The organism is Thiothrix sp. (genome assembly GCF_028714775.1).
In the GTDB taxonomy this organism is placed as follows: Bacteria; Pseudomonadota; Gammaproteobacteria; order Thiotrichales; family Thiotrichaceae; genus Thiothrix.
In genome coordinates this window covers 1-85,953 of record NZ_JAQTLS010000019.1, presented here as the reverse complement: position 1 = coordinate 85,953, position 85,953 = coordinate 1, and the positions used below count along the sequence as shown (strand labels likewise).

General features: G+C 52.5%; 83 protein-coding genes and 2 tRNA genes. 55 read left to right on the top strand and 30 right to left on the bottom strand.

The features are described 5' to 3' along the window. Positions 1-127: 127 nt before the first annotated feature. Genes PHE17_RS16325 through PHE17_RS16305 form a run of 5 tightly spaced genes read right to left on the bottom strand, consistent with a single transcriptional unit; the run spans position 128 to position 5,770 of the window. Positions 128-2,998, bottom strand: a complete 2,871-nt coding sequence (locus PHE17_RS16325; protein WP_301016967.1) for a valine--tRNA ligase — start codon at positions 2,996-2,998, stop codon at positions 128-130. Positions 2,999-3,051: 53 nt separating this feature from the next. Next, on the bottom strand, positions 3,052-3,384 hold the full coding sequence (locus PHE17_RS16320; protein WP_301016966.1) for a hypothetical protein: 333 nt from the start codon (positions 3,382-3,384) through the stop codon (positions 3,052-3,054). Between the two features lie 16 nt (positions 3,385-3,400). Beyond that, positions 3,401-3,829 (bottom strand): DNA polymerase III subunit chi, encoded by a 429-nt coding sequence (locus PHE17_RS16315; protein ID WP_301016965.1) that lies wholly within the window; start codon positions 3,827-3,829, stop codon positions 3,401-3,403. After that, positions 3,826-5,310: a leucyl aminopeptidase gene (locus PHE17_RS16310; RefSeq protein WP_301016964.1), complete on the bottom strand. Its 1,485-nt coding sequence runs from the start codon at positions 5,308-5,310 to the stop codon at positions 3,826-3,828. Before PHE17_RS16310 ends, PHE17_RS16315 begins: the two co-directional genes overlap by 4 nt. A 40-nt stretch (positions 5,311-5,350) precedes the next feature. Continuing rightward, positions 5,351-5,770 (bottom strand): RDD family protein, encoded by a 420-nt coding sequence (locus PHE17_RS16305; protein WP_301016963.1) that lies wholly within the window; start codon positions 5,768-5,770, stop codon positions 5,351-5,353. A gap of 164 nt (positions 5,771-5,934) precedes the next feature. On the opposite strand from PHE17_RS16305, the gene PHE17_RS16300 reads away from it, so the two are divergent. Then, positions 5,935-6,999, top strand: coding sequence for an OmpA family protein (locus PHE17_RS16300; RefSeq protein ID WP_301016962.1), 1,065 nt, complete (start codon positions 5,935-5,937; stop codon positions 6,997-6,999). Positions 7,000-7,020: 21 nt separating this feature from the next. Here the strand turns inward: PHE17_RS16300 and PHE17_RS16295 are convergent, their stop codons facing one another. The 8 genes from PHE17_RS16295 to PHE17_RS16260 form a co-directional block, all read right to left on the bottom strand. After that, a complete protein-coding gene (locus tag PHE17_RS16295) occupies positions 7,021-7,605 on the bottom strand; it encodes an aminodeoxychorismate/anthranilate synthase component II (RefSeq protein WP_301016961.1) in 585 nt (194 codons plus the stop codon). Positions 7,606-7,616: 11 nt separating this feature from the next. Then, entirely contained in the window at positions 7,617-9,098 is a 1,482-nt protein-coding gene (gene trpE / locus PHE17_RS16290) for an anthranilate synthase component I (protein WP_301016960.1), read from the bottom strand. 90 nt (positions 9,099-9,188) lie between these two features. Beyond that, on the bottom strand, positions 9,189-9,863 hold the full coding sequence (locus tag PHE17_RS16285) for a phosphoglycolate phosphatase (RefSeq protein WP_301016959.1): 675 nt from the start codon (positions 9,861-9,863) through the stop codon (positions 9,189-9,191). Positions 9,864-9,869: 6 nt separating this feature from the next. Continuing rightward, complete coding sequence (gene rpe, locus PHE17_RS16280) at positions 9,870-10,568, bottom strand: ribulose-phosphate 3-epimerase (RefSeq protein WP_301016958.1); 699 nt, start codon at positions 10,566-10,568, stop codon at positions 9,870-9,872. 88 nt (positions 10,569-10,656) lie between these two features. Further along, positions 10,657-11,274, bottom strand: coding sequence for an outer membrane beta-barrel protein (locus PHE17_RS16275; RefSeq protein WP_301016957.1), 618 nt, complete (start codon positions 11,272-11,274; stop codon positions 10,657-10,659). A gap of 21 nt (positions 11,275-11,295) precedes the next feature. Further along, complete coding sequence (locus tag PHE17_RS16270; protein WP_301016956.1) at positions 11,296-11,982, bottom strand: outer membrane beta-barrel protein; 687 nt, start codon at positions 11,980-11,982, stop codon at positions 11,296-11,298. A 47-nt stretch (positions 11,983-12,029) separates the two neighbouring features. After that, positions 12,030-12,647 carry an outer membrane beta-barrel protein gene (locus PHE17_RS16265; RefSeq protein ID WP_301016955.1) on the bottom strand — a complete coding sequence of 206 codons (618 nt, stop codon included), beginning with the start codon at positions 12,645-12,647 and terminating at the stop codon, positions 12,030-12,032. A 135-nt stretch (positions 12,648-12,782) separates the two neighbouring features. Then, a complete protein-coding gene (locus PHE17_RS16260) occupies positions 12,783-13,595 on the bottom strand; it encodes an outer membrane protein assembly factor BamD (RefSeq protein ID WP_301016954.1) in 813 nt (270 codons plus the stop codon). Between the two features lie 63 nt (positions 13,596-13,658). Between PHE17_RS16260 and rluD the strand changes: the two genes are divergently transcribed. The 13 genes from rluD to PHE17_RS16195 all read left to right on the top strand — a co-directional run bounded on the left by rluD (position 13,659) and on the right by PHE17_RS16195 (position 29,975). Next, positions 13,659-14,612, top strand: coding sequence for a 23S rRNA pseudouridine(1911/1915/1917) synthase RluD (gene rluD / locus PHE17_RS16255; protein ID WP_301016953.1), 954 nt, complete (start codon positions 13,659-13,661; stop codon positions 14,610-14,612). Between the two features lie 131 nt (positions 14,613-14,743). Next, on the top strand, positions 14,744-16,414 hold the full coding sequence (locus PHE17_RS16250; RefSeq protein WP_301016952.1) for a hypothetical protein: 1,671 nt from the start codon (positions 14,744-14,746) through the stop codon (positions 16,412-16,414). A 110-nt stretch (positions 16,415-16,524) separates the two neighbouring features. Continuing rightward, positions 16,525-18,075: an EAL domain-containing protein gene (locus tag PHE17_RS16245; protein WP_301016951.1), complete on the top strand. Its 1,551-nt coding sequence runs from the start codon at positions 16,525-16,527 to the stop codon at positions 18,073-18,075. Positions 18,076-18,099: 24 nt separating this feature from the next. After that, complete coding sequence (locus tag PHE17_RS16240) at positions 18,100-19,842, top strand: hypothetical protein (protein WP_301016950.1); 1,743 nt, start codon at positions 18,100-18,102, stop codon at positions 19,840-19,842. Positions 19,843-19,854: 12 nt separating this feature from the next. After that, positions 19,855-20,922, top strand: a complete 1,068-nt coding sequence (locus PHE17_RS16235) for a glycosyltransferase (protein WP_301016949.1) — start codon at positions 19,855-19,857, stop codon at positions 20,920-20,922. Between the two features lie 4 nt (positions 20,923-20,926). Beyond that, a complete protein-coding gene (locus PHE17_RS16230; protein ID WP_301016948.1) occupies positions 20,927-22,108 on the top strand; it encodes an O-antigen ligase family protein in 1,182 nt (393 codons plus the stop codon). Between the two features lie 20 nt (positions 22,109-22,128). Continuing rightward, positions 22,129-23,196: a glycosyltransferase family 4 protein gene (locus tag PHE17_RS16225; RefSeq protein ID WP_301016947.1), complete on the top strand. Its 1,068-nt coding sequence runs from the start codon at positions 22,129-22,131 to the stop codon at positions 23,194-23,196. Next, positions 23,193-24,485: a flippase gene (locus PHE17_RS16220; protein ID WP_301016946.1), complete on the top strand. Its 1,293-nt coding sequence runs from the start codon at positions 23,193-23,195 to the stop codon at positions 24,483-24,485. Before PHE17_RS16225 ends, PHE17_RS16220 begins: the two co-directional genes overlap by 4 nt. Then, positions 24,478-25,578, top strand: a complete 1,101-nt coding sequence (gene glf, locus PHE17_RS16215) for a UDP-galactopyranose mutase (protein WP_301016945.1) — start codon at positions 24,478-24,480, stop codon at positions 25,576-25,578. Before PHE17_RS16220 ends, glf begins: the two co-directional genes overlap by 8 nt. Then, positions 25,575-26,468, top strand: coding sequence for a glycosyltransferase (locus tag PHE17_RS16210; RefSeq protein ID WP_301016944.1), 894 nt, complete (start codon positions 25,575-25,577; stop codon positions 26,466-26,468). Before glf ends, PHE17_RS16210 begins: the two co-directional genes overlap by 4 nt. A 9-nt stretch (positions 26,469-26,477) precedes the next feature. Next, positions 26,478-27,224 (top strand): class I SAM-dependent methyltransferase, encoded by a 747-nt coding sequence (locus PHE17_RS16205; protein WP_301016943.1) that lies wholly within the window; start codon positions 26,478-26,480, stop codon positions 27,222-27,224. Between the two features lie 5 nt (positions 27,225-27,229). Beyond that, positions 27,230-28,822, top strand: a complete 1,593-nt coding sequence (locus PHE17_RS16200) for a hypothetical protein (RefSeq protein WP_301016942.1) — start codon at positions 27,230-27,232, stop codon at positions 28,820-28,822. Then, the gene (locus tag PHE17_RS16195; protein ID WP_301016941.1) at positions 28,806-29,975 is read left to right on the top strand and encodes a glycosyltransferase; all 1,170 of its coding nucleotides are present in this window, start codon (positions 28,806-28,808) and stop codon (positions 29,973-29,975) included. The genes PHE17_RS16200 and PHE17_RS16195 overlap by 17 nt, the downstream gene beginning before the upstream one ends. Here the strand turns inward: PHE17_RS16195 and PHE17_RS16190 are convergent. From PHE17_RS16190 to PHE17_RS16180, 3 genes are read right to left on the bottom strand one after another with little or no spacing between them, the layout of a single operon-like run. Continuing rightward, on the bottom strand, positions 29,941-30,747 hold the full coding sequence (locus PHE17_RS16190; protein WP_301016940.1) for a polysaccharide deacetylase family protein: 807 nt from the start codon (positions 30,745-30,747) through the stop codon (positions 29,941-29,943). The genes PHE17_RS16195 and PHE17_RS16190 overlap by 35 nt on opposite strands. Next, positions 30,725-31,873 carry a glycosyltransferase family 4 protein gene (locus PHE17_RS16185; RefSeq protein WP_301016939.1) on the bottom strand — a complete coding sequence of 383 codons (1,149 nt, stop codon included), beginning with the start codon at positions 31,871-31,873 and terminating at the stop codon, positions 30,725-30,727. Before PHE17_RS16185 ends, PHE17_RS16190 begins: the two co-directional genes overlap by 23 nt. A gap of 19 nt (positions 31,874-31,892) precedes the next feature. Continuing rightward, the gene (locus PHE17_RS16180) at positions 31,893-32,891 is read right to left on the bottom strand and encodes a GNAT family N-acetyltransferase (RefSeq protein WP_301016938.1); all 999 of its coding nucleotides are present in this window, start codon (positions 32,889-32,891) and stop codon (positions 31,893-31,895) included. 226 nt (positions 32,892-33,117) lie between these two features. Between PHE17_RS16180 and PHE17_RS16175 the strand changes: the two genes are divergently transcribed. Continuing rightward, positions 33,118-35,388, top strand: a complete 2,271-nt coding sequence (locus tag PHE17_RS16175; RefSeq protein WP_301016937.1) for a polysaccharide biosynthesis tyrosine autokinase — start codon at positions 33,118-33,120, stop codon at positions 35,386-35,388. Here the strand turns inward: PHE17_RS16175 and PHE17_RS16170 are convergent. Next, the gene (locus tag PHE17_RS16170; protein WP_301016936.1) at positions 35,378-36,151 is read right to left on the bottom strand and encodes an ABC transporter permease; all 774 of its coding nucleotides are present in this window, start codon (positions 36,149-36,151) and stop codon (positions 35,378-35,380) included. The two genes, PHE17_RS16175 and PHE17_RS16170, sit on opposite strands and share 11 nt — an antisense overlap. Then, positions 36,148-37,074, bottom strand: a complete 927-nt coding sequence (locus PHE17_RS16165) for an ABC transporter ATP-binding protein (RefSeq protein WP_301016935.1) — start codon at positions 37,072-37,074, stop codon at positions 36,148-36,150. The genes PHE17_RS16170 and PHE17_RS16165 overlap by 4 nt, the downstream gene beginning before the upstream one ends. A gap of 138 nt (positions 37,075-37,212) precedes the next feature. On the opposite strand from PHE17_RS16165, the gene mtgA reads away from it, so the two are divergent. Beyond that, entirely contained in the window at positions 37,213-37,884 is a 672-nt protein-coding gene (gene mtgA, locus PHE17_RS16160; RefSeq protein ID WP_301016934.1) for a monofunctional biosynthetic peptidoglycan transglycosylase, read from the top strand. On the opposite strand, the gene PHE17_RS16155 is transcribed toward mtgA, so the two are convergent. The 4 genes from PHE17_RS16155 to yhbY form a co-directional block, all read right to left on the bottom strand. Beyond that, positions 37,881-38,660, bottom strand: a complete 780-nt coding sequence (locus PHE17_RS16155) for an efflux RND transporter periplasmic adaptor subunit (protein ID WP_301016933.1) — start codon at positions 38,658-38,660, stop codon at positions 37,881-37,883. The genes mtgA and PHE17_RS16155 overlap by 4 nt on opposite strands. Continuing rightward, the gene (locus PHE17_RS16150; protein ID WP_301016932.1) at positions 38,657-39,670 is read right to left on the bottom strand and encodes a hypothetical protein; all 1,014 of its coding nucleotides are present in this window, start codon (positions 39,668-39,670) and stop codon (positions 38,657-38,659) included. Before PHE17_RS16150 ends, PHE17_RS16155 begins: the two co-directional genes overlap by 4 nt. After that, a complete protein-coding gene (locus tag PHE17_RS16145) occupies positions 39,657-40,241 on the bottom strand; it encodes a thioredoxin family protein (RefSeq protein WP_301016931.1) in 585 nt (194 codons plus the stop codon). Before PHE17_RS16145 ends, PHE17_RS16150 begins: the two co-directional genes overlap by 14 nt. A 126-nt stretch (positions 40,242-40,367) precedes the next feature. Continuing rightward, positions 40,368-40,679, bottom strand: a complete 312-nt coding sequence (yhbY, locus tag PHE17_RS16140; RefSeq protein WP_301016930.1) for a ribosome assembly RNA-binding protein YhbY — start codon at positions 40,677-40,679, stop codon at positions 40,368-40,370. Between the two features lie 48 nt (positions 40,680-40,727). Here yhbY and rlmE point away from each other — a divergent pair, with 48 nt between their 5' ends. From rlmE to PHE17_RS15985, 31 genes are all read left to right on the top strand, one after another. After that, on the top strand, positions 40,728-41,348 hold the full coding sequence (gene rlmE, locus PHE17_RS16135) for a 23S rRNA (uridine(2552)-2'-O)-methyltransferase RlmE (protein ID WP_301016929.1): 621 nt from the start codon (positions 40,728-40,730) through the stop codon (positions 41,346-41,348). 60 nt (positions 41,349-41,408) lie between these two features. Further along, complete coding sequence (gene ftsH, locus PHE17_RS16130) at positions 41,409-43,340, top strand: ATP-dependent zinc metalloprotease FtsH (protein WP_301016928.1); 1,932 nt, start codon at positions 41,409-41,411, stop codon at positions 43,338-43,340. A 71-nt stretch (positions 43,341-43,411) separates the two neighbouring features. Continuing rightward, on the top strand, positions 43,412-44,221 hold the full coding sequence (folP, locus tag PHE17_RS16125; RefSeq protein WP_301016927.1) for a dihydropteroate synthase: 810 nt from the start codon (positions 43,412-43,414) through the stop codon (positions 44,219-44,221). A 23-nt stretch (positions 44,222-44,244) separates the two neighbouring features. Further along, positions 44,245-45,579 carry a phosphoglucosamine mutase gene (gene glmM, locus PHE17_RS16120; protein WP_301016926.1) on the top strand — a complete coding sequence of 445 codons (1,335 nt, stop codon included), beginning with the start codon at positions 44,245-44,247 and terminating at the stop codon, positions 45,577-45,579. Between the two features lie 76 nt (positions 45,580-45,655). Further along, positions 45,656-46,408 carry a triose-phosphate isomerase gene (gene tpiA / locus PHE17_RS16115; protein ID WP_301016925.1) on the top strand — a complete coding sequence of 251 codons (753 nt, stop codon included), beginning with the start codon at positions 45,656-45,658 and terminating at the stop codon, positions 46,406-46,408. Positions 46,409-46,425: 17 nt separating this feature from the next. Further along, positions 46,426-46,899 (top strand): preprotein translocase subunit SecG, encoded by a 474-nt coding sequence (gene secG, locus PHE17_RS16110; RefSeq protein ID WP_301016924.1) that lies wholly within the window; start codon positions 46,426-46,428, stop codon positions 46,897-46,899. Between the two features lie 24 nt (positions 46,900-46,923). Further along, positions 46,924-47,008: transfer RNA gene (locus tag PHE17_RS16105), tRNA-Leu, on the top strand. Between the two features lie 373 nt (positions 47,009-47,381). Then, positions 47,382-47,738 carry an NADH-quinone oxidoreductase subunit A gene (locus PHE17_RS16100; protein ID WP_301016923.1) on the top strand — a complete coding sequence of 119 codons (357 nt, stop codon included), beginning with the start codon at positions 47,382-47,384 and terminating at the stop codon, positions 47,736-47,738. Further along, the gene (locus tag PHE17_RS16095; RefSeq protein WP_301016922.1) at positions 47,729-48,205 is read left to right on the top strand and encodes an NADH-quinone oxidoreductase subunit B; all 477 of its coding nucleotides are present in this window, start codon (positions 47,729-47,731) and stop codon (positions 48,203-48,205) included. Before PHE17_RS16100 ends, PHE17_RS16095 begins: the two co-directional genes overlap by 10 nt. 10 nt (positions 48,206-48,215) lie before the next feature. Then, positions 48,216-48,926, top strand: a complete 711-nt coding sequence (locus PHE17_RS16090) for an NADH-quinone oxidoreductase subunit C (RefSeq protein WP_301016969.1) — start codon at positions 48,216-48,218, stop codon at positions 48,924-48,926. After that, complete coding sequence (locus PHE17_RS16085; RefSeq protein WP_301016921.1) at positions 48,926-50,179, top strand: NADH-quinone oxidoreductase subunit D; 1,254 nt, start codon at positions 48,926-48,928, stop codon at positions 50,177-50,179. The genes PHE17_RS16090 and PHE17_RS16085 overlap by 1 nt, the downstream gene beginning before the upstream one ends. Beyond that, the gene (gene nuoE, locus PHE17_RS16080) at positions 50,179-50,685 is read left to right on the top strand and encodes an NADH-quinone oxidoreductase subunit NuoE (RefSeq protein WP_301016920.1); all 507 of its coding nucleotides are present in this window, start codon (positions 50,179-50,181) and stop codon (positions 50,683-50,685) included. Before PHE17_RS16085 ends, nuoE begins: the two co-directional genes overlap by 1 nt. A 4-nt stretch (positions 50,686-50,689) precedes the next feature. Then, a complete protein-coding gene (nuoF, locus tag PHE17_RS16075; protein WP_301016919.1) occupies positions 50,690-51,970 on the top strand; it encodes an NADH-quinone oxidoreductase subunit NuoF in 1,281 nt (426 codons plus the stop codon). A 3-nt stretch (positions 51,971-51,973) separates the two neighbouring features. Beyond that, the gene (nuoG, locus tag PHE17_RS16070; RefSeq protein ID WP_301016918.1) at positions 51,974-54,280 is read left to right on the top strand and encodes an NADH-quinone oxidoreductase subunit NuoG; all 2,307 of its coding nucleotides are present in this window, start codon (positions 51,974-51,976) and stop codon (positions 54,278-54,280) included. Between the two features lie 5 nt (positions 54,281-54,285). Then, the gene (gene nuoH / locus PHE17_RS16065; RefSeq protein ID WP_301016917.1) at positions 54,286-55,359 is read left to right on the top strand and encodes an NADH-quinone oxidoreductase subunit NuoH; all 1,074 of its coding nucleotides are present in this window, start codon (positions 54,286-54,288) and stop codon (positions 55,357-55,359) included. 10 nt (positions 55,360-55,369) lie between these two features. Next, positions 55,370-55,861, top strand: a complete 492-nt coding sequence (gene nuoI, locus PHE17_RS16060) for an NADH-quinone oxidoreductase subunit NuoI (protein ID WP_301016916.1) — start codon at positions 55,370-55,372, stop codon at positions 55,859-55,861. 9 nt (positions 55,862-55,870) lie between these two features. Further along, a complete protein-coding gene (locus PHE17_RS16055) occupies positions 55,871-56,464 on the top strand; it encodes an NADH-quinone oxidoreductase subunit J (RefSeq protein ID WP_301016915.1) in 594 nt (197 codons plus the stop codon). Then, positions 56,461-56,766: an NADH-quinone oxidoreductase subunit NuoK gene (gene nuoK, locus PHE17_RS16050; protein ID WP_301016914.1), complete on the top strand. Its 306-nt coding sequence runs from the start codon at positions 56,461-56,463 to the stop codon at positions 56,764-56,766. Before PHE17_RS16055 ends, nuoK begins: the two co-directional genes overlap by 4 nt. 3 nt (positions 56,767-56,769) lie before the next feature. Further along, complete coding sequence (gene nuoL, locus PHE17_RS16045) at positions 56,770-58,755, top strand: NADH-quinone oxidoreductase subunit L (protein ID WP_301016913.1); 1,986 nt, start codon at positions 56,770-56,772, stop codon at positions 58,753-58,755. A 27-nt stretch (positions 58,756-58,782) separates the two neighbouring features. Further along, positions 58,783-60,357, top strand: a complete 1,575-nt coding sequence (locus PHE17_RS16040) for an NADH-quinone oxidoreductase subunit M (protein WP_301016912.1) — start codon at positions 58,783-58,785, stop codon at positions 60,355-60,357. Next, positions 60,354-61,790, top strand: coding sequence for an NADH-quinone oxidoreductase subunit NuoN (gene nuoN / locus PHE17_RS16035; RefSeq protein ID WP_363320132.1), 1,437 nt, complete (start codon positions 60,354-60,356; stop codon positions 61,788-61,790). The genes PHE17_RS16040 and nuoN overlap by 4 nt, the downstream gene beginning before the upstream one ends. After that, positions 61,787-62,077 carry a DUF2818 family protein gene (locus PHE17_RS16030; protein ID WP_301016911.1) on the top strand — a complete coding sequence of 97 codons (291 nt, stop codon included), beginning with the start codon at positions 61,787-61,789 and terminating at the stop codon, positions 62,075-62,077. The genes nuoN and PHE17_RS16030 overlap by 4 nt, the downstream gene beginning before the upstream one ends. Positions 62,078-62,142: 65 nt before the next feature. Beyond that, a tRNA-Met gene (locus PHE17_RS16025) sits at positions 62,143-62,219 on the top strand. Positions 62,220-62,284: 65 nt separating this feature from the next. After that, positions 62,285-62,764 (top strand): ribosome maturation factor RimP, encoded by a 480-nt coding sequence (rimP, locus tag PHE17_RS16020; protein ID WP_301016910.1) that lies wholly within the window; start codon positions 62,285-62,287, stop codon positions 62,762-62,764. Beyond that, complete coding sequence (gene nusA / locus PHE17_RS16015) at positions 62,761-64,260, top strand: transcription termination factor NusA (protein WP_301016909.1); 1,500 nt, start codon at positions 62,761-62,763, stop codon at positions 64,258-64,260. Before rimP ends, nusA begins: the two co-directional genes overlap by 4 nt. A gap of 21 nt (positions 64,261-64,281) precedes the next feature. Further along, positions 64,282-67,227: a translation initiation factor IF-2 gene (infB, locus tag PHE17_RS16010; protein ID WP_301016908.1), complete on the top strand. Its 2,946-nt coding sequence runs from the start codon at positions 64,282-64,284 to the stop codon at positions 67,225-67,227. Positions 67,228-67,230: 3 nt separating this feature from the next. Further along, positions 67,231-67,665, top strand: a complete 435-nt coding sequence (gene rbfA, locus PHE17_RS16005; protein ID WP_301016907.1) for a 30S ribosome-binding factor RbfA — start codon at positions 67,231-67,233, stop codon at positions 67,663-67,665. Continuing rightward, positions 67,662-68,567 (top strand): tRNA pseudouridine(55) synthase TruB, encoded by a 906-nt coding sequence (gene truB, locus PHE17_RS16000; protein ID WP_301016906.1) that lies wholly within the window; start codon positions 67,662-67,664, stop codon positions 68,565-68,567. The genes rbfA and truB overlap by 4 nt, the downstream gene beginning before the upstream one ends. 288 nt (positions 68,568-68,855) lie before the next feature. Beyond that, on the top strand, positions 68,856-69,146 hold the full coding sequence (locus tag PHE17_RS15995) for a hypothetical protein (RefSeq protein WP_301016905.1): 291 nt from the start codon (positions 68,856-68,858) through the stop codon (positions 69,144-69,146). Positions 69,147-69,227: 81 nt separating this feature from the next. Continuing rightward, positions 69,228-70,181: a transcriptional regulator GcvA gene (gene gcvA / locus PHE17_RS15990; protein WP_301016904.1), complete on the top strand. Its 954-nt coding sequence runs from the start codon at positions 69,228-69,230 to the stop codon at positions 70,179-70,181. A 274-nt stretch (positions 70,182-70,455) separates the two neighbouring features. Next, positions 70,456-71,358, top strand: a complete 903-nt coding sequence (locus PHE17_RS15985; RefSeq protein ID WP_301016903.1) for a D-hexose-6-phosphate mutarotase — start codon at positions 70,456-70,458, stop codon at positions 71,356-71,358. A gap of 10 nt (positions 71,359-71,368) precedes the next feature. On the opposite strand, the gene PHE17_RS15980 is transcribed toward PHE17_RS15985, so the two are convergent. Next, on the bottom strand, positions 71,369-71,872 hold the full coding sequence (locus PHE17_RS15980) for a hypothetical protein (RefSeq protein ID WP_301016902.1): 504 nt from the start codon (positions 71,870-71,872) through the stop codon (positions 71,369-71,371). Between the two features lie 38 nt (positions 71,873-71,910). On the opposite strand from PHE17_RS15980, the gene PHE17_RS15975 reads away from it, so the two are divergent. The 4 genes from PHE17_RS15975 (at position 71,911) to PHE17_RS15960 (ending at position 73,944) form a co-directional block, all read left to right on the top strand. Beyond that, on the top strand, positions 71,911-72,183 hold the full coding sequence (locus PHE17_RS15975; protein ID WP_301016901.1) for a DUF2934 domain-containing protein: 273 nt from the start codon (positions 71,911-71,913) through the stop codon (positions 72,181-72,183). A 120-nt stretch (positions 72,184-72,303) separates the two neighbouring features. After that, positions 72,304-72,741, top strand: a complete 438-nt coding sequence (locus PHE17_RS15970; RefSeq protein WP_301016900.1) for a hypothetical protein — start codon at positions 72,304-72,306, stop codon at positions 72,739-72,741. 9 nt (positions 72,742-72,750) lie between these two features. Next, complete coding sequence (locus PHE17_RS15965) at positions 72,751-73,518, top strand: sulfite exporter TauE/SafE family protein (RefSeq protein WP_301016899.1); 768 nt, start codon at positions 72,751-72,753, stop codon at positions 73,516-73,518. A gap of 138 nt (positions 73,519-73,656) precedes the next feature. Beyond that, on the top strand, positions 73,657-73,944 hold the full coding sequence (locus PHE17_RS15960) for a transcriptional regulator (RefSeq protein ID WP_301016898.1): 288 nt from the start codon (positions 73,657-73,659) through the stop codon (positions 73,942-73,944). Between the two features lie 123 nt (positions 73,945-74,067). Here PHE17_RS15960 and PHE17_RS15955 read toward each other — a convergent pair whose 3' ends face one another. Beyond that, positions 74,068-74,820, bottom strand: coding sequence for a proteasome-type protease (locus PHE17_RS15955; RefSeq protein ID WP_301016897.1), 753 nt, complete (start codon positions 74,818-74,820; stop codon positions 74,068-74,070). A gap of 123 nt (positions 74,821-74,943) precedes the next feature. Here PHE17_RS15955 and PHE17_RS15950 point away from each other — a divergent pair, with 123 nt between their 5' ends. Continuing rightward, complete coding sequence (locus tag PHE17_RS15950) at positions 74,944-75,672, top strand: UDP-2,3-diacylglucosamine diphosphatase (RefSeq protein ID WP_301016896.1); 729 nt, start codon at positions 74,944-74,946, stop codon at positions 75,670-75,672. Here the strand turns inward: PHE17_RS15950 and phoU (PHE17_RS15945) are convergent. The 6 genes from phoU (PHE17_RS15945) to PHE17_RS15920 form a co-directional block, all read right to left on the bottom strand. Then, positions 75,661-76,392 (bottom strand): phosphate signaling complex protein PhoU, encoded by a 732-nt coding sequence (gene phoU / locus PHE17_RS15945; protein WP_301016895.1) that lies wholly within the window; start codon positions 76,390-76,392, stop codon positions 75,661-75,663. The genes PHE17_RS15950 and phoU (PHE17_RS15945) overlap by 12 nt on opposite strands. A 16-nt stretch (positions 76,393-76,408) precedes the next feature. Further along, positions 76,409-77,293, bottom strand: a complete 885-nt coding sequence (pstB, locus tag PHE17_RS15940; RefSeq protein ID WP_301016894.1) for a phosphate ABC transporter ATP-binding protein PstB — start codon at positions 77,291-77,293, stop codon at positions 76,409-76,411. A 4-nt stretch (positions 77,294-77,297) separates the two neighbouring features. After that, a complete protein-coding gene (gene pstA, locus PHE17_RS15935; protein ID WP_301016893.1) occupies positions 77,298-78,581 on the bottom strand; it encodes a phosphate ABC transporter permease PstA in 1,284 nt (427 codons plus the stop codon). Between the two features lie 12 nt (positions 78,582-78,593). Beyond that, a complete protein-coding gene (gene pstC / locus PHE17_RS15930) occupies positions 78,594-79,982 on the bottom strand; it encodes a phosphate ABC transporter permease subunit PstC (RefSeq protein WP_301016892.1) in 1,389 nt (462 codons plus the stop codon). 134 nt (positions 79,983-80,116) lie between these two features. Continuing rightward, the gene (locus tag PHE17_RS15925; protein ID WP_301016891.1) at positions 80,117-80,923 is read right to left on the bottom strand and encodes a GNAT family N-acyltransferase; all 807 of its coding nucleotides are present in this window, start codon (positions 80,921-80,923) and stop codon (positions 80,117-80,119) included. A 152-nt stretch (positions 80,924-81,075) separates the two neighbouring features. Further along, positions 81,076-82,119, bottom strand: a complete 1,044-nt coding sequence (locus PHE17_RS15920) for a substrate-binding domain-containing protein (protein ID WP_301016890.1) — start codon at positions 82,117-82,119, stop codon at positions 81,076-81,078. A 189-nt stretch (positions 82,120-82,308) separates the two neighbouring features. Between PHE17_RS15920 and PHE17_RS15915 the strand changes: the two genes are divergently transcribed. The 3 genes from PHE17_RS15915 to PHE17_RS15905 are packed head-to-tail and all read left to right on the top strand — an operon-like array spanning position 82,309 to position 85,639. Beyond that, positions 82,309-84,135 (top strand): pyruvate kinase, encoded by a 1,827-nt coding sequence (locus PHE17_RS15915; RefSeq protein WP_301016889.1) that lies wholly within the window; start codon positions 82,309-82,311, stop codon positions 84,133-84,135. 50 nt (positions 84,136-84,185) lie between these two features. After that, complete coding sequence (gene phoU / locus PHE17_RS15910; RefSeq protein ID WP_301016888.1) at positions 84,186-84,887, top strand: phosphate signaling complex protein PhoU; 702 nt, start codon at positions 84,186-84,188, stop codon at positions 84,885-84,887. Next, on the top strand, positions 84,884-85,639 hold the full coding sequence (locus PHE17_RS15905) for a hypothetical protein (RefSeq protein ID WP_301016887.1): 756 nt from the start codon (positions 84,884-84,886) through the stop codon (positions 85,637-85,639). Before phoU (PHE17_RS15910) ends, PHE17_RS15905 begins: the two co-directional genes overlap by 4 nt. Positions 85,640-85,953 lie beyond the last annotated feature (314 nt).

Here is an 85,953-nt window from a genome sequence, read left to right as displayed (position 1 = left end):
ATCAGCGGGCGTTTTGCAATCGGTTAAAAGCTCATCCATCAGGACGGGATCAAGGGTTTCCATGTGACTGCTCCTTGCGGGGGGTCCGCTGTTATATAGCAGTTACACAGTTCAGTTTACAGTCTCATCACAGGGCTTTAATTTTCTCCAACTGCCCCACCAACTGCCCCAACGCCGCCCGCTGCTCATCCGCCTGCTTGCGCGTCTGTTCAAGCACTGCTGCCGGAGCTTTGTCCGCAAACGCCGGATTATTCAGCCGACCTTCCAGCCCGCCGAGGTTCTTTTGCAGCTTCTCGATTTCTTTGCTCAGACGCGCAATTTCTGCGTCTTTGTCGATCAGCCCCGCCAGCGGGATGAGGATTTGCATCTCGCCGACCAGCGCAGTAGCCGATTCCGGCGCATCCGCTCCAGCTTCCAGCCAGGTCACGTTGCCGACTTTCGCCAGCGTCCGCGCAAACGCTTCGCTGGTGGTGAACAGTGCCTTGTCGGTGTCGCTCCAGTTTTGCAGCAGCACATCCAGCACTTGCCCCGGCTTGATGTCCATCTCGGAACGGATGCGGCGGATGCCCATGATGAAGGCTTTCACCCATTCGATTTCCGCCAGCGCTGCCTGATCAACCAGCGCAGTGTCGGCGACGGGGTAGGGTTGCAGCATGATGGAATCGCCGGATACGCCTGCCAAGCCCTTGATGTTCTGCCAGATTTCTTCGGTGATGAATGGCATGATCGGGTGCATTAGGCGCAACGCCGCTTCCAGCACTCGCACCAAAGTACGGCGCGTGCCACGTTTGGCAGCTTGGTTGTCGTTGGCTTTGCCCAAAATCGGCTTGGTCAGCTCCAGATACCAGTCGCAGTATTCGTGCCACGCAAATTCGTACATCGCTTTGGCGGCAAGATCGAAGCGGTAGTTGTCGATGTGGTCAGCAACTTCAGCCTCGGTCTGTTGCAGCAAGGAAATGATCCAGCGATCCGCCGCTGACAATTCCACGGGTAGGGGCGGTTCGCGAACCGCCCCTACGGATGCCCCGACGGATACGGAGGCATCGTCTAATCCCGTATCTTGATTTTCGCACTGCATCAGCACGTAACGCGCCGCGTTCCACAGCTTGTTGCAGAAATTGCGGTAGCCTTCCAGCCGTTGCATGTCGAAGCGGATGTCGCGCCCAGCGGTGGCGAACGAGGCAAACGTCATGCGCAGCGCATCCGTGCCGTGCGGGGTAATGCCGTCGGGGAATTGCTTGCGGGTGGCTTTGTCGATTTTCGCGGCGAGTTGCGGTTGCATCATGCCGCTGGTGCGTTTGGCCACCAGTGCTTCGAGGTCGATGCCGTCGATAATGTCGAGCGGGTCAAGTACGTTGCCCTTGGATTTGGACATTTTCTGCCCGTCTGCATCCTTCACCAGCCCGTGGATGTACACGTCGCGGAACGGCACGTCGCCCATGAATTTCTTGCCGAACATGATCATCCGCGCCACCCAGAAGAAGATGATGTCGAAACCGGTCATCAGCATTTGCGTGGGGTAGAAGGCTTTCAGGGCTTCGTCGTCAACATTCGGCCAGCCGAGCGTCGAAAACGGCCACAGCGCGGAGGAGAACCACGTATCTAGCACGTCCTCATCCTGACGCAACACGAGGTCGGCAGGCAGGTTGTATTTGCTGCGCACGTCATCTTCGGAACGCGCCACGTAGACATTGCCTGCCTCGTCATACCACGCAGGAATGCGATGCCCCCACCACAACTGGCGCGAAATACACCAGTCGTCGAGGTTGTTCATCCAATGGTTGTAGGTGTTCACCCAGTTGCCGGGAATGAAGCGCACTTCGCCGCTCGCCACCACGTCAATCGCCGGTTGCGCAATCGCGGTTTTGCCGCCGGGTCGTCCGTCATCCAGCGTCTCGCGGGTCAAATCCACGTACCACTGATCCGTCAGGTACGGTTCAATCACTGTGCCGGAACGGTCGCCACGCGGAACCATCAGTTTGTGGTCTTCGATTTTGTCCAGCAAGCCGAGCGCATCCATGTCCGCGACGATTTGCTTACGCGCCGCAAAGCGTTCCAGCCCTTGATACTTTTCGGGTGAAACCTCGTTTATGCAGGCATCAATGGTGAAAATATTGATCAGCGGCAGGTTGTGACGTTTGCCCACCTGATAGTCGTTGAAATCGTGCGCCGGAGTAATCTTCACGCAACCCGTGCCTTTTTCGGGGTCAGCGTAATCGTCACCCACCACCGGAATCAACCGTCCCACCAGCGGCAGCACTACATTTTTGCCGATCAAATGCTGGTAACGCTCGTCTTTCGGGTTCACGGCAACGGCGGAGTCACCCAGCATGGTTTCCGGGCGTGTCGTCGCAACGATGAGGAATTCGTCAGTGGCATTGCCCGCCGCATCCGCCAGCGGGTAGCGGAAGTGCCACATATTGCCGTTTTCTTCTTCAGACACGACTTCAAGGTCGGAAACGGCGGTGTGCAGCACGGTATCCCAGTTCACCAGCCGTTTGCCGCGATAGATCAAGCCTTCTTCATGCAGGCGCACGAACACTTCGCGCACTGCTTCCGACAAGCCTTCGTCCATCGTAAAGCGTTCGCGTGACCAGTCGGGGGTCGTCCCCAAACGGCGCAATTGGCGGTTGATGGTGTCGCCGGATTGGCCTTTCCACTCCCAGACTTTTTCGAGGAAAGCTTCACGGCCTAAATCGTGGCGGGTCACACCTTGCGCGAGCAATTGGCGTTCCACCACCATTTGCGTGGCGATACCTGCGTGGTCAGTGCCGGGTTGGTAGAGGGTTTTGTCGCCCTTCATGCGGTGGTAGCGGATCAGGGTGTCGATCACCATCTGGTTGAAACCGTGCCCCATGTGCAGCGTGCCGGTGACGTTCGGCGGCGGGATCATGATGCAATACGGCTTGCCTTCGCCTTTGGGGGCGAAATAGCCGCTTTGTTCCCAGTGCTGATACCAGCGTTGTTCGATGTCTTGAGGTTGGTAGGTCTTATCCATGTGCCGCTACTTTCATTAAATACGAAAAAGAGCGGCATTATAACGCGAAATGTTTACTTTAGCAGGGTAGAAAGCTCACGGATGAGTTCATCGCGGGCTTGGTCGATGTGTTTTTCAAACGCGGCATCGAGTTGGGAGGATGCACGGGGAGTCGAGGAGTTAGCTTCGGAGCGGATCGCGTGGGCACGTCCCAAACCAGCGTATTCATCTTGCCCAGTGGCGGCTTGCAGCTCGGCAATGCGGTCTTTCAGGCGTTGCTCGAAAGCGATACGGCGTTGTTGTTTGACGTGTTGGTTTTTGCTCTGTTCGATAACATCAGGATCGCCCGCACGCACTAGGTCGGTAATGACGGGTATACGGATGGTTTTATCGAAATCCTGTCTCATGCGGCGTTTATCGTGTTCAAATCTGAAGTTGATGGTATTCGAGATTATAACCACGATCCCGATAAAACTGATAGCGTTTGCGACCAGCGAGCAACACGGGTTCCTCCTGATCCAAAATTTCCGCCAAACGCTCAAAACGCGAGAAAAAGCTTGGGATTTCATTGGACAGGTTAATCAGGAAGCCGCAATTTTCCATCGGCTCATGATCATGCCCAATCAGTACCCGCGCGGCGGCATCTTTTGCGCCGACCAGCGCGTGCGGGATGAACGCAAGGTCATTGAATGTCCACAGCATATCATCCAGTTGGGCGCTGGTGGTGGGGGCATCGGTGTGGATGTAGGTGTACAGTTTACGCACGTGCGCTTTTTCCACCAGCTTGCAGGCCAAGTTTAGGCGTGCCTGCAAGCTACTGGTTTTTCCCACATAAAAATCAATCTTGGTCATACGTGCGCGTGGTTGAGCAGGATTTGGCAAAGCAAAGGAACAGGGCGTCCGGTAGCACCTTTCGCTGCACCGCTACGCCATGCCGTACCTGCGATGTCGAGGTGCGCCCACGGGTAGCTTTCGGTAAAGCGCGACAGGAAGCAAGCGGCAGTGATTGTGCCACCCGGAGCGCCGCCGATATTCGCCATGTCCGCGAAATTACTTTTCAGTTGCTCTTGGTATTTGTCATTCATCGGCAAGCGCCACACTTCATCACCGGCTTGTTTGCCTGCGTTGAAAATTTCATCTGCCAAGCCGTCATTGTTGCTCAGCAAGCCGGAGGTGTGATGCCCCAGCGCGGTGATGCACGCCCCGGTGAGGGTGGCGATGTCGATTACCGCATACGGGTTGAAACGTTCCACGTAAGTCAGCGCGTCGCACAATACCAAGCGGCCTTCGGCGTCGGTGTTGAGGATTTCGATGGTCTTGCCGGACATGCTGGTCACGATGTCGCCGGGTTTGCTGGCTTTACTGCCGGGCATGTTTTCCGCCGCTGCAATCACACCGATCACGTTAATGGGTAAATCCATAGCAGTGCAGGCGGTCATTGTGCCAATCACGCTGGCAGCGCCAGTCATGTCGAATTTCATTTCATCCATTGCCGCGCCCGGCTTGAGGGAAATGCCGCCAGTATCAAAGGTGATGCCTTTGCCGACCAACACCAATGGCGCTACCCCGGTTTCGCCGCCGTGATATTGCAAGATAATCATCTTGCCCGGTTCGATGCTGCCCTTGGAAACCGAGAGGAAAGAGCCCATGCCGATGGCTTCCATATCACTTTCTTCCAGCACGCTGATGTCGAGCTTGTCGGAAGAACCAGCCAATTCCTGCGTAACCCGCACCAGATACGTGGGTGTGCAGACGTTGCCGGGGCTGTTGGCGAGGTCGCGGCTGATTTGCATCCCTTCGGCAATGGCTGCGCCTTGTTTGGTGGCAGTGCTGAAATCGCCTGCGAGGGTGTGGGCAATTGTCCAGCTTGCCAGCGATGGCGCTTCGTCTTTTTTGCTTTTGTAGGTGTTGAAGGTGTAAAGCGCATCGGCAACGGCAGTGACGGATTGGCGCACTGCGGCTTCGATGGATGCAGTGTTGGCTTCGTCACTGAGGAAGCAAACGGTATTGCTGACCTTGGCGGTTTTCAGCGCATTGACTGCCGCTTGGGTCACTTGCGTCAGGGTTTCCAGTGTCAGTTTGTCTTTTTCGCCCATACCAACCAGCAACACGCGCTTGGCAGTAATGCCAGCCAGTTGGTAGAGCATACTGGTGGTGCGGCCTTTGTCGCCGTTAAAGTCGCCGAGCGCCAAATGGCTATGGATTGCACCATTGCTGGCGATGTCCAATTGCGCGGCAGCAGCAGACATCTTATTGCTTTTGTAAATGCCCACCACCACGCAGTCGGTGAGTAGGGTAGCAGCGTTGGCGGAAGGCTCGAAGTGGTAGATCATGCGGTATCCTTACAGTCGTTTTTGGTGTTTAAACAGCCGCTCAGTTTACACGAACCAGCCGTGTATGCGAAAAACGGTCATGCCAAGTAAGCCTTTCGGAGTCGATAAGGGAAACAAGGAAGCCTATCCCTAACGCGGCTGCGCTGAGTACTGCCCAACCAAAGCGGGTGCTTGCCTGTTGTTGGTTGATGGGTTGCCCATCTGGGGTGACGACGCGCAATTTCCACGCCCGCATTCCCAGCGTTTGTCCGCCGTGTGTCCAGAACCACGTAAAGAAACCGTAGGTCATGGCGGCGTATGCCAAAATCATCAATGCCGCAGGTGGTTTGATACCTGTCAGTGCGGTAAAACTGACCGACACGATGCCCGCGATGATGACGATGCTAAAGCCCGCGAGCACGGTGTCGTAAATCATTGCACCGAGGCGACGGAGGAGAGTGGCAGTTTGTTTGGGGTTCATCGACCATACCTTGCTGTATTGGACACAGGTTGCCGACTATAGCAGATAGCGGATTTAAACGCTTTTGTTGAGTTAAGTCCTTAAGGTAGCAAGGTTTCACGCCTATAATAAGCGTCGGTCAGACACATATGCATCCATAGAATACGGAAAAACGAGGGAATATTATGCGTAATTTGTTGTTAATCAGCTTGTTGCTGCCAGCCTTAGCCATGGCAAATGCCACCATTCCGACGGAAGACCTGAAGGGCACGGAGGATTTGCTTTACCTCAAGCGCTACGAGGGTTCTTTTATTGTTGATCGGGGGCAGCAAGCATTTGAGGAGTTTGTCCTGCCGACTTCCAAGCTGGAAAAGACCGATAAAATCGACAGCCACAACAACCACGTCTACCTGCCGCCGCAAAAAGTGGATGTGGAAGGCAAGTTGACCCGCTTGATTTATGTTGCCCCGGCAGATCGTACCCCGCTGGAAGTTATCCGAAACTATCAGGAAGAGCTGACAGGCAAGGGCGGCAGCGTGTTGTTTGAGTGCAAGGATGAGGAGTGCGGCGGTAATTTCACCTACGGCGCGGATTCCGGCGGCAATGATACTGGCATGGTGCAACTGGTTTACCCCGATGCGCAAATGATGCAGCCGGATTTCACCAACGGCAATTGCGCCCTCAACAGTTGGCACGCCAACCAACGCTATGCTTCTATGAAACTCACGACCGAAGATAAGACTGATGTGCATTTGGCACTGTTGGTTTACACCTTGAAAGACGACCTCTATTGCAAGGCATTAAATGGACGCACTATCGTGGTTTTGGCTGCTGCCGAAAGCAAGGCACGGGAACAACGTATGGTGACAGTCGTCCCTGCTGAAGACATGGGCAAAGGCATTGGCACGGATGGGCATATCGCGCTGTACGGCATTTATTTCGACTACGACAAAGCCGACCTCAAGCCTGATTCCAAACCGCAGTTAGAAGAAATCGCCAAAATGCTGCAAGCTGATACCGCCCTTAATGTGGTGGTGGCGGGGCACACCGATAACCAAGGCGAAATTGCTTACAACCTCGACCTGTCGAAACGGCGGGCAGAGTCTGTGGTACAGGCATTAGGCAAAGATTATGGCGTTGACGCCAAGCGCCTGACCGCACAAGGGGTCGGGATGGCGGCTCCGGTTGCCAGCAATGATGCCGAAGAAGGCCGCGCTAAAAACCGCCGGGTTGAAATCGTCAAGCGCTAATTGGCAAGGAATGGGAGGGGATTATTTCCCCTCCAAAAAATTCCGCAGCATGTCATGCCCGTGTTGGGTGAGGATGGATTCGGGGTGGAATTGCACGCCTTCCACAGGCAGCGTTTTGTGTTTCACACCCATAATCTCATCCAGCTTGCCATCCGCCGTTTCCGTCCACGCGGTAATTTCCAGACAGTCGGGAATGCTGGCCTGTTCGATCACTAGCGAATGGTAGCGGGTGGCTTCAAACGGGCTGGGTAAGCCAGTGAAAACGCCTGTGCCGTTGTGATGTACCAAGGAAATTTTGCCGTGCATGATTTCTTTGGCGCGGATGATTTTGCCACCGAAAGCTTGCCCGATGGACTGATGCCCAAGGCATACGCCCAGAATCGGGATTTTGCCCGCAAAACGCAGCAGGGTGGGGATGGAAATGCCTGCTTCCGTCGGGGTGCAAGGCCCTGGTGATAGCACGATTTTGTCCGGCGCAATATCGTCAATCGCTTCGACGGGGATTTCGTCGTTGCGCACGACTTGCACATCTGCACCCAGTTCGCCGAAGTATTGCACGAGGTTGTAGGTGAACGAATCGTAGTTGTCGACCATTAGCAATTTCATGTTCACCCTCCTTATTTATGTTTGCCGTTCAAGCCGGATAATGCCGCACTGGCAGCACGGAACACCGCACGCCCTTTGTTCATGGTTTCATCCCACTCCGATTGCGGCACGGAGTCGTAAACGATGCCTGCACCCGCTTGGATATGCAGCACATCATCCTTGATCACGGCGGTGCGGATGGCGATCGCGGTATCCATATTGCCATTCCAGGCCAAATAGCCGACTGCGCCCGAATACACGCCGCGCTTCACAGGTTCGAGTTCGTCGATGATTTCCATCGCACGGATTTTCGGCGCACCGCTGACTGTGCCTGCGGGGAAGGTGGCGCGTAACACGTCCATCGCATCCAGACCGGGTAGCAGTTTGCCGGTGACGTTGGAGACGATGTGCATGACGTGGGAATAGCGTTCCACGATCATTTTGTCGGTGAGTTTGACCGAGCCGATTTCGCTGACGCGCCCCGCATCGTTGCGCCCAAGGTCGATCAACATCAAGTGTTCAGCCAGTTCTTTCGGGTCGTTGAGGAGTTCGGTTTCGAGTTCCTTATCACGCTGTTCGGTGTCACCCCGACGGCGCGTTCCGGCAATCGGGCGCACAGTAATTACGTCGTCTTCAAGGCGCACCAGAATTTCCGGCGAGGAACCGACGATGTGAAAATCACCCAGATTCAGGAAATACATGTACGGCGACGGATTGAGGCGGCGCAAGGCACGGTACAAGTCCAGCGGTGGCGCGGCAAACGGGATGCTCATGCGCTGTGAGAGCACCACTTGCATAATGTCGCCTGCTTTGATGTATTCCTTGGCATCCAACACCGCTTGCTTGAAACCGTCTTCGGTGAAGCCGGAAATGAAATCGCTTTCTTCTACCTGTGTCGCTTTGGGCGCGGGTTGGTAGAGGCGGCGGGCTTCTTGCAACTGGCGTTCGAGTGCATCAAGGCGTTGCTGGGATTGCTTGAAACCGTTGGCTTCTGCCAAAACGATCAGGTGCAATTCACCGCGCAAATTGTCGAATACCACCACTTCATCCGACACCATTAGCACGATGTCGGGTGTGCCGATCGGGTCAGGCTTATCGCGCCCGTTGGCGAGCTTTTTCTCGATGTAGCGGATGGTTTCGTAGCCGAAATAGCCGACTAACCCACCGTTAAAGCGTGGCAAGTCTTCGATGTCGGGTACGTTGTATTGCTGCTGAAATTCAGTAATCCATGCCAGCGGATCAGCTACGTCAACGGTTTCCACAGGTTGGTGGGCGCGATGCACTTCCACATGCAAGCCAAATACCTTGATGATGGTTTGCGCAGGCAGGCCGAGCATGGAATAACGACCCCATTTTTCCCCGCCCTGTACGGACTCGAACAGGTAGGAGTAGGGCGCGTCAGCGAGTTTGAGGTAGGCACTTAACGGGGTATCAAGGTCTGCCAGTATGGTACGGCGGACAGGAACGCGGTTGTAGCCTTGGGCGATATAGGTATCAAAGATGTCCTGATTCATGAGAACTTCCAAATAAAACGGTCAACGAAACACTTCCAGCAGGGTATCAGCAGGAACGCCATCGCCACGTTTTAGTCGGAAAGTGTTTCATCATGCGCAGTTGATCAGGTTGTTTAATTCGGTCATGGAGTCTATCACAGCATCAGGATGATAGTTGCGAATATCTTCGCCGTGATTATAGCCGTAGGTCATGCAGATAATCTGGAAATCAGCAGCGCGGGCAGCTTTCACATCAGACTTGGAATCGCCAATCATTACCGCATCTTCGGGCTTTACACCCAGCTTTTCAGCAGCGTGGAGCAGGGGCAGTGGGTGAGGCTTCTTTTCCGGCAAGGTATCGCCACTGACGATGATCTCGAAACGGTCAAAAATGCCCAAATCTTTCAGTAATGGCAGGGTGAATTGTTCGGCCTTGTTGGTCACACAACCGAGTTTCAGCCCCTTACAACTTTGCAGGAAATCCAATCCTTCCACTACGCCATCGTACAAACGGCTGCGTTTGGAAGTATTTTCCGCATACAGTTCCATGAAAATCGGCATGGCGCGGGCAAACAACTCGGCGTCCGGGTAGCCATCCAGATCGTTGGTCAGGGCGCGTTCGGTCAGGCGTTGCACACCATTCCCAACCCACTGGCGCACCGCTGCTTCACCACGTACTGGCATATCCAGTTGCTTCATCATTTCATCGACGCAAAACGCAAGGTCGGGAACGCTGTCAACCAGCGTCCCGTCCACGTCGATCAATACCATTTTGGGATTGAACATGCGTGTTTAGACCTTTGCTGCCGCCAATTCTTTACGGAATTCAGCAATGATGCTGTTGTAATGGTTCGGGTCAGCTTTGTTGGCAACGTTGAAAATCGCAGAGCCAGCAACGAACGCATCTGCGCCTGCTTCCTTGATTTCGCGGATATTGCCCGGTTTTACGCCGCCGTCGATTTCCAAACGGATGTCAAAACCGGAATCGTCAATCATCTTGCGGGCTTGGCGCAGTTTGCCCAAGGTGGCAGGGATAAAGCTTTGACCGCCGAAGCCAGGGTTGACGGACATCAGCAGGATCATGTCCACTTTGTCCATCACGTATTCCAGCACTGACAACGGGGTGGCTGGGTTGAATACCAAGCCAGCTTTGCAGCCTTCGTTGCGGATCAGTTGCAGGGTACGGTCAACGTGTTCGGAAGATTCCGGGTGGAACGTGATGAAAGTCGCGCCCGCTTTGGCAAAGTCAGGAATGATGCGGTCGACTGGCTTGACCATCAGGTGCACATCAATTGGCGCGGTTACGCCGTGCTTGCGCAGGGCTTCGCAGACCAAGGGGCCAATGGTCAGGTTGGGGACGTAGTGGTTATCCATTACGTCGAAATGCACAATGTCTGCCCCGGAGGTCAGGACGTTAACCACTTCTTCACCCAAGCGGGCAAAGTCAGCGGACAAAATGGATGGTGCGATGAAATCAGCTTGACGTGCCATTAAACCTTCTCCTCATGCGTGGCAATCAAAAACGCCACAACTCTACCGCAAAGGGTGCACCAATACAGCCCTTCCGGGGGAGATAGGCTTACAGGGTGGAATACAGCAGCCCGACTGAGTATTGGTCAGCGTCAGTTTCATAGGCGGAATCAGAGCCGACGTTGAACATGTGTTCCCATTCCCCGCGTAAATGCAGGTTGTCGTTCAGTTGGTATTGCGCCCCAGCGCCCAGTAATGGGCTGGTTCCATCCGCTTTGCTGGAGGTGCTGGTTCCGCCCGCTGTTTGGCTGGTTTCACGGTTCCAGAACATCGCCCCGGCTTTACCGAAGGCTTCAATTTGTGGCGCAACGGGCAAATAGCCCACGCCGCTGGCGCTGATACCACTTAACGTATTGTTTATACTGGCAGGTGTGCTGCCAATCGTGCCATTTTTGCTGGTTTTGCCGAGCTTGTTGTAGGCAACTTCCGCGCCCCACATGGGATCAAACCGTGCCCCGCCGAATACTTTTACAGCAGTATCCTTGTTATCGCAGGAACCCTCAAAAAATGGGTCGTTGCAGGTGTCACCTTGCTGGCTTACCCCAACGCTACCCCCGACGTAGAGCTTTGTGCCGTTCATGAATCCAGAAGGTGCTGTGGTGTAATTGTCGGCGTAAGTGATGTTAGCTTGGGGCAGTAACAGCACTAAAAACCCTATTTTTTTCATGGTATGTTACCTTTCTTATTGTTATAAGGTTGAAAATACAGCGCCAACGCTCAATAGGCTGGGTTCGGTTTTGGATGCGCCTTTGCCTACACCAAAGCCGCGTTCGTACTCGCCCCGGACAGAAAAGTTGTCATTAATTTTATACTGAGCACCTGCGCCTAGCAGCCCACCGAAACCACTCTCGGATGAAGAGGTGGATTGGTTGCGCTCGTCTTCTGGATCGTCATCTATTACCGCTGTACTTTTATTCTCTTGGCTCCAATGCATAACACCCGCTTTGCCGAGTATTTCTACCCGTGGCGCTACCGGCATTGATACAGTGCCAGCGGCGTAAATGCCAGTTAAATCACTTTTTGCAGAACTTGAGCCAATAGGGATGCCTCTGACGGATAAAAGTTCGCCTGCGGAAGAGCTTTCACCAAACTTGATGTAACCCCCCTCAACCCCTAGTTTGGGCAACGTGCCGTCAGGGGCATTGGGTTTTAATTGTGCGCCTGCAAAGACTTTGTAACCCGTGCCGGAATCTGTGCAGCCCGTTGAACCTGACAGTGTATTGCAAGCGCCGTCTTGCGATGCGGTGCCGACGCTGCCGCCAGCATAGAAGTCCATGTTGGATGGTACGCCAAAGCCTTCCATCCCGCCCCCCGCGTGGGCAGCACTCGCCCACAGTGCAACGCCTGCGAATGTGCAGGAAAGATAAGTTTTCATAGCAAGCCCCTCGTCATGATTGCCCCCTTTACCCGTCGGGGGATTTTTTATAGTGAAGAAAAAGTAACCCCCACGCTCAGCAAGTCCACATCGCCCTTATGTGCGGCACTGCCTACGTCTTTGAAGCGTTCCCATTCTGCCCGGACACCCATATTGTCGCCCAGATCGTAATTTGCCCCCGCGCCGACCAAAACATCCGTGCCCTTACTGTCTGTTTTGCCGCTGCTGTCGGTGTATGTGTCGCTCCAACGCGCAACACCGGCCTTGCCGAACACTTCAATCTGTTCATTCATGGGGAAGGTTGCCAAACCTGCGGCAGTGATAGCTGTCGTCTTTTGTGAAACAGCGCCATTAGCGTCTTGGCCTTGCTGTTTGCCGAGGTCGACGTAGCCGCCTTCCAGCACAATGTTGTCATTCATGCGTACCCCGCCGAACAGCTTCCAGCTTTTTCCGTCTGCGTCACAGTTTTGCAGGGTATTGCAGAATCCATCCGCTGTGGTTTTGCCCACACTGCCGCCGAGATAGTTTTCGGCTTGTTGCGATGATTTCATGGGAGTTAGCGGGGAAAAGGGTTTGGATGACGTTCCTGCCGCGTGTGCTGCGCCAGTTAGCGACAAAGTGAGCAGCGCTGCTAAGTTGGCTGCTGTGGAAATAATGGTTTTCATAAAGCCCCTAATGATTATTGTAATGTGGGTCTCAGCTAGCTTTATGATATAGGGAATTTGTTAGGGATCGTAAGGACGATCCGACAGGCGGCAAAGGGCGCTATTTTTTTGCCCTTTCCGCCTGTTTTATCGGCATTATTTCAATTTCAGTGCGGCTGCCCGTTGCGGGAAATTCAATTCCAGTACCCGCAGGCTGTCGGCTGCCAAATCTGGCTTACCCAGCTTGTTAGCGGCACGGACTTTAATTTCCAGTGCATCAATGACTGCTGGGGAACCTTGATAGTGCTTGATGGCGTATTCCGCACGGTTAAATGCTGCCAGCCATGCGCCACGCATCATGTAATAGTTCGCCACGTTCACTTCGGATTGGGCAAGGCTATTACGAAGGTGTTGGACACGCTCGGTAGCATCCGGGGCGTATTTGCTGTCTGGGTAACGGGTCAGCAGGTGGGAAAAGTCTTGGAAAGACTCTTTCTGCCGCACGGTATCCAAGTCAGCAATACTGCGTGGGAAAACCTTATCGACGATGCTGCTGCCTCGGTTGAAGTTCACCAATCCACGCAGGTACAAGGCGTAATCCACGTCCTCGCTGCCGGGATTCATGCGCAGGAAGCGGTCAATCGCATCCAGTGCAGAATCAGCCTCGTCATACTTATAGTACGCATAGGCTTTTTCCAGTTGTGCCTGTTGGGCAAAGCGACCTAGCGGGTAGCGGGCTTCCAGCGACTCGTATAGGGTGACTGCACGTTCGTAGTCACCGCCATTCAGCGCTTCTTTCGCCGTCCCGTAAATCTTGTTGGCAGACCAGCCCTCGGTTGGGTCTTTTTCCGTTTGCGAGAAGATGGAAGTCGCTTGGGAGAAGACCGAGCACCCGCTGAAACTGACCGTCAGTGCCAGCATACCTGTTAGGTAGATGCCAGCTTTGAATCTTTTTGTGGTTATCGACATTTGCTTAACAACACATGATGATAGAATGAGTTTCGAAGTATAGCGTATTTAACCGGATTAAGAATGCTCCAAAACCAACAGTTCGTCAGTAAAGTACCACCAGCAATGGATGGTCAGCGTCTCGATCAGGTCGTCGCCAGCCTGTTCCCCCAGTATTCCCGTAGCCAACTCCAGAAATGGATCAAATCGGGGTATGTTCGGGTCGATGATAAAATCTTCAAACCCAAGGAGCGCTTAACCGGCGGTCAAGAGATCATAATCAATGCGGTACTCGAACCGCAAACAGAATTCGATGCGGAAGACATTCCCCTCGACATTGTGTACGAAGATGATGCCATCATGATCATCAACAAGCCTGCGGGTTTGGTTGTCCACCCGGCAGCAGGTAATTGGTCGGGAACCTTGGTCAACGCCTTGCTGCACCACAATCCGCAACTGGAAATGTTGCCGCGTGCGGGGATTGTTCACCGTCTCGACAAGGATACTACCGGGCTGATGGTGGTCGCAAAAACCTTGGAAGCGCACACCGTCTTGGTTGAAGCGCTGCAAGTGCGTGATGTCAGCCGTGAATATTTGGCCTTGGTGCATGGCAAAGTGATTGCGGGTTCCACCATTGAAGCCAATATCGGGCGGCATCCGCTCGACCGCAAGCGTCAGGCTGTCACTGAGGGCGGCAAGGAAGCGATTACCCATTACCGTGTGGAAGAACGTTTTTCCCACCACACCTTGTTGCGGGTCGCGTTGGAAACTGGTCGTACCCATCAAATCCGTGTGCACCTAAGTTGGAAGCACATGGCGATTGTCGGTGATCAGGTGTATGGCGGGCGTCCACGTGTGCCTGCCGGGTCAAGTGAGGAACTGCGGGCGGCGGTGCAAGCGTTCCCGCGTCAGGCATTGCACGCCACCCGCTTGGGCTTGACTCATCCGGCAACGGGCGAACACATGCAGTGGGAAGCGTCCGTTCCGGCAGATATGGCGGAGTTGCTCGTGGTGCTGCGTTCTGAGCAAGCTCCCTGATTGAAAACAGTGCGCTGTTCTTCAATACAGGAACAGCGCGGTTGTCGCCTGCCGGTCGTTTCAACGCCAAGATACTGCTACACTCTAGCCAACCCTAAGCATGTAAAAATAATAATGGACGTATCTGAGCTATGGCGACAGCAGAAGCATCGGTTTCCAACCAACGGTTTATTCCCTTTTCTGAAAGCAAGGCGCGTGAATGGGTGGCAGCATTGCCACAAGCTGACCCCGGCGAAACGACCCGGCGCATTTTTCATGGGCTGATTGATTTGAACCGCCGGGCGGTGCTCCCGCAGACCCGTTTGGCAATCAGCGAGATGTTGAGTCCAGTGATGGCAATGGCACTGGAAAACCTGCAACGCCATCTGGTTGCCCGCGCGTTCCCCCTATCGCAAAAAAGCCAAAAGATTTTTGAATTGACCCAATCGTTGATGCTGGAGTTTGCTGGCTCGTGGCAAGTGGCGGCGTTGGACATCCTCACCAAGAAAGAAGGCACGAAGAAGCAGTTGCAGCAGGCGATTTACCACGCGATTGATTACATGGGTAAAGTGCTGCTGCTGACCTATTCGGTGTATGCGCAAAGCCGCGAAACGCTCTGGCACGATATTCATCACTTGTATTTGTTGGCAGCGGAACACGGGATTGATAAGGCCAAGTTGCGCGATGCCAACCCCGGTGCGCCGACCATTGAGGCGCGTTACATCCAGATGAACCTGTTGGCATTAGCGAAACCGTACAGCTTGCGCCAAGGGGAAGTGGAGCGGGTGATGCATTATTTTATCCGCCATACGCCCTTGGTGACGATTTCGAGTGATGCGGAAGGTTTAGTGGGGGGCAATGTCCATGCCGCGATGCTCAACAGCGATGAACCAGCGGTTTTGATGCCATCCAGCGATTTGCCACATTCCCCGACCGTGCGGGTGCTGAACCTGAATGGATTGCTGGCAATGATGGATGCTGATATTCGCAAATTAGAAAATGGCAATGCCGCGACCTTGGTGTTGCAGAGTGGTTTGAGCCGCAATCTGGCGAAACGGGTTATTTTCCACCTGACGGCGGTGCGTAACCGCAGCTTTAACCGTTTCCCGAAAAAGGAAAAGATTGGCATGGTGACACGCATGATGGACGTGTTACCCGTTGTCCGTGATCTGCAAAAGCAGGATGCAGGCGTCAGCACCGAAGAAGAGGATATGTTGTTCAACGTGTTCGTGTCGGGGGATTACGGCTCGGAAGAGGAAGTGCGCAGGGCGGTGATTGCCCCGCAAGTCAAGGAGGCCGAAGGCGCTCGCATCCAGACGTGGAAAGTACTCAATAGCAGTGTGGGTGGTTACGGTTTGTGTTGGGAAGGCAAGGAAGAGTCCGGGGCGCGGGTCGGAGAAATCGTCGCATTACGTGACCTGACCAATGATACTTCGGTGTGGATGATTGGCGTCATTAAGTGGATGGAGTTTGTGCGCGAAACCGGCTTGTGCTGCGGGGTGGAATTGTTGTCGACCAAGGCGATGGTGCTGACCGTAAAGCAGGTGATTAACCGTACCTTGCGCCAGAAATTGCCCGTGGATGGCTTGATGTTGCCCAGTATTGTGGGGATACGCCCTGATCCGGCGTTGGTGTTGCCTGCTTATATTTTCCAGCCGGGGGATGAGATTTGTCTGGAGTTCGCTGAGCGTGAGGAACGGGTGAGGCTGATCCTGTTGGATGAGTGTTTGGGCGCGTTTGCGTATTTCCGCTTTACCACCTTGGCAGAAAAGGCACTGGACGAGGAAGAAGATGACTTTACCTCTTTATGGCAGTCGTTGTAGGCGGGTTAAGCAGTTTGTCCACCACTAGCGATCGGTCATCGGGCTTTCTGTAGGCTTGTCGCGGGTGGGTGCGTATCTTCTAAAGCATGAGAAAGCAGAAGATACATTGTGTGGTTGTTGATCGGGACGCGGAAATGGTTGCCACGTTGGAGGCGGCTTTGCGCAGTTCCGGGGCCTTATTGGAATTGGTGCGGGTTGCTTCCATGCAGCAATTGACGCCGGTTTTGGTTGAACACAAACCCCATTTGTTGTTTTGTCCGCACATTCGGACAGAGCGTTCTGCCGCCTTACTTGAATCGCTGCAACGTTATTCACCCGATACTTTGTTGGTATGGGTTTCCCCCGAAGCATGGCAAGGTTTAGCCACGGGTTCGGCGGGTGTGGAATCATGCATTTTACCGCTCAATGATGTGGAATATTTCGGGCAGTATGTCGACTTTCTATTGCATTACTCCCTGCTTAAACACGAGTTCCGCCAAAGTAAACACTTATTGGGGATTGCCGAATTACGCTGCCATTGGTTAGTGGATTATTCGTGGGAAGCGATAGCCTATGTTTCCCAAGGAGCGCACCTTTACGCCAATAATGCTTACCTCACGCTGTTTGGGTTTGGGTCGGTTGCCGAATTGCGGATAATACCCGTGGCGCAATTGGTAGATGCGGAAGAACGCAAAGTGTTTGAGGCATTGGGCAAGGCCACCGATGTGGGTAGCAAGCCTTCCAACCGCTTATTGACAACCTTGCTGTTGTGGGATGGCGGGAAGATGCGGGCGGAAATCCGTTTCATCCCGGCAGTGTTGAAGGGCAAGCGCTGCTACCAATTGCATGTGCATCCGCTGGAAAAACAGGCGCGTGCCACGCCCATTCCAAGGGTCAAAGAGAACCCGTGGGATAAAGCTAGCCAATCTTTTGAGAACATTCCTGCGCCAACCGCACAACCACAATCTTCCCCGACCCCGCCAACGCGGGAACCGCCGCTGGCTCAGATACAAGCGGTTTTCTTGCCGAGTATTAAACTCCGTGAAAAATTGCCGCTGATGTACTTCGCGGAGCCAGAATTCCATGCATCGGGCGGGGAACAGCTTGGCTATGACAGCTTGGTGTTGCAACTGCGTAATGAGGTGGCGCGTTTCCGTTTGGATTACTGGAATTTGGGGCAGACCCTTTTGCGTTTGTCGTCCCGTAAAGCTGATGCTCCCGGTCATCTGATTTTTGTGTCTGTTGGCAAGGGGATTTTTGATAATGGGGACTGGTGCAAACGTTTGCTTGGTTTACTGGTGGCTGCCCCGGAAGTCGCCCGACAAATTGTGATCGGTGTCCAGTATCAGGATTGCGTTGCAGACATCAGGCACTTTAGTCGGGTGGCGAAGTGGTTGCGTGCTGCTAAGGTGCATCTGGGAATTGACAATGTGGTGGAAGATGCCCGCTTGTTGGCGTTCATCCGCGTGGTGAAACCTGCTTTTGTGCGCTTAGTTCCGGCACTGGCTGCCAACGCAGGGGTTAATACCGAGGATGCACGGCGTTTACACAAGCTAGTCCACCAGTTGAGTGAAACCGGCAGCAAGGTGATTGTCAGTGGTGTCAATGAGGCCGCAGCCTTGAGCTTGGTTTGCGCTACGTCTGCCTCCTACATACAAGGCAGCATCGTCAGACATCAATAATTAATGATAATAAGTGGGTGTGGTATGTCAGTTAACGAGTTCAAGGTTGCCCTAGTCGTTGATGGCGAATACGTTTCGGCATGGCAGCATTTGATGCTTGAACGCCTGTTGGCAGTAACGGGTGTGTCGGTTACGGCGCTTATTTTTCGTCAACCTGAAATCCCCTCGTTTTTTCAGGGCTTAAGCCAGTACTTGTTAAATGGTTTGCGTTGGTTTGACGCGCGGGTATTTCAGTGCCCCGTTACCGCACTCAGGCAGCAAAGTGTGTTGGATATTTTGGGGGACATCACAGTTTGCGATGCAGGTAGCCCGCGTTACCAGCAATTATTAATGGATACATCGGTGGATGTGGCGCTTGACCTGACTGGGCAAGCCCCATTAGCTGAGATGCTGGCATGGGCAAAATACGGTGTCTGGCGGCACTTTTACGGCAATCCGGCAGTATTGCGGGACAGTCAGGTCGGGGTACGCGAGTATATCGGCAAGCAACCTGAAATTGTTTGTGGCTTGGAACGGGTAGTGAGTGGCAGTGGAATGCCAGAATGGCTGTTCTATGCCACTACCAGCACCGATCGGCTTTCCATTAGCCGTAGCATGGAACGTACTTTGTGGAAAATGGCGGATTTTATGCCGCAACGTGTGCAGGAATTGATGCAACTTGGCGAAAGCCGGTTTGTGCGTAATGCGCAGGTGCGTGCCACCCATTTTCCATTGGCACAGGCATACGCCGATGTCCCCGCCAGTGTTTGGATGGTGTTGCGGGTATTGGGGCGTTATCCCCTCAATTTCATGATTAAACTTTACAAGTCGATGTTCCGTGCCGAGCAATGGGTATTGTTGCTGGGAGAGCGCCAGTGTGTCAGCGATGCTTCGGTGTTGGTACATTTCCGCAAGTTGATGCCGCCGCGTGACCGTTTCTGGGCTGACCCTTTTGTGGTGGAACACGCCAATGAGAACTACATCTTTTTCGAGGAATTGGTGTATGCGCGGGGTGTAGGGCATTTATCCTACATCAAATTGAACCCTGATGGTAGCCATACTGAACCAGTGAAGGTGCTGGAACGCCCTTATCACTTGTCATACCCTTTTATTTTCAAGCATCAGGGGCAATATTACATGATCCCTGAAACTGCCGCCAACCACAGCATTGAGTTATACCGTTGTGAGGAATTCCCGCACCGTTGGGTATTTGAAAAAATTTTGATGGGCAATGTGGAAGCTTATGATACCACCTTGTTTGAACATCAGGGGCTATGGTGGATGTTTACCAGTATGCGCCACCATGAAAAATGTTTGCCCAATGAGGCGTTATACCTGTTTTATGCGGATACCCCGTTCACGACGCAGTGGCAGCCCCATCCGCAAAACCCTATCGTGACGCAAGCGGCTAATGCCCGCCCCGCAGGCAGTATTATTGAAGAAAATGGCTATTTATATCGCCCCGCACAGAATTGTGCTGGCGCTTATGGGCGTGGTTTGAACCTTAACTTGATCCGCCAATGGGACACGACGGATTATCAAGAAGACATCGTTGGCTATTGCTTGCCGGAAGGTAAACATGACATGAATGGGGTGCATACCTTTGGGGTCAGTTCAACGGTGTCCGTGTCAGATGCCCTGTATGTGCATCGCCGTTTGGGATGGCTAGACCGTTGGTTAGAACAGTTTAGCCAGTGGCAACCGCCTTTTTTTAAACAGGTTGGGATCAAGAAGCGCCATTTATTGATGGTATCGCTGCCGTTGGCCTTTTTGTGGATGGATTCATGAGGAGGCTAAGTCATGACGCTGCGTAAGAAAATTGCTTTAGTGGTGTATTCGCTGGGCATGGGTGGGGCGGAAAAAGTGGTTTCTGACCTGTCTTTCCAGTTTGCCAAGCAGCATGACGTAACCTTGATCCTGTTCGATACCAGCCGCATGTATTACCCGTATGCTGGGGAGTTGGTCGACATGCGCAGCCCTTCAAAACAGGGTTTTGTGCCGAGGGCGTTTAACTTTCTCGAACGTGCTTGGCAGCTTCATGGCATTTTCAGAAGGAAGCAATTCGACACGATTATCGGGGTAATGGAACACGCCAGTTTTCCTGCCATCCTTGCCAGCCGCAAAACCATCGCCGCCAACCATTGTAACCCTGCCCGGAATTTTTCATCGGTAGACTGGCTGTTCGCCAAGTGGCTGTTTCCACGGGCAAAGAAAGTGGTGGCGGTTTCTAAGGATGGGATGCGCATTTTTCAGGAACGCCTTGGGTTACAGAATTTGGGATACCTGTATAACCCGGTGAACCTCACCCGTATCCGTAATCTGGCGGAGGAGCATCCGGCGATACGCCTTGACGGGCAGTATATCGTGGCGGCAGGACGGCTTTGCCCGGAAAAGGATTTCGCGAATTTGATTGATGCTTATGCACAGTCACAAGCCCGCCATAGCCATCAGTTGCTCATTTTGGGCGAGGGTAAAGAGCGTCCTGCGCTGGAACGGCAGGTGAAAGAATTGGGGTTGGGGCAGCAGGTGCGCTTGCCCGGCTTCATGCCCAACCCTTACCCCTATATTGCCAAAGCCCAGTGTTTGGTGCTTTCTAGCCAGCACGAAGGTTTTCCGGTGATTTTGCTGGAGGCGCTCGGTTTGGGTTGCCCCATTATTGCGACGGATTGTGAAACCGGGCCGCGTGAAATCGTCCGGCACGGCGAAAACGGTTTGCTGGTTCCGGTGGCTGATAGCCCAGCACTGTCGGAAGCCATTGACCGGGTATGTTTGGATGAGGCGGTGCAGGCTTGTTTCCGCCAAGAGGCCAGCCCTTCGGTTGCCGCTTTGGATATTGCGCAGGTGGCAGAACGATGGTTGGACGTGTGATGCCATGAATACGGTCAGGTACATCGCGGTCTTTTTCATGCTGGTGTTGGTGTTAGCGCTGCCAACCGATGGTGTGGCGGAGGTTGCTGGCATGTCACTGGTGAAAATTGCCGGGTTAATGACGTTTGGCTTGACCTTGATCCTGATTGTTACCGGCAGCAGTCTGCACGTTGTACCGGGGTTCCACATCATGGTTTTGTTGCACATGGCGTGGGTGGTGCTGTCTTTTACGTGGTCAGAAATGCCGGTTCCGTATGAAATCGTACAAGCGGTTAGCGCTGGGCAGGCACTCAAAAGTAATCTGTATGCTTTGATGATCACTTTTTTGGTTTTTCAGCTTGCCAGAACCGAGGCCGATGTCGAGCACTTGTATGTGGCACTGGTACTGGGTTCGTTTTGGCTGATTTACCTGATGGTTAAAGATTATCAGGTGACGGGCAATACGGTGCGGCATGAGATAGAGGGGTTTGATGCCAATGAGGTGGCGGTTAAATTGGCGATGATCCTGCCGCTGGGGATCTATTTGTTGGTACACGCTAAGGCGCGGGTGTTACGTTTGTTGGGCTTGGCATATATTCCTGCGGCGTTGTTTACGATCCTGATTACCGGGTCACGTACCGGCGCGATCCTAATGCTGATTGGCCTGCTTGGTTTTGTGCCAGTGATCTTGCGTTCCGGTTTGATTGGTAAAGCTGCCAGTGTCTTGGTGGTAGTGGTGGCACTGATTGGGATTGCCAATGTGATTCCACAGAAGACCATTGAGCGCATTTTCTCAACCGGCAAAGAGATTTCCAGCGGTACATTGAATGAGCGCCGTGTAGTATGGGCAAATGCCTACGAAGAATGGGAAGAAAGTCCGCTGGTCGGGCATGGTTTGGGTTCTTTCAGGCGCATCATTAACCCTTACCATGTTGATTATACGGCGCATAACAGTTATGTCGCGATAACTGCCGAGCAAGGGATTGTCGGTGTATGCCTTTACCTGACGGTGATCGGGATTGCCTTTGCTTATGCATGGCGATTGCCGGGTGATAACCGGATTTTGATGCTGTCCATGTTGCTGATTGTGGCAATTGGGCAGTTATCACTCACATTGCAGGACAGGATGCATATCTGGTTTTCCTACGCGCTGGTGGTGTTGAGCTTTTATATTAAAAATAACGCGAATATAAGGCCGCTAAGTTAAAAGAAGGTTTTGGTAATGCCATGAAAAAAATAGCGATTGTAATTGCTGAACTAGCCAAAGGCGGTGGGGCAGAAAAAGTTGCGGCTGATCTTGCCGATGCATTCAGTGATCTTGGGTATGAAGTAAGCATCCTGACTTTCGTCGGTCTGAAAGCGGGTGAATCGCGCTATGAGGTCAAGGCAAAAATCGTTCCGCTGGACATTCCCGAAAGGCCAGGCGGATTTTTCATACAGCTTGCTATCTTATTATACCGGGCATGGCGTTTCCGTAAGATTTTCCGCCAACAACGTTTCGACCATATTTTCTCCTTTCTGGAAGCAGCGAATGTGCCTTGCGTGCTTGCCAGCCCTAAGGCAGTTTTGTCCGTCCATCTTGATCCCGGTGTAATGACCCGCAGCGAATGGTTTGCGTTCCGCTGGTTATACCCGCGTGCCAAAGGCGTCATCGCTGTCTCCCGCCAGATGCAAGAATTGTTGGAAACGGGGGCGCACTTGAAAAACGTCAAGTGTATTTACAACCCGGTCAATGGGCATTTAATCCGGCAGAAGGCAGTAGAAAGCATCAGCATTGACGGTAAGTTCATTTTGGCGGTAGGGCGTTTGGAGCACCAGAAACGTTTCGATTTGTTGATTGCTGCATTTGCCCGTACCCAAGCCCAAACAGATTGCCAACTGGTTATTTTAGGGCAGGGAAGTCTGCGGGAAGCGTTGGCGCAACAGATAAGCGCACTGGGGATGGAAAACAGGATCACGCTGGCTGGCCTTGACAGTAACCCCTACAAATACATGGCAAAAGCCGAATTTCTGGTGATGAGCAGTGATTACGAGGGCTATCCACTGGTTTTGATTGAAGCACTGTCCTTGGGTTGCCCGATTGTGTCAACAGATTGTCCGACCGGCCCACGCGAAATCGTCCAGCACGGGAAAAACGGTTTGCTGGTTGAAAAAGGCAATGCAGATGCCATCGCGGCGGGGATTGATACCCTGTTCCATGATGTGGCGCTGCGGGAGCAGATGCGTTTGCAAGCGCCGGAATCCGTGCGCGGCAATGACATCAGCAGTGTGGCAGACGCATGGTTAGCGGTGTGATCAGCCGTATCCGCAGCCTGTTGCGTTCCAAATTAGGGGGCAACATCCTGTCGTTGTTCCTGTTGCAGGGCTTTACCTATTTGTTGCCGATGATTACCGTGCCGTATTTGGTGCGGGTATTGGGCGCGGAAAAGTTTGGTGTGACTGCTTTTGCTTCGGCGATAGTTATTTTCTTCAATATTTTAGTGGATTATGGGTTTAACCTGAGTGCTACCCGTGCCGTTGCGGTAGCAGCAGCCAATCAGGATACCCAGAAGATTTCTGAAACCTTCAGCGCTGTTATGAGTGTTAAGGCAATCTTGGCAAGTATTGGTTTCTGCGTGCTGTTTTTGCTGGTGGCTTTTATCCCTGCCATGCGCCAAGAAGCCAGCCTTTATTTGCTGGTTTATCTGGTGGTTGTTGGTAATGTATTGTTCCCTGTATGGTTTTTTCAAGGCATGGGGCAAATGAAATACCTGACGGTGGTGAATGTCATTTCCCGCTCGTGCATGGTGGCGGGAATACTGCTATTCGTTAAGGACAGTTCTGATTATGTGGTGGCGGCAGGTGTACAGTCGGGCAGTTTTGTCTTGGCTGGCATTGTTTCATGGTTTTTTATCCGAAAAGTAGCAGATATTAGGTTCTATATTCCATCCATAGACAGTATGCGGGTTGCATTGCAAGAAGGGTGGCATGTTTTCCTGTCTACGGTTGCCATCAGTTTTTACACAAATAGCGCCACGTTTATCCTTGGCTTAATGGTGTCCCCCGTGGCCTTAGGTTATTTCGCCGCAGCAGAAAAAATCATAAAAATGGTGAATGAATTGATTTTGCCGATTTCGCAGTCAGTTTATCCGCATATTGCTGGAATAAAAGAGCACTCGGCTGAACAGGCGTTGGTGTTCATTAAGAAATTGATTTTGGTGCAAGGCGGGATAACGTTGGGTGTTTCCCTGCTGTTATTTACACTGGCAGATATGATCGTTTGGTTGATATTTGGTAACGCTTATGCAGCTAGTGTGATAATTCTCAGAATTATGGCGTTTATGCCATTTGCTATTGGTTTATCCAACGTTTTTGGTATCCAGATTATGTTGAATTTTGGTCTGAAAGCCGAATTCTCTAAGGTGGTGATAATTTCTGGCTTGCTGAATATCCTGATGATTATTCCTTTAAGTTATTATCATGGCGCGGCGGGAGCGGCAAGCAGTATTCTTTTGGCAGAATGTTTCGTTACTGTCAGTATGTTCTTGATTCTGGTTAAAAATAAACTATTAAATTGGCCAATGGCAGGGCGGGTATATGAATGACAGGGTATTGGTAGTTGGGGCAGGCTTTGCCGGTAGTGTGGTTGCAAGGGAATTGGCGGATCACGGACACAAGGTCTTGGTGATTGATAAACGTGAACATCTGGCAGGTAATGCATACGATTGTCACGATGAAAAAGGCGTATTAGTCCACCGTTACGGGCCGCACATATTTCATACTAACAGCGAGCGAATTGTACGCTGGCTGTCACGTTTTACTGCTTGGCGTTTCTATGAGCATCGGGTGTTGGCAGAGGTGGACTCGGTTTTGTATCCGATTCCCGTCAATCGGCAAACGATCAATAGCTTGTATGGATTGAATTTGAGTGAGGAAGAAGCGCAACAGTTTCTGGAAAAAGTACGCATCGACAAGCCAGTGATCCAGACCAGCGAAGATGTGGTGCTTGCCAGCGTGGGGGCGGATATGTGTGACAAGTTTTTCCGGGGCTATACCCGCAAGCAATGGGGGCTGGAACTTGCCCAGTTGTCTGCGGGGGTGGCTTCGCGTATTCCGGTGCGGACGAATAGTGATGACCGCTATTTTACGGATACTTACCAGTTTATGCCGTTAGAGGGGTATACACGCATGTTTGAACGCATCTTGGCGCATCCGAATATCACCACCAGTTTCGGGGTGTCATTTGCCGATATTGAGGATAAGGATGCTTTTAAACACATTGTTTATACCGGAACGGTTGATGAGTATTACGATTATTGTTATGGCAAGTTGCCGTATCGCTCATTAGCGTTTGAGCACCAACATTTTGAGCAAGCTAAACCTTTCCAACCAGTAGGTACGGTTAACTATCCTAATACACATGAATATACCCGAATTACAGAGTTCAAGCATCTGACAGGGCAAGATTGTGCAGGCACTTCGGTTGTGTATGAATACCCACAAGCCCAAGGGGAGCCTTATTACCCGATTCCCCGCGCAGAAAATGAAGCATTGTATAAGCAATACAAACAGAGGGCAGAACAGGAAACGCGGGTAAGCTTCGTTGGCAGGTTGGCACAATACCGTTATTACAATATGGATCAGGTTGTTGCCACTGCCTTAAAAACTGCCGAACATTTGTGTGAGGTATTAAAATGAAACCAAAAATTACCGCCGTTGTCGTCACTTATAACCGCAAGGCATTGTTGGCTGAGTGTTTGGCGGCACTGGAGGCACAAGTACGGCCTCCTGATAATATTTTTGTTATAGATAATGCCAGTACTGATGGCACAGAGGAATTCTTTGCCACTTATGCGCCCACGCACTTTACATTGAGGTATGAACGGTTAAAAACCAATATTGGTGGGGCAGGTGGTTTTAACTATGGTATCGCATTGGCATACCAAGATGGCTGTGATTGGGTATGGGTTATGGATGATGATACCATTGCCACACCTATGGCATTATCAGCGTTGCTGGATGGGCTGGCGTTTTCTGAAAGTAAGCAAATTTCTCCGCTCATTATGGCTAGTCGGGTTAACTGGACGGATGGTACTCCCCATCCCATGAATATGCCTAAGGTATTTGGTAATGATTGGGATATGACTTACGCCTGTTTAGAAAAACAGATGTTGCCAATCCGCTCCACTTCCTTTGTTTCTCTATTGTTATCAACGCAAGCCGTTAAACAGTTTGGCTTGCCTATCGCTGATTATTTCATTTGGAGTGACGATGTTGAATATTCAGCGCGGGTGTTAAGGGATAATATTGGTTTCGTGGTGTCAACCTCGGTTGTTGAGCATAAGACCAAAACCAAGCATACCCCATTGGATATTTACAGTGGGCGTTTGTATTTTGCAGTGCGTAATGCCTTGTGGCTGCTCAAGAGTCCTGCATGGAACCGCAAAGAACGGTTGTTACTGTTGGTATCAAACATCTCAAGTTGGGGTGAATACCTGAAGCAAGGAAGATTTTCGTGGGCAATCATCAAAAATCTGGCAAAGCCGATCTTTGATGGCATTTTCAAATCACCACGGATGGAATCATAGGGAGGTATTATGCAAATGGAATTAAAGCAGTTATCGGATGAGCAACTGAGCGAATTTGATACCGATGATATGTTCGTCGAACGTTGGAACCTAATAACCCAATGTATTGACCGGGATTTTCCTGATGGCAAGTTTTGCTTTTTAGATTTGGGAGGGGGAAATGGTATTTTTACCGATCGGCTGCTGTACCGTTACCCGGAAGCACGTGCTGTGGTGCTAGATAATTCGGAGTTGCTGATCCGCCGTAATAAACCGAATCCGCGCAAAACCATTTTGCTGGCCTCGGTTGAGGACATGGAGGCCAAACTTGCCGGGCAGCAATTTGACATCGTTTTCATGAATTGGCTGCTGCACCATTTGGTGGCTGACAGTTACGCACAAACCCGCGAAAACGTGCGTTCTGCCGTGGGTTTGGCGCGGCGGCATTTGACGCCGAAGGGACGGGTTTCAGTGTTTGAGAACCTGTGCGACGGCATCTTACTGGATGGTTTGCCCAGCTACCTGATTTTTTATATCAGTTCGTCCCGCTGGTTAGCGCCGTTGACCAAAAAGTTGGGGGCTAACACCGCCGGAGTTGGGGTGTGCTACCGTTCCGAGCGGCAATGGCTGGCGTTGTTTAGCTCGGTTGGTTTAAGAGCGGTGTCTTCGCAGGCGGAAAAGGAGCCGTGGTATATCCCTACATTCAAGAAAGTGTTGTTGTACGTGCTGCATATCCGTGATTTGAAAGCCAACTTGTTTTGGCTGAAAGCAGGGTAGGGTTAATGCGTAACGCTGTTCCACCGTTGAAGTTTGCTTTTGTGCTTTGCCTGATAATTTTTGTCTGCTCAGGTGCGGGGTATGCTGCGGGGCTATTGCCTGCATTTCCCGGTGCGGAAGGTGATGGTGCTTTGGCGCAAGGCGGGCGGGGCGGCAAGGTGCTGATTGTTGACCGTTTGGATGACCCATGTGTTGGGGAATGCACCACCGAAGATTTGAATGACCCCGCCAAGCTGGTTCCCGGCACGTTGCGTTGGGCATTACTCCAGCCGTATCCGCGCACCGTGGTATTCCGCGTCGCAGGAACCATTGCTTTACAGGAATTCAAACTCCAGAACACCGCGCATGGCTATGATTACACACGCAATACCACCATCCGTGTTACTAGCCCCTATTTGACGGTTGCGGGGCAGACTGCACCTGCGGGCGGGATTACTGTCCGCAATGCTGGGATTGCCATCGAAACCCATGATGTGGTGTTGCGCTATTTGCGTTTGCGCACGGGCAGGAATAAGGATTTAGCGATTCCCAATCAGCAAAACCCTGAAACCCTGATGGTGGGCGAAGGGGCGCACGATGTCATCATTGATCATTGTTCGGTCAGTTGGATGCCTGCCGAAGGTGTCAGCATTTACGACATGGGTCACGCAGACCTTACGGATGTAGCGCTTTCGTGGAACCTGATTGGTGAAGCCCTGATTCAGGATGATAAGGGTTTAGGACATCCGGGCGGTGGTTTCATGGCAGGTTTTGAGGGTGACCACGCGCCGGAACGGATCAGTTTTCACCATAACCTGCTGCTGCATTCGCAAAAGCGCAATGCCGATTTCCTCATCAAAAGCGGTAGCTTGATCAACAATATTATCTACAACTGGCAGTGGTTGCCGACGGTGATTGCGGGAGGGATTAAGATGGACATCGTAGGCAATATTTGGAAACCCGGCCCGCAAACCTCCCCTGATGAATTGTCGCGGTGGCCTATCCATCTGGTTCCAGCCGCTGTTGACCGCCCCGAATACGCCCCCTCTGATCCGAATGCTTGGTGGAATGCCGTATCCGGTTTCCCAATCCTGTATTTGCAAGGCAATTTGGATAAGAGCAGGGCAGATCGGCAGGCAAGCGATTGGGAATTGGTCTGCCATTACACCACTAATAAAACCGCGCATTGCCTTGATGGGCAAATAGATGCTGCGTGGAAAAGCGCGAAACCCGTAGCCACCAGCAAGATACCCGTTACGGTGCAAAATGCTGAAAAGCTGGAAGCCGTGTTGCAAGCCAGTGTCGGTGCAAGCCAGCGTTTGGGGGCAGATGGGGTGTGGTTGGATGGGCGGGATACGATTGACCAGCGTTTTCTGGAAGAGTACCGCACGGGAACTTACTTAAACGAAAAATTCCCGTGGCATGAGGATCAAGTCGGTGGATTTCCTGTGCCTGCAAAAACAGCAGAACCGTACCCCGATGCGGATAAAGACGGTATGGCGGATGATTGGGAAAAACGTTTCGGGTTAAACCCCGCCGACAGCAGCGATGCCGCGAGCGACAGCAATGGCGATGGCTACACCAATCTGGAGGCATTCCTGAATGGCATATCACCCTGAAAAAACGATTTTGTATGTCATCACTTCCTTGAGTGTCGGTGGGGCGCAAAAAGCTTTATTGAATCTGGCGTGTTCGGATTTTAGTGATGATTACAAGCCTTGTGTGGTGTCGCTGGTTGAGGTGGACGGCATCCAACAGCAGTTTGCGCAAGCCGGTATCCCCGTGTATGTGCTGGGCTTGAACCATTTAGTGAAACTGCCCTTGTCGTTGCTGCGCCTGTTTGCTTGGGTGCGCGGAATCAAGCCACAAATCATCCACGGCTGGATGCATCACGGCAATTTGTTCGCCACTTTGCTTTGGTGGTTTTCCGGTCGTCGTCCGCTCTTGCTGTGGGGAATGCATCACACCCCGGAACAGGCCACGCTGGAGCGTTTCCAACATGCGCTGGTGCTCAAAGTCGGGCGGTGGTTATCCCGTTTTCCCCAGCGGATTGTGTATGTTTCGCGCCGCAGTATGCAGCGCCATCAGGAATTGGGGTATGCGACTGAACACGCACAAGTGATTGCCAATGGCATTCCATCGCACCAAGAGAGTCATCGAGAGGAGTATTATCGCCAAGTCCGGCAGGAACTCGGTATCCCTGCGGATGCGCTGTTGATTGGCAGTTTGACTCGCGCCGTCCCGGAAAAGGATATTCCTAACTTGTTCGCCGCCATCAGCTTGTTGCAGCAAAGTGGGCAAGCCGCACATTTCTTGCTGGCGGGTGAAGGGATGTCTGCTGCGAATCCCGCGCTGAAAACTTTATTGGAAACTGTGCCGGATCAGTCCAAGGTGCATCTGTTAGACGTGCGCACGGATGCATCCCGTTTGATCGCGGCATTGGATATTGCCACACTGTCGTCGCAACGCGAGGCTTTCCCGCTATTTTTGGCGGAAGCAATGGCGCAAGGCGTGCCGTGTGTGGCGACCGATGTTGGGGATATTGCCGAATGTGTGGCAGATACTGGGTTGGTTGTCTCCTCAGGCGATGCGCGTGCTTTGGCAAAAGCGTGGGAAATTATTCTGCAACAAACGCCAGCGCAGCGCCAAACTTTAGGCGAGCGGGCACAGCAACGCATAACGGCACTGTACAGTTTGGATGCAGTCGTCGATGCTTACCGCCGTTTGCTACGCGGACTTATGCCGGGTAATAAACATCCCGAAACGAACTGAACGGGTAATCGTGCAGCAGTTTTTGCAGTTTTATTTTCATGCTGCCGCGTCGTGCAAACTGGTGCACTGCCATTTTGGGTGGAATATCGACAAGTTGCGACATCTCGCGGTATTCGTGGGTATCCAGCTCATAAGGGTGCATGTAAAAAATACTGGTGCGATGATCCAGCCCCCGCGCCAGCCAGTGGGTTAACCAGTACGGGTAAATGCGAAAATAGCCACCGCCCAGTACCGGCAGGTTCTTGCCCAGCACGCGCGTAACACTCATCGGGTAACTGTCCAGCCCACGTGCAGCAAGCCGTTGCAAGATACCGTCATCGCTAAAACCGTAACAGCTACGCACGGTCGCCAGCATGATGGAGGAGTCGTAAATGATCCCTTGTTCATGCAGGATGTCACAGTACCAGTCCAAAAACTCATCGCGTACCGAAAAGGTTGGGGCGCGGAAACCGATCACTTTGTTGCCAGTAATGTCTTCCAGCGAGCTGACCGAACGGCGCATTTCTTCACGGAATTGTGCTTCGGTGAGGTTGTAAATTCGGCGGTGGCTGTAGGAATGGCAGGCGACCTCATGACCTGCGTGGGCGATGGCTTTGACCAGTTGAGGGAATTTTTCCGCCACCATGCCTTGCACGAAAAATGTGCCAGTAACGCCGTGATTGCCCAAAATGTCCAGCAAGCGGCTGGTATTGCGCAATACCCGGTTGGAAACGGGGCGATCAAAGTCGTATACCGATTGTTGCCAATCTTCAATGTCGGCAGTGAAGATCATGGGTTTTCTCCTGATGAAGGGGCTCGCCGCAAGACAGGTAGAGCTTGCCGAGCGCGTTGATGATGCGTTCTTCAGCAAAGTGTTGGAGGGCATGTTCGCGTGCGGCGTTACCCATTTGCTGGCATTGTTGCGGGTGTTGGATAAACCAAAGCATGTGTTGCGCCAATTCTGCGGCTGAACCAATGGGGGATTTGAATCCGGTTTGCTGGTCAATGATGGCTTCGCGGCTACCTTTGACATCGGTGCAGATCACGGGCTTGCCGCAGGCCATTGGTTCAATCAAAGCACGCGGGATGCCTTCGGCAAACGAGGTTAACATCCCCACATCAATGCTGCGGTAAAATTCCGGCATGTCGTTGCTGTATTCCGCAATTTCCACCACATCAGCCAACCCTTTTTGCTGGATAAGCGCTTGCACTTGCGCCTTCAGATGCCCCTGACCAATCAGTTTTACCTTGAAATCACGGGTCTGTTTTGCCAGTAATTCCACCGCATCCAGCAATAACGCATGGTTCTTGATCGGTTCAAACCTCGCCACCATTCCAAATACGGTTGGGTGTCCTGCGTCCCTTTCCTCACTGGCGGGGGCAAACCGTTGCAGGTCAACGCCATTTCCCAAATAAACCATTTGTTCTTCAGAGAGCAATTTGTGTTGCCGCGCCAGTTCCATGTCTCCATGCAATTGGAACAGCGAATAGCGTACGGTTTTTTTCAGCGCTTTCTCGATCAGCAGGTAAACCCAACGCGCTAATGGGCTGGTATTTTCCGCAATGCTGTAACCGTGACTTTGGTAAATCCACACCGTTTGCTGGTCGAACAAAGCCAGAAAACGCCCAACCAGACCGGGGATGCCGAAATGCAGGTGTACTGCGTCATAGCCGCCGCGTTTGATAGCACGGCGCAAATTCCATGCAGAACGTGCCAGTTGTAGCGGGTTTAAGCTGCGGTGTAGGGTTTCGACTAGCGCCTGCATCCCTTTTTCCTGCATCAAGGCGACTTCCGGGCCATCACTGCACAATAAGTCAACCTGCATACGTCCGGCATGGCGTTGGTTGAGCGCGTGGGCACGCTGGAAAACCAGTGCGTAAGCAGAGCTGCTGACGGTGCAAACTTCTAGGATTTTCATGTTGTTAGTCATTAGTGTTTCAATAAAATTTGTGGATCAAGGTGCGGGAAAGCCCGTACATCACCGCTTCCGGGGTATGGCGGATTAACCATGAGGCGGCGTCATGTACCCGCGAATGCGTTTTTTGGGGGGGCGCAATCTTGACTCGGTAGTAGTAAATTTTGTGTGCCCGGTTGGCGAGTTTTAGCTTGAACAGGTAGGGGTTGCTGCCTTCTGACGAGCGCCCCAAGTTATAGGTTTTGCGCCCGCGGGTTCCGCAGTGTTCAACCATTTTCCATAGCATGGCGATGAAAACATTGTGCTTTTTATAAGCGCTGTGAATGCCTGACCACGCGCCGTAAATTTCATCTGTACTGATAAAATTTACCGAAGATACCACCGGGATGCCGTCCATATAACCAACGAAAATTTCCAGATGTTCGGGGCATTGTGCCAATAAATCCGTGAAAAATTGTTGTGGGTGTGGAAGGCTGCCAATATCGTGCAGGCTCATGCGGTAGAGTTGGTAAAATTCATCCAGCAATGCAGGTGTTTTGCCTACAACGGCAGTAAACCCCTGTTTCAGCGGACGGCGAATATTTTTGCGGGTGTTGGTGGAAAGCCCGTTCCAGATGGCCTCGACGCCAGTGTTTATATCAATGTTCAGTTCCACCTTGTCGGACTCATCGGTCAGGCAGGGGATGTGTTGGGTGGTGCGAATTTCCAACGTACTGATGTCTGTCGCGCTCAGTTCCTGTGCAAGTTGTTCGATAATTTGGCTGTAAGCGTTGGCAGCAATATCTGGGATAACGCCGGTTTTATCGAAGCCCGCGCCAAGAATAAGGGTCTTTTTTCCCCATAGCGTGCGGCGCATAAATGCAGGGATCAGCACGCTTTTCCCGTCGGCCTGCATGTGTATCTGCACCGCTTTGAGCCTGAATTCGTGGGCGATGATGGCGCGGAATGCTGGCGTGGAGAAAACCGCTGCGGAAACAGGCTGTTCCAACAAGTTTGGGTCGGGTGTTATCAGTAGGGTCATGCGGCATCATCTTGATTTTTTTGATTCCCCCATTTGTAGGGTTTTCAAGGCAGGCTTGCCAGTTCCGGCAGATTAACGGGCGGGCTTTGTGGGGTGAAAGGCAAGCAAAATTGGGGGGCTATCCGTTTGTCCATAAAACGCTTACGAATGCTAGTTTATGGTTTGCGGCTGTGGGGCAGGGCGCAGACAATACAGGTGTCAGAACAACGATATTACTAGAAACGTTATGCAAATTATTTCTAATGAAAAAATGCTCAACTACCCGCCGGACGCTGGCGTGCCTGCCCCCCGCATGACGCTGCCTGTTACGGGGGCTGCAAACGGTTTGAGCCTTGAAGATGTGTGGCGTCGTCTGGTTCGGCAAAAATGGACATTATTGCTGATTGCTTTGACGGTCATGTTGCTGACGGCCTATTTTACGTGGACAACCCCGCCCTCATACCGGGCAGGTGCTACGGTACAAATTGAAAAAGAAGGGGCGCAAGTCGTCAATTTTGGCACGGTAAGCACTACCTCACCTGACATGGGGGAACAAGACCCTTTCTTCCGCACCCAATACGAGCAACTGAAAAGCCGCAAGTTGGCGGAAACGGTGATGGCTGAGCTGAACTTGCAACAACGTTTGTTTGGGAAAGCACCCAAGCCCAACCCGCTGAAAGCATTCCTGAAAAGCCTGTTGCCTACTAGGGATGAGGGTAATAATGCCGCCAAGCCAGTTGATTACGTGGCAGTTTTTGCCAAGAACCTGTATGTCGAACCGATTGAAAAGACCCATTTGGTCAAAGTCTTTTACGAAAGCCCTGATCCGGTGCTGTCAGCGGAAATCGTCAATGCCTTGGTTAATGCTTTTATCAAAGAAAACATCAACTCCCAGAGCGAAACGGATTCCTATGCCAAAGCGTTTCTGGAACAGGAGATGGAGAAAGCCCGTACCCGCTTGACCATGCAAGAGGCGAAATTGGTTGAATACGCCAAGCAGAATAATATCTTGGATGTGAATAATGGCGGCTCAGAGCAATCTGCGCAGTCCAGCGAATCCAAAAAGTTGGATGACCTGTATTTAGCCTTAGGTGCTGCTGAACGTAACCGGATTCAGGCGGAAAGCCTGATGATCCAAGGGAATAGGACAGGCAATGTGCGTGAAGTCCTGAATAATCCAGTTATCACAGGCATCAAGCAAAATTTGGTCACGTTGGAAGCGCAGTATCAGGAAAAGCTCAAACTGTTCAAACCCGCTTACCCGGAAATGCAGAGCCTACAACAACAAATACAGGAAACCCGTAGCCAACTGCAAAACGAAGTGGGTGGGCTAAAACAATCGTTGCAGGCTGATTATGCAGCGGCGAAAAAGTTGGAAGATGGGGTGCGTGCTGAACTGGATGCTTTCAAGGGAGAGTTGGTCAACCTGCGTGACCGCAGCATTGAATACAACGCCCTGAAACGTGAGGTGGAAACCAGCCGTAACTTGTACGACGGTTTGTTGCAGCGCATGAAAGAGGTCAACGTTGCTGCCAATGTGACCAGCAGCAATATCAAAATTGTGGATATTGCTGTGCCATCCGATGATATTTTCCGTCCCAAACGGACGCTCAACCTGATTATTGGCAGTTTGGTCGGCTTAATGTTGGGGGCAGGTATTGCACTGTTGCGGGAAACCCTTGGGCAAACGGTGGCTTCGGTCAGTGAGTTGCAGGCACTCAGTGGTTTGCCGGTATTGGGCACAATTCCGCGTGTACGCAACTTGGCTAAAAACAAATTGGCTATCGCAGTCATCCATGATGTCGGCTCCTCGCTGGCGGAGGCTTACCGGGTGGCAACAGCCAACTTACGCTTCATCCTGCCGGGTGGTGCGCCGCGTGTTACTTTGATTACCAGTGTCAATCCTGGTGAGGGCAAATCTACGTCAGCGGTCAATATTGCCGTGAGTCAAGCGCAGCAAGGTTTCAAAGTGCTGTTGATTGATGCTGACCTGCGCAAGCCATCCCTCCACACGAAAATGGGGGTGGATAACTACAAGGGTTTAAGTAATTTTCTGGGCGGAGAAGTCGATATTGGTACTGTTACCCTGCCAGTGCGTGATGTTAAAGGTTTGTATCTGGTGACTGCCGGAACCCTAAATGCTGATCCGGTACGGATGGTCTCTAGCCCTGCGATGGCGCAATTGTTGGCACTTGCTCCTCGGCATTTTGATAGCGTCATTATTGATGCGCCACCCGTTGCGGGGTTTGCCGATGCGATTTACCTGTCCGCAATGGCACAAGCAACGCTGATCGTTACTGATGAAGACAACATCAACCGTAAACGCCTGTTGAACACCATTGAACAACTGCGCCGCGCAAAACGGAATGTGGTGGGGTTCTTGATGGTCAAATCGCAAGACCGTACCTTCGATTACCGCTATCCAAACCGTTACCAAGCCCGTATTCCGGTCAGCGAACGTCCGAAACAGGTAAAAGGTAAGCGCGGCGGATTGAACCTAGCGCCCGTCAGCTCCTGATGCCGATGCCTTTGTTCAGCAAATACAGGCCGAATCCGCCCAACAGCAGGATGAAGCTACTGATGACGGCGTAACTGATCCACACGCTTATATCCGCGATCCCTAAAATGCCGTAGCGGAAGCCGTTCACCATGTACAGCACCGGGTTGAGCAGCGACAATTTTTGCCAGAAAGGCGGCAGCATGGCGATGGAGTAAAAGACCCCGCCCAGATAAGTCAGCGGTGTCAGTACAAAAGTGGGAATGATGGTGATGTCGTCGAAGCTTTTCGCATACGCGGCATTGATCAGCCCCGCTAGTGCGAACAGCGCTGAAGTCAGGATGGCGATGGTCAGGGTAATCCAAAAGTGCTGGATATACAGGTTGCTGAACAGTAGCGAAACCAGTGTTACCGCAACCCCGACGGTAACGCCGCGAGCCACGCCACCACTGACATACCCCAGCAATATGATCCAGTTAGGAGTAGGGGATACCAGCATTTCAGCAATATTGCCCTGAAATTTCGAGCTGTAAAACGATGACACCACGTTGGCATAGGAGTTGGTGATGACGCTCATCATGATCAGCCCCGGCACGATAAATTCAATGTAGGAATGGCCTTCCATTTTGCCGATCTGTGAGCCGATCAAGTTACCGAAGATAACGAAATACAACGCGGTAGTAATCACGGGCGGGATGATGGTTTGCACCCAGATGCGCGTGAAACGCAGTACTTCACGTACCAGTATGGTGTAGTAGGCCACCCATTTTTGTTGTGCATTCATGCCTTATTGCCCTCGACCAAATCCATGAAAAGCTGTTCCAAGCGGTTGGTTTTATTGCGCATACTGCGGATGTTTACCTCATGTTCGTTGAGGAAGGCGAATATTTGGTTGAGTGAGTAATGCGCCTTGTGGAACACCACTTCCAGCGTGGTTGGGTCACGCAAGGTAAAATGGCACAAGTTGCTGGTGACGGGCAGGCTTTCGATGGGTTCGGCGAGGTCAAACACGTAGCTTTCGGTATCTAGGCGGTTGAGCAGTTGTTTCATGCTGGTATTTTCGATCAGTTCGCCTTTGTCGATGATGCCAATGTTGCGGCACAGGCTTTCGGCCTCTTCCAGATAGTGCGTGGTGAGGATGATGGTTGTGCCATCGGCATTCAATTGGCTTAAGAATTCCCACATGGAGCGGCGGATTTCAATGTCGACTCCAGCCGTTGGTTCGTCAAGGATTAGCAGGCGCGGGTTGTGTACCAGCGAACGGGCAATCATCAGGCGGCGTTTCATCCCGCCGGAAAGGCTTTTGGCTTGGTCATGGCGTTTGTCCCATAAACCGAGTTGGTTCAGCAGGATTTCGGCGCGGGCGTAGGCGGCGCTGCGTGGCATACCGTAATAGCCACCTTGGTTGACGATGATTTCCACCACTGGCTCGAAAATATTGAAATTGAATTCCTGTGGAACCAGCCCGATCTGTGCTTTGGCGAGTTCGCGCTGGTTATCAAGGTCGTAGCCAAAAATGCTGACACTGCCTGCGGTTTTGTTGACCAACGAGCTGACAATGCCGATGGTGGTGGATTTGCCTGCACCATTTGCACCGAGTAGGGCAAAGAAATCACCTTGCTCCACACGCAAGTCGATGCCTTTCAGGGCGGTAAAACCGTTGCTGTAGGTTTTGCGCAAACCTTGGATGTCCAATGCTGCCGTCATGTGCTTGTTCTTGTCAGGGGTGAAAGCGCGAATGTTAGCATGTTCTCACCGCTGAGGGCTTGTTGTGGCATAATACGCGCCATTGTGTTGAGTATGGGTTGTTATAGAACGATGGTTGTAAAACCTTGGATAGCCCGCTTGTGGCGTATTCCCCTAATGCTGTTTGTGGCGCTATGTGTGTGGTTGCTGATTTTTCGTTGGCTTCCAGTGCCTACTTCCGCCTTCATGTTGCGGCAGGATGTGGTGGCCATTTTCAGTGCTGACGTGCCGTTTGTGCGCCACGATTGGGTGAGCTTGGATGAAATTCCGCGCCCGATGCAATTGGCGGTGATTGCTTCCGAAGACCAGCGTTTCGCGGAACATTGGGGCGTTGATGTGGAAGCGACCACCGCAGCGATCAATGCCGAATTGAAGGGGCGTAAAACCGGCGGTGGCAGCACCATTACCCAGCAATTGGCGAAGAACTTGTTCCTGTGGCAAGGGCGCAGTTACGTGCGCAAAGGCTTGGAATGGGGAATCGCGGGTCTGATCGAAATTCTCTGGTCGAAAGACCGCATTCTGGAGGTGTACCTGAATACCGCGCAGTTCGGTAAGGCCGATTACGGCGTGGGTGCTGCGGCACAAAACCTGCTGAATAAGCCTGTGGGCAAATTGGGGGCGGCAGATGCAGCGTTGTTGGCGGCAGTTTTACCTGCGCCGACCAAGTTCAATGCGGCGAAACCTTCAGGGTATGTCCGCGCACGCCAGAGCCGGATTTTACGTCAGATGCGTTCGATTGGCGGGGCGGCGTATTTGCAGAAGCTCGATTAGGGCAGGATCACTTTCACCGATTCGGCGGGTCTCAGCAACTCTTTGGGGTCACGCTTGAAGATGATGTCCAGTTCGTAGATCGCGCCTTCCGGCTCAATCCGTACTGCTTCTACGCCTTGGCTGTAAACTTTGCCGCTACGGTTATCGCCATTTACCAACACTTGCGCAGACGAGCCTACCGGGTAGTGGCGCAAAACATCGGCAGTGACCAGCACGCGGGCAAGCATTTGGTCATCCGGCGCAAAGGTAATTATCGGGTCTTTCTGTTGGTTGGCGAAGATAACTGCGCCTTTCCATGCGGTATTACTGACGATGATGCCGGAAAAGGGGGCGTGTAATTCACTGCGTTCTAGGGCAACTTGTGCGGCTTCTTCGTCTGCTTTGGCGGATTCGCTTTCGGTATTGGCAACGGCGGTTTTTAGTTCGCCATCTTTGAGTTCTTCTTCAGAAATCAGGCCACGGTCAAACAATTCTTGGGTGCGGGTAGTTTCGCGGGTCGCGTCATCTGTGCCGAGTTTAGCGCGGGCAACGCGGGCTTTGGCTTCCAAGAGGGTGGCTTTTTGTTTGCGTTGATCCATGCGCAGCAACAGATCACCCTGTTTGACGTGTTGCCCGGTGGTGACATTGACTTCTTCCACCACACCATTTTCGACCACACGCATTTCAACTTTGTGTACCCATTCCAAGCGGCCTTTGAGTTCGAGCGCGTAGGCGGTAACGCTGTTCAGCATCAGCCCGCAAAAAAGTAGCCAACCTGTGGTCGTGGGTATCTTCATTTGGGTTGTTCCTCTTTGGCGGCGGGTGTTTCCGTTTTGGCTGCGGCTGTTGGTAAAGGCCAAACAGGTTTGCCTTGTAGGGCATTCAGTTGCGCCAGTGCCATCGCGCGGCAGAACTGGATTTGTTGTTGTTGCAAGCGAGCTTTGCTTTGCTGGGTCATGGCATCGCCGAGGTCAGATTTGACCTCCTGTTCGTACAGGGTGCGGCTACGTTCGAGGTAATAATCGCGCCAAAGGATGTCGGCCTTGGAACGTTCTTCCGCAACCTTAAAAACGTCCAGCCGCAACAACAGTTCGAGGATTTGCTGGCGCACTTCCATGTCGATGACGGCTTGTTCGTCGGTATCGGCGTCGTCACGTCGTTCCTCTAGCCAAGCATTGTTGTCCAGACTGGTTTTGACCAATTCATCCAGTGCGGGAAGTTCGTTCGGGAACGTGCCAAGCGTGGGTGGGTTGAGTTCGTTGGGCAATTTCAGCGGGGTGTTGATGGCTTGCGCCAACAGTGAGCGGGTCAGGCGTTGCGATGCGGTACTGGCAGCGCTTTGCTGGCGGACAACCTGATATTCGGCATCAAGTTCGGCAACATCCAACTCGGAAAACTCTTTCAACTCCATCCGGGTTTTGGTGCGGTCAAGTGGGATGTAGTAGACCGCCATGTTTTCGCTATCGCGCACCGCGCTGGAATCTGCTAGCACTACGTCGAAGAAACGTTGCATGATTTCCAGCCGTTGCGCGTCCTGCGGTGAAACCAATGCGGGTAATTGCTGATCGCGCTGGTTATCTGGGCTGCTGTTATTGTTGTAGGCGAGGTTGTGGCAGTCCAAGTACAGCGGCTGGCGCAGCGGATGGCGTAATGCAACCTCCGGCGCTAATGCAGTACGCGGGTGTTTGTCGGCGTAAGTGAGTGCCTGTTCGAGGCTGATGGGGCTAGGGACTTCATCAGCCGCGTAGCTCGCAGGAAAGAACAGGAGGGCAGTGCATACCCCCCATGCGAGTTTAATTCTGCTCATGCTTGAACTTGGTAAACGGCATTTCTTCGTTCTTTTTCTCGGCAATGTACTTGCCTAACTGCATGAATTCTTCGGCATCCTTGGTCGCTCCCGTCAAGCGCCCATTTTTGATGGGTTCGCCATCCAAACCGATGAATTGGAAAACCGGGGTGGCTCGCACACGGAAATCTTTCAGGGCAAAATCTTTCTGGGTGGTGGTTTCGCCTTTGAAATTGGTCAGTTCCACGTCGCCTTCAATGTCGACGCTGACGATGCGGAAGTTTTCCTTGTAGTAATCTTGGATGTCGCTGCGGTTGAGTACAGTCGTTTTCATACGGTGGCAGAACGGGCATTCTTCCATCTCGAACATGATCAGTACGCCTTTTTTGCCGTCAGTTTTGGCGGTTTCAAGGTCTTCCTTCATATTGTTGAAGGTGTCGTCGAAGAATTTATCAACGTCGCGGGTTTCAACGGCGGTGGGTGCGGCTGGCGTGTCGCTGGTGGTGGCAGCCTGCGGTTTATCTTCCGCAAAAACGGCTGGTATAGAAACGCTCAATGACATGAGCACAGTCAATAAAAGGGTACGTAACACGCTACATTCCTCCTGCGTTTATTAAGGCACGGGCATACGGCTATGATTTATAGCCGTATGCTATGGGGAATTTAGAGTGTGTTCAAGCCCAGAAGTTACAATGGGCGTCAATGAGAAATCGCAAAATCAGAAATCTTGTTTGAAAATGTCCGGCCTGTCAGGGTTGCGGCGGTACAGCACGGCGATATTTCCGATCCGTTGGACTTGTTGTGCTTGGCTGTATTGCAAGATTTGGGCGATCATGTCGTCACGCAGTTCGCGGTCGCCGACGCTCAGCTTTATTTTGATCAATTGATGGTGGTCGAGTGCGCCAGTGATTTCTTCCAGTACGGACGGCTTCAGGCCATGCTGACCGATCATAACGACAGGTTTTAGGTCATGTGCGCGGGTACGCAGGCGTTTTTTCTGCGTTTCAGTCAGTGTTGAGGTCAGTTCCATGATACTCTTTTGCGTAAATTGATGAAGTGTAATGAGTGATAACGAGGCATGGCAAGAAGCAAAAGCAGTCAACGGTGGTTAGGTGAACATTTTAGCGATGAATATGTCAAAAAAGCACAGCAGGAAGGCTACCGTTCGCGGGCGGTTTACAAGCTGAAGGAAATTCAGGAAAAAGACCGCATCTTGCAACCGTGCATGAAAGTGGTGGATTTGGGTGCGGCTCCCGGCGGATGGAGCCAGTACGCGACCCAAGTGGTGGGGCGGAAGGGGAGGGTTGTGGCAAGCGACATCCTGCCGCTTGATCCGTTGGCGTTTGTTGAGTTTGTGTTGGGGGATTTCCGCGAAGAGGCGGTGTTGGCTGAAATATTGGGTTTGTTGGGTGATGACAAAGCAGACCTTGTTATTTCCGATATGGCTCCCAATATGAGTGGGGTGGATGCGGTTGACCAACCTCGCGCCATTCATCTGTGTGAACTTGCATTGGACATGGCGCGACAGGTATTAAAGCCGGGTGGTGCTTTTCTGGTGAAATTGTTTCAGGGGGATGGCTCAGAAGCCTTCATGCGTGATGTACGCAGCAGTTTCAAAACAGTAAAAGTCAGGAAACCAGCAGCATCAAGACCCCGCAGCCGGGAAGTTTATGTGCTTGCACAGGGTTTTATGTTGTAATATTCGCGCATTGGGTGTTACATACGAGTAACGCCTCGAAGTTGATAGTGGAGAAGTCACTTGAACGATTTAACCAAAAATTTGCTGATCTGGGCCGTTATCGCATTTGTTTTGATTGCGGTATTCAGCAAATTCAGTGTGCCAACCCAGACATCGGAAGCGATGCCTTATTCGGAGTTCCTGAGCCGCGTGCGTGATGGTTCGGTCAAGGAAGTCGAAATTAAGGATCAGACGTTGGTGGTCACGGCTGGCGACAGCAAATTTATTACGTATAGCCCGCCTAACGATCCTGAATTGATCAATGATTTGGTCAAACATGGGGTTAAATTCAAAGCGAGCAAGCCAGAAGAGCGTTCCCTGTTGTGGGACATCATCATTAGCTGGGTTCCGTTCCTGCTGATCATTGGGCTGTGGATTTACATCATGCGCCAGATGCAAGGTGGCGGCGGTGGTCGTGGGGCGATGTCCTTCGGTAAAAGCCGCGCCCGCATGATGACCGAAGATCAGGTCAAGATTAATTTCAATGACGTGGCTGGCTGCGATGAGGCCAAGGAAGAAGTCGGCGAATTGGTCGAGTTCCTGCGTGATCCGGGCAAATTCCAGAAGCTGGGTGGCAAGATTCCGCGCGGTGTGCTGATGGTTGGTTCACCCGGTACAGGTAAAACCTTGTTGGCGAAAGCGATTGCTGGTGAAGCGAAAGTACCGTTTTTCAGTATTTCTGGTTCTGATTTTGTCGAAATGTTCGTCGGTGTCGGTGCATCCCGTGTGCGTGACATGTTCGAGCAGGCTAAGAAACATGCGCCTTGCATTATCTTTATTGATGAAATTGATGCGGTAGGCCGTCAGCGTGGCGCTGGTCTGGGTGGTGGTCACGATGAACGTGAACAAACCCTCAACCAATTGCTGGTGGAGATGGACGGTTTTGAAGGCAGCGAAGGCATCATCGTCATTGCCGCAACTAACCGCCCTGACGTATTGGATGCGGCGTTGCTGCGTCCCGGTCGTTTCGACCGTCAAGTTGTTGTTCCATTGCCGGATGTGCGTGGTCGTGAACATATCCTTAAAGTCCACATGCGCAAAGTGCCGTTGGGCGATGATGTAAAACCATCCTTGATTGCACGCGGTACGCCCGGTTTTTCTGGTGCTGATTTGGCGAATCTGGTCAACGAGGCGGCGTTGTTTGCTGCCCGCTCCAATAAGCGCACCGTTGACATGAATGAATTCGAGAAAGCCAAAGACAAGATCATGATGGGCGCTGAGCGCAAGTCGATGGTCATGAAGGAAGAGGAAAAGCTGGCGACTGCTTACCACGAAGCAGGCCATGCTATCGTTGGTTTGAGCGTGCCGGAACATGATCCCGTGTACAAAGTCAGCATTATCCCGCGCGGTCGTGCGCTGGGTGTGACCATGTACTTGCCGGAAGAAGACCGTTACAGCGCCAGCAAGCAGCGTTTGGAAAGCCAAATTTCCAGCTTGTACGGTGGGCGTATTGCCGAAGAGCTGATTTATGGCTTTGAAGGTGTAACTACAGGTGCTTCCAACGATATTGAACGCGCCACCAGCATTGCTCGCAATATGGTAACGAAGTGGGGCTTGTCGAACCGCATGGGGCCACTGGCGTACTCGGAAGACGAGGGCGAAGTATTCTTAGGACGTTCCGTTACGCAACATAAGCACGTGTCGGATGAAACCGCCCATGCGATTGACGGTGAAATCCGTGAAGTCATTGACCGTAACTACACCCGTGCCAAAACCATCCTGACTGAACGGATGAGTGTTTTGCACGCGATGGCGCAAGCACTGATGAAGTACGAAACCATTGACCGTGGGCAAGTAGATGCCCTGATGCGCGGCGAAGAGCCGCCACCACCAGCGGATTGGACTGACGACGATTCCTCCGGTGGTAAAGGTACATCATCACGGCCTCAATCGGGCAATGGCAAGAAAGCCACAGGTGAAGGCGTCATTGGTGGGGCGGCGAGTTCCCACTGATTAAACAGTAAGCTTGATAGGGTAAGGCGCGGAGATTGTTTCCGCGCTTTTTCTTTTGGGGTGGTGGCAGCATGTGGCAAGCAGATAAAACGTCAGTACAGGTCATGGGTATCCTCAATGTAACCCCGGATTCGTTTTCCGACGGCGGGCAGTTTCATGCGCGGGATGCGGCATTGCGGCATGTGGAACAAATGCTGGTGGAAGGGGTGGATATTATTGATGTCGGCGGCGAGTCTACCCGCCCCGGTGCGCAAGCTGTATCCACGTCGGAAGAGCTTGAGCGTGTTGTGCCCATCATTGCTGCGATCCGGGAGCGTTTTGATGTGCCGGTGTCAGTGGATACCAGCAAGCCGGAAGTTATGCAGGCTGCGGTGGCAGCAGGTGCGGATTTGATCAACGATGTACGTGCCTTGCAGGAACCCGGTGCATTGGAAGCCTGTGCGGGCTTGTCCGTGCCGATTTGCCTGATGCATATGCAGGGGCAACCACGCACTATGCAGCACAGTCCGCAGTACACCGAGGTGGTGCAGGATGTTTGCCGCTTTTTTGAGGAGCGTATTGCGGCCTGTGGGCAGGCAGGTATTGCGCGTTCTCGGCTGGTTCTTGACCCTGGTTTTGGGTTTGGTAAAACATTGCCGCATAATCTGGATTTATTACGTCGCTTGGATGCCTTTTCTGCGTTGGGTTTGCCTATACTGGTAGGCATTTCGCGCAAGTCCATGATTGGCGCATTAATGGGCAATGTGGCAGTCGACGGGCGCTTGCATGGCAGTGTGGCAGCGGCAGTGGTGGCAGCAATGCATGGCGCACGTATCATTCGCGTACATGATGTCAAGGCAACGGTTGATGCCATGAAGATTGTACAAGCAGTCCTTGAATAAACGATTGAGGTTCTAAGGGAATAATGGCTAGAAAATATTTTGGTACGGATGGTATTCGCGGCAAGATCGGCCGTTACCCCATGACCCCCGATTTCGTGCTGAAACTGGGTTGGGCAGCAGGCAAAGTACTAGCAAGCAATGGGCATCCGCTGGTGGTGATCGGTAAGGATACGCGCATTTCCGGTTACATGCTGGAATCCGCCCTGCAAGCGGGCTTGGTGGCGGCAGGTGTGAATATCCGCTTGTTGGGGCCGATGCCTACGCCTGCGGTGGCTTATTTGACCCGCGCCTTCCGTGCTTCGGCGGGTATCGTGATCAGTGCGTCACACAACCCGTATGATGACAATGGTTTGAAATTCTTTTCCAGTACCGGAACCAAGTTGCCGGATACTGTGGAAGAAGAAATCGAGGCGTGGCTGGAGAAGGATTTCAAAACCGTTTCATCAGCAGAACTCGGTAAGGTCGAGCGGGCGAAAGATGCTGCTGGGCGTTACATCGAATTCTGTAAACGCGCCCTGCCGACCGATGTCTCCCTCAAGGGGCTGCGCATTGTGGTCGATTGCGCGAATGGAGCAACCTACCATGTCGCCCCCGATGTATTCAGCGAGTTGGGCGCAGAAGTGATTGCCATTGCCAATGAACCCGATGGGCTGAACATCAATGATAAGTGTGGCGCAACCCATGTGGAGGAATTGCGGGACGCAGTGCAACGTTACCGCGCTGATGTTGGGGTTGCGCTGGATGGCGACGGCGACCGCCTGATCATGGTTGATCAGCGGAGAAGTATTGTCGATGGTGATGAAATTTTGGCGATCATTGCCCACCACCGCCATCAGGAGTGCGGCTTGCAAGGCGGTGTGGTCGGTACATTGATGAGCAACCTTGGCTTGGAAAAATCCATACGGGCCTTGGATGTGCCGTTCTACCGTGCAAATGTCGGCGACCGTTACGTCATTGAACAAATGAACCTGCATAATTGCCCGCTGGGCGGCGAATCTTCCGGTCATATCATTGTGCGCGACCATATCACGACCGGGGATGGCATCATTGCCGCTTTGCAAGTGCTGCGGGCGATGCACGATTCCGGTAAGCCCTTGCATGAGCTGAAAAAGGTCATGTCCAAGTATCCGCAAACCCTGATCAATGTCCCGACCCGGCAGAAAATCAAGCTGGATGAATCTGCCCCGATCCAAGAGGCGGTGCACCAAGTTGAACAGCAATTGGGTGATCGCGGACGGGTATTGTTGCGTGCTTCCGGTACAGAACCACTGATCCGTGTGATGGTGGAAGGCGAAGATGCTACGGAAACTGCCGCCTTGGCGGAGGATATTGCCAGTGCGGTGCGTGCTGCGGCTTGACCTGCCCGGAATGAAGATTGATTTCCAAGGCTTATGCAGGTAATCTTTCGCCCTTGCTTGAAGGAGAGGTGAAATCATGCGTCAAAAACTGGTAGCAGGTAACTGGAAACTCAACGGCTCCAAAGCGAGTATCGAGTCTTTGGTGGGGGGAATTCTGGCGGGTCTGAAAGGTATGGATAATGTGGCAGTTGCGGTTTGTCCGCCGTATGTCTACATTCCCATGACACAAGGCTTGCTGGCGGGAAGCCGCGTTGGTCTGGGGTCGCAAGATATTGCTGATCAGGATGCAGGCGCATTCACGGGCGAGGTTTCTGGCCCAATGTTGAATGAGTTTGGTTGCGGATACGCGATTGTCGGTCACTCAGAACGCCGCGCCATTTATGGTGAGCAAGATGGTGACACTGCCCATAAGTTTGCCGCTGCCCGCAAGCATGGTTTGAAGCCTATCTTGTGTGTCGGTGAAACGCTGGCAGAACGTGAAGGTGGCATTACGGAAGCCGTGGTTGCACGCCAACTGGATGCCGTGATTGCGTTGGAAGGTGTGGAAGCACTGGTTGATGGTGTGATTGCTTATGAACCTGTTTGGGCGATTGGTACGGGTAAAACCGCTAGTCCGCAGCAGGCACAGGATGTTCACGCTTTCATCCGTGGTAAAATTGCTGGGCTGAATGAAGCCGTGGCAGCGAAGGTACAAATTTTGTATGGTGGCAGCGTCAAAGGCGCGAATGCCGCTGAATTGTTTGCTATGCCGGATATTGATGGTGGTCTGATTGGTGGTGCAGCATTGGATGCACGGGAATTTTTGGCCATCTGCCAAGCCGGTAACTAAGGTTAATAAAAAAGGCTATGTTATATAACGTCTTGTTGATCGTTCAGATCGTTGTTTCAGTTGCTGTCATCGTGTTGGTATTGATGCAGCAAGGTAAAGGCGCGGATGCAGGTGCTGCTTTTGGTAGCGGTGCTTCCGGCACGGTATTCGGTGCGCGTGGCTCTGCCAACTTCCTCAGCCGAACGACCGCGATTCTGGCGACGGTGTTTTTCCTCAACTGCATTGCTTTGGCATTCTTGGCTTCTGGTCGTACCATAACGCCAGCTAGCATTATGGATGCGACAGCTCCAGCGGTGACTGTTGAACCAGCTCCTGCTGCGCCAGTGGGTGATGTTCCGCCAGTGCCGGGTGCAGCAGCGGCTGATAAGCCTCAAGCCAGTGATGTTCCGCCTGCTCCAGCAGCGGCCGACGCAGCTAAGAAGGAAGACAAGCCTGCTGCGGATCAGAAAAATGCTGCAAAAGACGAAAAACCCGTGCAAGAAAAGAAGTAGTAGAGTAACATACGCCCCTGCTTTGCCGACGTGGTGGAATTGGTAGACACGCTATCTTGAGGGGGTAGTGGCGAAAGCTGTACCGGTTCGAGTCCGGTCGTCGGTACCAAATGAGAAAAAAGCCTGTTACTTTTGGGTAACAGGCTTTTTTTATGCCTGTAATATTTTTTGCCTCAATGCCTTGTTTTAAAGTGTCGACAATATTGATGTTTTTTGTTTGACATGAGCGATATTTTACATACAATGTCGACAATTCGTCTCGGTAGAGCAAGATTGTCTGGTGTTTGCAATCATTCCTACGGGGATGGTTTTGTGTTGGTATACTGACAATACCCACTTTGGGGAATTAATCTGCGGTTCATGCGCCGTTATATTCGGCTGATAATGAAATTGTGATACGAACCGTAAGTGTTTCGATCACCGCCACAGATAACCGGGTGAGTACTTTTGACAGATCACAACGGTTGACACCAGGAGTTAGTATGTTAGGTGAATACCTTCCGATTCTCGTTTTTCTGGGAGTAGGCTTTGGCTTGGCAGTCATATTGCTGGGCTTGGGCTTGTTGGCAGGGCCACGCCGCCCTGATGCAGAAAAAGATTCCCCGTTTGAATGCGGCTTCCCTGCGTTTGAAGATGCACGTATGAAATTTGACGTGCGTTACTATCTGGTCGCTATCCTCTTCATTATCTTCGATCTTGAGATCGCTTTCCTGTTCCCTTGGGCAATCGTGCTTGACCAAATCGGTCTCTTTGGCTTAGTGGCAATGGGCATATTCCTAACTATCTTGATTGTCGGTTTCGTTTACGAGTGGAAGAAAGGGGCACTGGAATGGGAGTAGAGGGTATTCTGGAAAAAGGCTTCGTCACTACGACTGCCGACAAGCTCATCAATTGGGCGCGTACTGGTTCGATGTGGCCGATGACCTTTGGTTTGGCTTGCTGCGCGGTGGAAATGATGCACGCAGGTGCGGCACGTTATGACCTTGACCGTTTCGGTATCGTATTTCGCCCCAGCCCACGCCAGTCTGATGTCATGATCGTGGCAGGCACGCTGACCAACAAGATGGCTCCCGCACTGCGTAAGGTCTATGACCAGATGGCAGAACCGCGTTGGGTGATCTCAATGGGGTCTTGTGCCAACGGCGGTGGCTACTACCATTATTCCTATGCCGTGGTGCGTGGTTGTGACCGGGTAATCCCCGTCGACATTTACGTGCCGGGATGTCCGCCGACCGCAGAAGCCTTGCTGTACGGCATCTTGCAGTTGCAGAACAAAATCCGTCGAACCAACACCATAGCGCGATAACCACATGGATATGAAACTCGAATTCATCAAGGATTATGTCCAAGGCGGTTTGGCTGACAAGCTGTTATCGGCGAAATGCGCACTGGATGAACTGACCTTGGAAGTGCCTGCCGAGCATTGGCTCGAAGTGGCTCGTTTTCTGCGCCACGATGAGGTGCTAGGCTTTACCCAGTTGATCGACTTGTGCGGGGTGGACTACCTGACGTATGGCGATGTCGAATGGGATGTGACGACTGCCAGCCGTAGCGGTTTTAGCCGTGCGGTTTCTGGCGGAAATGGTGCTGACCCCTTCGATTTTGAGGGACAGGAAGAGAAGCCAGCCTTTGATGGCAAGCGTTTCGCTGTTGTTATCCATTTGCTGTCGGTTGCCCACAATATCCGTATCCGGGTGCGTACTTGGTGCGAAGACAATGATTTTCCAGTGGTTCCGTCGCTGGTGGAAATCTGGAGTTCTACCAACTGGTACGAGCGCGAAGCGTTTGACATGTTCGGTATTATGTTCAGTGGACACCCTGACCTGCGCCGCATCCTGACCGATTACGGTTTCGTCGGACACCCGTTCCGCAAAGATTTCCCGCTGATTGGGCATGTGGAAATGCGTTACGACGCTGAGCAAAAGCGCGTCATATACGAACCTGTGTCAATTGAGCCGCGTGTACTGGTTCCACGGACAATCCGTGCCGACCAGCGTTCCCCCGCCGTAGAGGAGCATGATGACTAATGCCTGAAATCCGCAACTTTACGCTGAACTTTGGTCCGGCACATCCGGCAGCGCATGGGGTGCTGCGGCTGGTACTGGAAATGGATGGCGAAGTCATCGTCCGTGCTGACCCGCATATCGGCCTGTTGCATCGGGGTACGGAAAAGCTCGCTGAAAGCAAGCCGTACAACCAAAGCATTGGCTACATGGATCGTCTCGACTACGTGTCGATGATGTGCAACGAGCATGGTTATGTGCTGGCGATTGAGAAGCTGCTGGGCATTACTGCCCCGGAACGTGCACTCTACATCCGCACCATGTTCGACGAAGTGACCCGCATCCTCAACCACTTGCTGTGGATCGGCGCACATGCGCTGGACGTGGGTGCAATGACCATGTTCCTGTATGCTTTCCGCGAACGTGAAGATTTGATGGATGCCTACGAAGCGGTATCCGGCGCACGTTTGCACGCCACCTATTACCGTCCGGGTGGGGTTTACCGTGACCTGCCGGATTTCATGCCGCAGTTTGAAACCTCGCGTTTCCGCACAGAAAAAGAAGCCAAGCGCCTCAACGCTAACCGTGGCGGTTCCTTGCTGGATTTCTTGGAAGATTTCACCAACCGTTTCCCCGGCTATGTGGATGAATACGAAACCCTGCTGACCGACAACCGTATCTGGAAACAGCGTCTGGTCGGGATCGGCGTGGTATCGCCAGAACGCGCCCTGCAAATGGGTTTCTCTGGGCCGATGCTGCGTGGTTCTGGTATTGAATGGGATTTGCGCAAGAAACAACCTTACGCAGCTTACGATAAAGTCGATTTCGACATCCCGGTGGGTGTGCAAGGCGACAGTTACGACCGCTATTTGGTGCGTATCGAAGAAATGCGCCAGTCCAACCGCATTATCAAGCAGTGCATCAACTGGTTGCGCCACAATCCGGGTGCAGTCATGTTGGAAGGCGCGAAATCATCGCCGCCGAAACGCACTGACATGAAGCAGGACATGGAATCGCTGATCCAGCATTTCAAACTGGCTACGGAAGGTTACTGCTTGCCGGAAGGCGAAGCCTATGCAGCCGTTGAACATCCGAAAGGTGAGTTTGGTTGCTACATCGTTTCTGACGGGGCGAATAAGCCTTACCGCCTGAAAATCCGTGCGCCGGGTTTTGCCCACTTGTCGGGTATCGACGAAATGGCGAAAGGCCACATGCTGGCAGACGTGGTGGCGATTATCGGCACACAAGACATTGTATTCGGGGAGATTGACCGCTGATGACTGAACTCAAACGCAAAAGCGACCTTCTCAGCCATCACGAGCGTGAGGAAATTGATAGCTGGTTGCAGCGCTATCCTGCCGACAAACGGCAATCCGCGCTATTGGCAGCCCTGCGTGCCGTGATGCACGAAGACCATTACCTATCCGTGGAAAAAATGGATGCGGTGGCGGATTACATCGGCATTCCTGAAATTGCCGTGTACGAAGTTGCCAGCTTCTACTCCATGTTTGAAATGGATAAGAAGTCGGCAGCGAAATACAGCATTTCGGTCTGTTCCAACGTATCTTGCATGTTGTGCGGTTCCGACAACATCCTTGAGCACATTGAGAACAAGCTGGGCATTAAACTGGGTGAGGCGACATCGAACGGCAAATTCTTCCTCAAAGTGGAAGAAGAATGCTTGGCAGCGTGCAGCAGCGCCCCGATGATGCAGGTCAACCACGTATACCACACCCATCTCACCCCTGCGAAAGTGGACGAGATTTTGGACGGACTGGAGTAAGCACATGGCAAATCAAGTCTGTTTCACCACCACCCAATTCGGCGACCAAGCCCATACCTTGGAAAGCTACCTGAAAACCGGCGGCTATTCAGCGTGGAAAAAAATTCTGGCAGAAAAGACCCCTGCCGAAACGATCATTGAAAATATAAAGGAATCCGGCCTGCGTGGACGCGGCGGTGCGGGTTTCCCTACCGGCATGAAGTGGAGCTTTATGCCACGCAATATGCCGGGTCAAAAATACATCGTGTGTAACTCTGACGAATCCGAGCCGGGAACCTGCAAAGACCGCGACATCCTGCGTTTCAACCCGCACGCGCTGGTCGAAGGCATGGCAATTGCCGGTTACAGCATCGGTGCGACGGTCGGTTACAACTACATGCGCGGCGAGTTCATGGATGAGCCTTTCATCCGTTTCGAGCAAGCGGTGAAAGAAGCCTACGAACTCGGTTTATTGGGCAAAAATATCCAAGGTACGGGCGTCGATTTCGACCTGTACGGCACGTTGGGCGCTGGTGCGTATGTGTGCGGCGAAGAAACCGCGCTGTTGGAATCGCTGGAAGGCAAAAAAGGCCAACCGCGTTTCAAACCGCCATTCCCTGCGAGTTTTGGCCTCTACGGTCGCCCGACCACGATCAATAACACCGAAACGCTTTCTTCCATTCCGGTAATCATGCGCAACGGCGGCAAGTGGTTTGCCGATCTGGGTGTGAAAAATGCTGGGGGCGAAAAGCTGTTTTCCATGTCCGGGCATTTGAACAATCCCGGCAACTTTGAAATTCCGATGGGGACACCATTCCCTGAACTGCTGGCAATGGCAGGCGGGGTACGCACTGGGCGCAAACTGAAAGCGGTCATTCCGGGCGGTTCTTCCGTGCCGGTGCTGCCGGGTGACGTGATGATGGGCTTGACGATGGATTACGACACCATTGCCAAAGCTGGTTCATACTTGGGTTCCGGGGCGGTGATCGTGATGGATGACAGCACCGATATGGTCAAGGTGTTGCAACGCATTTCACGCTTCTACTTTTCCGAATCCTGCGGACAATGCACGCCGTGCCGTGAAGGTACAGGCTGGTTGTACCGCATGTTGACCCGGATTGTGGAAGGCAAGGGCAAGCCGGAAGACATTACGCGCTTGGAAGAAATATCCCACAACATCGAAGGCCGTTCGATCTGCGCCTTGGGTGAGGCGGCAGCAATGCCGGTGTGGAGTTTCGTCAAGCACTTCCGCGAAGAATTTGAATACTACGTCAAACACGGACGTAGCATGGTGGCGAAGGGGTAATACATGGCAGAAGAATTCGTCACAATTGAAATCAACGACCAGCCGATAGAGGCACGCAAAGGCGCGATGCTGATTGACGTGGCGGACGCGAATGGGATCAGCATCCCGCGTTTCTGCTACCACAAAAAGCTCTCGATTGCTGCCAGTTGCCGTATGTGTCTGGTGGAAATGGAAAAGTCGTGGAAGCCGGTTCCTGCTTGCGCCACCCCGGTGGGTGCTGGCATGAAGTTCTGGACGCGCACTGACAAAGCCCGCGATGCGCAGAAATCCATCATGGAATTCCTGCTGATTAACCACCCGCTGGATTGCCCGATTTGCGACCAAGGCGGCGAGTGCGAATTGCAGGATGTGTCTGTGGCTTACGGCAGTTGCAAATCAAACTACGCCGAAGTCAAACGGGTAGTGCAGGACAAGGACATTGGCCCGCTGATTGCTACCGAAATGACCCGCTGTATCCAATGTACCCGCTGTGTGCGTTTCGGTGATGAAATTGCCGGGATGCGCGAAATGGGCGGGGTAGGGCGCGGCGACCGTTTGGAAATCGGCACTTACATCGAAAAATCCCTCAAGTCAGAACTTTCCGGCAACGTGATTGACCTTTGCCCAGTCGGTGCGCTGACTGCCAAACCGTCACGTTACAAGGCTCGGGCGTGGGAACTGCAAGCGCACGACGCTATTGCCCCGCACGACTGCGTTGGCTCGAATATCCAAGTTCATACTTTCCGCAAGGAAGTGGTGCGTTCCGTACCGCGTGAAAATGACGCGATTAACGAATGCTGGATTTCCGACCGCGACCGTTTTGCTTACCAAGGCATTTACAGCCCGGAACGTATCGAAAAGCCGATGCTTAAGCGCGATGGCATTTGGTACACCGTAAGTTGGCAGCAGGCTTTGGATGCCACGGCTGAAATCCTGCGCTCGGCTGATCCAGCCCGTACAGGCGCACTGGCAAGTGCCGCTTCCACGCTGGAAGAACTTTACCTATTCCAACGCCTGATGCGTGGTTTGAATGTGCGCAACATTGACCACCGTTTGGGGCAAACTGATTTTGCTGACCAAGATGCCGCACCTATCTGCCCGTATCTGGGGATGCCGTTGGGCGAACTGGAAAAGCAAAATGCGGCACTGTTGATCGGTTCCAATGTGCGCCAAGAACAGCCGATGCTGAACCACCGTTTGCGCAAGGCTGCGCTGAATGGTGCGAAAGTCATGGCAGTGAACCCACGTGCATTCGACTTTAACTACGATGTCGCGCAACAGGCAGTCGCTCCGGCAGCGATGGTGCAAGCACTGCAAGCCATGCTCGACGATCCTGACAACAGCACCATGCTTGCCCTGAAAAATGCCGAACACGCGGTGGTATTGCTCGGTAATGTTGCTGTCCAACACCCGGCATTTTCCACTTTGCGGGCATTGGCAAACCAAATTGCCCAGCAAACAGGCGCAACCTTCGGCTATTTGGCTGAAAGCTCGAATACCGTCGGTGCATGGGTGGCGGGCGTAGTGCCGCATCGCCTTTCCGCAGGGCGCGAACTCAAGCAGCCCGGCGTACCCGTCAGTGAATTCCTGAATGAAAGTACCCGTACTTTCGTGCTGTTGAATGCGGAATTGGCAGATTTCGCCAACCCACAACAAGCCATGCAGGTTTTGTCTGCCGCCGATAACGTGATTGCGATTACGCCATTCGCGGATGAAACAGTACGCAAGTACGCCACGGTGCTGTTGCCCGGTTCCACGTTTGCCGAAAGTGCAGGCACATTGTGCAATACCGAAGGCCGCTGGCAATCCTTCAAGGGTGCAACCGAGCCGGTCGGTGAAGCCCGCCCGACATGGAAAATCTTGCGCGTCCTCGGTAATACCGTTGGCGTTCCAGACTTCGATTGGATGGGGACAGAGGAAATTGTTGCGGAACTGCGTTTAGAACTGGACGGCGCGGAAGTCTGCGATAACACGTACAAGAACCCCTCACCCCAACCCCTCTCCCTCAAGGGGAGAGGGGCGGAAGACGGCGAGTTCCAACGTATCGGTGACGTGGAAATGTACCGCACCGACTTGTTAGTGCGCCGTGCCAAAGCCTTGCAGGCGATGATCCCGACAACAGTGGTGCGCCTGAACCCGCAAGATGCTGACACGCTGGGTGTTACCGATGGTGATACGCTGAAAGTCCGGCAGGGGGAATTCTCTGTCACATTGCCTGCGCAACGTGATGTTGGTATTCCGGCTGGCTGCGCGGGTTTGCAGGCAGGTCTTGAAATCTCGGCTGTATTGGGTGCGGCTTTCGGCTCCATCCACATTACAAAGGCAGGTTAGGGGAAATGATGGAAACACTCGCAAGTCTTTTTGGTACGTTTCTCCCGGCGTGGATGGTGGCTGTGGTCTTGATCGTGATCAAGATTGTGGCAATTGTTGTGCCGCTTATTTTGCTGGTTGCCTACGCTACCTACGCGGAACGTAAAGTTATCGGTTACATGCAAGTGCGTATCGGGCCAAACCGGGTCGGGCCTAAAGGTCTGCTCCAGCCGTTTGCGGATATGTTCAAGCTGATGTTTAAGGAAGTGGTGGTTCCGACTAAATCCAACCGCTTCCTGTTCCTGATTGCACCGCTGTTGGCGATGGGGCCTGCGTTTGCCGCATGGTCAGTTATCCCATTTGCGGATGGCATGGTACTGGCGAACATTAATGCTGGGTTGTTGTTCCTGTTGGCGCTTACCTCGTTGGGCGTGTACGGCATCATCCTCGCGGGTTGGTCATCCAACTCCAAGTACGCGCAATTGAGTGCGTTGCGGATCGGGGCGCAAATGGTGTCGTATGAAATTGCGATGGGCTTTGCGTTGGTCGGGGTGCTGATGGTATCAGGCAGCTTGAACCTGAACGATATTGTCCATGCACAATCCGGCAGTATCTTTAGTTGGTTCGTGTGGCCTTTGTTCGGCCTGTTCTTGGTGTATTTCATTTCCGGTGTAGCGGAAACCAACCGTGCACCATTCGACGTGGCGGAAGGTGAGTCCGAGATCGTGGCGGGTTTCCATGTGGAATATTCCGGCATGGCCTTTGCGGTGTTCTTCCTCGCGGAATACGCCAATATGTGGCTGATTTCAGCGCTGACTTCGCTGATGTTCCTCGGTGGTTGGTTGTCGCCTTTCCAAGGGCTGACGTTCCTCACAGAAATGCCGGTGTTGGGGCTGTTCTTTGGCAATGGTGTGCATTGGCTGCTGTTGAAGGCATCGTTCTTCATGCTGTTGTTTTTCTGGTTCCGCGCTACGTTCCCGCGCTACCGTTATGACCAAATCATGCGTTTGGGCTGGAAAGTATTGATTCCGGTCACGCTGGTGTGGATTTTCGCCGAAGGTATTGCGATTGGCTTCGGCTGGCAGCCGTGGTTGTCGTAAGGAGGGTTCGATGGGCATAAACCTGAAACATTATCTCAAGTCTTTCAGCTTGCATGAGTTGATGCAGGGCTTGGGGGTCACGGGCAAGTACTTGTTTGAACGCAAGCTTACGATCCAGTACCCGGAGCAAAAGACACCGATTTCAGTGCGTTTCCGGGGGCATCATGCGTTGCGCCGCTACCCGAACGGGGAAGAGCGTTGCATCGCCTGCAAGCTGTGCGAAGCCGTTTGCCCCGCACTGGCGATTACCATTGACTTGGAAGAGCGCCCGGATGGCACACGCCGTACCACGCGCTACGACATCGACATGTTCAAGTGCATTTACTGCGGTTTCTGTGAAGAAGCTTGCCCGGTAGATGCGATCGTCGAAACCAATATTTTCGAGTACCACTTCGAGAATCGCGGCGAGAACATCCAGACCAAAGATAAACTGCTGGCAGTTGGCGACAAGCATGAAGCTGAAATCGCCAAGATGAAAGCAGCCGATGCACCGTACCGTTGAGGGAATGGCATGACATTTGAGCAGATCATTTTTTATCTCTTTGCTGGCGTGCTGGTAACAGCGGCAGTAGGGATGGTAACGGTGCGTAACCCGGTGTATGCCGCGTTGTGCCTGATTTTGAGTTTCTTTACCAGCGCCGGGTTGTGGTTGCTGCTGGAGGCTGAATTCCTCGGCATCGTACTGGTGTTGGTATACGTGGGGGCGGTCATGGTGCTGTTCCTGTTCGTCATTATGATGCTGGATTTGAACCTTGACCCGTTGAAAGAAGGGTTCGCCAAGTATTTGCCGGTCGGTTTGCTGGTCGCGACGGTGATGGCGGTGGAAATGGTGCTAGTGCTGCAAAGTGGCCCGTTCCAAACCAGCCAAGCAGCCGTACCCTCACCTGCGAATAACACCGAAGCGTTGGGCGTGTTGTTGTATACCGATTATGTGTATCCGTTCGAGATTGCTGCGGTCATTTTGGTGGTGGCAATTATTGCGGCGATCGTCCTGACCTTGCGCCGCCGTCCTGACTCTAAGAAGCAGGATATTGGGCAACAGGTGCAGGTACGCCGTGCCGACCGTATCCGTCTGGTTAACATGAAGGCCGAGAAAAAAGCATGATCCCTTTGTCACATTTCCTGATCGTTGCCGCCTTGCTGTTTTCCATCAGCGTGGCTGGCATGTTTTTGAACCGCAAGAACGTGCTGATCCTGCTGATGTGCATCGAATTGATGTTGCTGTCGGTGAACCTGAATTTTGTCGCTTTCTCCCATTATCTGGGGGATATGGCGGGGCAAGTGTTCGTGTTCTTCATCCTCACGGTGGCGGCGGCGGAAGCGGCGATTGGCCTAGCGATACTGGTGGTCTTGTTCCGTAACCGGCGCACGATCAATGTCCAAGAACTTGATGCGATGAAGGGGTAAGCGATGGAAGCAATTTATCTGGCAATTCCGCTTGCACCTTTATTTGGGGCAATTGTTGCGGGGCTGTTCGGCAAGAAAGTTGGGCGTGCCGGGGCGCATTGGGTAACGACGCTGGGTGTGGCGGTAGCCTTCGTGCTGTCGTTGCTGGTGGCGAACGACACCATGCTCAATGGCAATGATTATAACGGCACGGTTTATACGTGGGCGGTGGTGGATAAAATCCACTTTGAAGTCGGTTTCATGATCGACAACCTCAGTGCAATGATGATGCTGGTGGTGACGTTTGTTTCCTTGATGGTGCATATTTACACCATCGGTTACATGCACGATGACCCCGGCTATCAGCGTTTCTTCAGCTACATTTCCCTGTTTACCTTCTCCATGTTGATGCTGGTCATGAGCAACAACTTCATGCAGTTGTTCTTCGGCTGGGAAGCGGTGGGTTTGGTGTCTTACTTGCTGATCGGTTTCTGGTACAAGAAAGATACCGCCATTTACGCCAATATGAAGGCATTCTTGGTCAACCGCGTGGGTGACTTCGGCTTTTTACTGGGGATTGCCGCGATTGTCACCTTCTACGAAACCCTGAGCTATGCAGAAGTGTTTGGCACGATCCACATCAGCAAACCGCCGATTGAGGTACTGCCAGGCATCCAGTGGGAGTTGTTGACCTTTATTGCCATCTGCCTGTTTATCGGGGCAATGGGCAAATCGGCACAGGTTCCGTTGCATGTGTGGCTACCAGATTCAATGGAAGGCCCTACGCCAATTTCCGCACTGATCCATGCGGCAACAATGGTAACGGCGGGTATTTTCATGGTGGCGCGGATGTCACCGATCTTTGAAATGTCCGATACGGCGTTGAACCTGATTCTGATCATTGGCGCGACCACGGCCTTTTTCATGGGGCTGATTGGTATCGTGCAGAATGATATTAAGCGGGTGGTGGCATATTCCACGCTGTCGCAGCTCGGTTACATGACCGTGGCGTTGGGGGCTTCGGCTTACTCGGCGGCAGTGTTCCATTTGATGACCCATGCGTTCTTCAAGGCGTTGCTGTTCCTCGCGGCGGGTTCCGTCATTATCGCCATGCACCATGAGCAGGACATCCGTAAGATGGGTGGCTTGAAGAAATACATGCCGATTACCTATTGGACTTCCTTGATTGGCTCGTTGGCGCTGATTGGTTTTCCCGGTTTCTCCGGCTTCTTCTCCAAAGACCTGATTATCGAAGCGGTACATGAATCGCACCTGTGGGCATCCGGTTATGCGTATACGCTGGTGCTGCTGGGTGTATTTGTCACGGCGTTCTACAGTTTCCGTATGTTCTTCTTGGTGTTCCACGGCGAAGAGCGCATGGATGACCATACCATGCACCACTTGCATGAATCACCGTGGGTAGTAACTATCCCATTGATCATGCTGGCGATTCCGTCTGTGTTCGCAGGTTATCTGCTTGACCCGATGGTGGTGGGTAATTTCTTCCTCGACGCCATTTATGTCCACGATGATTTGCACGGTTTCATCCCGCAGAATGACAAATTGCAGTCAGCGCATTTGGTGATCCAAGAAATCAGCGAAGGCTACCACGGTATTTCCAGCTTCATCCTGCACGGTTTGATGGCTCCGCCGTTCTGGCTGGCGATGTCTGGCTTGGGTGCGGCGTGGTACATCTACATGAAAAACGATGCGGTTGCGAAGTGGGCGTATGTCAAATTCCATTGGCTGCACACTTTGCTGGACAACAAATATTACATGGATGATTTCAATCAGAAAGTCTTTGCCAAAGGCTCGCTCAATTTGGGGAATGCTTTGTGGGCATTCGGTGAGCGCTTCCTGATTGATGGTTTGATCGTGAATGGTTCGGCGAAAGCGGTGGAATGGTTCTCTGGGATGGCGCGTCGTCTCCAGACGGGGTATCTGTTCCATTACGCTTTCTCGATGTTCGTGGGTATCTTGTTGATGGTCACGTGGCTCCTGTTTTTCTAGCCCCTAAGGTTTTACTTGGAAATGCACATGCTTGATTTGCCAATACTGAGTTTTCTGATCTGGCTACCGATAGTCGGTGGTTTTGGGGTGCTGATTGTCGGCGACCGTTTCGGTGCCAAACAATTTGCGCTGGGGGTTGCGTTGCTGACCTTTTTGCTCAGCCTGCCGCTCTATGCTTGGTTCGACCGCACGACTGCCAATATGCAGTTCGTGGAGTTCCTGCCGTGGGTGGAATCCTTCAACATTAATTACCATCTGGGTATAGATGGCATTTCCATGCCGTTGATCTTGCTGAATACCTTTATTACGGTGTTGGTGGTGATTGCGGGTTGGGAAGTCATTAAGTACCGCATTTCCCAGTATTTGGCGGCTTTCCTGATCATGGAAGGGGTTGTCAACGGGGTGTTTGCGTCACTGGATGCGATGTTGTTTTACATCATGTTTGAAGGGATGCTGATTCCGTTGTTCCTGATCATTGGGATTTGGGGGGGCGCACGCCGGGTGTATGCCACCATCAAGTTTTTCCTTTACACCTTCTTTGGTTCGGTGTTCTTGCTGATCAGCTTGATCTACCTCTATCAATTGGGCGGTGGTACGGAAGGTTTCACCGCGAGCTTTGCGATTGCTGACCTGCAAAAACTGCCGATTGGACGTACCCCGCAAATCTTGATTTTCCTTTCGTTCCTGCTGGCTTTCGGGGTGAAAGTGCCGATGTGGCCAGTGCATACGTGGTTGCCGGATGCGCACGTGGAAGCGCCAACGGGCGGTTCTGTGATCTTGGCAGCGATTACCTTGAAAGTGGGTGGGTATGCTTTCCTGCGTTTTGCCCTGCCAATCGTGCCGGATGCCGCTGCGCAACTGGATTGGTTGGTGCTGTTCATGTCCTTGACGGCGGTGGTGTACATCGGCTTCGTGGCATTGGTGCAGCAGGACATGAAAAAGCTGGTGGCTTACTCTTCCATCGCGCACATGGGCTTCGTTACCTTGGGCTTCTTCCTCGTTTACAGCATTGCAGAATCCGCGCAGGCCAATAGCACCAGTATGGCGAGTGCCATGTTGGCAATGCAGGGCGGGATGGTGCAGATGGTGTCGCACGGTTTCATTTCCGGCGCAATGTTCTTGTGCATCGGGGTCTTGTATGACCGGATGCATACCCGTGACATTAATGCTTACGGTGGTGTCGCTAACCGGATGCCGATGTTTGCGGCGTTCTTCGTGCTGTTTGCGATGGCGAATACAGGTTTGCCGGGGACATCTGGGTTCGTGGGTGAATTCATGGTAATCCTTGCGAGCTTCAAGTCGGATGCGTGGGTGGCAATCTTGGCGTCAACAACCCTGATTATTGGGGCTGCGTATACCTTGTGGTTGGTGAAGCGGGTTATTTTCGGCGACATCAAAAATGGTGAAGTCGCAGAATTGCAGGACATCAGCCAACGTGAATTTGTGATGCTGGCATTGCTGGCGGGTGCGGTCTTGCTGTTGGGCTTGTGGCCTCAGCCTTTGACGGATGTAATGGATATGTCGATCAAAAACTTGGTGACGCAAGCTTTGCAGAGCAAGATTTGCATTGGGCGGAGTGTTGTGGAGGCTTGTCAGCTATGATGAATATTGCAATTGCCACACCTGAAATTTTCCTGCTGAGCACGATCTGCCTTATTTTGCTGATGGATTTGTTCTTGGGCGAAGCCTGCCGCATGGTGACATATTTACTGTCCATCGTGGCACTGCTGGCAACCGCTTTGCTGGTGTACAGCTCCATGGGCGGTGACAAGATCACTGGCTTGCACGATATGTATGTGCGTGATGACCTCGGTGGGGTGTTGAAAATCAGCATCCTGTTATTGACGGTCGGCATCTTTGTTTACGCGCGTAAATATTTGCGGGAACAGGATTTGTGGCAGAGTGAGTTTTTCTTGCTGAGCCTGTTCTCGGTATTGGGCATGATGGTGATGTCATCCGCCAATAATTTGTTGGTGGTGTATCTGGGCTTGGAGTTGCTGGCGCTGTCCATGTATGTGCTGGTGGCATTCAAACGTGATGATGGGCGTTCCACCGAAGCAGCGATGAAATACTTTGTGCTGGGTGCGGTTGCCTCTGGCATGTTGTTGTACGGTATTTCCATTTTGTACGGGCTGAGCGGCAAGCTGGATATTGCTGGTGTGGCGGCTTATGTCAGCGTCCAAAATGTGATGCAGAATATCCCGTTACTGTTTGCACTGGTGTTTATGGTTGCCGGGATTGCCTTTAAGTTTGGGGCAGTGCCGTTCCACATGTGGGTTCCTGATGTTTACCAAGGCGCACCTACTGCTGTGACCATGTTCTTGGGGAGTGTGCCGAAGCTGGCGGCGTTGGCAATGTTCCTGCGTGTGCTGGCAGAGTCGATGGCTGTTGCGCAACCCGGTTGGGGGCAGATGTTACTGGTGTTTGGTTTGCTGTCGGTATTCTTGGGTAATCTGGTGGCAATTGCCCAGTTTAACCTGAAACGGATGCTGGCTTATTCGACCATTGCGCACATGGGTTTCATCCTGTTGGGTGCTTTGACAGGGACGACGCAAGGGTACGGTGCAGCACTGTTCTACACCATTACTTACGCATTGACCGCAGCCGGTGCGTTTGCCGTGCTGATTTTGTTAAGCCGCGAAGGTGTTGAAGCTGAAACGCTGGACGACATTAAAGGCTTAAACGAGCGTAACCCTTGGTATGCTTTCATCATGATGATGCTGCTGTTCTCGATGGCAGGGATTCCGCCGACAGTTGGTTTCTATGCCAAGCTGTCTATTATTGATGCGGTTATGCAAGCTGGGTATTTGTGGCCTGCGGTATTCATGGTGGTGCTGTCGGTTATCGGTGCATTCTATTACTTGCGTGCCATCAAAATGATGTACTTCGATAAGCCGGATAACACCGCACCGATTGAAGCAGAGCTTGATTTCACCATACTTCTGAGCGTAAATGGCCTACTGATGGTGGTGCTGGGGATTTTTCCTAGCGTCTTGATGGGTATTTGTTCAGCAGCAGTGGTCGCAAGTTTATGAGTTTGTCTGTTATGCAATGGGGATTCCTCGCCATTGCTTTGCTGCTGGCTAACCTGCCGTGGTTGAGCCAGCGTTGTTTCCTTATCCTGCAATGTGACAGTAAGTCGCCGTGGTTACGGGTGCTGGAATGGCTGTTGTTGTATGTGCTGTGTGGCGCATTGGCGATGGGCTTAGAGTACAAAGTAAGCGGTAGCATCTATCCCCAAGGCTGGGAGTTCTACTGGGTAACGTTTTTCTTGTTCATGGTGTCCGCGTTTCCGGGCTTTATTTACCGTTACGTCAGGTAATTTGATTTTTGCTAATAATAGACCTTGCAAGCCTTAGTAAATGTGTCTATAGTTCACACCTCTGATGCGGGGTGGAGCAGTCTGGCAGCTCGTCGGGCTCATAACCCGAAGGTCGCAGGTTCAAATCCTGCCCCCGCTACCAAATACAAAAAGCCCCTTTACGGGGCTTTTTTATTATCTGCCTAATGGGATGGCCCAGGAAACGTGATGCAGGAAAAACTCGATACATTGATCAACACGACTGTTACCGGCCTCGGTTACGAGCTGTGGGGATATGAATACCGTCCGCAAATAGAAAGTGCTTTGCTGCGGGTGTTCATTGATGCCGAACAAGGGATCACAGTGGACGACTGCGGACGTGTCAGCAACCAGTTAGGTGCGGCGCTGGATGTGGATGACCTCATTCCACTGGCCTACATTCTGGAAGTGTCTTCACCCGGCTTGGATCGGGTTTTGTTTATTCCAGCACACTATACCCGCTATCTCGGCAGACAAATTAAGGTGCGCACCCGTTTACCCGTGGAAAAGCGGCGTAACTTTGTCGGCAAATTGGTGGATGTAAATGACGAGCAGATTTCCGTGGATGTGGAAGGTACGGTATACGCAATCCCGTATGACATCATTGATCGCGGTAGACTGGTTTTAGATGATATTCGACCTCAGCGTAAGGGCGGTAAGCACGCATGAATAAAGAAATTCTCTATGTTGTTGATGCAGTTTCTAATGAGAAAAATGTCGGCAAAGACCTGATCTTTCAGGCTGTCGAGACTGCACTGGCAATGGCAACCCGCAAGCGTTATGGCATGGGTATGGATGTCCGTGTCTCTGTTAACCGCCAAACTGGCGATTACGATACTTTCCGCCGCTGGAAAGTAATGGACGACGAAGACCCTGAGTTTGAAACCCCAGAACGCCAAATCCTGATCAGCTACGCTAAAGACCGTGGCTTGGATGCGCAAATCGGTGATTACATCGAAGAAGCCATCCCTTCCGTCGAATTCGGGCGCATTGCCGCCCAGACCGCCAAACAAGTCATTGTTGCCAAGGTACGTGAAGCTGAGCGCGAAAAAGTCGTTTCCGCTTACCGCGACAAAGTTGGGCAACTGATCATGGGTGTGGTCAAACGCACTGACCGCAAAGGTGTAGTGATTGACTTGGGCGAAAATGCCGAAGCCTTCATCCCACGCGAAGAAATGATTCCCGGCGATAACCTGCATACCGGCGCACGGGTGCGGGGTTTGCTGAAAGAAATCCGTCACGATGCACGTGGCCCGCAGATGATTATCAGCCGCGCTGATGTCAATTTCCTGATTGAACTCATGAAACTGGAAGTTCCTGAAGTCAGCCAAGAAATGATTGATATAATGGGCGCTGCCCGCGATCCAGGTTCCCGCGCTAAAGTGGCAGTACGTGCCAACCTGCCAAACGTTGACCCGATTGGTGCTTGCGTCGGTATGCGTGGTTCACGTATCCAAACCGTTACCAACGAACTTGGTGGTAAAGAGCGCGTCGACATCGTGCTGTGGAATGATGACATTGCCACTTACGTCATGAATGCGATGGCTCCGGCAGAAGTGCTGTCCATTGTGGTTGACGAAGAAACCCGCACGATGGACATCGGTGTTGACAGCGAAAAGTTGTCACAAGCCATCGGTCGTGGCGGACAAAATGTACGCCTTGCCAGCGATTTGACTGGTTGGACACTCAACGTGATGAGCGTTGAAGAAGCTGAAGCCAAAACGCAGGCAGAACAGCAAGCGCTGGTCAGTTTGTTTATGGACAAGCTGGACGTGGACGAAGAAGTGGCGGGGATTTTGGTGGAAGAAGGTTTCACTAACCTCGAAGAAGTTGCTTATGTACCTATCGAAGAGTTCATGGCAATTGAAGGTTTTGACACCGACATCGTGAATGAATTGCGTGACCGTGCCCAAACCGCACTGCTCTCGCAAGCGATTTCCCAAGACAGCCATTTGCCAGCGGAAGATTTGCTGCACATGGATGGGATGGATGATGAACTGGCATTCAAACTGGCATCCAGCGGTATCTGCACAATGGAAGATTTGGCAGAACAAGCTGTCGATGAGCTGGTCGAAATGACCGGAATTGACGAAACACGCGCTGCTAGCCTGATTATGACGGCACGCGCTCCGTGGTTTGCGGAAGGTAATAATGCAGAAGCCTAATTCTGCGGGAGGAAGAACACAATGTCGGATATAGCTGTTAAAAAACTTGCCGAGGTGATCAATGCCCCCGTCGAAGTTCTGCTCAAGCAGTTGCAGGACGCAGGCATCCACGTCAATGGCCCAGATGCATGGATTACTGATGCACAGAAATTTACGTTGCTGGCGCATATCCGCCAAGGTGCTGCCAAAGCACCCGCCGGTGGTGGCAGCAATATTACCCTGAAACGCCGTTCCACCAGTGAAATGACGGTGGGGGCAGGCAAGGGTAAAACAACCGTCAGTGTTGAAGTCAGACGTAAAAAGACCTTTGGCTCAGAAGCGCCAACAGGGCAAAACGAAACATTCTCTGCGACCGGGGATAATTCCAGCCGCACAGAAGAGTTGACCCGCCAACTCTCAGCAGAACGCAAGGCACGTGAAGCCGCTATCCAAAAGGCGGAACAAGAACGTCGCCAATTGGAAGCCCGCCGCATGGAACAGCAGCGTCAAAAAAATGAACCCGCCAAGGTTGCCCCCGTTACCGTAGCAGTCGCCGAGCCTGAGCCAGTTGTGCCAGAGCCAGCCGTAGTGCCAGCACCTGTCGCCGAAGTGGTCGCGGTTGAAGTTACCCCGAAACCAGCACCTGAGCCTACTCCCGCGCCGGTTCCCACTCCAGTTGTGGAAGTACCTAAGCCTAAACCCGTTGAACCAACCGTGGTGAAGCCTGTGGTTCAGCAGCAACCTGTACGTACTCCACCCGTTGCTACTGTCCAGCCTGTTACGACCGTAACAACGAATAATGAAGCAACCGATAACCTGAGTGCCAAAGAACAGCGCGAATACGTCGCCGCAGCAGCTAAAGAAGAAGCTTCTTCTGCGTTGAAACGTCGCCCTTCCAAGCTCAAAGTTAAGCCGAAACCTACACTTGCACCACAAACCGTGGTTGATACTAGTGTGCCGGAAGAAAAGCCGGTAGTCGCAGTGGCGGAAGTTGTCGCTGAACGGGTTGCCGAAACGTTTGCTGCACCAGAGCGTGCTGAAGACAAAAAAGTTGTCAAGAAAACGGTTAAAGGCAAAACGGGTGGGCGCGACCGTGAAGAGTTGCATGTCCCCGGTGGCAACCGTCACGGCAAGAAGAAAGGTGGCGGCGGTGGCAAGCAAAGCTTTAGCCGTCCTGATCCACGCCAAGCTGCCAACAAGCACGGTTTTGAAAAGCCGGTTGCGCCAGTTGTTAAAGAAATTGAAATTCCGCCCAGCATCGTGGTTTCCGATCTGGCGCAGAAATTGGCTATCCGTGCCACTGACATTATCAAAGCGATGATGAAAATGGGCATGATGGTCACGATCAACCAATCCATTGACCAAGACACCGCGATCCTTGTTACCGAAGAATTGGGGCACAAGGGCAAGCCGATGCAGGAAATGGATGATGCTGCATTGCTGGCGGCTATGATTGATCAGGATATGGAATATGAATCTTCCCCGCGTCCGCCAGTCGTCACCATCATGGGTCACGTTGACCACGGTAAGACTTCCTTGCTGGACTACATCCGTAAAACCCGTGTCGCAGCGGGCGAAGCGGGCGGCATTACCCAGCACATCAATTCTTACCACGTTGATACTGCGCACGGCACGGTAACATTCTTGGATACACCGGGACACGCGGCGTTCTCCCAGATGCGGGCGCGTGGTGCAACGGTCACTGACATTGTTGTCCTGATTGTTGCGGCTGACGATGGCGTGATGCCACAAACCAAGGAAGTTATCCAGCACGCGAAAGTGGCAGGTGTACCTTTGGTGGTTGCTATCAACAAAATTGACAAGCCTGCGGCTGACCCTGAAAAAGTATTGTCTGAGCTTTCCCAGCACGACGTACTCACGACCTCATGGGGTGGTGATGTCGAAGTGGTGCACGTTTCTGCCAAAACCGGGCAGGGCGTGGACGAATTGCTGGAAACCTTGCTGTTGGTTGCTGAAACCTTAGAGCTGAAAGCACCGAAAGATGCACCAGCAACAGGTCATGTCATTGAAGCAAGTATTGAAAAAGGCCGTGGTGCGGTAGCAACGGTATTGGTACGTAGCGGCACATTACGCCGTGGCGATTTGATCCTCTGCGGTGCGGAATACGGTCGGGTTCGTGCGCTGTTTGATGATACTGGGCGTCCTACCAAAGAAGCTGGGCCTTCCATGCCGGTTTCCATTTTGGGGCTTTCCGCCGCGCCAGAAGCCGGTGACGAAGTTATTGTGCTGACTGACGAACGTAAAGCGCGTGAAATTGCTGAATTGCGCCGTGAAAGCCGCCGTGATAGCCGTTTTGCGGCACAAAATACCGCGAAATCGGAAGACTTCTTCTCACAAGTTAAGGCTAGCGAACGTGCGCAAGTCAACTTGCTGATTAAGGCTGATGTCCAAGGCAGCGTGGAAGCGTTGCGTAACGAAGTGCTGAAACTGTCTACGGATGAAGTTGAAGTCCGTGTGGTTGCCGCAGGCGTCGGTGGCATCAGTGCCAGTGACGTGAATTTGGCTTCTGCATCAAAGGCAACGATCATGGCATTCAATGTGCGTACCGATGCCGGTGCGCGTAAAGATGCGGTTGATGCGGGTGTGACCATCCGTTACTACAGCATCATTTACGAAGCCATTGATGATGTGAAAGCCGCAATGAGCGGGTTGCTGTCACCTGAAGTCCGTGAAGTCTTTGTGGGTCTGGCAGAAGTCCGCGATGTCTTCCGCTCTTCTGGCTTTGGTCAGGTTGCAGGCTGCTTGGTGGTCGATGGTACGGTACGCCGTGGCTTGCCGATCCGGGTATTGCGTGACAACGTGGTGATCTTCGACGGTGAGCTGGAATCCTTACGCCGTCACCGTGATGACGTGAAAGACGTTCACATGGGGACTGAGTGCGGTATTGCGGTTAAAGGCTATACCGACGTGAAGGCAGGCGACCAGATCGAATGTTACGAACGTGTTGAAGTGGCAAGGAAAATCTAAGCCATGCCACACCATTCACACCCTCATGGATTCGCCCGCGCTGACCGGGTGGGCGAACAAATCCGCCGTGACCTCGCGATGCTGATCCGCGACCGGGTGAAAGACCCGCGTGTGGGCATGATTTCGCTGCTGGATGTGGAAGTGTCGAAAGACTTCGCCCATGCCAAAATCTGGTTCGACGTGATGAAACCGGAACATGGCATTGAAGCGCAGGAAGCACTGAACCATGCGGCGGGTTTCCTGCGGCGTGAATTGGGGCATCTGTTGAAATTGCGTATGACTCCGGCGCTGCACTTTTTCTACGACGATACCCAGTCACGCGGTAATGCTTTGTCCGTTCTGATCGCCAAAGCAGTGGCTTCTGACCGCCACGAAGACGACGACAATGGTGCAGACGCAGGTGATGCGGACGATGCAGAAGGTGTGGTTGGGTCTTGAGCCGCCGCACGTTCCGTAAACTCAACGGCATCCTGTTGTTGGATAAAGCCCTTGGCGTATCCAGCAACAAAGCCTTGCAGGATGCACGTTTCCTATTTCAGGCGGAAAAAGCTGGACATACCGGCAGCCTTGATCCTTTAGCCTCCGGCATGTTACCCGTGTGTTTTGGCGAAGCCACCAAGGTTTCCGGCTTGCTGCTGGATTCCGATAAGCGCTATGTCACGACTGCAACCTTGGGGTATGTGAGTACCACAGGTGATGCGGAAGGTGAAAAAATCAATCCGCGTCCCATTCCCGATCTAAGTGACACAGATATTGAAGCCGCACTACAAGCTTTTCGCGGCGCTATTAGCCAAATCCCCCCGATGTATTCCGCGCTGAAAAAAGACGGACAGCCACTCTATAAACTCGCCCGCCAAGGTGTGGAAGTGGAGCGTGCCGCCCGTGCCGTCACCATCCATTCCCTGCAAGTCTTGGAACGTACCGCAACCACCATTACCTTGGATGTGGTATGCAGTAAAGGCACGTATATCCGTACCCTCGTGGAAGACATTGGCGAAGCGCTGGGTTGCGGGGCGTATGTCTCGATGCTGCGGCGCGAATCGGTGGAACCTTTCAGTGCCTTGCGCATGTTTACGCTGGAAGAACTGCGTTCGCTGGCGGAACAAGGGCAGGAAACGCTGGATGCGGTGTTATTACCGCTGGATGCTGCACTGCCGCACGTCCCCGAATTGCATTTGACCCCCGAGCAAACTGCCCGTATCCGGCAAGGCCAGCGCTTTTGCTTGCCCGGAAATGACGATGCCGAATTAATAAAACTTTATGATGAACAGGGCGGCTTTATTGGCTTGGGCTGTCTACAAGGGACTTGCTTGAGTGTGCGCCGCCTTTTGTCGTATTGATCAAATTATGCACCATTTTTATGGTCAAAATTGTCGCCGATTGTCGCCCGCTTATTGAGAATAGATTTGATTAATGCGAGAATATCCCCGTGTTAGTTAGGGTTTGCTCCGGGTTACTAATCCGGTTTTGAAGCGACAGGCGGGCTTCAAAAGGATTTGGGTTTTGCGAAGGTGGTTTCTTTCATTCTAGGGATTTTCCTGTCTTAATTTAAACCGGGCTGTGTGTTTCGGTGGCTCTTAGCTGCGCTGTTTGAGTGTGTTAACGTTTGTCTGATTAGGGGTCGGATGATGTATCATTATACGTTTGCGCAGAAAGCCATGTTTATGTCGTTATGGCTATTTGGTAGTTTGTTTGTTGTTGTTAACTTCTTTTCTAATCCGCTTTTATCCATTAGCAGTGCTGTGCCGACGCTTTCCATGACGGTAGCGGTAGCTCAGGTCGCGTTGCTGGTGTTGCTGTGGTGTCAGTTTGCTAAGGCGAGTTGCTCCATGGGGGGGATGCTGCGGTGGTTGGGCGCGGGCATTATTTTGTTGCCTTATGCCGTGCAGGTTGGACTGCTGTCTTATATCACCCTGTAAATATATTTCTGCTTTTTTTTTGAAACCACTGGATTTTATCCGGTGGTTTGCTTTCACAGTGACTCAAGGCATAATTGCGCTATGTCACAACAATTGCCCCCCCTTAATGCCTTGCGTGCGTTTGAAGCTGTTGCCCGCCATCGGAGTTTTACCAAGGCTGCCGCAGAACTGAATGTCACTCGCGCCGCGATCAGCCACCAGATTAAATATCTGGAGGATTATCTTGGCTTTTCTTTGATTGAACGCAAAAACCGCACGATTATTTTGAGCAAAAAGGCCGAGGCAGCCTTGCCTAAATTGCGCACGGGGTTTGACCATCTGGCGCAGGCGGTGCATCTGATGCGCGGCGAAGGCCAAACCGATAGCATTACATTGCGGGTAGCACCTTCTTTTGCTTCCAAATGGCTGGTTCCGCGTTTGCACCGTTTTTCCCGTAGGCATCCCGAAATTGATATGAAAATCAGTGGTGATGCGGGCATGGTGGATTCGGATGCGGTTTCGGAAAGCACGTCTATGGAAGCGTTTTTCCGCTCTCGTGCCGTCGATGTCATGATCCGTTTCGGCGCGGGGCATTATTCCGGTTGCCGGGTGGAAAAATTGTTTGCGGTTTCTGCCATGCCGTTGTGCAGCCCTGCCTTGGTTAGCGATGCTCACCCGCATCCGCTAAAGCAGCCGCAAGACCTGAAATTTCATACCTTATTGCACGACGACACGGATTATGTGGGGCATCCAAGCTGGCGGCGTTGGTTGGAGTTGCACGGGATCGAGGGGGTTAATGCCAATCGGGGTTTGCATTTCAACCATGTCTCGCTGGCGATGGAGGCGGCAATAGATGGGCAGGGCGTGTTACTGAGCATCAGGCGTCTAGCGCAGTGCGATATTGAAGCGGGCAGGCTTTGTATTCCCTTTGAATTGGGGATGCCGCTGGAAAACGCTTATTACGTGGTGCGTCCGCAGCAGCAGGAAGGCAACCAGCGGGCGGTCGGCGCGTTTGTGGCATGGTTGCAAGAAGAGGCCGCGTTGCAAAATAACTAATGGTTAGCTTTCCTAACCTGTGAGTTGAGAAATTGTAGCTTGTGCGTTTGCGCCGGAATTCCTACTATTTGCTGCATTGCAATAGACGGGTGATCCGATCTCTCCTCCTCCTCTCCTCCTAGCTAGGATCATTTGCAAGCACCCACAGTGATGGACGAGGCATCTCCTCCTCCTCCACCTCTGTTCCATGCTGTGGGTGTCCCATTTTTTCCTTCCTGTTTGTGTTTACGGTATAATTTGCCAACATTTATAACCACTCAAGCAGAGAAGCACCATGACCATTGCACAGTTAAATGCCGATTACGCGATTGCCGACCAGTTGACCTTCGTTGAAGGGAAAGGTGGCTTGCCGTTCATCAATATCAATAATGCTCATGCCAGCGCGGTGATTTCCGTTTACGCGGGGCAGGTATTGTCGTTCCAACCGCAGAGCGCTCCAGCTGATGTTTTGTTCCTCAGTGACAAGGCTTATTACCAAGCGGGTAAAGCCATCAAGGGCGGCGTGCCAATTTGCTGGCCTTGGTTTGGGGCTGACCCACAAGGCTTGGGGCGTCCGGCACACGGTTTCGTGCGCAACCGGCTGTGGTCAGTATGGGGCACGGCGACTACGGCTGCGGGTGAAACGCAAGTAACGCTGGGCTTGGTGGATACTCCCGAAACGCAGGCGATCTGGCCTTACGCTTTCAAACTGGCGCTGGAAATCACCGTGGGCAAAACCTTGCGCTTGGCCTTGGTGACGCGCAATACGGGCGATCAGGCTTTTTCCATCACGCAAGCGCTGCACACCTATTTTGCCGTGGGCGATATTACCCAAACCCAAGTCACGGGGTTGGAAGGCACGCAATACATCGACAAAGCGGCAGGGGCAAACGGTGCGCTCAAGCAGCAAGTGGGCGCGGTGACAATTGATGCGGAAGTTGACCGTATTTACACCAGCGCCCCGGCGGAATTGAACATTGTTGACGCAGCATTGGGGCGCACTATCCGCATTACTTCAAGTGGCAGCAATACGGCGGTGGTGTGGAACCCGTGGGCGAAAATCGCGGCGGAAATGGCGGACTTGCAGGACGATGATTACCTGCGCCTGCTGTGCGTCGAAACCACTAATGCCGCACACGATGTGGTGGAAGTGCTGCCGGGGAATGAGCACCGCATGGTGGCGGAATACGCCGTGTAAGGGAATACCTTCAGGGCGGGGTGAGATAGGCAAGGAAGCTGTCGACCCCCGCGCCTTCTTGGATCAGGATATGATCGTAGCCGTTGCCACCAGCAAACACTTGCCATGCTTCGAGGGTGATGCCGGGCGTGTTGAATAGGCGCAGCAGGAATGCGGTTTCAGCCTGATTATAGGTTTCGCCCCGCCCGCCATAGCCCGATTCGACTATGACTTGATCACGGTGGATTTGGATCAGGTTGTATATCCAGATATTGCGCGGTTCTTTAGCGCTCAGGTTAGCCTGATAGGCTTCGGCATTCGTGGTATCAATAAAGGTGTGGAAGCTGCACGTTTGTTGGTGCGTTGGGCAATATTCTGCGGTGTTGGCGAAGGCAGTGTAGCCCTCAATGCTCGCCGCAGCGGCAGTGTGCGTCAGTACTTGCTCGCTGCTGGGGGTTACTTTGGCAAGTAGCAACCAATCTGGGCCTTTCGCATCCTGTGCCGCTTGCCAACACCACGGTTTCATTGCTGTCATTATTTTATTCCCCGTTTTCAATCATCAGGAGTCGGATTATGTTGTATTGCCCCGGAGAGCCATGCCCACTGCGCAACGACTGTTATCGCCACACCCAGCCATCGCCGGGGCGGGACAGGTTCGCGTCACTGCCTTACGATGCGGTGAGCGGGACGTGCGAATGGTTTCAGTCCAATACGCCCAGCGAGTCGGCGATCCGTGAAGCGGCTTATTATATTTGGTTGCGGAAGGGATGCCCAGAAAACCGTGCGGCGGAGCATTGGGATGAGGCGTATCGGGGGTTGTGCTTGAGTATGGGGCGGGTGGGGTAAATAAAAATAGGAAGGGCAGTTAACTGGATGTGAATTATTGACCTGTATCATACCAACTAATCCATTTCCCAGTAGGATGGCGCATCATCATATTCTGAATTACTAATGCGAGGATGCCCTGTGGATGATGCCCGTTTTGCTTTGATCCAAATGTGGTCGAATGACCCTTACCTGATGCTGGAGTTGATCCGCCAAGTCGGCATGTTGCAGCAGAAAAAATTTGATGTGCAGATTTTTTTGATTGAAGACGGGGCAGACATGGGTTTTCCCAACGGTATCCGTAAGGCGTGCATGGATGATGCTGTGGCGGATAACATCATTCAGGGGGTTGACGCGATGCTGGATGCGGGTGTCACCATCCTGATCTGCAACAAATGTTACAAAGACCGTACCTTGGATGACAGCTACGGTGCGCCTTTCCACGGTATCAGCCCGGATTCTTTCTACCAATACGTTGAAGATGCCATTCAGGCTGACCTGAACCTGACTTTCCAAGGCATGACCCAGCAACATCTGGAAAATATCATTGACCGCCGCATACAGGCCAGCTTGCGTTAGGGGAACGTCATGGAATATCTGATGCTTGCTGTCGCCGCGATTGTTGCCAGTACCTTGACTGGGACGGTTGGGGTAGGTGGGGCGTTGTTGCTTGTGCCGGTGTTAACGGTGATGGCGGATGTTTTCGGCCTGTTGCCTGCGGAAATCCGCTTCACGGGTTACATGATGAATTTTATCAGCCTTGCGCCCATCGTATTTAGAAACCGTCACAACATTGATTGGCAGGTCGCCAAATACCTTGTGGCTTCGTCCGTGTTGGGGGCGGTTGTGGGGGCGAATATTCCCCATGTTGTCAGCGATAAGGCATTGTTACTGGCGTTGGCGGTGGTTTTGCTCATTATCATCTTGCTGCTGATGCGGAAATTGTATGACACAACACCCGCGCAGCCTGACTTTTCCCATACACCGCGCAGTTTGATGGGGATCAGCGCCATTGGTGGGGTGGTTGGTTTAGCGTCGGGTTTGTTTGGGATCGGCGGGGGGATTTTCATGCTACCGCTGGTTTCACTGTTGTTGGGGGTGAAGCCCAAAAGCATCATTTTGCTGACCCCGCTGGTTGTGCTGTTTTCCACCGGATCGGGCATTGCCGCCAGCTTGTGGCATGGCATGGCGTTCAGCAATGTGCCGTTGGTGGTCATCACGGTGTTAGGGGCAATGGTTGGGGCAGAATGGGGCGACAAGTTACGCGGCAAACTCTCCGATAAGGCGCTGAATATCCTGATCATTGGGCTATTGGGATTGCTTGCGGCGAAAATCTTTATGCAGGAGATCATGTGATGGAACAGCTTGGTTTCAGCATTGATCAACGGGTTATGCACTTATGAACCGAATTCATCAAAGCCAATATTTCTACCCAAGAAAAACAAATGCTTGCCAAAGTGGTTACGGAACTGGTCAATTACTGGAGGGAGCGCAATGAGCAACGCATTCACTGAAATCATGGCAGGGCTGGATGATGCCATTGCCCATGCCAAAGGCGAGCCATCCAAGGTGGTCGAACACAAACCTAAGCTGGTTGATGTAAAGGGCATCCGTCAGAAAACGGGCATGAGCCAACAAAAGTTTTGCACTACCTTCGGCATTTCCTTAGGTACGTTGCGTCACTGGGAACAGGGTTTACGAGTGCCTAGAGGTGCGGCGCGGGTGTTGTTGCAAGTGATGGATAAGAATCCAGCGGCGGTGATTCAGGCTATTGCCGCTTGATTTATAAGATCATATACCTGAACCTGATAGAGCTTGCTTGTCATCATCAAAAAACACCAGCCCGATCCATCCAACAATTTGTTGATTGTGATGCGGGCGTGGCTTCTTTGACATGCATGGCGATTAGAATATATTTACATCCCCATTCGACAGCGGGTGATGGCCTTCAAAGCGCGGCATGGAGCGGAACGCCCGGTTCAAGTGGTTGGCCCATTCGTGACGGATGGCGATAAGGTATGGGTCTTCCGCTTCAAATTTGTAATGCCGGGGGGTTCTAAACTGGTCACGCGGGTAAATCAGCATTTCAATCGGTGGCCCCACGCTGGCATTACTTTTCATGGTGGAGTCCATCGAAATCAGTGAGCAGATCGCGGCGTCTTCCAGCGAAGTTTCGCGGGTGAGGAAGCGGTCGAGCACGGGCTTGCCGTACTTGCTTTCACCGAGTTGCAGGTAGGGCGTTTCATCCGAGGTGCTGATGTAGTTACCTTGCGGGTAAATCATGTACATGTTCGGGTTGCGCCCGTGGACTTGCCCACCCAGCATCAGCGTGGCATCGGGTACGAAACCCGTCTGTTCGGTGTGTTTGCGGATTTTGTTGACCAGCACATCACCCAAATATTCGGCAATGTCGGCAAGGTAATTCAGCGTATTGAGGTTGCGCGGTTGGCCTTCCTGCACATCACGGCGGACTTGCTGGATGACGCCTTGGGTTGTGGCAAGGTTGCCCGCACTTAGAATCACCAGACAGCGGTCAGGGTTGGTTTCACAACGGTGCATTTTGCTGTAAGTGCTTACATGGTCGATGCCCGCGTTGGTGCGCGAGTCGGAGGTCAATACAAGCCCTGCGTCGAGGGAAATGCCTATGCAGTATGTCATGTCGGTTCAGGTTGGTTGAGGTGCATCAAACTTATTAGAGTCTGGACAGAAGGTCAATGTTCTCTTGCTTTTGTTTTTTGCATCTGCGAAAACAATGGCTGTTTTCATGATAAAAGACACCTTATGACTACATGGTTCATCGCTGACTTGCATTTGGATGCCTCCCGCCCCGGCATTACCCAACAGTTGCTCGACTTTCTGGCAAGCGTACAGGGTAGGGCGGATGCGCTCTACATCCTCGGGGATTTCTTTGAATACTGGGTTGGGGATGATGCTTTGGGTACGCCGCACGCTGCCGTATTCCTGCCCGTGGTGGATGCATTGCAACGGCTCAGCGCTAGCGGCGTGCCGATGTATTTCCAGCACGGCAACCGTGATTTCTTGGTGGGGGAAGGTTTCGCAAAGGCAACGGGCTGCACCTTGCTGCCGGAACAGCAGGTCATTGACCTCTACGGCACGCCTACCTTGCTGTTACACGGCGATAGCTTGTGTACCGATGATGTGGAATACCAGCAACTACGCAAGCTGTTCCGCAACCCGCAATGGCAGCAGCAATTCTTGTCTTTACCGTTGGGGGAACGCATCCAGCAGGCCGAAGCGATGCGGGTGCAAAGCCGGATGCGTATGCAGGGCAAGGCGGAAACCATTCTGGATGTAAACCCACAAGCAGTAGTTGAAACGATGGCGGCTGCGGGGGTGTCACGCTTGATTCACGGGCATACGCACCGCCCTGCGGTACATGATGTCACCATAGCAAATCGCCCAGCACAGCGGATTGTGTTGGGCGATTGGCATGAAGACAGGGGGAGTTTCCTCAGCGTGGATGCTGGAGAAGTGCGCTTAACGGTTTGAGCCTGTCGATACGCCTAGAATCTCGTCCTTGACCTGTTCCAGATTGGTGTGGCGCACGTCTTTGCCTTTCACCAGATAGATCACGTATTCGCAGATGTTTTTGCAGTGGTCGCCGATGCGTTCCATTGAACGGGCGCACCATGTCACGTTAAGGCTATCTTTGATATTGCGCGGGTCTTCCAGCATCCGGGTGAATAACTGGCGGGAAATGGAGTCAAATTCAGCATCAACTTGTTGGTCATTGGTGGCAACTTGCATGGCTTGCTTGACATCCAAGCGGGCAAGGGCATCCAACGTATCACGCATCATAATTTTGACGTGCTCACCCAAATGGCGCAGGGAGCTGTGCAAGTCACCAGCGGTGGCGCTTTCCGTCATTTCTACAGCGTAACGCCCAATCTTCTCGGCTTCATCGCCAATCCGTTCCAGATCGGTGATAATTTTGATGATGGTGATCAGCAAGCGCAAATCGCTGGCAGCAGGCTGGCGGCGGGCAATAATTCCTGCACATTCTTCATCAATTGCCACTTCCATCGTATTGATTTCGTAGTCGGAAAACGAAACCCTTTCACCCAGCGAGCTATCCCGCTCCAGTAACGCTTTGATGGCATTGCTGACTTGCGTTTCCACCAAGCCGCCCATCGTCATCAGTTTGCTACGGGCATCTTCCAGTTCTTGATTGTACTGGTGGGATGTGTGTTGTGTTGTATTCATATCCATACCCTTTACCGCTCCTCTAGCCAAAGCGGCCCGTGATGTAGTTTTCAGTTAATTGGTGTTGTGGGTTAGTAAAGACCGTTTTGGTGTCATTCACTTCAACCAGTTTACCCAAATGGAAATAGGCCGTGCGTTGTGAAATCCGTGCAGCCTGTTGCATTGAGTGGGTAACAATACAGATTGTAAAACTTTGGCGAAGTTCATCAATCAATTCTTCAATAGTCGCAGTCGCAATTGGGTCAAGCGCGGAAGTCGGTTCATCCATTAGGATCACTTCCGGGCTGACCGCGATGGTGCGGGCAATACACAGACGCTGTTGCTGACCACCGGAAAGACCCGTGCCGGGGGTTTGCAAGCGGTCTTTGACTTCCTTGAACAAACCGGCTTTAGTCAGGCTTTGTTCCACGATGTCATCCAGTTCGGCGCGGTTAGCAGCCAAGCCATGCAAACGCGGGCCATAGGCTACGTTGTCATAGATGGATTTAGGGAAAGGGTTGGGTTTTTGGAATACCATGCCGACCCGCGCCCGCAACAATACCGGGTCTTGTTCCTTGGCGTGTATATCTTCGCCATCAAGGTTGATTTCACCCGTGACGCGGCAACCCGCAATCGTGTCATTCATGCGGTTCAGGCAGCGCAGGAAAGTGGATTTACCGCAACCGGAAGGGCCGATCATGGCAATAACTTCGTTGCGCCCGATGTCGACGCTTACATCGTAAATCGCTTGCTTGTCGCCAGTATAAAAGACGTTGACGCCCCGGCAGAAGAACTTGGTGTTCTTGCCTTCGAGGAATGGGCGTCCGACCGTGCCAGTGATGTCATGCGCAAATTCTTCACGACCGCCAGCAGCAGGCTTATGGGTTTGCGGCGTAGCAGCCGCCGTGTTCATGGTTGCTTCTATCATAAGATTACCAACGTCTCTCAAACTGTTTACGCAAGACAATTGCCAGCAAGTTCATGGTGATCATGAAGGCCAGCAGGATAATGATGGCAGCGGAGGTGCGCTCGGTAAAGGCACGTTCCGGGCTGTCTGCCCACAAATAAATTTGTACCGGGAGGATGGTTGCCGGGTCGGTAATGCCATGTGGCACGTCGACAATGAAGGCAACCATGCCGATCATCAGCAGCGGGGCAGATTCACCGACTGCGTGCGCCATGCCGATGATCGTACCCGTCAAAATACCGGGCATTGCCAACGGTACAACGTGGTGGAACACCGATTGGGTTTTGGATGCACCCACGCCCAACGCTGCTTCACGGATGGACGGTGGCACTGATTTCAGGGCAGCGCGGCTGGCAATGATAATGGTCGGCAAAATCATCAAGGTCAGCACGAAGCTACCGATCAGAGGCGAGGAGCGCGGCATTCCAAACACTTGGATGAAAATCGCCAAACCCAGTAAACCAAAGATGATGGATGGCACAGCAGCGAGGTTATTGATGTTGACCTCAATGAAATCCACGAAGAAGTTGTTTTTGGGCGCAAACTCTTCCAAATAAATTGCTGCCATCACCCCGAGTGGGAAGGCAAACAGTAGGGTCAAGCTCATGGTGTAAACCGAACCCATCAGCGCACTCAGGATACCTGCCTGCTCTGGTTCGCGGGAATCGCCACGGGTGAAAAAGGTGGTGTTGAACTTACGCTCAATACGGTTTTCGGCTTCCAACTTATCCAACCATACCAGTTGGAAATCTTTGATGCGGCGGTCTGCTTCTGGGGCGTTCCGGTCGACGTAGCCTTTCTGGAACATGTCGATGTCATCATCCGCCAATACCCACACGGTTTGGTTCGAGCCGATGAGCTTGGGGTCAGCCACGACCATGCGTTGCAAGTCATATTGCGCGTCGCCACTCACCAGTGATTTCAGTGCTTTTTTCTGTTTGCGGTCTTCCACGCCGGGAACTAGGTTTTGCACTCCAGCTTGAATTACGCCGCTGTAGTTGGCAACACGCAACTGTTCCGGGGTGGATGCGGGTGTTACACCCAAAGTTTGTGCATCCAGCGTTACATCCAGCTTGATGTAGGTGCTGGTGAAAGCGGGCAAACCTTTGCTGAAAATATTGAACATCAGCAGCACGAGGAACATGAGGCTTAAGCTAATGGAGATGAGGCCATAAGCGCGGAAGCGTTTTTCCCGTGCGTAACGCTTGCTTAGGCCAGCGCGGACTTTTTCGGTAATCGTGGTACTCATACGGACTCCTGCTTACTCGTACTGTTCGCGGTATTTGCGCACGATGTGCAGCGCAAGGATATTGAGGATCAGGGTGACAACAAACAGTGCCAAGCCCAAGGCAAAGGCCGCCAGCGTTTTCGCGCTGTCAAACTCTTGGTCGCCCGTCAGCAAGGTGACGATTTGCACGGTCACTGTGGTCACGGCTTCCAGCGGGTTAACGGTAAGGTTGGCAGAAAGGCCAGCCGCCATCACCACGATCATGGTTTCACCGATAGCACGGGAAGCTGCCAGCAGGAATGCGCCGACAATCCCCGGCAGGGCTGCGGGTAACACCACTTGTTTGATGGTTTCAGATTTGGTTGCACCCATGCCGTAAGAGCCGTCGCGCATCGCTTGGGGTACAGCGTTGATTACGTCATCCGAAAGCGAGGACATGAAGGGGATGATCATGACACCCATAACCACGCCCGCAGCCAAGGCACTTTCCGAGGCGACGTTCAAGCCAATGGCAGCACCCATATCACGGATGAAGGGGGCAACCGTGAGGGCGGCAAAGAAGCCGTATACCACGGTTGGGATGCCCGCCAGAATTTCCAGCGCTGGCTTGATGTAGGCACGCATGAAGGGGCTAGCATATTCGGATAAGTAAATGGCTGACATTAGACCCAACGGCACGGCAATCAGCAGGGCAATGGCAGAAATCAGCAACGTGCCGACAAACAGCGGAATAGCGCCGAATGAGCCTGAACCACCCACCTGATCCGCACGGATCGCGGTTTGTGGACTCCAGTGTGTGCCGAACAGGAAATCGGTTGCAGGGACTTCGCCAAAAAAGCGCACTGATTCAAACAGCACTGACATCACAATGCCCACAGTGGTGAGGATGGCAATGGCAGCACACAGGATCATCGTGTATTGGATGACCCGTTCCACTTGGTTGCGGGCGCGGGTGCTAGGCTTGATGAAGCGCATCCCGACAGCAAAACCGGCAATTGCCACCACCAAAACCATTACGGTTTTCGCCATGCTGCTGATGGTTTGCAGGCGGCTGTATTCCTCGGCGGCAACCTTCATTGCGGGGTCGTTGGCGGTTTCTATCCCGTTAGCCACAAGGTTACGGATTTGGTTGCTGATCAAACTCACTTGGTCGCCAGACTGGTTTTGCAACTCAGCAGGCAAGTGAGCCAGCGTCATTTGGGTAATGATCGAATCGGATAGTCCCGACCACAACAGCAGTATCACCAAGGCAGGAATGCCGCACCAAACGGCGACCAGATAACCGTAGTAACCGGGCAGGGAATGCAGGTTATTGCCCCCGCGCTTGCTACGGGTTGCGACCGCTAGTGAGCGCTTACGGCCTATGAAATAACTGAAGGCTGTTAGCGCCAACAGTGTAAGCAATATGCCTAGTGTACTCATGGAAACCCCTAAGTCAGAAATGGTCAGCCGGGACGGCAGCGGAGATGCCCGGATTGTAGGCGGGAAATATGACAGAATTGTTACATTCTGTTAATGGTTTTGTGTAGATAGCGTTTTTACTGAGCAGCACGCCCTTACGCTGCCCGCAACAGGCTGACTTCGCTGGCTGGGCGCTTTTGTAGACTACCTTGTACGAAATGGCGGTGGTAACGGGTGTTCAAATTATTCACGTCCAGCAGGATGAAAATGTCAGCCACGTTGAAATCGGGGTCAAGGCACGGTTCGCCCGCAACCCATGCGCCGAGTTTCAGGTAAGCCTTCAGCAGCGGCGGCATCGCAACCTTGGCGGCAGGCTGCGCGGGCAGCAGGTGCATCAAAGGTTTTACCCGCAGCGTTTCGGGGGCAAGGTTATTGAGGCGGGCGTCATTCATGATCGCTGAAACTTGCGCACCACCGTCATTCATGCTGATGCTGGCGCAGCCGAACATGTAATCCACTTTGTGCATTTCCATGAATTGCGCCAAGCCCAACCACAACATGCCAATGCCCGCGCCATTACGGAAATCGGGGTGGATGCAGGTGCGCCCGATTTCAATCGCATTGCCGCGCAATTGGGGGAACAGCTTGTGCAGGTCGAACTCGGTTTCAGAGTAAAAGCTGCCTGCCCGGCGTGCATTCGGCGTGGTCAGGATGCGCGTGGAACCCACCACTTCATGGGTGTCGGTGCGGCGTACCAGCAGATGGTGGCAATAGTCATCGTAATAGTCGCGGTCGATGCCTTCGCGGGCGCTTTCCAAGTGTGCGCCTTGCTCTTTGGCGAAAATCTCGTAGCGCAGGCGCTGGGAGGCGTAAACGTCCTCCGGGGTAGTTGCCAGTTCTACCCGTAACAGGGGCAGGGGTTTGCGCAGGTCTTGTGCGTCATGGTGGATGGCAGCAGTCATGGATACACTCCTCATAAGTTTATCCCGACAGCTTAAAAAGCCCGTGTGACACGCGAATGACAGTTATTTTGCAGGATGGTTAAATTATTGTTTGGACAATAAAAAGGGGCAGAAAACTGCCCCTTCAAGGTTCAACACGTGGAGAGATCGCCTTATTTTAATACATTGATCGAGACAGGTGTCAGGGCGGTGGCAGCGGCGATGGATGCACTCTTTTCAGCCGCAGGCAGGGCAACCAAGCCTTTCTCTGCCAAGTAACCGTCAGCACTTAAGGCTGCTTCGCTGGCGAATTCTGCCATGTATTCCTTGATGCCTTTTACTTGGTCAACGTGGCTGTTTTTCACGTAGAAGAACAGGGGGCGGGACAGTTTATATTGACCGCCAGAAATGCTTTCATAGCTGATGTCAACGCCATCAATAGGCGCGGCTTTCAGGCTGTCACGGTTTTGGTCGAGGAAGCTGTAACCGAAGATACCAACGGAATCTGGGTTGGCTTGCAGTTTTTGTACGATCAGGTTGTCGTTTTCACCTGCTTCGATGTAAGCACCGTCTTCACGCACGGTGGTGCAGGCTGCTTTGAAAGCTTTTTCGTCTTTCTTTTTCAGTTCTGGCATACCAGCGAACAGCAAGCAGCCTTTTTCCATACCCAACTCAGCCAGTGCGTCACGAGTACCGGAAGTAGGTGGTGGCCCCATGACTTCAATTTTCACGTCAGCCATCGCTGGGTTGATTTGCTTCCATGTGGTGTAAGTGTTGGGTTGCAACTCACCGTTAGGGCCAGTTGGCACGTCTTTCGCCAATGCCAAGTACAGTTCACGGCGGGACAGTTTGATTTCAGGTGCAGATTTGGCGTTAGCAACAGCGATACCGTCGAAGCCGATTTTGACTTCAGTGACAGCATCAACGCCATTTTTCTGGCAAGTTTCCATCTCGCTCTTTTTCATGCGGCGTGAAGCATTGGTGATGTCTGGGGAATCGACACCAGCGCCTGCGCAGAACAGCTTCATGCCACCGCCAGTACCAGTGGATTCAACTTTCGGTGCAGCCATGCCTGTCTTCTTGGCGAACTGTTCCGCAACAGCCGTGGCGAATGGGTATACCGTAGAAGAACCAACGATTTCGATGTTATCGCGTGCTTGCGCAACACCAGATGCAGCTACTAAGCCCAAAGCGACTGCCAGAGTGAGTTGTTTCATTAAAAGTCTCCTGCAAAAAAGAATCCGGGAGTGGATTTGCGCGAATCGTAGCGGTTCTTAATGAAATTTTTATGGCACTTATATGAAAGAATGATGACGATACCTTTTGTCGGCGGCTGTCATCATTTTGCAATGTGCGCGGCGTAGCATCCTTGGGATTTTACATGCACATACGATGGATTATGACTTATGGATGATGACTATTTACTGGGCGAGTTGCTAAGAATTCGTGAGCAAGCAATTGTTTTTGCAGCACAATACCCAGAGCTTGAAGCTGTCGATGCGGTTCATGGGGCTTCGGCGCAAAACCTGTTGCATTACCTTTCGGTGCGCAGCCATGAGCTTCGGGAAGTGCAACTGGAGTTGATTCAGCGCGGCTTATCTTCACTGGGGATTCTGGAAGCACACACCCTTGCAACCCTCAACAGTGTTATTGCTGCCTTGCAATGCCTGACCGGAAACCCGCAGACAGTAGCACCGCCTGCCCCAATTTCGGTAACGTCGAGCACCCAACGGTTGGAAGCTTGTGCGGATGCTTTGTTCGGTTCCCGCCCGCAGCACCGTGAAGTCCGTATTATGGTGACAATGCCATCCGAAGCTGCGGATAGCCCGCTGTTGATTGAAAACCTGCTGGAAGCGGGGATGGATGTTATGCGTATCAATTGCGCCCACGACAATGCCGCCGTTTGGCAACAGATGCTCGCCAATTTGCGCAGTGCCGAAGCGGCGACGGGTAAAACCTGCAAAACCGAGCTTGATCTGGCAGGGCCGAAACTACGCACGGGCAGTATTGGCGTTGCTGGGCGTGTGCTTAAAGTAAAACCCGTGCGTGATATGTTTGGGCGCATCCAATTGCCGGGGCGTATCTGGTTAGTTCCCGAAGGTGGTGAAGCGGTTGAGCATGATGCCCCCACGCTGGAAGTCCACGGCAAGACGCTGACAGAAACCCGCTGCGGCGATTACATCCAACTGACCGATGGGCGTGATGCCGACCGCGAATTGCGCATCGTGGCAGAACACCAGCACGCCCGCTTGGTGGAAGTCGGGCATACGACCTATTTAGAAGAACACACCAAGCTGATTTTCAAACGGGCGGGTAAGAAACTCGGTAAAGGCAGGCTGGTTAATGTTTGTCAGGTGGTTCCGCCGATTGCTTTGCAACGGGGCGACAGCTTGATCCTGACCCGTCTGGATGAACCGGGGCATCCCGCTGAACGCAATGCGGATGGTGAGCAAATCGAGCCAGCGCGTATCCATTGCACCTTGGCGGAAGCTTTCACCACCGTCCACATAGGGCAGCAAGCGTGGCTGGATGACGGCAAAATTGGGGGCGTGGTGGAAACCAACGACGGGGAAGAAATTGGCTTGTGCATTACCCATACCCCGCCGGGTGGGGCAAAACTGCGGACAGAAAAAGGCATCAACTTCCCGGATACTGAATTCCACATCCCCGCGCTGACCGATAAAGACATAGCCGACTTGGAAGCGATGGCGGGCAAAGTCGATATGGTGGCGCTGTCCTTCGTGCGTGCTCCGCAAGATGTGGCAACCCTGCAAGCCCACCTGCAACGGCTGGGCATTCCCGATACCGGCATTATCCTCAAAATCGAAAACCGTACTGCGTTTGAAAACCTGCCTGCGATTTTGCTGACCGCGCTGCGTTCCCCCAAGTTGGGTGTCATGGTGGCGCGGGGTGATTTGGCGGTGGAAGTTGGCTTTGAGCGCCTTTCTGAAGTGCAAGAAGAAATCCTTTGGCTGTGCGAAGCCGCCCACATCCCGGTGATCTGGGCAACCCAGATTCTGGAAAGCATGGCGAAAAAAGGTGCGCCTTCGCGTGCTGAAGTGACCGACGCCGCGATGAGCATCCGTGCCGAATGCGCCATGCTCAACAAAGGGCCGAACATCGTAGAAACCGTGCGTTTTCTGGATGGGATCATGCAACGCATGGAAAGCCATTACCACAAACGTCGCCTGATGATGCGGCCTTTGCGGGTGTGTCGGCACGGCGGGTTATGAGCGTAATGGCAATGGATCAACAAACAGCTACGGTGAAGGGTACAAATAGTATGGAAATAAACACGCACACCTCTCAGGGTTACAGCAACGAGTTGGCAACCCTCAAGGGAAAACTGATCTTGATGGGGCGTTTGGTCGAGACGCAAGTGGCCTACGCGCTTCATGCGCTGATGACACAAAACCATAAGCACGCTGCCGAGGTGTTGGTATTGGATCAGAAGGTCAATGCGCTGGAGGTTTCGTTAGACAGCTTGTGTGTGGATGTCATTGCGTGCCGCCAGCCTGTTGCTAGCGATTTACGTTTTTTGATTGTTGCGATCAAGATTGTCACGGATTTGGAACGGATTGGGGATGAAGCCGGGAAAATGGCTAGGCATGTGGTTGGCCTTTCTAGGAAATCTGGCAAAGGAACTTTTGAGGGGGAACTGGATACTGAATTCCGCCAATTGGGGGAACAAGTCCAAACCATGTTGGGTGATGCATTGGATGCATTTGAACGTCTGGACGTTGAACAAGCCAAAGTTGTGTCACTCAGTGACTTGGCAGTTGACCAAGAGTTTGAGCGCCTGTCCCGTTGCTTGTTTTTGCACATGACCGAAGACTCACGCAATATCCGGCATGGTTTCAATACCATGCGTCATGCCCGTTCTTTGGAGCGGATAGGCGACCACGCCAAAAATTTATGTGAATACGTGGTTTATCTGGTGGAAGGTAGGGATGTGCGCCATACCAAGTTCGGAGTCAAAGTGTGACGCAATTTTCCTATTATCGGCGCTTGGAGGTTGACCGTATCAAGCAAACCAACCAGTGCTTGTGCCAACGTATCCGGGAGCGTTTCCCCGATGCTAATTTGCTTGGGGTATGCCAAGAATTGAGCAGTATGGTCGATACCCTTAAGGCCAAAGCGTGTTGGATTGCCCGCCCGAATCTTGGTTTACGTTTGTTGGCGCTTGTTTCCGTGTTGGGGGTGTTGGGTGTTCCGCTAATTTTCACATACGGGCCGTTGATGGCGTTGCTGTCTAATCCAGCAGGTGATGCGGGCAATTTTCTGCAAGCGGTGGAAGCGGTGATGAGCGGCACTTTTCTGCTGGGTCTGTGGGTACTGTTCCTGATTACCTATGAACAGCGTTTCAAACGTAGCCGTGCGTTGGCTGCCATCCATGAGTTGCGGGCTATCGCACATGTGGTGGATATGCACCAGTTGACCAAAGACCCCAGTTACATCCTCAATCGGGCGGAACGCACCGCCTCTTCCCCATCACGCAACTTGGATGCGTTTGCGCTGATCCGTTATTTGGATTATTGCAGCGAGATGCTCTCGCTTATTGGCAAATTGGCAGCTTATTACGCGCAAAATTTCAACGACTCGGTGCTGTATGATGCAGTGAATGATGTGGAATCCCTCACCAATGACTTGTCACGGAAAATCTGGCAAAAGATCGCCGTTTTGCACGAATACCAGCAAGATCAAGAATCATGTGGGTGCGAGGAGGTTTCCCCGTAACCGCTGCCTATAGGCAGTTATTCCGGGGAAACAGGGGGGCTTATTCAGCCGGAGCGCCGTCTTCGGCAGGTGCGTCTTCGGCAGGTGCGTCTTCAGCAGGTGCGTCTTCAGCAACGACGATGGTTTCGACGACTTCAGTTTCAGTATTGTCTGACATAAAACGTTCCTCTTTGAATGTTATGGGTAAATTCTCTGTACACGACAAAAACCATAACCAATTGATTTTATAAGCCTGACCTTGAAAGGTTGAAAGCCCGCCGAGGATCTGCTCCACTCTCAGCGACCAAGCAGGAGAGTGTCATGGATTTGAACGA

Excerpts from the sequence above, each read along its gene's own strand:
- PHE17_RS16325 (WP_301016967.1), bottom strand. The coding sequence starts at position 2,998 with ATGGATAAGACCTACCAACCTCAAGACATCGAACAACGCTGGTATCAG.
- PHE17_RS16320 (WP_301016966.1), bottom strand. The coding sequence starts at position 3,384 with ATGAGACAGGATTTCGATAAAACCATCCGTATACCCGTCATTACCGAC.
- PHE17_RS16315 (WP_301016965.1), bottom strand. The coding sequence starts at position 3,829 with ATGACCAAGATTGATTTTTATGTGGGAAAAACCAGTAGCTTGCAGGCA.
- PHE17_RS16310 (WP_301016964.1), bottom strand. The coding sequence starts at position 5,310 with ATGATCTACCACTTCGAGCCTTCCGCCAACGCTGCTACCCTACTCACC.
- PHE17_RS16305 (WP_301016963.1), bottom strand. The coding sequence starts at position 5,770 with ATGAACCCCAAACAAACTGCCACTCTCCTCCGTCGCCTCGGTGCAATG.
- PHE17_RS16300 (WP_301016962.1), top strand. The coding sequence starts at position 5,935 with ATGCGTAATTTGTTGTTAATCAGCTTGTTGCTGCCAGCCTTAGCCATG.
- PHE17_RS16295 (WP_301016961.1), bottom strand. The coding sequence starts at position 7,605 with ATGAAATTGCTAATGGTCGACAACTACGATTCGTTCACCTACAACCTC.
- trpE (WP_301016960.1), bottom strand. The coding sequence starts at position 9,098 with ATGAATCAGGACATCTTTGATACCTATATCGCCCAAGGCTACAACCGC.
- PHE17_RS16285 (WP_301016959.1), bottom strand. The coding sequence starts at position 9,863 with ATGTTCAATCCCAAAATGGTATTGATCGACGTGGACGGGACGCTGGTT.
- rpe (WP_301016958.1), bottom strand. The coding sequence starts at position 10,568 with ATGGCACGTCAAGCTGATTTCATCGCACCATCCATTTTGTCCGCTGAC.
- PHE17_RS16275 (WP_301016957.1), bottom strand. The coding sequence starts at position 11,274 with ATGAAAAAAATAGGGTTTTTAGTGCTGTTACTGCCCCAAGCTAACATC.
- PHE17_RS16270 (WP_301016956.1), bottom strand. The coding sequence starts at position 11,982 with ATGAAAACTTATCTTTCCTGCACATTCGCAGGCGTTGCACTGTGGGCG.
- PHE17_RS16265 (WP_301016955.1), bottom strand. The coding sequence starts at position 12,647 with ATGAAAACCATTATTTCCACAGCAGCCAACTTAGCAGCGCTGCTCACT.
- PHE17_RS16260 (WP_301016954.1), bottom strand. The coding sequence starts at position 13,595 with ATGTCGATAACCACAAAAAGATTCAAAGCTGGCATCTACCTAACAGGT.
- rluD (WP_301016953.1), top strand. The coding sequence starts at position 13,659 with ATGCTCCAAAACCAACAGTTCGTCAGTAAAGTACCACCAGCAATGGAT.
- PHE17_RS16250 (WP_301016952.1), top strand. The coding sequence starts at position 14,744 with ATGGCGACAGCAGAAGCATCGGTTTCCAACCAACGGTTTATTCCCTTT.
- PHE17_RS16240 (WP_301016950.1), top strand. The coding sequence starts at position 18,100 with ATGTCAGTTAACGAGTTCAAGGTTGCCCTAGTCGTTGATGGCGAATAC.
- PHE17_RS16235 (WP_301016949.1), top strand. The coding sequence starts at position 19,855 with ATGACGCTGCGTAAGAAAATTGCTTTAGTGGTGTATTCGCTGGGCATG.
- PHE17_RS16230 (WP_301016948.1), top strand. The coding sequence starts at position 20,927 with ATGAATACGGTCAGGTACATCGCGGTCTTTTTCATGCTGGTGTTGGTG.
- PHE17_RS16225 (WP_301016947.1), top strand. The coding sequence starts at position 22,129 with ATGAAAAAAATAGCGATTGTAATTGCTGAACTAGCCAAAGGCGGTGGG.
- glf (WP_301016945.1), top strand. The coding sequence starts at position 24,478 with ATGAATGACAGGGTATTGGTAGTTGGGGCAGGCTTTGCCGGTAGTGTG.
- PHE17_RS16210 (WP_301016944.1), top strand. The coding sequence starts at position 25,575 with ATGAAACCAAAAATTACCGCCGTTGTCGTCACTTATAACCGCAAGGCA.
- PHE17_RS16205 (WP_301016943.1), top strand. The coding sequence starts at position 26,478 with ATGCAAATGGAATTAAAGCAGTTATCGGATGAGCAACTGAGCGAATTT.
- PHE17_RS16200 (WP_301016942.1), top strand. The coding sequence starts at position 27,230 with ATGCGTAACGCTGTTCCACCGTTGAAGTTTGCTTTTGTGCTTTGCCTG.
- PHE17_RS16195 (WP_301016941.1), top strand. The coding sequence starts at position 28,806 with ATGGCATATCACCCTGAAAAAACGATTTTGTATGTCATCACTTCCTTG.
- PHE17_RS16190 (WP_301016940.1), bottom strand. The coding sequence starts at position 30,747 with ATGATCTTCACTGCCGACATTGAAGATTGGCAACAATCGGTATACGAC.
- PHE17_RS16185 (WP_301016939.1), bottom strand. The coding sequence starts at position 31,873 with ATGAAAATCCTAGAAGTTTGCACCGTCAGCAGCTCTGCTTACGCACTG.
- PHE17_RS16180 (WP_301016938.1), bottom strand. The coding sequence starts at position 32,891 with ATGACCCTACTGATAACACCCGACCCAAACTTGTTGGAACAGCCTGTT.
- PHE17_RS16175 (WP_301016937.1), top strand. The coding sequence starts at position 33,118 with ATGCAAATTATTTCTAATGAAAAAATGCTCAACTACCCGCCGGACGCT.
- PHE17_RS16170 (WP_301016936.1), bottom strand. The coding sequence starts at position 36,151 with ATGAATGCACAACAAAAATGGGTGGCCTACTACACCATACTGGTACGT.
- PHE17_RS16165 (WP_301016935.1), bottom strand. The coding sequence starts at position 37,074 with ATGACGGCAGCATTGGACATCCAAGGTTTGCGCAAAACCTACAGCAAC.
- PHE17_RS16155 (WP_301016933.1), bottom strand. The coding sequence starts at position 38,660 with ATGAAGATACCCACGACCACAGGTTGGCTACTTTTTTGCGGGCTGATG.
- PHE17_RS16150 (WP_301016932.1), bottom strand. The coding sequence starts at position 39,670 with ATGAGCAGAATTAAACTCGCATGGGGGGTATGCACTGCCCTCCTGTTC.
- yhbY (WP_301016930.1), bottom strand. The coding sequence starts at position 40,679 with ATGGAACTGACCTCAACACTGACTGAAACGCAGAAAAAACGCCTGCGT.
- rlmE (WP_301016929.1), top strand. The coding sequence starts at position 40,728 with ATGGCAAGAAGCAAAAGCAGTCAACGGTGGTTAGGTGAACATTTTAGC.
- folP (WP_301016927.1), top strand. The coding sequence starts at position 43,412 with ATGTGGCAAGCAGATAAAACGTCAGTACAGGTCATGGGTATCCTCAAT.
- glmM (WP_301016926.1), top strand. The coding sequence starts at position 44,245 with ATGGCTAGAAAATATTTTGGTACGGATGGTATTCGCGGCAAGATCGGC.
- tpiA (WP_301016925.1), top strand. The coding sequence starts at position 45,656 with ATGCGTCAAAAACTGGTAGCAGGTAACTGGAAACTCAACGGCTCCAAA.
- secG (WP_301016924.1), top strand. The coding sequence starts at position 46,426 with ATGTTATATAACGTCTTGTTGATCGTTCAGATCGTTGTTTCAGTTGCT.
- PHE17_RS16100 (WP_301016923.1), top strand. The coding sequence starts at position 47,382 with ATGTTAGGTGAATACCTTCCGATTCTCGTTTTTCTGGGAGTAGGCTTT.
- PHE17_RS16095 (WP_301016922.1), top strand. The coding sequence starts at position 47,729 with ATGGGAGTAGAGGGTATTCTGGAAAAAGGCTTCGTCACTACGACTGCC.
- PHE17_RS16090 (WP_301016969.1), top strand. The coding sequence starts at position 48,216 with ATGAAACTCGAATTCATCAAGGATTATGTCCAAGGCGGTTTGGCTGAC.
- PHE17_RS16085 (WP_301016921.1), top strand. The coding sequence starts at position 48,926 with ATGCCTGAAATCCGCAACTTTACGCTGAACTTTGGTCCGGCACATCCG.
- nuoE (WP_301016920.1), top strand. The coding sequence starts at position 50,179 with ATGACTGAACTCAAACGCAAAAGCGACCTTCTCAGCCATCACGAGCGT.
- nuoF (WP_301016919.1), top strand. The coding sequence starts at position 50,690 with ATGGCAAATCAAGTCTGTTTCACCACCACCCAATTCGGCGACCAAGCC.
- nuoG (WP_301016918.1), top strand. The coding sequence starts at position 51,974 with ATGGCAGAAGAATTCGTCACAATTGAAATCAACGACCAGCCGATAGAG.
- nuoH (WP_301016917.1), top strand. The coding sequence starts at position 54,286 with ATGATGGAAACACTCGCAAGTCTTTTTGGTACGTTTCTCCCGGCGTGG.
- nuoI (WP_301016916.1), top strand. The coding sequence starts at position 55,370 with ATGGGCATAAACCTGAAACATTATCTCAAGTCTTTCAGCTTGCATGAG.
- PHE17_RS16055 (WP_301016915.1), top strand. The coding sequence starts at position 55,871 with ATGACATTTGAGCAGATCATTTTTTATCTCTTTGCTGGCGTGCTGGTA.
- nuoK (WP_301016914.1), top strand. The coding sequence starts at position 56,461 with ATGATCCCTTTGTCACATTTCCTGATCGTTGCCGCCTTGCTGTTTTCC.
- nuoL (WP_301016913.1), top strand. The coding sequence starts at position 56,770 with ATGGAAGCAATTTATCTGGCAATTCCGCTTGCACCTTTATTTGGGGCA.
- PHE17_RS16040 (WP_301016912.1), top strand. The coding sequence starts at position 58,783 with ATGCTTGATTTGCCAATACTGAGTTTTCTGATCTGGCTACCGATAGTC.
- nuoN (WP_363320132.1), top strand. The coding sequence starts at position 60,354 with ATGATGAATATTGCAATTGCCACACCTGAAATTTTCCTGCTGAGCACG.
- PHE17_RS16030 (WP_301016911.1), top strand. The coding sequence starts at position 61,787 with ATGAGTTTGTCTGTTATGCAATGGGGATTCCTCGCCATTGCTTTGCTG.
- rimP (WP_301016910.1), top strand. The coding sequence starts at position 62,285 with ATGCAGGAAAAACTCGATACATTGATCAACACGACTGTTACCGGCCTC.
- nusA (WP_301016909.1), top strand. The coding sequence starts at position 62,761 with ATGAATAAAGAAATTCTCTATGTTGTTGATGCAGTTTCTAATGAGAAA.
- infB (WP_301016908.1), top strand. The coding sequence starts at position 64,282 with ATGTCGGATATAGCTGTTAAAAAACTTGCCGAGGTGATCAATGCCCCC.
- rbfA (WP_301016907.1), top strand. The coding sequence starts at position 67,231 with ATGCCACACCATTCACACCCTCATGGATTCGCCCGCGCTGACCGGGTG.
- PHE17_RS15995 (WP_301016905.1), top strand. The coding sequence starts at position 68,856 with ATGTATCATTATACGTTTGCGCAGAAAGCCATGTTTATGTCGTTATGG.
- gcvA (WP_301016904.1), top strand. The coding sequence starts at position 69,228 with ATGTCACAACAATTGCCCCCCCTTAATGCCTTGCGTGCGTTTGAAGCT.
- PHE17_RS15985 (WP_301016903.1), top strand. The coding sequence starts at position 70,456 with ATGACCATTGCACAGTTAAATGCCGATTACGCGATTGCCGACCAGTTG.
- PHE17_RS15980 (WP_301016902.1), bottom strand. The coding sequence starts at position 71,872 with ATGACAGCAATGAAACCGTGGTGTTGGCAAGCGGCACAGGATGCGAAA.
- PHE17_RS15975 (WP_301016901.1), top strand. The coding sequence starts at position 71,911 with ATGTTGTATTGCCCCGGAGAGCCATGCCCACTGCGCAACGACTGTTAT.
- PHE17_RS15965 (WP_301016899.1), top strand. The coding sequence starts at position 72,751 with ATGGAATATCTGATGCTTGCTGTCGCCGCGATTGTTGCCAGTACCTTG.
- PHE17_RS15960 (WP_301016898.1), top strand. The coding sequence starts at position 73,657 with ATGAGCAACGCATTCACTGAAATCATGGCAGGGCTGGATGATGCCATT.
- PHE17_RS15955 (WP_301016897.1), bottom strand. The coding sequence starts at position 74,820 with ATGACATACTGCATAGGCATTTCCCTCGACGCAGGGCTTGTATTGACC.
- PHE17_RS15950 (WP_301016896.1), top strand. The coding sequence starts at position 74,944 with ATGACTACATGGTTCATCGCTGACTTGCATTTGGATGCCTCCCGCCCC.
- phoU (WP_301016895.1), bottom strand. The coding sequence starts at position 76,392 with ATGGATATGAATACAACACAACACACATCCCACCAGTACAATCAAGAA.
- pstB (WP_301016894.1), bottom strand. The coding sequence starts at position 77,293 with ATGATAGAAGCAACCATGAACACGGCGGCTGCTACGCCGCAAACCCAT.
- pstA (WP_301016893.1), bottom strand. The coding sequence starts at position 78,581 with ATGAGTACCACGATTACCGAAAAAGTCCGCGCTGGCCTAAGCAAGCGT.
- pstC (WP_301016892.1), bottom strand. The coding sequence starts at position 79,982 with ATGAGTACACTAGGCATATTGCTTACACTGTTGGCGCTAACAGCCTTC.
- PHE17_RS15925 (WP_301016891.1), bottom strand. The coding sequence starts at position 80,923 with ATGACTGCTGCCATCCACCATGACGCACAAGACCTGCGCAAACCCCTG.
- PHE17_RS15920 (WP_301016890.1), bottom strand. The coding sequence starts at position 82,119 with ATGAAACAACTCACTCTGGCAGTCGCTTTGGGCTTAGTAGCTGCATCT.
- PHE17_RS15915 (WP_301016889.1), top strand. The coding sequence starts at position 82,309 with ATGGATGATGACTATTTACTGGGCGAGTTGCTAAGAATTCGTGAGCAA.
- phoU (WP_301016888.1), top strand. The coding sequence starts at position 84,186 with ATGGAAATAAACACGCACACCTCTCAGGGTTACAGCAACGAGTTGGCA.